Source organism: Endobacterium panacihumi (genome assembly GCF_050847465.1).
Lineage (GTDB): Bacteria > Pseudomonadota > Alphaproteobacteria > Rhizobiales > Rhizobiaceae > Neorhizobium > Neorhizobium panacihumi.
Window position 1 is genome coordinate 947,424 of the sequence record NZ_JBOZRA010000001.1, and the last position, 113,426, is coordinate 1,060,849.

The 113,426-nt window shown below is 60.1% G+C and carries 107 protein-coding genes and 1 other RNA gene (1 of these 108 only partly in view); 66 read left to right on the forward strand and 42 right to left on the reverse strand.

What is annotated here, in order from left to right:
* The first annotated feature begins 562 nt into the window (after positions 1–562).
* On the forward strand, positions 563–736 hold the full coding sequence (locus ACRQ1B_RS04715; protein ID WP_432292498.1) for a DUF1328 domain-containing protein: 174 nt from the start codon (positions 563–565) through the stop codon (positions 734–736).
* Between the two features lie 65 nt (positions 737–801).
* On the opposite strand, the gene ACRQ1B_RS04720 is transcribed toward ACRQ1B_RS04715, so the two are convergent.
* Positions 802–1,272, reverse strand: a complete 471-nt coding sequence (locus ACRQ1B_RS04720; RefSeq protein ID WP_432292499.1) for an Lrp/AsnC family transcriptional regulator — start codon at positions 1,270–1,272, stop codon at positions 802–804.
* A 195-nt stretch (positions 1,273–1,467) separates the two neighbouring features.
* Here ACRQ1B_RS04720 and putA point away from each other — a divergent pair, with 195 nt between their 5' ends.
* Complete coding sequence (gene putA / locus ACRQ1B_RS04725; protein WP_432293812.1) at positions 1,468–5,142, forward strand: trifunctional transcriptional regulator/proline dehydrogenase/L-glutamate gamma-semialdehyde dehydrogenase; 3,675 nt, start codon at positions 1,468–1,470, stop codon at positions 5,140–5,142.
* 234 nt (positions 5,143–5,376) lie between these two features.
* Here putA and ACRQ1B_RS04730 read toward each other — a convergent pair whose 3' ends face one another.
* Positions 5,377–5,502 carry a hypothetical protein gene (locus ACRQ1B_RS04730; RefSeq protein ID WP_306833088.1) on the reverse strand — a complete coding sequence of 42 codons (126 nt, stop codon included), beginning with the start codon at positions 5,500–5,502 and terminating at the stop codon, positions 5,377–5,379.
* A 283-nt stretch (positions 5,503–5,785) separates the two neighbouring features.
* Here ACRQ1B_RS04730 and ACRQ1B_RS04735 point away from each other — a divergent pair, with 283 nt between their 5' ends.
* The 7 genes from ACRQ1B_RS04735 to ACRQ1B_RS04765 all read left to right on the forward strand — a co-directional run bounded on the left by ACRQ1B_RS04735 (position 5,786) and on the right by ACRQ1B_RS04765 (position 11,733).
* Positions 5,786–6,919, forward strand: coding sequence for an ABC transporter ATP-binding protein (locus tag ACRQ1B_RS04735; protein WP_432292500.1), 1,134 nt, complete (start codon positions 5,786–5,788; stop codon positions 6,917–6,919).
* 37 nt (positions 6,920–6,956) lie between these two features.
* Positions 6,957–8,090 (forward strand): ABC transporter substrate-binding protein, encoded by a 1,134-nt coding sequence (locus ACRQ1B_RS04740; RefSeq protein ID WP_432292501.1) that lies wholly within the window; start codon positions 6,957–6,959, stop codon positions 8,088–8,090.
* A 219-nt stretch (positions 8,091–8,309) separates the two neighbouring features.
* Complete coding sequence (locus ACRQ1B_RS04745; protein ID WP_432292502.1) at positions 8,310–9,131, forward strand: ABC transporter permease; 822 nt, start codon at positions 8,310–8,312, stop codon at positions 9,129–9,131.
* Complete coding sequence (locus ACRQ1B_RS04750) at positions 9,128–9,952, forward strand: ABC transporter permease (RefSeq protein WP_432292503.1); 825 nt, start codon at positions 9,128–9,130, stop codon at positions 9,950–9,952. The genes ACRQ1B_RS04745 and ACRQ1B_RS04750 overlap by 4 nt, the downstream gene beginning before the upstream one ends.
* Positions 9,953–9,959: 7 nt before the next feature.
* Complete coding sequence (locus tag ACRQ1B_RS04755; RefSeq protein WP_432292504.1) at positions 9,960–11,003, forward strand: LacI family DNA-binding transcriptional regulator; 1,044 nt, start codon at positions 9,960–9,962, stop codon at positions 11,001–11,003.
* Positions 11,004–11,080: 77 nt separating this feature from the next.
* Complete coding sequence (locus ACRQ1B_RS04760) at positions 11,081–11,404, forward strand: hypothetical protein (protein WP_432292505.1); 324 nt, start codon at positions 11,081–11,083, stop codon at positions 11,402–11,404.
* Between the two features lie 131 nt (positions 11,405–11,535).
* Positions 11,536–11,733, forward strand: a complete 198-nt coding sequence (locus ACRQ1B_RS04765; protein ID WP_432292506.1) for a hypothetical protein — start codon at positions 11,536–11,538, stop codon at positions 11,731–11,733.
* A gap of 79 nt (positions 11,734–11,812) precedes the next feature.
* Here the strand turns inward: ACRQ1B_RS04765 and ACRQ1B_RS04770 are convergent, their stop codons facing one another.
* Together ACRQ1B_RS04770 and ACRQ1B_RS04775 are read right to left on the reverse strand one after the other, a co-directional pair.
* Complete coding sequence (locus tag ACRQ1B_RS04770) at positions 11,813–12,310, reverse strand: MgtC/SapB family protein (RefSeq protein ID WP_432292507.1); 498 nt, start codon at positions 12,308–12,310, stop codon at positions 11,813–11,815.
* Between the two features lie 88 nt (positions 12,311–12,398).
* On the reverse strand, positions 12,399–13,649 hold the full coding sequence (locus ACRQ1B_RS04775) for an AGE family epimerase/isomerase (RefSeq protein ID WP_432292508.1): 1,251 nt from the start codon (positions 13,647–13,649) through the stop codon (positions 12,399–12,401).
* A gap of 185 nt (positions 13,650–13,834) precedes the next feature.
* On the opposite strand from ACRQ1B_RS04775, the gene metH reads away from it, so the two are divergent.
* Positions 13,835–17,602 (forward strand): methionine synthase, encoded by a 3,768-nt coding sequence (metH, locus tag ACRQ1B_RS04780; protein WP_432292509.1) that lies wholly within the window; start codon positions 13,835–13,837, stop codon positions 17,600–17,602.
* A 183-nt stretch (positions 17,603–17,785) separates the two neighbouring features.
* On the opposite strand, the gene ACRQ1B_RS04785 is transcribed toward metH, so the two are convergent.
* The 7 genes from ACRQ1B_RS04785 to ACRQ1B_RS04815 all read right to left on the reverse strand — a co-directional run bounded on the left by ACRQ1B_RS04785 (position 17,786) and on the right by ACRQ1B_RS04815 (position 24,634).
* Positions 17,786–18,646: a phosphotransferase gene (locus tag ACRQ1B_RS04785; protein WP_432292510.1), complete on the reverse strand. Its 861-nt coding sequence runs from the start codon at positions 18,644–18,646 to the stop codon at positions 17,786–17,788.
* A gap of 100 nt (positions 18,647–18,746) precedes the next feature.
* Positions 18,747–19,337, reverse strand: coding sequence for a DAK2 domain-containing protein (locus ACRQ1B_RS04790; RefSeq protein ID WP_432292511.1), 591 nt, complete (start codon positions 19,335–19,337; stop codon positions 18,747–18,749).
* A gap of 325 nt (positions 19,338–19,662) precedes the next feature.
* Positions 19,663–20,724: an ABC transporter ATP-binding protein gene (locus ACRQ1B_RS04795; RefSeq protein WP_432292512.1), complete on the reverse strand. Its 1,062-nt coding sequence runs from the start codon at positions 20,722–20,724 to the stop codon at positions 19,663–19,665.
* A gap of 11 nt (positions 20,725–20,735) precedes the next feature.
* Positions 20,736–21,524, reverse strand: a complete 789-nt coding sequence (locus ACRQ1B_RS04800; protein ID WP_153354633.1) for an ABC transporter permease — start codon at positions 21,522–21,524, stop codon at positions 20,736–20,738.
* A 10-nt stretch (positions 21,525–21,534) separates the two neighbouring features.
* Positions 21,535–22,410, reverse strand: a complete 876-nt coding sequence (locus ACRQ1B_RS04805) for an ABC transporter permease (RefSeq protein ID WP_432292513.1) — start codon at positions 22,408–22,410, stop codon at positions 21,535–21,537.
* A gap of 80 nt (positions 22,411–22,490) precedes the next feature.
* The gene (locus ACRQ1B_RS04810) at positions 22,491–23,597 is read right to left on the reverse strand and encodes an ABC transporter substrate-binding protein (RefSeq protein WP_432292514.1); all 1,107 of its coding nucleotides are present in this window, start codon (positions 23,595–23,597) and stop codon (positions 22,491–22,493) included.
* A 128-nt stretch (positions 23,598–23,725) separates the two neighbouring features.
* Positions 23,726–24,634 (reverse strand): MurR/RpiR family transcriptional regulator, encoded by a 909-nt coding sequence (locus ACRQ1B_RS04815; RefSeq protein ID WP_432292515.1) that lies wholly within the window; start codon positions 24,632–24,634, stop codon positions 23,726–23,728.
* A gap of 169 nt (positions 24,635–24,803) precedes the next feature.
* Here ACRQ1B_RS04815 and ACRQ1B_RS04820 point away from each other — a divergent pair, with 169 nt between their 5' ends.
* The 9 genes from ACRQ1B_RS04820 to ACRQ1B_RS04860 all read left to right on the forward strand — a co-directional run bounded on the left by ACRQ1B_RS04820 (position 24,804) and on the right by ACRQ1B_RS04860 (position 34,449).
* On the forward strand, positions 24,804–25,580 hold the full coding sequence (locus ACRQ1B_RS04820) for an N-formylglutamate amidohydrolase (protein WP_432292516.1): 777 nt from the start codon (positions 24,804–24,806) through the stop codon (positions 25,578–25,580).
* A gap of 128 nt (positions 25,581–25,708) precedes the next feature.
* Complete coding sequence (locus tag ACRQ1B_RS04825) at positions 25,709–27,226, forward strand: amino acid permease (RefSeq protein WP_432292517.1); 1,518 nt, start codon at positions 25,709–25,711, stop codon at positions 27,224–27,226.
* Between the two features lie 78 nt (positions 27,227–27,304).
* The gene (locus ACRQ1B_RS04830; RefSeq protein ID WP_432292518.1) at positions 27,305–28,675 is read left to right on the forward strand and encodes a glutamine synthetase family protein; all 1,371 of its coding nucleotides are present in this window, start codon (positions 27,305–27,307) and stop codon (positions 28,673–28,675) included.
* 83 nt (positions 28,676–28,758) lie between these two features.
* Positions 28,759–29,199, forward strand: a complete 441-nt coding sequence (locus ACRQ1B_RS04835; RefSeq protein ID WP_432292519.1) for a helix-turn-helix domain-containing protein — start codon at positions 28,759–28,761, stop codon at positions 29,197–29,199.
* The gene (locus ACRQ1B_RS04840) at positions 29,183–29,608 is read left to right on the forward strand and encodes a type II toxin-antitoxin system VapC family toxin (RefSeq protein ID WP_432292520.1); all 426 of its coding nucleotides are present in this window, start codon (positions 29,183–29,185) and stop codon (positions 29,606–29,608) included. The genes ACRQ1B_RS04835 and ACRQ1B_RS04840 overlap by 17 nt, the downstream gene beginning before the upstream one ends.
* Positions 29,609–29,638: 30 nt before the next feature.
* A complete protein-coding gene (locus ACRQ1B_RS04845; protein ID WP_432292521.1) occupies positions 29,639–31,024 on the forward strand; it encodes an aldehyde dehydrogenase family protein in 1,386 nt (461 codons plus the stop codon).
* A complete protein-coding gene (locus tag ACRQ1B_RS04850; RefSeq protein ID WP_432292522.1) occupies positions 31,021–32,166 on the forward strand; it encodes an iron-containing alcohol dehydrogenase in 1,146 nt (381 codons plus the stop codon). Before ACRQ1B_RS04845 ends, ACRQ1B_RS04850 begins: the two co-directional genes overlap by 4 nt.
* A 233-nt stretch (positions 32,167–32,399) precedes the next feature.
* Positions 32,400–33,116, forward strand: coding sequence for an AAA family ATPase (locus tag ACRQ1B_RS04855; RefSeq protein WP_432292523.1), 717 nt, complete (start codon positions 32,400–32,402; stop codon positions 33,114–33,116).
* Between the two features lie 145 nt (positions 33,117–33,261).
* Positions 33,262–34,449 carry a GGDEF domain-containing protein gene (locus ACRQ1B_RS04860; protein ID WP_432292524.1) on the forward strand — a complete coding sequence of 396 codons (1,188 nt, stop codon included), beginning with the start codon at positions 33,262–33,264 and terminating at the stop codon, positions 34,447–34,449.
* 20 nt (positions 34,450–34,469) lie between these two features.
* Here ACRQ1B_RS04860 and ACRQ1B_RS04865 read toward each other — a convergent pair whose 3' ends face one another.
* From ACRQ1B_RS04865 to ACRQ1B_RS04890, 6 genes are all read right to left on the reverse strand, one after another.
* Positions 34,470–35,174 (reverse strand): MOSC domain-containing protein, encoded by a 705-nt coding sequence (locus ACRQ1B_RS04865; RefSeq protein ID WP_432292525.1) that lies wholly within the window; start codon positions 35,172–35,174, stop codon positions 34,470–34,472.
* Entirely contained in the window at positions 35,171–35,878 is a 708-nt protein-coding gene (locus ACRQ1B_RS04870; RefSeq protein ID WP_432292526.1) for a glutamine amidotransferase, read from the reverse strand. The genes ACRQ1B_RS04865 and ACRQ1B_RS04870 overlap by 4 nt, the downstream gene beginning before the upstream one ends.
* A gap of 11 nt (positions 35,879–35,889) precedes the next feature.
* Positions 35,890–36,453: a thioredoxin domain-containing protein gene (locus ACRQ1B_RS04875; RefSeq protein ID WP_432292527.1), complete on the reverse strand. Its 564-nt coding sequence runs from the start codon at positions 36,451–36,453 to the stop codon at positions 35,890–35,892.
* Between the two features lie 228 nt (positions 36,454–36,681).
* Complete coding sequence (locus tag ACRQ1B_RS04880) at positions 36,682–37,401, reverse strand: hypothetical protein (RefSeq protein WP_432292528.1); 720 nt, start codon at positions 37,399–37,401, stop codon at positions 36,682–36,684.
* A gap of 35 nt (positions 37,402–37,436) precedes the next feature.
* Positions 37,437–38,057 (reverse strand): MarR family winged helix-turn-helix transcriptional regulator, encoded by a 621-nt coding sequence (locus ACRQ1B_RS04885; RefSeq protein ID WP_432292529.1) that lies wholly within the window; start codon positions 38,055–38,057, stop codon positions 37,437–37,439.
* A gap of 135 nt (positions 38,058–38,192) precedes the next feature.
* Positions 38,193–39,521 (reverse strand): L,D-transpeptidase, encoded by a 1,329-nt coding sequence (locus ACRQ1B_RS04890; RefSeq protein ID WP_432293813.1) that lies wholly within the window; start codon positions 39,519–39,521, stop codon positions 38,193–38,195.
* A 263-nt stretch (positions 39,522–39,784) separates the two neighbouring features.
* Here ACRQ1B_RS04890 and ACRQ1B_RS04895 point away from each other — a divergent pair, with 263 nt between their 5' ends.
* The 3 genes from ACRQ1B_RS04895 (at position 39,785) to ACRQ1B_RS04905 (ending at position 41,454) form a co-directional block, all read left to right on the forward strand.
* Positions 39,785–40,624 (forward strand): DUF4432 family protein, encoded by an 840-nt coding sequence (locus ACRQ1B_RS04895; RefSeq protein ID WP_432292530.1) that lies wholly within the window; start codon positions 39,785–39,787, stop codon positions 40,622–40,624.
* 81 nt (positions 40,625–40,705) lie between these two features.
* Positions 40,706–41,044 carry a protein tyrosine phosphatase family protein gene (locus ACRQ1B_RS04900; protein WP_432292531.1) on the forward strand — a complete coding sequence of 113 codons (339 nt, stop codon included), beginning with the start codon at positions 40,706–40,708 and terminating at the stop codon, positions 41,042–41,044.
* 68 nt (positions 41,045–41,112) lie between these two features.
* Positions 41,113–41,454 carry a RidA family protein gene (locus ACRQ1B_RS04905; RefSeq protein WP_432292532.1) on the forward strand — a complete coding sequence of 114 codons (342 nt, stop codon included), beginning with the start codon at positions 41,113–41,115 and terminating at the stop codon, positions 41,452–41,454.
* A gap of 71 nt (positions 41,455–41,525) precedes the next feature.
* On the opposite strand, the gene ACRQ1B_RS04910 is transcribed toward ACRQ1B_RS04905, so the two are convergent.
* The 3 genes from ACRQ1B_RS04910 to ACRQ1B_RS04920 form a co-directional block, all read right to left on the reverse strand.
* On the reverse strand, positions 41,526–43,175 hold the full coding sequence (locus tag ACRQ1B_RS04910) for a thiamine pyrophosphate-binding protein (RefSeq protein ID WP_432292533.1): 1,650 nt from the start codon (positions 43,173–43,175) through the stop codon (positions 41,526–41,528).
* Positions 43,175–44,386, reverse strand: coding sequence for a succinate--glutarate CoA-transferase (caiB, locus tag ACRQ1B_RS04915; protein ID WP_432292534.1), 1,212 nt, complete (start codon positions 44,384–44,386; stop codon positions 43,175–43,177). Before caiB ends, ACRQ1B_RS04910 begins: the two co-directional genes overlap by 1 nt.
* A 111-nt stretch (positions 44,387–44,497) precedes the next feature.
* Positions 44,498–45,457: an alpha/beta fold hydrolase gene (locus tag ACRQ1B_RS04920; protein WP_432293814.1), complete on the reverse strand. Its 960-nt coding sequence runs from the start codon at positions 45,455–45,457 to the stop codon at positions 44,498–44,500.
* A gap of 88 nt (positions 45,458–45,545) precedes the next feature.
* Between ACRQ1B_RS04920 and ettA the strand changes: the two genes are divergently transcribed.
* From ettA to metF, 3 genes are all read left to right on the forward strand, one after another.
* The gene (ettA, locus tag ACRQ1B_RS04925) at positions 45,546–47,195 is read left to right on the forward strand and encodes an energy-dependent translational throttle protein EttA (protein ID WP_432292535.1); all 1,650 of its coding nucleotides are present in this window, start codon (positions 45,546–45,548) and stop codon (positions 47,193–47,195) included.
* Positions 47,196–47,346: 151 nt separating this feature from the next.
* Complete coding sequence (locus ACRQ1B_RS04930) at positions 47,347–48,354, forward strand: ArsR/SmtB family transcription factor (RefSeq protein WP_432292536.1); 1,008 nt, start codon at positions 47,347–47,349, stop codon at positions 48,352–48,354.
* 19 nt (positions 48,355–48,373) lie between these two features.
* On the forward strand, positions 48,374–49,279 hold the full coding sequence (gene metF / locus ACRQ1B_RS04935) for a methylenetetrahydrofolate reductase [NAD(P)H] (protein ID WP_432292537.1): 906 nt from the start codon (positions 48,374–48,376) through the stop codon (positions 49,277–49,279).
* Positions 49,280–49,743: 464 nt separating this feature from the next.
* Here metF and ACRQ1B_RS04940 read toward each other — a convergent pair whose 3' ends face one another.
* From ACRQ1B_RS04940 to ACRQ1B_RS04960, 5 genes are all read right to left on the reverse strand, one after another.
* Positions 49,744–50,649 (reverse strand): DMT family transporter, encoded by a 906-nt coding sequence (locus ACRQ1B_RS04940; protein WP_432292538.1) that lies wholly within the window; start codon positions 50,647–50,649, stop codon positions 49,744–49,746.
* Between the two features lie 113 nt (positions 50,650–50,762).
* The gene (locus tag ACRQ1B_RS04945) at positions 50,763–51,992 is read right to left on the reverse strand and encodes a lytic murein transglycosylase (RefSeq protein ID WP_432292539.1); all 1,230 of its coding nucleotides are present in this window, start codon (positions 51,990–51,992) and stop codon (positions 50,763–50,765) included.
* A gap of 149 nt (positions 51,993–52,141) precedes the next feature.
* The gene (locus ACRQ1B_RS04950; RefSeq protein ID WP_432292540.1) at positions 52,142–52,924 is read right to left on the reverse strand and encodes a glycoside hydrolase family 25 protein; all 783 of its coding nucleotides are present in this window, start codon (positions 52,922–52,924) and stop codon (positions 52,142–52,144) included.
* A gap of 134 nt (positions 52,925–53,058) precedes the next feature.
* Positions 53,059–53,730 carry a class I SAM-dependent methyltransferase gene (locus tag ACRQ1B_RS04955; protein ID WP_432292541.1) on the reverse strand — a complete coding sequence of 224 codons (672 nt, stop codon included), beginning with the start codon at positions 53,728–53,730 and terminating at the stop codon, positions 53,059–53,061.
* Between the two features lie 14 nt (positions 53,731–53,744).
* A complete protein-coding gene (locus ACRQ1B_RS04960) occupies positions 53,745–54,992 on the reverse strand; it encodes a BtaA family protein (RefSeq protein ID WP_432292542.1) in 1,248 nt (415 codons plus the stop codon).
* Between the two features lie 145 nt (positions 54,993–55,137).
* Here ACRQ1B_RS04960 and ACRQ1B_RS04965 point away from each other — a divergent pair, with 145 nt between their 5' ends.
* Positions 55,138–56,484 (forward strand): serine hydrolase domain-containing protein, encoded by a 1,347-nt coding sequence (locus ACRQ1B_RS04965; RefSeq protein ID WP_432292543.1) that lies wholly within the window; start codon positions 55,138–55,140, stop codon positions 56,482–56,484.
* 160 nt (positions 56,485–56,644) lie between these two features.
* On the opposite strand, the gene ACRQ1B_RS04970 is transcribed toward ACRQ1B_RS04965, so the two are convergent.
* The 3 genes from ACRQ1B_RS04970 to ACRQ1B_RS04980 form a co-directional block, all read right to left on the reverse strand.
* Positions 56,645–57,685, reverse strand: a complete 1,041-nt coding sequence (locus ACRQ1B_RS04970; RefSeq protein WP_432292544.1) for a transglycosylase SLT domain-containing protein — start codon at positions 57,683–57,685, stop codon at positions 56,645–56,647.
* A gap of 188 nt (positions 57,686–57,873) precedes the next feature.
* Complete coding sequence (locus ACRQ1B_RS04975) at positions 57,874–58,506, reverse strand: LysE family translocator (RefSeq protein WP_432292545.1); 633 nt, start codon at positions 58,504–58,506, stop codon at positions 57,874–57,876.
* A gap of 50 nt (positions 58,507–58,556) precedes the next feature.
* Positions 58,557–59,768, reverse strand: coding sequence for a pyrophosphate--fructose-6-phosphate 1-phosphotransferase (locus ACRQ1B_RS04980; protein ID WP_432292546.1), 1,212 nt, complete (start codon positions 59,766–59,768; stop codon positions 58,557–58,559).
* A gap of 324 nt (positions 59,769–60,092) precedes the next feature.
* On the opposite strand from ACRQ1B_RS04980, the gene ACRQ1B_RS04985 reads away from it, so the two are divergent.
* The 4 genes from ACRQ1B_RS04985 to rnpB all read left to right on the forward strand — a co-directional run bounded on the left by ACRQ1B_RS04985 (position 60,093) and on the right by rnpB (position 63,344).
* Complete coding sequence (locus tag ACRQ1B_RS04985) at positions 60,093–60,833, forward strand: TerB family tellurite resistance protein (RefSeq protein WP_432292547.1); 741 nt, start codon at positions 60,093–60,095, stop codon at positions 60,831–60,833.
* The gene (locus ACRQ1B_RS04990) at positions 60,830–61,591 is read left to right on the forward strand and encodes an N-acetylmuramoyl-L-alanine amidase (RefSeq protein ID WP_432292548.1); all 762 of its coding nucleotides are present in this window, start codon (positions 60,830–60,832) and stop codon (positions 61,589–61,591) included. Before ACRQ1B_RS04985 ends, ACRQ1B_RS04990 begins: the two co-directional genes overlap by 4 nt.
* A 91-nt stretch (positions 61,592–61,682) precedes the next feature.
* Positions 61,683–62,876, forward strand: a complete 1,194-nt coding sequence (locus ACRQ1B_RS04995) for an NAD(P)/FAD-dependent oxidoreductase (protein ID WP_432292549.1) — start codon at positions 61,683–61,685, stop codon at positions 62,874–62,876.
* A gap of 61 nt (positions 62,877–62,937) precedes the next feature.
* Positions 62,938–63,344: RNase P RNA component class A (gene rnpB, locus ACRQ1B_RS05000), an RNA gene on the forward strand.
* 373 nt (positions 63,345–63,717) lie between these two features.
* On the opposite strand, the gene ACRQ1B_RS05005 is transcribed toward rnpB, so the two are convergent.
* Positions 63,718–63,870 carry a hypothetical protein gene (locus ACRQ1B_RS05005; RefSeq protein ID WP_432292550.1) on the reverse strand — a complete coding sequence of 51 codons (153 nt, stop codon included), beginning with the start codon at positions 63,868–63,870 and terminating at the stop codon, positions 63,718–63,720.
* Between ACRQ1B_RS05005 and mraZ the strand changes: the two genes are divergently transcribed.
* The 15 genes from mraZ (at position 63,869) to ACRQ1B_RS05080 (ending at position 78,405) form a co-directional block, all read left to right on the forward strand.
* Complete coding sequence (gene mraZ, locus ACRQ1B_RS05010) at positions 63,869–64,309, forward strand: division/cell wall cluster transcriptional repressor MraZ (protein WP_432292551.1); 441 nt, start codon at positions 63,869–63,871, stop codon at positions 64,307–64,309. The two genes, ACRQ1B_RS05005 and mraZ, sit on opposite strands and share 2 nt — an antisense overlap.
* A gap of 14 nt (positions 64,310–64,323) precedes the next feature.
* The gene (gene rsmH, locus ACRQ1B_RS05015) at positions 64,324–65,349 is read left to right on the forward strand and encodes a 16S rRNA (cytosine(1402)-N(4))-methyltransferase RsmH (RefSeq protein WP_432292552.1); all 1,026 of its coding nucleotides are present in this window, start codon (positions 64,324–64,326) and stop codon (positions 65,347–65,349) included.
* 1 nt (position 65,350) lies between these two features.
* On the forward strand, positions 65,351–65,821 hold the full coding sequence (ftsL, locus tag ACRQ1B_RS05020; protein WP_432292553.1) for a cell division protein FtsL: 471 nt from the start codon (positions 65,351–65,353) through the stop codon (positions 65,819–65,821).
* A complete protein-coding gene (locus tag ACRQ1B_RS05025; RefSeq protein ID WP_432292554.1) occupies positions 65,821–67,569 on the forward strand; it encodes a peptidoglycan D,D-transpeptidase FtsI family protein in 1,749 nt (582 codons plus the stop codon). Before ftsL ends, ACRQ1B_RS05025 begins: the two co-directional genes overlap by 1 nt.
* Positions 67,570–67,636: 67 nt before the next feature.
* Positions 67,637–69,097 carry a UDP-N-acetylmuramoyl-L-alanyl-D-glutamate--2,6-diaminopimelate ligase gene (locus tag ACRQ1B_RS05030; RefSeq protein ID WP_432292555.1) on the forward strand — a complete coding sequence of 487 codons (1,461 nt, stop codon included), beginning with the start codon at positions 67,637–67,639 and terminating at the stop codon, positions 69,095–69,097.
* Entirely contained in the window at positions 69,094–70,527 is a 1,434-nt protein-coding gene (locus ACRQ1B_RS05035) for a UDP-N-acetylmuramoylalanyl-D-glutamyl-2,6-diaminopimelate--D-alanyl-D-alanine ligase (RefSeq protein WP_432292556.1), read from the forward strand. Before ACRQ1B_RS05030 ends, ACRQ1B_RS05035 begins: the two co-directional genes overlap by 4 nt.
* A gap of 25 nt (positions 70,528–70,552) precedes the next feature.
* Positions 70,553–71,653: a phospho-N-acetylmuramoyl-pentapeptide-transferase gene (gene mraY / locus ACRQ1B_RS05040; RefSeq protein ID WP_432292557.1), complete on the forward strand. Its 1,101-nt coding sequence runs from the start codon at positions 70,553–70,555 to the stop codon at positions 71,651–71,653.
* Between the two features lie 7 nt (positions 71,654–71,660).
* The gene (gene murD / locus ACRQ1B_RS05045) at positions 71,661–73,067 is read left to right on the forward strand and encodes a UDP-N-acetylmuramoyl-L-alanine--D-glutamate ligase (protein WP_432292558.1); all 1,407 of its coding nucleotides are present in this window, start codon (positions 71,661–71,663) and stop codon (positions 73,065–73,067) included.
* Between the two features lie 2 nt (positions 73,068–73,069).
* Positions 73,070–74,224 (forward strand): putative lipid II flippase FtsW, encoded by a 1,155-nt coding sequence (gene ftsW / locus ACRQ1B_RS05050; RefSeq protein WP_432292559.1) that lies wholly within the window; start codon positions 73,070–73,072, stop codon positions 74,222–74,224.
* Between the two features lie 10 nt (positions 74,225–74,234).
* Complete coding sequence (murG, locus tag ACRQ1B_RS05055; protein WP_432292560.1) at positions 74,235–75,359, forward strand: undecaprenyldiphospho-muramoylpentapeptide beta-N-acetylglucosaminyltransferase; 1,125 nt, start codon at positions 74,235–74,237, stop codon at positions 75,357–75,359.
* Positions 75,356–76,771: a UDP-N-acetylmuramate--L-alanine ligase gene (murC, locus tag ACRQ1B_RS05060; RefSeq protein WP_432292561.1), complete on the forward strand. Its 1,416-nt coding sequence runs from the start codon at positions 75,356–75,358 to the stop codon at positions 76,769–76,771. Before murG ends, murC begins: the two co-directional genes overlap by 4 nt.
* Positions 76,768–77,742 (forward strand): UDP-N-acetylmuramate dehydrogenase, encoded by a 975-nt coding sequence (murB, locus tag ACRQ1B_RS05065; protein WP_432292562.1) that lies wholly within the window; start codon positions 76,768–76,770, stop codon positions 77,740–77,742. Before murC ends, murB begins: the two co-directional genes overlap by 4 nt.
* Before the next feature lie 34 nt (positions 77,743–77,776).
* A complete protein-coding gene (locus ACRQ1B_RS05070; RefSeq protein WP_432292563.1) occupies positions 77,777–78,004 on the forward strand; it encodes a hypothetical protein in 228 nt (75 codons plus the stop codon).
* Entirely contained in the window at positions 78,001–78,126 is a 126-nt protein-coding gene (locus ACRQ1B_RS05075; RefSeq protein WP_432292564.1) for a hypothetical protein, read from the forward strand. The genes ACRQ1B_RS05070 and ACRQ1B_RS05075 overlap by 4 nt, the downstream gene beginning before the upstream one ends.
* 24 nt (positions 78,127–78,150) lie before the next feature.
* On the forward strand, positions 78,151–78,405 hold the full coding sequence (locus ACRQ1B_RS05080; RefSeq protein ID WP_432292565.1) for a hypothetical protein: 255 nt from the start codon (positions 78,151–78,153) through the stop codon (positions 78,403–78,405).
* A 178-nt stretch (positions 78,406–78,583) separates the two neighbouring features.
* On the opposite strand, the gene ACRQ1B_RS05085 is transcribed toward ACRQ1B_RS05080, so the two are convergent.
* Positions 78,584–79,888, reverse strand: coding sequence for an MFS transporter (locus ACRQ1B_RS05085; protein ID WP_432292566.1), 1,305 nt, complete (start codon positions 79,886–79,888; stop codon positions 78,584–78,586).
* Between the two features lie 328 nt (positions 79,889–80,216).
* On the opposite strand from ACRQ1B_RS05085, the gene ACRQ1B_RS05090 reads away from it, so the two are divergent.
* From ACRQ1B_RS05090 to ACRQ1B_RS05125, 8 genes are all read left to right on the forward strand, one after another.
* Entirely contained in the window at positions 80,217–81,143 is a 927-nt protein-coding gene (locus tag ACRQ1B_RS05090; RefSeq protein WP_432292567.1) for a D-alanine--D-alanine ligase, read from the forward strand.
* Positions 81,131–82,057 carry a cell division protein FtsQ/DivIB gene (locus tag ACRQ1B_RS05095; protein ID WP_432292568.1) on the forward strand — a complete coding sequence of 309 codons (927 nt, stop codon included), beginning with the start codon at positions 81,131–81,133 and terminating at the stop codon, positions 82,055–82,057. Before ACRQ1B_RS05090 ends, ACRQ1B_RS05095 begins: the two co-directional genes overlap by 13 nt.
* On the forward strand, positions 82,054–83,385 hold the full coding sequence (ftsA, locus tag ACRQ1B_RS05100) for a cell division protein FtsA (protein WP_432292569.1): 1,332 nt from the start codon (positions 82,054–82,056) through the stop codon (positions 83,383–83,385). Before ACRQ1B_RS05095 ends, ftsA begins: the two co-directional genes overlap by 4 nt.
* Before the next feature lie 88 nt (positions 83,386–83,473).
* Complete coding sequence (gene ftsZ / locus ACRQ1B_RS05105; protein WP_432292570.1) at positions 83,474–85,252, forward strand: cell division protein FtsZ; 1,779 nt, start codon at positions 83,474–83,476, stop codon at positions 85,250–85,252.
* Between the two features lie 272 nt (positions 85,253–85,524).
* Positions 85,525–86,481: a UDP-3-O-acyl-N-acetylglucosamine deacetylase gene (lpxC, locus tag ACRQ1B_RS05110; RefSeq protein ID WP_432292571.1), complete on the forward strand. Its 957-nt coding sequence runs from the start codon at positions 85,525–85,527 to the stop codon at positions 86,479–86,481.
* Between the two features lie 212 nt (positions 86,482–86,693).
* Positions 86,694–87,569 carry an outer membrane protein assembly factor BamD gene (locus tag ACRQ1B_RS05115; protein WP_432292572.1) on the forward strand — a complete coding sequence of 292 codons (876 nt, stop codon included), beginning with the start codon at positions 86,694–86,696 and terminating at the stop codon, positions 87,567–87,569.
* A 34-nt stretch (positions 87,570–87,603) separates the two neighbouring features.
* Positions 87,604–89,277 (forward strand): DNA repair protein RecN, encoded by a 1,674-nt coding sequence (gene recN / locus ACRQ1B_RS05120; protein ID WP_432292573.1) that lies wholly within the window; start codon positions 87,604–87,606, stop codon positions 89,275–89,277.
* A 43-nt stretch (positions 89,278–89,320) separates the two neighbouring features.
* The gene (locus ACRQ1B_RS05125) at positions 89,321–89,767 is read left to right on the forward strand and encodes a DUF4279 domain-containing protein (protein ID WP_432292574.1); all 447 of its coding nucleotides are present in this window, start codon (positions 89,321–89,323) and stop codon (positions 89,765–89,767) included.
* 2 nt (positions 89,768–89,769) lie between these two features.
* Here ACRQ1B_RS05125 and ACRQ1B_RS05130 read toward each other — a convergent pair whose 3' ends face one another.
* Complete coding sequence (locus ACRQ1B_RS05130; protein ID WP_432292575.1) at positions 89,770–90,339, reverse strand: cytochrome b; 570 nt, start codon at positions 90,337–90,339, stop codon at positions 89,770–89,772.
* A 201-nt stretch (positions 90,340–90,540) separates the two neighbouring features.
* Here ACRQ1B_RS05130 and ligA point away from each other — a divergent pair, with 201 nt between their 5' ends.
* Complete coding sequence (ligA, locus tag ACRQ1B_RS05135) at positions 90,541–92,706, forward strand: NAD-dependent DNA ligase LigA (RefSeq protein WP_432292576.1); 2,166 nt, start codon at positions 90,541–90,543, stop codon at positions 92,704–92,706.
* 3 nt (positions 92,707–92,709) lie between these two features.
* Here the strand turns inward: ligA and ACRQ1B_RS05140 are convergent, their stop codons facing one another.
* The 3 genes from ACRQ1B_RS05140 to ACRQ1B_RS05150 all read right to left on the reverse strand — a co-directional run bounded on the left by ACRQ1B_RS05140 (position 92,710) and on the right by ACRQ1B_RS05150 (position 94,171).
* Positions 92,710–93,252 (reverse strand): GNAT family N-acetyltransferase, encoded by a 543-nt coding sequence (locus ACRQ1B_RS05140; RefSeq protein ID WP_432292577.1) that lies wholly within the window; start codon positions 93,250–93,252, stop codon positions 92,710–92,712.
* A 218-nt stretch (positions 93,253–93,470) separates the two neighbouring features.
* Positions 93,471–93,917, reverse strand: coding sequence for a type II toxin-antitoxin system VapC family toxin (locus ACRQ1B_RS05145; protein ID WP_432292578.1), 447 nt, complete (start codon positions 93,915–93,917; stop codon positions 93,471–93,473).
* Positions 93,914–94,171 carry a type II toxin-antitoxin system Phd/YefM family antitoxin gene (locus ACRQ1B_RS05150; RefSeq protein WP_432292579.1) on the reverse strand — a complete coding sequence of 86 codons (258 nt, stop codon included), beginning with the start codon at positions 94,169–94,171 and terminating at the stop codon, positions 93,914–93,916. Before ACRQ1B_RS05150 ends, ACRQ1B_RS05145 begins: the two co-directional genes overlap by 4 nt.
* 140 nt (positions 94,172–94,311) lie before the next feature.
* On the opposite strand from ACRQ1B_RS05150, the gene ACRQ1B_RS05155 reads away from it, so the two are divergent.
* Together ACRQ1B_RS05155 and ACRQ1B_RS05160 are read left to right on the forward strand one after the other, a co-directional pair.
* Positions 94,312–94,902, forward strand: a complete 591-nt coding sequence (locus tag ACRQ1B_RS05155; RefSeq protein WP_432292580.1) for a 3'-5' exonuclease — start codon at positions 94,312–94,314, stop codon at positions 94,900–94,902.
* A 71-nt stretch (positions 94,903–94,973) separates the two neighbouring features.
* Positions 94,974–95,468 carry a CreA family protein gene (locus tag ACRQ1B_RS05160; RefSeq protein ID WP_432292581.1) on the forward strand — a complete coding sequence of 165 codons (495 nt, stop codon included), beginning with the start codon at positions 94,974–94,976 and terminating at the stop codon, positions 95,466–95,468.
* A 64-nt stretch (positions 95,469–95,532) separates the two neighbouring features.
* On the opposite strand, the gene ACRQ1B_RS05165 is transcribed toward ACRQ1B_RS05160, so the two are convergent.
* Complete coding sequence (locus ACRQ1B_RS05165; RefSeq protein ID WP_432292582.1) at positions 95,533–95,862, reverse strand: hypothetical protein; 330 nt, start codon at positions 95,860–95,862, stop codon at positions 95,533–95,535.
* 262 nt (positions 95,863–96,124) lie between these two features.
* Positions 96,125–96,592, reverse strand: a complete 468-nt coding sequence (locus ACRQ1B_RS05170) for a chemotaxis protein CheW (protein ID WP_132272195.1) — start codon at positions 96,590–96,592, stop codon at positions 96,125–96,127.
* Between ACRQ1B_RS05170 and ACRQ1B_RS05175 the strand changes: the two genes are divergently transcribed.
* The 4 genes from ACRQ1B_RS05175 to ACRQ1B_RS05190 all read left to right on the forward strand — a co-directional run bounded on the left by ACRQ1B_RS05175 (position 96,591) and on the right by ACRQ1B_RS05190 (position 99,034).
* A complete protein-coding gene (locus tag ACRQ1B_RS05175; RefSeq protein WP_432292583.1) occupies positions 96,591–96,872 on the forward strand; it encodes a hypothetical protein in 282 nt (93 codons plus the stop codon). The two genes, ACRQ1B_RS05170 and ACRQ1B_RS05175, sit on opposite strands and share 2 nt — an antisense overlap.
* 63 nt (positions 96,873–96,935) lie before the next feature.
* Complete coding sequence (locus ACRQ1B_RS05180; protein WP_432292584.1) at positions 96,936–97,391, forward strand: hypothetical protein; 456 nt, start codon at positions 96,936–96,938, stop codon at positions 97,389–97,391.
* Positions 97,392–97,475: 84 nt separating this feature from the next.
* Positions 97,476–98,075: an SCO family protein gene (locus ACRQ1B_RS05185; RefSeq protein WP_432292585.1), complete on the forward strand. Its 600-nt coding sequence runs from the start codon at positions 97,476–97,478 to the stop codon at positions 98,073–98,075.
* Between the two features lie 77 nt (positions 98,076–98,152).
* Positions 98,153–99,034, forward strand: a complete 882-nt coding sequence (locus ACRQ1B_RS05190; RefSeq protein ID WP_432292586.1) for a 50S ribosomal protein L11 methyltransferase — start codon at positions 98,153–98,155, stop codon at positions 99,032–99,034.
* 171 nt (positions 99,035–99,205) lie between these two features.
* Here the strand turns inward: ACRQ1B_RS05190 and ACRQ1B_RS05195 are convergent, their stop codons facing one another.
* Positions 99,206–99,364: a hypothetical protein gene (locus tag ACRQ1B_RS05195; protein WP_432292587.1), complete on the reverse strand. Its 159-nt coding sequence runs from the start codon at positions 99,362–99,364 to the stop codon at positions 99,206–99,208.
* Between the two features lie 266 nt (positions 99,365–99,630).
* Here ACRQ1B_RS05195 and ACRQ1B_RS05200 point away from each other — a divergent pair, with 266 nt between their 5' ends.
* The gene (locus ACRQ1B_RS05200; protein WP_432292588.1) at positions 99,631–101,466 is read left to right on the forward strand and encodes an aminopeptidase P family protein; all 1,836 of its coding nucleotides are present in this window, start codon (positions 99,631–99,633) and stop codon (positions 101,464–101,466) included.
* Here the strand turns inward: ACRQ1B_RS05200 and ACRQ1B_RS05205 are convergent, their stop codons facing one another.
* From ACRQ1B_RS05205 to pncA, 3 genes are all read right to left on the reverse strand, one after another.
* Positions 101,467–101,790, reverse strand: coding sequence for an AzlD family protein (locus tag ACRQ1B_RS05205; protein WP_432292589.1), 324 nt, complete (start codon positions 101,788–101,790; stop codon positions 101,467–101,469).
* 13 nt (positions 101,791–101,803) lie between these two features.
* On the reverse strand, positions 101,804–102,532 hold the full coding sequence (locus ACRQ1B_RS05210) for an AzlC family ABC transporter permease (protein ID WP_432292590.1): 729 nt from the start codon (positions 102,530–102,532) through the stop codon (positions 101,804–101,806).
* A gap of 172 nt (positions 102,533–102,704) precedes the next feature.
* Positions 102,705–103,331, reverse strand: a complete 627-nt coding sequence (pncA, locus tag ACRQ1B_RS05215; protein WP_432292591.1) for a bifunctional nicotinamidase/pyrazinamidase — start codon at positions 103,329–103,331, stop codon at positions 102,705–102,707.
* Between the two features lie 254 nt (positions 103,332–103,585).
* On the opposite strand from pncA, the gene ACRQ1B_RS05220 reads away from it, so the two are divergent.
* From ACRQ1B_RS05220 to ACRQ1B_RS05235, 4 genes are all read left to right on the forward strand, one after another.
* Complete coding sequence (locus ACRQ1B_RS05220; protein WP_432292592.1) at positions 103,586–104,779, forward strand: flagellar hook protein FlgE; 1,194 nt, start codon at positions 103,586–103,588, stop codon at positions 104,777–104,779.
* A 204-nt stretch (positions 104,780–104,983) separates the two neighbouring features.
* Positions 104,984–106,204, forward strand: coding sequence for a YeeE/YedE family protein (locus ACRQ1B_RS05225; protein ID WP_432292593.1), 1,221 nt, complete (start codon positions 104,984–104,986; stop codon positions 106,202–106,204).
* Positions 106,205–106,485: 281 nt separating this feature from the next.
* Entirely contained in the window at positions 106,486–107,895 is a 1,410-nt protein-coding gene (locus tag ACRQ1B_RS05230) for a DUF2778 domain-containing protein (protein ID WP_432292594.1), read from the forward strand.
* Between the two features lie 203 nt (positions 107,896–108,098).
* Positions 108,099–109,220 carry an alpha/beta hydrolase gene (locus ACRQ1B_RS05235; protein ID WP_432292595.1) on the forward strand — a complete coding sequence of 374 codons (1,122 nt, stop codon included), beginning with the start codon at positions 108,099–108,101 and terminating at the stop codon, positions 109,218–109,220.
* 7 nt (positions 109,221–109,227) lie between these two features.
* Here ACRQ1B_RS05235 and ACRQ1B_RS05240 read toward each other — a convergent pair whose 3' ends face one another.
* Together ACRQ1B_RS05240 and ACRQ1B_RS05245 are read right to left on the reverse strand one after the other, a co-directional pair.
* The gene (locus ACRQ1B_RS05240; RefSeq protein ID WP_432292596.1) at positions 109,228–109,998 is read right to left on the reverse strand and encodes a metallophosphoesterase; all 771 of its coding nucleotides are present in this window, start codon (positions 109,996–109,998) and stop codon (positions 109,228–109,230) included.
* 21 nt (positions 109,999–110,019) lie between these two features.
* A complete protein-coding gene (locus ACRQ1B_RS05245) occupies positions 110,020–112,551 on the reverse strand; it encodes an ATP-dependent helicase (protein ID WP_432292597.1) in 2,532 nt (843 codons plus the stop codon).
* 294 nt (positions 112,552–112,845) lie between these two features.
* On the opposite strand from ACRQ1B_RS05245, the gene ACRQ1B_RS05250 reads away from it, so the two are divergent.
* Positions 112,846–113,426, forward strand: partial view of an efflux RND transporter periplasmic adaptor subunit gene (locus ACRQ1B_RS05250; RefSeq protein WP_432292598.1) — the 5' end (the start) only. 598 nt of this gene lie beyond the right edge of the window; 581 of the gene's 1,179 nt are visible here — the first part of the coding sequence; the start codon lies at positions 112,846–112,848; its stop codon lies off the right edge, out of view.

Consider the following 113,426-nt stretch of genomic DNA (forward strand, 5'->3'; position numbering starts at 1 on the left):
CGCTCAGATCCCGTATGGTTATTGCTCTGGCGAAGGAGTGCCGGCGCTGATGATCGCCCGGCGCAAGAGTTTTTCGTCATGCATTCCGGTCTGGAAAAGATGAATTGCCACACCCGCCAGACGAACCGCTTCGGCATCGTGCGTCGTCAAGCCCAAAGTTGTGATCGACCGCAGGAAGGCGCGCTCGACAAGCGATATATCCGGCGGGGTCAGCGGAGGTTTCGCGATAGCTGCTGGGGGGTGTTCGATCGGAGTCGTTCCTCTTTATATTAGGGATGCATTATGTTTTCTTGCGCGTTGGTGATCAAGTCTGGCGCGATCTCGCGGTTTACGAATTATGAAACAGGCCATCGGCGCGCGCGGCGACATGTGCTGGCCGCGAACGGAAAGCGAACTTATCGAGCGGAATTGTGCATCAGGTTGGGAAACCGCAGCGCTATCGCCCTTGGCATGATTGCGGCAAGCCGGTTCGCGCGTATCTTTCTTCAACTGCCCGCGATGCGATGGAACCCCGAGGGCCGCCTGATCGTTATCATGCCATTGATCACTAAGGACGAAATCCATGCTGAAATGGGCTCTCATCTTCCTCGTCATCTCGCTGGTTGCAGGTTTCCTCGGCTTTTCCGGCGTCTCCGCAGCTGCGGCAGGTATCGCAAAGATCCTGTTCTACATCTTCCTCGTCATCTTCCTGGTTTTCCTCGTTCTGGCGCTGATGGCCGGCAACGCGATCCTGTGACGATGCGAGACGTGATGTAACATGTATGGGCCGTCATCCTGCGCGATGGCGGCCTTTTTATAGGGTCAAAAACCCTTGTCCTTGACCGACTGCATGACCACGAATGTCGAGGTGCTGGCGACATGGGGCAGGGCGGAGATCTTCTCTCCGAGCACGATGCGATAGCGGCGGATATCGGCGGTACGGACCTTGAGCAGGTAATCGAAGGAGCCGGCGATCATGTGGCACTCTTCCACCTCGCGCAGCTTCTTCACCGCCGTGTTGAATTCGTCCAGCGCCTTTTCGCGGGTATCGGACAATTTGACCTCGGTGAAGGCAATGTGATCGAGCCCGAACTTTTGGGGGTTAAGCGTCGCGCGAAAACCCGTGATATAACCGTCGTCGACAAGGCGCTTGAGGCGAATCTGGCAGGGTGTCTTGGAAAGACCGACCTTTTCGGAGAGATCGGTGATCGACATGCGGCCGTCATCGGCGAGCGCATCGACAATTTTGCGGTCGAATGCGTCGAGTTCACCAGTGATTGTGGCTTTTGCCATGTGTTTTGACTTTCAAGTGGCCTGATAAAAGAGAAAAACACCAGAAACTGACCGTATTCAAGTCCGCATGATGATTTGAGAAGATGATATTCAGCAGGAAAGCGGCACACGTGATGCCGCAGCCCAGATGAGGACATCGCAATGGCAGACAGAGTGGAACAGAAGGCAGACCCAGCCCCGATTTCGACGACGCAGATGGACCTGCCGTTCCAGCCGGTTTTCGAGGACTTTGCGCCTGCCGTCAGTGAAAAGACGCCGCTGCGTGCCGCCATTACCGCCGCCTATCGCCGACCGGAGCCGGAATGCCTGGCGCCGCTTCTGGAAGCCGCGACCCTTTCGGACGAGATGAGCGCCAAGGCAAAAAACACTGCGCGCAAACTGATCACCTCGCTTCGCGCCAAACATCGCGGTTCCGGCGTCGAGGGGCTGGTGCAGGAATATTCGCTGTCGAGCCAGGAAGGCGTGGCGCTGATGTGTCTGGCGGAAGCGCTGCTGCGTATCCCGGATACCGCGACACGTGACGCACTGATCCGCGACAAGATTTCCGATGGCGACTGGAAGTCGCATGTGGGCGGCGGGCGTTCTCTGTTCGTCAATGCCGCCACTTGGGGCCTTGTCGTCACCGGCAAGCTGACCGCCACCGTCAACGACCGCTCGCTTTCCGCAGCACTCACCCGTCTGATCGCCCGCTGCGGCGAACCGGTGATCCGCCGTGGCGTCGATATGGCGATGCGCATGATGGGCGAGCAGTTTGTGACCGGCGAGACGATTGCCGAGGCGCTAAAACGCTCCAAGGCAATGGAAGAGAAGGGCTTTGCCTATTCCTACGACATGCTCGGGGAAGCCGCGACCACGGCGGCCGATGCCGAGCGATATTACCGCGATTACGAAAATGCCATCCATGCGATCGGCAAGGCTTCGGCCGGGCGCGGCATCTATGAAGGGCCGGGCATCTCGATCAAGCTTTCGGCGCTGCATCCGCGATATGTTCGCGCCCAGGCTGCCCGGGTGATGGGTGAACTGCTGCCGAAGGTGAAGGCACTGGCGGCGATCGCAAAGTCCTACAATATCGGCCTCAATATCGATGCCGAGGAAGCCGATCGGCTTGAACTCTCGCTGGACCTGCTGGAAGGGCTCTGCCTCGATGCGGATCTGGCCGATTGGGACGGAATCGGTTTCGTGGTGCAGGCCTATGGCAAGCGCTGCCCCTTCGTGCTCGATTTCATCATCGATCTCGCCCGCCGCTCGAAACACCGGATCATGGTGCGTCTGGTCAAGGGCGCCTATTGGGATGCCGAGATCAAGCGGGCGCAGCTCGATGGCTTGAACGGTTTTCCGGTATATACCCGCAAGGTGCATACGGACGTTTCCTATATCGCCTGCGCCAAAAAGCTGCTGGCGGCGACGGATTACGTATTTCCGCAGTTCGCTACCCACAATGCCCAGTCATTGGCGACGATCTATCATCTGGCAGGGTCCGATTTTCAGGTCGGCAAATACGAGTTCCAATGCCTGCATGGCATGGGCGAACCGCTTTACGAAGAAGTGGTCGGGGCGAAGAACCTCGGTCGTCCGGCCCGTATCTACGCGCCTGTCGGCACGCATGAGACGCTGCTCGCCTATCTCGTTCGCCGCCTGCTGGAAAACGGTGCCAATTCCTCCTTCGTCAACCGTATCGGCGACCCGCTGGTGTCGGTGGATGAACTGATTGCCGATCCGGTCGAGATCGTGAAGGCCATGGTGGAGCCGGGAGCCGGGCATGACCGTATCGCGCTGCCGGAAGACCTTTTTGGTGCCGCTCGCAAAAACTCTGCCGGTATCGACCTCTCCAACGAGGATGTGCTGGCCTCCGTGTCCGCTGCCGTGAAGCAGGGTGCGGCGATGGAATGGCGCGCCGTGCCGCAGTTGATCGGCGCAGAAGCGTCCGGCTCGCCGCAGCCGGTGCGCAATCCGGGTGACCATCGCGATACCGTCGGCAGCGTAACGGAAGCCACCGAAGAAGAGGCACGCAATGCCGTTGCCCGCGCGAACGCTTCCGCCGCAAGCTGGGCTGCCGTTTCACCCGTCGAGCGTGCCGAATGCCTGGAACGTGCCGCAGACCTGATGCAGGCGGAAATGCCGGGCCTGCTCGGTCTCGTCATGCGCGAGGCGGGCAAATCCATGCCGAACGCCATTGCCGAAGTGCGGGAAGCCATCGATTTCCTGCGCTATTACGCACAGCAGACCCGCCGCACGCTGGGCCCTTCCCATACGCCGCTCGGGCCGATCGTCTGCATCAGCCCATGGAATTTTCCGCTGGCGATTTTTACGGGACAGGTGGCGGCCGCCCTCGTTGCCGGTAATCCGGTTCTGGCCAAGCCTGCCGAAGAAACACCGCTGATTGCCGCCGAGGGCGTGCGTATTTTGCGCGAGGCAGGTATTCCGATTGAAGCGCTGCAGTTCCTGCCAGGCGACGGAAAGATTGGTGCGGCGCTTGTCGGTTCGCCCGACGTGGCCGGTGTGATGTTCACTGGCTCGACGGAAGTGGCGCGGCTGATCCAAAAACAGCTGGCCGATCGTGTATCCGCCTCCGGCCGCCCGATCCCGCTGATCGCCGAGACGGGTGGCCAGAACGCCATGATCGTCGATTCCTCGGCCCTGGCCGAACAGGTGGTGGCCGATGTCATCGCATCCGCTTTCGACAGCGCCGGCCAGCGTTGCTCGGCTCTGCGTGTGCTCTGCCTTCAGGAAGACGTTGCCGACCGTATTCTCGCCATGCTGAAGGGCGCGCTGCACGAGCTGAATATCGGTCGCACCGATAAACTATCTGCCGATATCGGTCCGGTCATCACGGCGGAAGCCAAGGGCAATATCGAAGGCCATATCGAGGCGATGCGCAAGCTTGGCCACAAGGTGGAGCAGATCACGCTCGGTGATGTCACCAAGGCCGGCACGTTCGTCGCGCCGACGATCATCGAGCTGCCGTCGCTGGCCGATCTGAAACGCGAGGTTTTTGGCCCGGTCCTGCATGTCATTCGGTATCGCCGCGCTGATCTCGACAAGCTGATCGACCAGATCAATGGCACCGGTTACGGCCTGACCTTTGGCCTGCACACACGCCTCGACGAAACCATTGCGCATGTGACGAGCCGCGTGAAGGCCGGCAATCTTTACGTCAACCGCAACGTTATCGGTGCCGTTGTCGGCGTTCAGCCGTTTGGCGGACGCGGGTTGTCGGGCACCGGGCCGAAGGCGGGCGGGCCGCTCTATCTCGGCCGTCTCGTCGGCGTACAGCCGGAACCGCCGCAATTGAGCTCCGTGCATCGTGACGAAACGACGGCGGATTTTGCCCGGTTCCTCGATGAGAGCGGCGAAAGCGATGCGGCGGAAGTGGTGCGCACGCTGGCGAGCACGTCTGCGTTGGGTCTTACGCAGGAAATGCCGGGTCCGGTGGGCGAGCGCAATATTTATGGCCTGCATCCGCGTGGACGCATTCTGCTTCTGCCGCAGACCAAGGGCGGCCTGTTCTGGCAACTCGGTGCGGCGCTTGCGACCGGCAATACGGTTGCCATCGACGAGGAAAGCGGTCTCAAGGATGTGCTGGCTGGACTGCCGACCTCGGTTTCCGCACGCATCACCTGGGCGAAGGATTGGGCCGGGCAGGGACCTTATGCAGGTGCTCTGGTGGAAGGCGATGGCGAGCGGCTGAAAACGGTGAACACGGCGATTGCCGAAATGCCGGGGCCGCTGGTTCTGGTGCAGTCGGCAACCACTGAAGCTCTCATTGCCGATCCGGAGGCCTATTGCCTCAACTGGCTGCTGGAGGAAGTGTCGATCTCCACCAACACGGCCGCGGCCGGCGGCAATGCCAGCCTGATGTCGATCGGATAGTGTTCAGCGGCTGTATCCGAAAAGACCGGCCACAAACCTCTCTGCTGTCATGCTCGCCCTCGGGTTAAACCCGAGGGTGTCCCGAGCATCTGCTGTGTTGTCGTTCGGGATGCGTGGTTAGAGCATCGGCACGAGGCCGAGGATGACGAAGGTTGATAGTGAAATGCCACTAAACAGAAAGGCCGCGCGGGAAAACCGCTGCGGCCTTTTTCATGTCTTTGAGTTTGTTGAGCGCTAGTTGTCGACGCCGGCCATCTGCTCCGGTGTTGCGACGATATCGTTGCCGAGCGTGTTGTCGGCATATTTCAGGCCGAGAATGCCAAGCACCGATGCGACCATGATCACGAATACAATGCGCATGCGAAAACTCCTTGATGGTAAGCGAAAAACGACGATCGCCCGATCGCGGTTCCCGCTCCCCCGGTTTCTTAAGGGGTATGTAGGAGCGGTGTTGCGCATCTGCATCAGTTGGATAAGCCGGAAAAGCTGACATCACGCCGAATTGTCGGGGCCGCCGCCGCCCGCCAGTCGCACCGTTCTCAATATCCCGACCGCTATCCCGAGCCAGTGTCATCCGCCTGTAAAAATCGCGCTCTAAAGAAGCTTTCAGATTGATTGCACGCCTGTGCAAGCGGGGGCGAATATGAGTGGTGGCGGTTTTCTTCAACTGCGTGGCGTGGCCAGCCGTTATGGCCAGACGCGGGTCCTGAAGGACATCGATCTGTCGATCGGTAAGGGTGAGTTCGTGGCGCTGCTAGGATCGTCCGGCTGCGGCAAGACCACGCTTTTGCGCGTCATCGCCGGTTTCATCGAACCGTCCGACGGTGAGGTTGCTGTCAATGGTCGCGACATCACCCGCCATCAGCCGGACAAGCGCGGCATGGCGCTGGTGTTTCAGTCCTACGCGCTATGGCCGCATATGACGGTGGCTCAAAATATCGGTTACGGCCTCAAGCTGCGCGGCATCGCGCGCGAGGAGATATCGCGGCGTGTGTCGGACATGGCTTCCATGCTCGGTCTTGCCGGTCTGGAAGGTCGCAAGCCTGCAAACCTTTCGGGTGGCCAGCGTCAGCGCGTGGCGCTTGGCCGGGCGCTTGCCATCGATCCGGAAATTCTGTTGCTCGATGAGCCTCTTTCGAACCTCGATGCACGTATCCGCCTGAGCGTTCGCCATGAGCTGCGCGCCTTGCAAAAACGCCTCGGCATCACCGCGGTTCACGTCACCCACGATCGCGAAGAGGCGATGGTGATGGCCGACCGTATCGTCATTCTCGATGGTGGCCGCATTGCCCAGCAGGGATCGCCGGAAGAGGTTTACAACCGCCCGGCATCTTCCTTCGTCGCCGCCTTCATGGGGGCTGAAAACCTGTTGCATCTCAATGGCGTTCGTGAGGGCGACAATTTTGTTCTGCAGCCGGGCGCCGCGGGCGAGGGCGGTTTGGTGCCTGTTGCCGGACGTGCGCTCGATACCGGCCCGGTCGAGGCACGCTTCCGACCCGAGGCGGCAAGGATCGCCGATCTCGATGCATCCGTAGCGGAACCCGGCGCGCGTTTCTTCGGCGAGGTTGTCGCCGTTTCTTATCCCGGCGGCCATTGGCGCCATGCCGTCAAAATCGGCGAGCGCGAAATCATGGCCGATGCCGATCGTGCTTTTGATCCCGGACAGCCGGTTGCCGTGTTCGTGCCGGCCGAAACGCTGTTCCTGTTCAATACGCCTTCGGGCGAACCTGTTTCCCGCCCCGGCCTGTCGCCGGAGGCGGTGAAAATTCCAGCCTGACTTTTCTCTGATCCGACTTCAATCTCTGGAGAGACCCATGAAGAGATTTTCCTACGCTGCCATCGCCGTCACGCTCGCTGCCTTTCCGGTAAAGGCTGCCGAACTGACGGTTGCCACCGCCGGCGACCAGAACATGGTCGATTACATCAACCAGTATCTCGGCCCGTTGTTCGAAAAGACATATCCGGGCAACACGGTTCGCGCCGTCGGCACCGGTCCCGGCGATGCCGGTTCGCAAAAACTGCTCGAGCGTTTTGATGCGCAGGCGGCTGCCAAGTCGGAAAAGTGGGATGTCGACGTTGCCGTCGTCCACGAAAAGTTCGTCGGCCCGATGGTGACCAAGAACTATTTGGCAAAATATCGCGGTGACATCGAAACCGGTTCGCTGGTGACCCGCGATAACGCCAAGATGGCGCTCGGCACCAATGTCGATGGTTACGTCATGCCGATGTTCAACAGCCAGACGGCGCTCGCCTATAATCCGGACCTCGTGTCCAACCCGCCGAAATCCTACAAGGATCTGGCGGAATGGGCGAAGGCGCATCCCAAGCAGTTCGGTTATAACGGCATCAAGGGCGGCGCTTCCGGCGTATCCTTCGTCATGGGCTGGGTTTATGCTTTTGGCGATAGCGACGCCAACACGCTGATGAACGGCCCGTTCAACGCCGATGATACCAAGAAGTGGGACGGCGCTTTCAAGAGCCTTGCCGACTTCACCACCAATGCGACGCTGACGCCCGGCAATGCCGGCACGCTCGACCTCCTGTCGCGCGGCGAAATCGCCATGGGTCCGGTCTGGGTCGACATGTTCTATTCTTGGCAGGCGAGCGGCCAGCTGCCGCCGACCATGAAGCTGGTTCTGCCGGCTCCGGGCATGCCGGGCCAGCCGATGCATTACGTCATCCCTGAAAAGACTGCCCAGAAGGAACTGGCCGAAAAGTTCGTGGCGCTCGCCACCAGCCCGAAGGTGCAGGCGGAAGGCATCGTCAAGCGCTTCAACTGGTATCCGGGCATCGACGCCGACAAGGTCAAGGCCGAACTCGACGACGCCACCTGGAACAAGCTGTTCGTCGACATCTCCCCGGCTGATCTTGCCGAAAAGGGCAAGCCTTTCCCGATCGCTCCGTACAACTCGGCGATCCTCGAGGCTTACGAGAAGTCGGTGAAGTAACGGTCGTTACTGCTGCGGCTTAGCCCCTCACCCTAACCCTCTCCCCGCACGCGGGGAGAGGGGACTTGCCTCGCTCTCCGGTCGTCATCTTTTGGGTGATTGTGCCAAGCGGGTGCGTCATTGGCCCTTCTCCCCGCTGGCGGGGAGAAGGTGCCGGCAGGCGGATGAGGGGCAAGCTCCATATGCAATAGGCCTAACAAGGCTCCAGCGAGCAAACCCATGTCCAGACGTCTCCTCGGTCTCCTCCTCGTCCTGCCCGCACTGGCAGTCATCGCGCTCCTGTTCATCCTGCCGCTGATCATGTCGGCCGTCGGCGCGTTTCAGGTGGACGGTTCTTACGGCTGGGGCAACTTTGCCAAAACCTTCGATCTCTACACGAAGGACATCATCTTCACGGTGGTCATCGTGTCGCTGTCGACCGTGCTGATCGGCCTCGCCTCGATCGCCATCGGCGGATACCTGACGCTCGGCAATCATCCGCTTGCCGTCTCCATCCTGCGCTTCCTCTACCGCTGGCCGATGTTCATTCCCTTCATCGTCGTCGGGCAGTTGATGCGCACCTTCCTCGCCAAGAACGGCATGATGAACAACACGGCCGTCAGCCTTGGGCTGATGACGCCGATGGAAACGATGAGCTTTCTCGACTGGCGCGGCATCGTCTTCGCCTTCGTGTGGAAACAGACGCCGTTCGTGGCGCTGCTGGTGGCGGGCGCCATGGCATCTGTCAACCGCGATACAATCGAGGCTGCCCGCAATCTCGGTGCGTCGAAACTGCGCGTTCTCTTCGAAATCATCGTGCCGCAGGTGGCGGTGACACTGACTGTCGGGTTGATCCTCTCCTTCGTCACCATGATGTCGGTTCTGTCGGTGCCGATGATGATCAATGCCCAGTCTCCCACCATGCTGACCGCCGACATCGCTTTCCGCGTCAACGCCTATGGCGATTATGGCGTCGCCAACGCGCTCGGCCTGATCTCGTTGGTGCTCGCCTCGTCGGTCGCCTGGTTCTACCTGCGTATCAGCCTGAAGGAGCGCGCATGACCGCCCTGCGCAATAATCTCTCCGCCCTCTGGTGGGTGCCGCGCGGCATCATCTTCGGGCTGATGGCCTTCTTCATTTTTGGCCCGTTGTTCAACATGCTTTTGTGGACCGTGACGGAAAAATGGTACTTTCCGCACGCCTTCCCACTCGAATACGGGTTCAGTTCCTGGGCAAAGGTGTTTGCGCCGCGCGGCGGTGCGCTGGAATCGCTCGGCAATTCGCTGGTCGTGGCATTGCTGACCGTGGTCGTGTCGCTGGCCCTTGCCATTCCCGCCGGTTATGCGCTGGCGCGGCTGAAACTGCCGCTGAGAGGCGTCATCCTGCTCGCCTTCCTCATCCCGCAGGCCTTTCCGAACCTGACGGTCTACGTCAACATCGCCCGCATCTTTTACGAGATTGGCCTCAACGGCACCATTCCCGGCGTCGTGCTGGTGCATGTCTCGCACGGCCTCGTTTATGCCGTCTGGATTGCCACCGCCGCCTTTTCGGCCATCGACGTGGAACTGGAGCAGGCGGCCCGCAATATCGGTGCCGGCGCGATGCGCACCTTTCGCGACGTGACCTTGCCGCTGGCCGCTCCCGGCCTGATGGCGAGTGCGATCTTCGTCTTCCTCGAGAGCCTGGACGAGTTTACCGGCAGCTATTTTGTCGGCGCGCCCGACGTCAACATGCTGCCGCTGCTTCTCTACACGACCGCTTCCGGCGGCAATTACCAGATCGCTTCCATCACTGCCCTTCTGCTTCTCGTGCCCTCGCTGGTGTTCATGGCTGTGGTGGAGCGCTTTTTGAAAGCCGACGTGCTGTCGCGCGTCGGACAATGAGGTTGCCATGACCGAAGACGCCAAAAACAATGGACGCATGCGCTTCGTCAGCGCGCAGCAGGTGGCGGAACTGGCGGGGGTTTCGCGCTCGGCCGTGTCGCGCACCTTCACGAAGGGGGCAAGCGTTGCCCCTGCCACCCGCGAAAAAGTGCTGGCGGCGGCGAAAGAGCTTGGCTACCACGTCAACGATCTGGCGCGCGGCGTGCTCAACAATCAGAGCCGGCTGGTTGGCATCGTGGCGATGAAGCCGGAGCTTGGGTTTCGCGCGCATCTGACGGCAGCCCTCGCCAAGGCACTGATCCGGCGCGGCAGCATTCCCATTCTCATCAATACCGGGCAGACGGAAGCAGAGCTTCTGGCCGCGCAGAAAATGCTGATCGGTCATCGGGCGGAGGCCACGATCGTGCTTTCCGGTTCGCCGCCGGCAGCGTTTTTCGAGGAAGCGCAGCGCAATGGTCAGCCGCTGGTGATGATCGGCCGCTCGGAAGCCGATGCCGATCATGTCCATGCGGGCAATGCCGAGGCATCGACCCAAGCGGCGGAAGCCTTTGCCGGAGCAGGGCGACAATATCTGGCGGTGGCCACATCCTCTTCCGGCACGCCGGCCATTCGCGAGCGCGAGACGGCTTTCGTGGCAGCGGCTGAAAAGGTGGGCTGTCGCACCTCGGTCGCCGAGGGCGGCCAGGAATCGGACTATATGACGGGGCTTTCGGCTGCCCGAAAACTGTTTTCCGGCGAAGATCATCCTGACGCTGTTTTCTGTACGAACGACCTGATCGCCTTCGGGGTGATCGATCATCTGCGCAAGGAACGCGGCCTGCGCGTGCCGGAGGATGTCGCCGTCATCGGTTTCGACGACGTGCCGGAAGCGGCATGGCTGAGTTTCAGGCTGACCACGTTCCGGCAGGATCCGATCGTGATGGCTGACCGCGCCGTGGAACTGTTGCAGCGGCGGATCGACAATCCCGATGCGCCGCCGTTTCAGGAGCGTGTGATCCCCGAACTGGTGGTGCGCGACAGCTTTTGGCCGGTTCTGGGGGCGGCCGGATAAACACAGGCGCAAGCTTCGGTCAGGCAAGGGCAGGGTAACAAGGTGGTCAACAGCCGAATCTGTCCTGCCGGAGTTCCATGGAAAGCGCCAACCAGAATTATCGCGTGACCGCCGCCAACGCCCTTGTGGCGGAGTTGACGCTGGCAGCCGGTTCGATCGGCGAGGTGAAGCGGCATCAGCGCACGATACTTGTCGCGCGGGCTGCCGCTGCCATCGAAACACAGCGCGAATTGCTGGATCTGGGCAAGGGCGCCGTATCGCTGCCGACCGGAATCGTTTCCGATCTCGAGATGTTGCGGCGGGAATCGGCAAGCCTGCCGGACGCATTAGCGGCGCAGATTTTGCGTCAGGTAGCAGACGAAATCCGCCGTCTTGCAGGTCTTGTTAAGCACACGATCTAACATTTTCGTCAGATGTCGTTTCTGACATCGTTCCGTTAAATTTAATGGTTAATTTATTAACCTTCACTGGGGGAAAGTGAGGAACCGAAACGCGTGTTGCGCGTTTCAAAAGGCACACGGGAGAAGCCATCATGTTCTTTAGCAAGCCTGCCATCACTGAACCTGTCACGGACGACATCTTGGCCACCGGCACATTTGCCGATGGTGTGCTGCAGTTGACCGAAAAGGAACTGGTAGAGTTTGCCCGCAAGGATTTTTCCGGCGCCTCGTTCAAGCGCGATTATGGTTCTGCGCGCAGGATTTCCGAATGCCGGGTCGCCCCGATCTGATCTGTTACGATCCTTGAGATTTTAAGGCGTCTGCCGGCAGCGGCGGACGCCTTTTTTGTTTGCCTCTGTCATGAGGGCTTCAGTCGTCCCGGACATCATCCTTGATCCCCAGTGCCACCTCGCTATGGCGCACCAGCCAGAGCACGATGATGCCGGCAAACGTCGCGATGGCGGCGATGAGCCATAGACCTAAACCGACGCTGAGCCCGATCGCGCCCGAAAGCCACATGCTGGCGCCGGTCGTGAGGCCCTGAACCGAGCCTCTTGTAAACACGACCACACCTGCCGCCAAAAAGGCGATGCCGCCGGTCACGGCCTCGATCAGGCGGATCGGGTCCATGCGCATGGCATCGTTTGTCGGCGCGAGATTGTTGGTGATGTGGAGCGTCACCAGTGTGAAGATGGTGACGGACAGGCCGATCAGCATGTTGGTGCGCAAGCCGGCCATGTTCTTGTTGATGCGCCGCTCAAGGCCGATCAGGCCGCAGAGAAGCATGGCGCCAAACATGCGGGTGATGAGGATCAGAAAGGGCACCGGGCTTTCATGCGAAAACTCTTCGGCAAGTGCCTGCAGCATAACGGCTTCTCCATTTCGGTTGATGGAGAACACGTGGAAGCGGTGGTGGTTCCCGCAACGTGAAGCGCGGGAACCAAGTCTTGTCAGGTCAGCGCTTGCCGGCTTCCAGAATACCGCGTGTCACGCTGCCGGTGGCTGGGTAGAGCGGGATCAGGCAGGCCTGCAGGGCGTGGTAGATGTCGCCCTTGCCGGGGAAGAGGTCGTGTGAGGGAACAAGATCCTCGGTCAGTTCCTCGTGCCAGCCTCCGTTTGTGTGATCGATGAAGCGACGTTCGATCGTGTTCCAGATCGTGCGATAGCTTTGCTCATGGAAATCCGAGGGCAGGTGCTCGTTGAGGAAGTGCGCGGCACCGGCGCCTTCGCAGGCTGTCCACCACAGCTTGTTGCGCTTTTCCGGCTTGTCGTTCCAGTCGAGCGTATAGAAAAAGCCGCCCTTGTCCTTGTCCCAGCCGAGTGCCATCGACTGTTCGAACAGATTTTTGGCGGCGTCCGGCATCCAGTCATGCTTTTTGTCGCCAAGCACCCAGAGCTGGAGGATGAGGCGGGCCCATTCCAGCCAGTGGCCGGGTGTGGTGCCGGCTGGGCGGAACATTTCGTTCTCGTGGTAATAGGCCTTGTCGATATTCCAGCTGGTGTCGAAATGTTCGGCGACGCGCCAGTTTACCGAGCCTGCGGCGCGGCGGATGACCAGGTCGGAAATGTGCTCGGCCTTGCGAAGATATTCGGCATCGCCCGTCGCCTCGAACGCGGCCATCAGCGCTTCGGTGAGGTGCATGTTGGAATTCTGGCCGCGGTAATTGCCGCCATCGAGCGGCTGCCAGTCGGGCGTGAATTCTTCACGGATGGCGCCGTGTTCCTCGTCCCAGAATCGCGTGTTGATCACGTCCGTGATGTCGGCCAGCATCTGGTCGGCCAGCGGATGGCCGACAAGTTTGGCAGAGGAGGCGGCGAGCAGAACAAATGCGTGGCCGTAACCCTGCTTGTTGGCATCGACCGGGCCGTTGTCGTCAAGCGACCAGAAATAGCCGCCGTTCTTTTGATCGCGATGATGGTTCCAGAGATAATCCATGCCGTGATCAACGACATCAGAGGCGCCGGGGCGGCCGAGCAGCGTGCCGATGGCAAAGCAGTGAACGGCACGGGCGGCGATGTGGATGCTGCGGATCTGGCCCTTGGCGTCTAGCGGCTGACCGAAATCGTCGAGATCGAAAAAGCCGCCCTTGGGATTGATGGAATTGTGCTGGAAGAAGCCGAAAAGCCCGTTGGCCTGTGCGGTCAGCCAGTCGCGATGATAAGGGCGGCTCGTCCAGTTGACGAGGTCGCGATCTGCCAATGCCATGATAATCCTCCAATTTCGTACACAACAATCTGCCGAATGCCTATATAGGGCAGGCATGAGTCTGTCATCGGTCCGCGCTGGAGAATTGATGGCGACGGGCAGATATAACATACGTCATATATTGACATAAAGATATCTTTATGTGATCTGGGTGGCTGAAATCCATGACGTCAAGGGAGTGCGCCGTGTTCGACAATGTTTTTGGTCCCGAAGGGGCTGTCCGCGACGGCAACGAAGTGTTCGAGGCGCTGCGCAAGGCAGCGAGCGAACGCATCCTCGTGCTTGACGGTGCCATGGGCACGCAGATCCAGGGGCTCGGCTTTGATGAAGACCAGTTCCGCGGCCATCGTTTCATCGGTTGCGCCTGCCACCAGCAGGGCAATAACGACCTTCTGATCCTCACCCAGCCACAGGCGATTGAGGACATCCATTATCGCTATGCGATGGCGGGCGCCGACATTCTCGAAACCAACACCTTTTCCTCGACCCGCATCGCGCAGGCCGATTACGAGATGGAAAGCGCGGTCTACGACCTCAACAAGGAAGGCGCGGAAATCGTGCGCCGCGCCTGCCAGCGTGCCGAACGCGAGGATGGCAAGCGTCGTTTCGTGGCCGGTGCCATCGGCCCGACCAACCGCACCGCTTCGATTTCGCCTGACGTCAACAATCCCGGTTACCGTGCCGTTTCGTTCGATGAACTGCGTATCGCTTATGGCGAGCAGATCGACGGCCTGATCGACGGTGGCGCCGATATCATCCTGATCGAAACCATTTTTGACACGCTGAATGCCAAGGCGGCCATTTTCGCCTGCAAGGAGCGTTTTGAGGCCAAGGGCATCACGCTGCCGGTGATGATTTCCGGCACGATCACCGACCTTTCCGGCCGCACGCTGTCCGGCCAGACGCCGACCGCGTTCTGGGATTCGGTCAGCCATTCCAACCCGTTTACAATCGGCCTCAACTGCGCACTCGGCGCTGACGCCATGCGCCCGCACCTGCAGGAACTGTCGGCCGTTGCCGATACGTTCATCTGCGCCTATCCGAATGCCGGCCTGCCGAACGAGTTCGGTCAGTATGACGAAACGCCGGAAATCATGGCCGCACAGGTCGAGGGGTTTGCCCGCGAAGGTCTAGTCAACATCGTCGGCGGCTGCTGCGGTTCGACGCCGGACCATATTCGCGCCATCGCCGAAGCCGTCGCAAAACACAAGCCGCGCCCGATCCCGGAACACAAGCCGTTCATGTCGCTGTCGGGTCTCGAACCCTTCACGCTCACCAAGGACATTCCGTTCGTCAATGTCGGCGAGCGCACCAATGTCACCGGCTCGGCGAAATTCCGCAAGCTCATCACGGCGGGTGATTATACCGCCGCACTCGCCGTCGCCCGCGACCAGGTGGAGAACGGCGCGCAGGTCATCGACATCAACATGGACGAAGGCCTGATCGATTCAGAAAAGGCGATGGTCGAGTTCCTGAACCTGATCGCCGCCGAGCCGGATATCGCCCGCGTGCCGATCATGATCGATAGCTCGAAATTCGAGATCATCGAGGCCGGTCTGAAATGCGTGCAGGGCAAGTCGATCGTCAACTCGATCTCGCTGAAGGAAGGCGAAGAGAACTTTGTTCGTCAGGCAAAGCTGGTGCGCTCCTATGGCGCCGCCGTCGTCGTCATGGCTTTCGATGAGACGGGGCAGGCCGACACCTATGAGCGCAAGGTCGAGATCTGCTCACGCGCCTACAAGATCCTGACCGAACAGGCCGGTTTCCCGCCGGAAGACATCATTTTCGACCCAAATGTGTTTGCGGTTGCCACCGGCATCGAGGAACACAACAATTACGGCGTCGACTTTATCGAGGCGACCCGCACGATCCGCGAAAAAATGCCGCTCGTGCATATTTCCGGCGGCGTTTCCAATCTGTCCTTCTCGTTCCGCGGCAATGAGCCGGTGCGCGAGGCGATGCATGCCGTATTCCTCTACCACGCCATTCAGGCGGGCATGGACATGGGCATCGTCAATGCGGGCCAGCTGGCAGTATACGACCAGATCGACCCGGAACTGCGAGAGGCTTGCGAAGACGTGGTGCTGAACCGTCGGGCCGATGGCACCGAGCGCCTGCTGGAAGTTGCCGAGCGCTTTCGCGGTGGTCCGGGCCGTGAGGCGAAGGTGCAGGATCTGTCCTGGCGCGAGCGCTCGGTTGAAGAGCGTATCTCGCATGCGCTGGTGAACGGCATTACCGAATATATCGAGGCCGACACGGAAGAGGCTCGCCTTCAGGCCGAACGTCCGCTGCATGTCATCGAAGGCCCGCTGATGGCCGGCATGAACGTGGTCGGTGACCTGTTCGGTTCCGGCAAAATGTTCCTGCCGCAGGTGGTGAAATCCGCGCGCGTGATGAAACAGGCTGTGGCCGTTCTTCTGCCTTACATGGAAGAGGAAAAGCGCCTCAACGGCGGCGACGAGCGCAAGGCGGCCGGCAAGATTTTGATGGCGACCGTGAAGGGCGATGTCCACGATATCGGCAAGAACATCGTCGGCGTCGTGCTGGCCTGCAACAATTATGAGATCATCGATCTCGGCGTGATGGTGCCGGCGACAAAAATCCTGGAGACGGCGATCGCCGAAAAGGTCGATGTCATCGGTCTGTCCGGCCTGATCACCCCGTCTCTGGACGAGATGGTGCATGTGGCGGCCGAAATGCAGCGGCAGGGTTTTGACATCCCGCTGCTGATCGGTGGCGCGACCACCAGCCGTGTCCATACGGCGGTGAAAATCCATCCGGGTTATGACAAGGGCCAGACGGTCTATGTCACCGACGCGTCGCGCGCGGTCGGCGTTGTCTCGAACCTTCTGGCGGAAGACGGCCGGGAAAGCTACGTGGCCGATATCCGCGCCGAATATGCCAAGGTGGCGGCGGCGCATGCGCGCTCGGAAGCCGACAAGATCCGCCTGCCGCTGGCGCGTGCCCGCGCCAATGCCCAGAAGGTGGATTGGGATGCCTACAGCCCGGTCAAGCCGCAGTTCTTCGGCACCAAGATCTTCGAAGGCTACGATCTCGAGGAACTGGCGAAATACATCGACTGGACGCCGTTTTTCCAGACCTGGGAACTGAAGGGGCGTTACCCGGCCATTCTCGAAGACGAGAAGCAGGGCGAGGCGGCCCGTCAGCTGTGGACCGACGCACAGGCGATGTTGAAGAAGATCATCGCGGAAAACTGGTTCCGTCCGCGTGCCGTCATCGGCTTCTGGCCGGCCAATACGGTGGGCGACGATATCCGCGTTTATACCGACGAAAGCCGCACCGAAGAGGCCGCGACCTTCTTCACACTGCGTCAGCAGTTGTCGAAACGCGATGGTCGCCCGAATGTGGCGCTGTCGGATTTCGTCGCGCCGGTTGATAGCGGCAAGCAGGACTATGTCGGCGGTTTCGTCGTGACTGCCGGTATCGAAGAGGTGGCGATCGCCGAGCGGTTTGAGCGGGCGAACGACGATTATTCGTCGATCCTCGTCAAGGCGCTGGCCGACCGTTTTGCCGAAGCCTTTGCCGAACACATGCACCAGCGCGTCCGCAAGGAATTCTGGGGTTATGCGCCGGACGAGACTTTTGGCAATGACGAGCTGATCCACGAGGAATATGCCGGTATCCGCCCGGCACCGGGTTATCCGGCCCAGCCCGACCACACGGAAAAAGACACGTTGTTCCGCCTGCTCGATGCAACGGAAGCAACCGGTGTAGTTCTGACCGAGAGCTACGCCATGTGGCCGGGTTCGTCCGTCTCCGGCCTCTATATCGGCCACCCGGAAAGCTACTATTTTGGCGTTGCCAAGGTGGAACGCGATCAGGTGCAGGATTATGCGGCCCGTAAGGGCATGGCGGTGGAAGAGGTCGAGCGCTGGCTCGGGCCGGTGCTGAACTATGTGCCGCAGGGCGCTGCGAAGGATGAAGCGGCATAAGCCGCTTCGTTGGAACTAAGAGGCAGGCGGAGCCGACGTGGTTTCAGTCCTGCGATAAGTGATGAAGGAGGGTAAAAGCCCTCCTTTTCGCGTAATGACGAGTGGAGATATACTCGTCGTCATCCCGGCCTTGTGCCGGGATCCAGCAGCCGCGCGTCTGCGCGGCGGAAGGGTCTTTCCGGCTCAAGGCCGGGATGACGCCGGAGAGCTTAGCAATTCCAGCCTGCTCAAGGTCAGCCGGCATTGCCGACACAAGACCTCATTGCGGCCGCCGCGATAATAGCTGAGTGCGATCACGGCGCCATAAAGTGCCCAGCCTTTCGCCCGCAGCCAGTCTTCCTCCGATAAGCCGAGAGCCTTGCGGAAATGCGCGCGGGCGGCGGGATCGATAAAGACCCATGCGGTGGCGTAATCAGCAGCCGGATCGCCCACCGCTGCCAGCCCCCAATCGAGCACGGCGTGAAGGCGACCATGGCGTGCAAGCAGGTTGTCGGCTTTCAGATCGCCATGCAGCCAGACGGATTTTGCCGGCAAGGGAAGCGCGCAGGCGCGTTTCCAGAGTGCGCATGCCGCTTCGCGATCGATCTCGTCAGCGAGAATATCGATGGCCGGCAAGGTGATTGCGGAAAGCTCATCGAGAGCGACGCCTCGGCGGTGGTTGGCAGGGCCGGAGCGTGGAGTGCCGGTCGTATCCTTTGCGTGCAGCGCCTGAAGAAAGGCGGCAAGATCGTCGGCAGCCTTAAACGGGTCGGAAAGCTTGTCCGGTGTCGCGAGATCCCCTTCCAGCCAATCGAAAATGCCGAAGTCGACCGGTTGGCCGAGATCGACTGTGCCGCGGTAGCGCAGATTTGGCACGGCAAGTGGCAGGCCCTGCATATGCGGCAGCCATTCGAGTTCCTTGGTTGTGGCAGCAATGGATTCACGGCGGCGCGGAAGTCGCAGAAGCAGATCATCGCCGAGCCGATAAAGCGCATTGTCCGTGCCGGAGGAGGCAAGCCGTTCACAGGGCAAATCCGCCCATTGTGGAACATGGTCGCGGAGCAAGCGGGCAATCAGTTTATCGCTTATAAAAATATCGTCGTCATGCATGGCCTGACGTTATGGACTGCGAGTAACACGCGCATGACGAGTGTCGGTGCGGAACTCAATTTTCCTGGCTCAACGCGTCACGCATCGCACGAATGACAAGGATGGAGGAAAGCTCGCCGGCGCCGGGCTTGGGGAAACCGGCCGGCTGTTCTTCTGCTGCATCGGTGGCGGCCTGCAGACAGGCGGACAGTTTGCCACCGGCGGCGGATTCGATGGCATAAGCCTTTGCCGCGCGCAGCCAGACGCTGGCGATTTCCGCGCCGCCCGGTTCGCGTTCGGCGTGGTCACGAAAACTGGTGGCCATGGCGGCGAAGGCGCTGCCGAAATCTTCGGCAAGAATGGAGCGTTTGCGCATCAGGGCGCTACCGGCGCGCCGAAAGGCGCTGGCGTAAAGTCTGGGAGCGACGCCGGGAATGGTCAGAAGGGTTTCGGCTGCAAGGTCGAAGTAGCGGCCGGGTGTCCATTCGGATGGTTCGAGACCGGCAAGTTCCGCTTCTATCGCGTCGAACATATCCGGTGTCACGGCACCGTGGTCGCCGCGGCCCTCATGATCGGTCAGGCGCACCAGACGGTGGCTGTTTTCGTTGATCGCCACCGCGATCTCGGAGAACATTTCGAAGATTGAAACGCTGTCGGTGTTCCGCATGAACCCTGCCTTTCTTTCCTGTGCCTTTATCCGGTCTCTCAAAAAGTTTTTGGCTTTGCAAGGGTAGAAACGCCCCGAAGAAGAGTGGGTTAGGCTGGCGCGTCGGTGTCGCGGCCATCTTTTGCTATGTCTGTTATTGTGCGCTGCGGTATTGTGCATGGCAATAAAAAGCCCGGAAAACCGGGCTTTCCAAGCGATCGTCGCGCGAACGTATCCACGCGGTTTTCCGAGGAATTTTCAGCTGTTCACGCGCCTTTACGTTTTTTCGCAATCGGTGATCACAAAATGCGGCGCAAGCGTCGTTTTCCACAAGGGGATGCTAAAATCAGTCGCGGATCACCAGCAGATCGCCGGCTGAAAAGCGCAGGGTCACCACCTCGTCAGGCGCGGGCATGACGAGATCCGGCGAGTTGAACATGTCGAACGAGACGGTGTTCTTGCCCACGGCGATACGGGTGCGCACCACCGAGCCGAGGAAATTGGCCGAGACGACCTTGCCGGTCAGCGCGGTGTCACCCTTGGCGCTTTCGGACAGAGAGCCGGCTTCCGGCCGCAACGCCAGCGAGATGGTTTCACCGCCGGTCTTGTCGGCGATCGATTCGCGCAGGGCAATGGTCTGGTCGCCGATCATCACCGTTCCTGCGGATGGATCGACAACAGTCGCCTCGATGATGTTGAGCGTGCCGACGAAAGAGGCGACAAAACGGGTGGCGGGGCGGTTGTAGATGTCCGACGGGGTGCCGATCTGGTCGGCGCGGCCGGCATTCATGACGACGATGCGGTCGGAGATCGACAGCGCCTCTTCCTGGTCATGGGTGACGAACACGGTGGTGATGCCGAGCTGGCGCTGGATCTGGCGGATTTCCTCACGCAGCGACACACGGATTTTTGCGTCGAGCGCCGAGAGTGGCTCGTCGAGCAGCAGGACCTGCGGTTTCGGGGCAAGCGCGCGCGCCAGCGCCACGCGCTGCTGCTGGCCGCCCGACATCTGGTAGGGGTAACGGTCGGCCAGATGTTCGAGATGGATGAGTTTCAGCATCTCCTTCACGCGCGTCTCGATCTCTGCCTTGGGCTGGCCTGCCACTTTCAGACCGAAGGCGACATTATCGAACACGGTCATGTTGGGGAACAGCGCATAGGCCTGGAACACCATGCCGATATTGCGCTGGTTGGGCTTCAGGCGCGTCTGGTCGCGGCCGTCGATATGGATCGTGCCGCCGCTTGGCTGTTCGAAACCGGCGATCATGCGCAGGATCGTCGTCTTGCCGCAGCCGGACGGGCCGAGGAAGGAGATGAACTCGCCCTTTTCGATCGACATGTTGAAATCATGCACGACCTGGGTCTGGCCAAAGCTCTTCTTGATGTTTGAAAGTGCGAGAAAGGGCATCGGGAAAACCTTTAAGGACGTGACTGTGTCAGCTTGCCGAAGCGCGACACGAGCTGGATGAGGCCCATGGAAAGCCAGGTGATGGCAAAGGCGATGATGGCGAGTGCGGAAGGCTCATAGGCCTTGTTGGCGCCGACGAGCTGCAGGTAGGGGCCGAAGGCCGGGCGGTTGAGGAGCGCCGCCATGGTGAATTCGCCGATGACGATGGCAAAAGTGATGAAGGCGCCCGACAATACACCGGACATCACGTTCGGGAAGATGCAGCGGAACATGATGGTCGGCCACTTTGCGCCGAGAATTTCGGCGGCTTCCGTCAGCGTGCGCACATCGATCGTGCGCATGGCGGTATCGACCGAGCGGTACATGTAGGGCAGCGACAGGGTGATGTAGGACATCACCAGCAGGATGTTGGTGCCTAGCAGCGAACCGGTGAAGGGAATATAGGAGGCCGAATTGTAGAGCCGCAGGTAACCGAATACGATGACGATGGCCGGGATGACCAGCGGCATCAGCGTCACGAACTCCACGAAGGGGCGCATCTGCGGCAGGCGCAGGCGGACCCAATAGGCGGTCGGAACCACCAGCAGCATGCCGAAGACGATGGTCAGCAGCGCCATCAGCATCGAAAAGCCAAAGGTCTGCTGGAACTGCACGTCGGAAAATACCGAGCCATAGGCATCCAGCGAATATTCTCCACGGCGCATGCGCAGCGAAAATTCGAACGTGCCGGCCAGCGGCACGAAGAAATAGGTGACGCCGACGGCGATCGCGAACCAGGCGAAGAATTTGGTCATCTTCATGATCGCGCCCTCACTTCTGCCAGCGTTCGGCGCGCATGCGCAGCCAGATATAGAGAATGTTGGAGAGGCCGGTAATGACGATCATGCCGAGCGCCAGCGCATAACCGAGATTGGGGTTATGCAGCACGTCACCGCGGATCTGCGCATAAAGCAGGATCGGCACGATGTTGAGCGAGGCGCCGGTCAGCGCATAAGCCGTGGCGATCGCGCCAAAGGCATTCGCGAACAGCAGAAGCGATGTCCCGAGCAGGCTTGGCCACAGGATCGGCAGCCCGATCATGCGCCAGTATTGCCAGTTGGAAGCGCCGAGGATTTCGGACGCCTCGCGCCATTCCTTCTTCAGTCCGTCCAGCGCCGGCGTCAGGATCAGCACCATCAGCGGGATCTGGAAGAACATGTAGGTGATCGTCAGGCCGAAGAAGGAGAGAAGGTTGAAGCCGGTCGAATAAAGATTGAAGCCGAACCAGTCGCGCAACAGCACGGTGACAAGGCCGGTGCGGCCGAGCGTGGCGATGAATGCGAAGGCAAGCGGCACGCCGGCGAAATTGGAGGCGACGCCGGAAAAGGTCAGCAGGCCGGAACGGATCCAGGACGGCAGGCCGCCAAGCACGATCGCCCATGCCAGGAAAAATCCGATCAGCGCGCCACCCAGCGAGGAGGCCAGCGAGACCTTGATCGAGATCCAGTAGGCGGACATGATGGTCGGCGTGAACAGGTCGACGATGTTCTGGAAAGTGAACTGACCTTGCGCGTTAAAAAACGCGCCGCTCACCAGATAGAGCGTGGGGACGATCAGGAACATCAGTGCAAAGATCAGGAACGGCGCAATACCGAGCCAGTCGATGATCGTGCGGCGATCGATGAACGAAGAGGATGCGGTGGACATTCGGCCGCCGTTTCTGCCGGAGGAGAGAAAAACCTCCCCGCGCGAACGGCGGGGAGGCCAATGATAAACCCGTTAAAGGATTACTGAATGTTGGCGCCGACGACCTTGTCCCACTGGGTGGTGATGGCGGTCTTGCCCTTGTCCTGATCGTCGAGCGTCGGGAAGATCGCCTTTTCATAGGCGGCAGCCGGCGGCAGGGCGTCGAGCATCTCCTTCGGGATCTTGTTGTTCTTGGCAAGATCGTTGAAGCGGATCGGATGGCAATAGCCCTTGAGGTAACCGATCTGGCCTTCGTCGGAATAGATATGCTCCATCCAAAGCTTCGCGGCATTCGGGTGCGGCGCGTAAGCCGAGATCGCCTGAACGTAGACACCGGCGACGACGCCCGATTCCGGAACGACGACTTCGAGCGGCGGGTTGCCCTTCAGCGTGTCGCGCCAGGAGAGACCGTTATAGTCCCAGGCGATGACGATTGGGGTGGAGCCCTGCGCCAGCGAAGCGGACTTGCCGATGACGGGCACGAAATTGCCGGCCTTGTTGATTTCGGCAAACAGCTTCAGACCGGCTTCGCCAGCCTTGGTGGCATCGGTTTCGCCGGCAGCGATACCGGCGGCATAAACGCCCTGGACGGCCTGGTTGGACGAGCGCGGGTCACCGGCGAGAGCAACCGAGTTGGCGTAGTCCGAACCGGTCAGGTCCTTCCAGTCCTTCGGTACGTTCTTGACGATGTCGGTGTTCACGATGAACGACAGAACGCCGTAATAATCGCCGTACCAGAAGCCTTCGGCATCCTTGGCGTCGTCCGGGATCGAATCCCAGGTGGAAACCTTGTAAGGCTGGATCAGGCCTTCCTTCTTGGCGGACGGGCCGAAGGAGAGACCGACGTCGATGACGTCAGGTGCCTGCGGGCCCTTGTTGTCCTTGTTGGCCTTGATGGCTTCGATTTCGTCGCCCGAGCTGGCATCCGGGTTCAGTTCGTTGACCTGAATTTCCGGATACTTCTTCTTGAAGCTGGCGATGACTTCGCCATAACCGCACCAGCTGTGGGGCAGGGCGATGGTGGTGAGCTGGCCTTCCTTCTTGGCGGCTGCAACCAGTTCTGCGCTCGGCTCGGCGAAAGCAAAACTGGTCGAAGCGACGACCATGGCGGTGGTGATGGACAGAAGACGTCTGGTCTTGGTGATCACGGTATCCTCCTGGGTTTCAGATTGTGTCGGCGACACTCGTAGAGCCGGTTCATGTATCGTATGTGACAGTATGCACAGCTGCGCATGCATCAATGCAAACACTTGGATTTCCACCGGTTTTCAGTGAACTATCCGTGATTTGAGCGATCGTTTTTCGCCAGACGGCGGAAAAGGCGGCTTCGCTCGAAAAGATTTTCCAAGGAATGCATGCGTTCTTTGGTGGTTTCCCAGCGCGCATTCTGCACGGCCTCGATCAGGGCCTCCACAATGAACAGGGTGACGACCGAAGAATCCCAGGCCGAAGGCGCCTCGATGCGTGCCTTGAAGGTGTGGCGGGCATGGCGAGCAACGGGCGAGGCCCAAAGATCGGTGAACAAGACGATGACGACGCCGGCCGCCTTGGCGGCTTCCGCCAGCGTCGCCATCTCCTGCTCGTAACGGCGGATGTCGAAAATCACCAGAACGTCGCCGGCATTCATGTTGAGCACATGCTGCGGCCAGGAACTGGAATTGTTGGAGATCAGTGTCGTGCGAGGTCGGATCACCTGCATGTGTGTGAAGAAATATTCGGCCAGCGCGCCCGTGATGCGGCCGCCGACAAAATAAAGATGCCGGTCGAGATCCTGCAAAAGCGCTGTCGTGCCGTCGAAGGCCGGGATGTCGAGTTCGGCCAGCGTATCACGCAGATTGTCGGTCACGGCTTCGGCGAACCGGTTGAGGATGTGCGTGTCCGGCGCACGGGCCGCCCAGCGGTCTTGCCAGTGATCGTGTTTGGCGATCGGGTTGGAGATCGTCGCTTCCAGCTCCTGACGCAGGCGCGACTGGAATTCGGGATAGCCCTTGAAGCCGAGCTTTTGCACGGCGCGCGCCACCGTCGCCGTCGAAACGCCGGCGTTTTCCGCGGTCGCGGTTATGCTGCCAAGCCCTGACACCGGATAATTCTCCAGCAGGCTATCCGCCAGTCGTCTCTCGGTCGGGGTCAGGCCGTCATAACTGCGGCGGATGACGTCTGACACTGTGCGCGAGGTTTCCTGCACGGATGCTATGTTCCCCTCCGGTCTCTGCCGGTTGATGAAATTAACAATTGCCGGGCCGTTTCTGTCAATGGCGGTATTGAAAAGATTTTTTCAGAAAGCCGATTGACCTTCTGCAAAAGATGAAGAATTCTTTTCTTCAATCTTCGTTAACGAATGCGGCGAGGCCTGCATGCTCGTTCAGTCGGCGGTTTTGACAGAGGCGGATGGCGATCCGGTTGCCGTGGAAAACGGCGGCGGTTGCAGCGATGTGCTGCTGGTCTGCGAACATGCTTCCAACCGCCTGCCGGAAGCCTACGGCGACTTGGGTCTGCCGGCGGATGCGCTCCACTCCCACATCGCCTGGGATCCGGGTGCGCTCGCGGTCTCGCGCCTGATGGCAACAAATCTTGATGCCACGCTGATCTATCAGCGCTTTTCGCGGCTGATCTACGATTGCAATCGGCCGCCGCAATCACCGGAAGCCATACGCGATGTCAGTGAGGTCTTTCGTATTCCCGGCAACGAGAACCTGTCGGAGGCGGAGAAGGCGCGACGCACGGCGGCGCTCTATCTGCCGTTTCAGAAGCGGATTGCTGAGGAGATCGCTGCCCGGACAAAAGCGCGCAGGGCGACTGTGCTGGTAACGGTACACAGCTTTACGCCGGTCTACTACGGAAAAAAGCGGCAAGTCGAAATCGGCATTCTTCACGATGCGGATAACCGGCTGGCAGACCGCATGCTGACGGCGGCAGCTGATACAAGGCTCTACCACATCGAGCGCAACGAACCTTACGGGGCCGCCGATGGCGTGACCCACACGCTGGAAGTTCACGCCCTGCCGGGGGGGCTTTTGAATGTCATGATCGAGATAAGGAATGATTTGATTGAAGAGGAGGTCGGCCAGAGGGTCGTGGCCGATTTCCTGACCGGTCTGCTGCGGGAAAGCCTCGCAGCCGGCGGTCGTTAGGACCCAAGGGAAACAGCACTGCATTCCACCGACACCGAAATATCGGGCGGCGGACACGAACTGAACTGGGGGCGCTCTCCGGCCATTCTGGCCGGTCGCCTGTTTTTTCTTTGATCAGGAGAGAAGGCATGGAAAGTTCATCATCAGGGGTCAGCTACAAGAAGGCTGACGCATCCTATTTCGAAAAGAGGCACCTATCCCGTTATGCGGGCGTGTGGTCGCTTTGGGCACTTGGCGTCGGAGCGGTCATTTCCGGCCATTTCTCCGGCTGGAATTTTGGTTTCGCCACGGGCGGATGGGGCGGCATGCTGGTGGCTGGCATCATCATCGCCATCATGTATCTCGGCCTGACCTTCTCGATCGCGGAGATGAGCCCGGCGCTGCCGCATACCGGTGCCGCCTATTCCTTCGCCCGCACCGCCATGGGGCCGTGGGGCGGTTTCATCACCGGCTTGTGTGAAAACGTCGAATACGTGCTGACGCCGGCGGTCATCGTCACCTTCATCACGGCTTACGTGAACACCATCCTGGGGCTGGATCCGGCCTATTCACCGCTTTTATGGGTGTTCTTCTACGCGGTCTTTCTCGGCCTCAACATTTTCGGGCTGGAACTGTCGTTCAAGGTGACGCTGGTGATCACGCTGATTTCGCTGGCGGTGCTGGTGTTCTTCTGGGTGAGCGCCATCCCGAACATGGATTTTTCCCGCTGGGCGCTGAATATCGGCGTCGGGCCCGATGGCGCGCCGATGGAACTGCCGGAAGGCAATGGCTCGTGGTTCCCCTTCGGGTTCTCCGGCGTGCTGGCAACACTGCCCTTTGCCGTTTGGCTCTTTCTCGCCATCGAGCAGCTGCCGCTGGCGGCGGAAGAATCCGTCGATCCGAAACGCGACATGCCCAAGGGTATCATTCTCGGCATCATCACGCTGATGGTATCCGCCTTCATGATCGTGCTGCTCAATCCGTCGCTGCCGGGCGTCGGCGCCTTCCATCTCGGTTCTGCACTGGAGCCGCTGCTCGACGGTTTCAAGGCGGTGTATGGCGATAGCGGCGTTGTGGTTCTCGGTCTCGTCGCGCTGACGGGCCTCATCGCCAGTTTCCACACGATTCTTTATGCACAGGGACGTCAGATCTATTCGCTCTCGCGTGCCGGTTATTTCCCGACCGCGCTGTCGATCACCCATTCGCGCTTCAAGACCCCGCATATCGCCATGTTGACGGGTGCGAGCGTTGGCCTCGCCGTCATGCTGGTCATCTGGTTTGCGCTGGGGGCTGAAGCGGGCGGCAGCGTCATCGGCGCGGTGCTGCTGAACATGGCCGTGTTCGGAGCAATGTTTTCCTACATCATGCAGGCAATCTCCTTCATCCTCCTGCGGAAAAACCTGCCGAATATCGAGCGGCCGTTCCGCTCTCCGCTCGGCGTGCCCGGTGCGGCGCTGACGGTCATCATCGCCTGCGTGACGCTGGTCTATCAGGTGCAGGACCCCAATTTCACCAAGGGTGTTTTGTGGGTCGCCGTGTGGTTCGCCGTTGCCATTGCCTATTTCGCGCTGATCGGCCGTCACAAGCTGATCCTGTCGCCGGAAGAGGAATTTGCGCTGGAGCACAAGGAAAAGGCGGTTGCCGCCTCGGCGGCTGCACGCGCCTGAGATCAGTGACGGAAGAGGGCCGGCGGCGTGCAGCCGCCGGTCGACATATCAGAAAATCCGATAAAATCGGGGTGCTGCATGACCACCGCATATACATTCGAAGACTTGAAGGCCGATGTCGCGGAAGGCGTCATCGATACCGTGCTTGCTTGCCAGGTGGACATGCAGGGCCGACTGATGGGCAAGCGCTTTCAGGCGGAATTTTTCGTCGAAAGCGCCTGGAAGGAGACGCATAGCTGCAACTACCTTCTGGCCACCGATATCGAGATGGAGACGGTGGGCGGCTACAAGGCGACGAGCTGGGAGGCGGGTTACGGCGATTATACGATGAAGCCGGACCTATCGACGCTGCGCCGCATTCCCTGGCTGGAAGGCACGGCTCTGGTGCTTTGCGACGTGCTCGATCACCACACCCATGAAGAGGTGCCGCATTCGCCGCGCGCCATCCTGAAAAAGCAGGTGGCGCGGCTGGAAGCCATGGGCATGAAGGCCTTCATGGCGACAGAACTTGAGTTCTTTCTGTTCGACCAGACCTATGAGCAGGCTCAGGCTTCCGGTTACCGCAGCCTGAAACTGGCGAGCGCCTATAACGAGGACTACCACATCTTTCAGACCACCAAGGAAGAGGATGTGATGCGGGCAATCCGCACTGGCTTGCAGGGAGCCGGCATCCCTGTCGAAAATTCCAAGGGCGAAGCATCGGCGGGGCAGGAGGAGATCAACGTCCGTTACACCGACGCCCTGACCATGGCCGACCGGCACGTGATCGTCAAAAACGGCTGCAAGGAAATCGCCTTCTTCAAGGGCAAGGCCATCACCTTCCTCGCCAAATGGCATTATTCAGCCGCAGGTTCGTCCTCGCATATCCACCAGTCGCTGTGGAGCAAGGACGGGAAGACACCGCTTTTCTTCGACAAGGACGGGGAGTGCGGCATGTCGGAAACCATGCGGCATTACATGGCCGGCCTGCTCGCCCATGCCGGCGAGATCACCTATTTCCTCGCGCCCTATATCAACTCTTACAAACGGTTCGTGGCGGGCACGTTCGCGCCGACCAAGGCGGTATGGTCGAAAGACAATCGCACGGCCGGTTATCGTCTCTGCGGAGAGGATACCAAGGCGGTGCGTGTCGAATGCCGTGTCGGTGGTGCTGATCTCAATCCGTATCTGGCCATGGCAGCGCTGATCGCCGCCGGTATCGACGGTATCGAAAAGAAGATGGCGCTTGAACCGGCCTTCGTCGGTGACGCCTACAGCATCAAGAATGTGCGCGAAATTCCGGTGACCTTACGGGCTGCGACCGAGGTGATGACCGGATCGGCCATGCTTAGAGAGGCTTTTGGCGACGACGTGATCGATCATTACACGCGGGCGGCGCGCTGGGAGCAGGAGGAATACGACCGGCGGGTGACCGACTGGGAAGTGGCGCGTGGGTTCGAAAGAGCATGAGGAAACCGCAATCGACCTTGCGGGATTGTTGAGTTTTTATCGATAATCGCCTAGGTTGAATGCAGGTTTTCAAGGATGAAGCCATGACCAAGATCGATAGTGACTGGTTTTATGCGAGGCTGAAGGAAATCGGCGCCTCCAGTAGCGAGCTTGCCAAATTTCTCAAGCTCGATCCGAGCTCCGTTTCGCGCATGCTGAAGGGCGATCGCAAGATGAGCGCCGAGGAACAGGATGGAGTGGCGGAGTATCTCAGGGTGTCGCCGCTTGAAATCGCCGCGCATCGGCGGGGAGGTGTCATCGGTTTCGCCGAGGATAACCAGAGCAGCTATGACAGCGCGATCGACGCTGCCGAGCATCCCGCCGAACAGCGCCCTCGGCGCATTAGGCAGGAAGGGCTCGATCTCGAAGCGACCAATTTTTACGATCGTGTGCGGGGATGCATGAAGGGCACGGTCACGATCGCAGCTGGTGTGGATTTGACTGAACCTGTCGATCCCGATTGGGCTGATGCCTATGAGAACTGACCGTTATCTGTTCGATACCTGCGCCTTGATCTATCTTGCTGAGGACGAGGCCATCCATGCGGACGCGCAGCGCGTGTTGCGCAGCATCGAGCCAGTTTCCGATCGGGTATGGGTTTCGGTCTTTTCAGCTTGGGAAATCGGCATGCTGGTCGGCAAGGGGCGCCTGATTATCCGCAGGGATCCGAAATTGTGGTTCGACGAAGCCGTTGCGAGACTGGCGGCGCGGCTTGCCAATGTGTCCTCCGACATTCTCCTGAAATCCTGTTTTCTTCCCGACCCGATCCATCGGGACCCAGCCGACCGTATCCTTATCGCGACGGCTCGCGAACACGACCTCACCATCATCACGCGCGATCGCGCCATCCTCGACTACGGGGCTGCGGGTCATGTCCGCACGCTCGCCTGCTGACACGTTGCTGAATTGGGAGTTTTTCTGGAAATGACGATGATCCAATGCATTTCACCGGTCGATGGTTCGGTTTATGCCGAGCGTCCGGTGCTCTCTCTCGATGCGGCAAAAGCTGCGGTTGAGCGTGCGCGAAAAGCGCAGAAAAACTGGGCTAAGCGGCCGCTTGAAGAGCGTGTGCAACTGGTGCTGAAAGGTGTCGCCCGGCTCAACGAGATGGTCGACGAGGTTGTGCCGGAACTGGCCTGGATGATGGGACGGCCGGTGCGCTATGGCGGCGAGTTCAAAGGTTTCAACGAGCGATCCAATTACGTGGCCTCCATCGCTGCCGATGCCCTGAAGCCGATCGAGGTGGAAGACAGCCAGAGTTTTGCCCGACTCATCAAGCGCGAGCCACATGGCGTCGTTTTTGTCATCGCGCCGTGGAACTATCCATACATGACAGCCATCAACACGGTGGCGCCGGCTCTGATGGCTGGCAATACCGTCATCATCAAGCATGCGGCCCAGACGCTTTTGGTGGGTGAGCGCATGGTGCGGGCCTTTGCCGAGGCCGGCGTGCCGGAAGACGTTTTTCAGAATGTCTTTCTCGACCACGAGACCAGTGCAGCACTGATCGCCGCCGGTTCGTTCAACTTCATCAATTTCACCGGTTCGGTGGAGGGCGGGCGCGCCATCGAGCGTGCGGCTGCCGGCACGTTTACGGGCTTGGGGCTGGAGTTGGGCGGGAAGGACCCCGGATATGTGATGGAGGATGCCGATCTCGATGCCGCCGTCGATACGCTGATGGATGGCGCGACCTTCAATTCCGGCCAGTGCTGTTGCGGCATCGAGCGCATCTATGTGCATGAAAGCCTCTACGACGCCTTCGTCGAAAAATCGGTAGCGTGGGTATCGAACTACAAGCTCGGCAATCCGCTGGATCAGGATACGACGCTCGGGCCGATGGCCAACAGGCGGTTTGCCAAAGTTGTGTGCGAGCAGGTGGCCGATGCCGTGGCGAAGGGTGCGAAGGCGCTGGTCGATCCCAAACTCTTCCCGGCTGATGATGGTGGCGCCTATCTCGCGCCGCAGGTGCTTGTGGATGTCGATCACTCGATGGCTTTCATGCGTGAAGAGACCTTTGGACCGGCGGTCGGCATCATGAAGGTGAAGAGCGATGACGAGGCGCTAGCGCTGATGAATGACAGCCAATACGGGCTGACGGCTTCGCTCTGGACCAAGGATGTCGAGCGCGCGTCACGCATCGGTGCTGAGATCGAGACCGGCACCGTGTTCATGAACCGCGCCGATTATCTCGACCCCGCGCTGGTCTGGACCGGCGTCAAGCAGACCGGTCGCGGTGGCTCGCTGTCGGTTCTCGGTTTCCACAATCTCACGCGTCCAAAATCATACCACCTGAAGAAGGTTACAGCATGAACATCGTTGCGAACTGGAGTTACCCGACTGCCGTCAAGATGGGGCGTGGCCGGATCAAGGAACTGGCAGAGGCCTGCAAAACGCTGGGCATGAAAAAGCCGCTGTTGATTACCGATCGCGGTCTTTCGACCATGGCAATCACGGCAACGGCGCTTGATATGCTGGAAGAGGCCGGTCTCGGTCGTGCGATTTTTGCTGAAGTCGATCCCAACCCGAACGAGATCAATCTCGAAGCCGGCATCAAGGCCTATCGCGATGGCGGACATGACGGCGTTGTCGCTTTCGGCGGCGGCTCAGGGCTGGATCTCGGCAAATGCGTGGCCTTCATGGTCGGGCAGGCGCGGCCGGTCTGGGATTTTGAGGATATCGGCGACTGGTGGACGCGGGCGTCCATCGAAGGCATCGCGCCGATCGTGGCGGTGCCGACCACGGCCGGCACCGGTTCGGAGGTCGGTCGTGCCTCGGTCATCACCAATTCGCAGACGCATGTGAAGAAGATCATTTTTCATCCGAAATTCTTGCCCGGCGTGGTGATATGCGATCCGGAACTGACTGTCGGCATGCCGAAAGTGATTACAGCGGGCACTGGCATGGACGCGTTCGCCCATTGCCTCGAAGCCTATTCTTCGCCCTTCTATCACCCGATGTCGGCGGGCATTGCGCTCGAGGGCATGCGTCTGGTGAAGGAATTTTTGCCGCGCGCCTATCACGAGGGCACGGATATCGAGGCGCGCAGCAACATGATGGCAGCGGCTGCCATGGGCGCGGTTGCCTTCCAGAAGGGGCTTGGCGCCATCCATGCGCTCTCGCATCCGATCGGCGCCGTCTACAATACCCATCATGGCATGACCAATGCGGTGGTGATGCCGGCCGTGCTTCGCTTTAATCGCTCGGCGATCGAGGAGAAGATCGCCCGAGCCGCCGCCTATCTCGGTATATCCGGCGGCTTTGACGGTTTTTATGATTACGTCCTTTCGCTGCGCGCCGAACTCGGCGTTCCCGAGACGCTTTCCGCCATGGGAATCACTCCGGATCGGCTCGACGAATTGTCTGCCATGGCGATCGAGGATCCGAGTGCCGGCGGGAACCCGGTGGCCATGACGCTGGAGAACACGAAAACGCTGTTTCGCGACTGCTTTTAACGTTTTTTCGGGCAGGGCGCTCTCGTCTTGCAGCACGAATAGTCAGAGAAACCCGCCGCTTGCCGGCGGGTTTTCATGTCTTATGGGCGATGCCCAAAACTCAATCATTATATTAACGATATCTGAATTAATATCTTGTTAACCATGATTGGAAAGGATGTGAACATCGGCGCCATGTTTCCCGGCGCCCCTTCAGGAGCGATGCGGCTCGCACCTTTTCGAGGATTTTTCGCATGCCAGTGATCTCATTCGCAAATGCCAAGGGCGGCGCCGGCAAGACGACGGCTGCCCTTCTGCTGGCAACAGAACTTGCTCATTCCGGCCACCGCGTGACGCTGATCGATGCCGATCCGCAGCGCTGGATCAGCCAGTGGGCGCAGATGTCCGGTTCTATCCGCAATATAGAAGTGATCTCCGAGGTGAGCCTTGCGTCGCTGCAATGTCATCTGCGCGAGATGGCCGCGCAGACCGATTACTTCATCATCGATCTTGCCGGTGCCCGCGATGCGCTGGTGACGACCGCCATCGGTCTTTCCGATCATGTGATGATCCCGGTCCAGGGTTCGGCCATGGATGCCAAGGGCGCGGCGCAGATCCTCGATCTTCTCGCCATGATGAAGGAAAAGGCCAATCTCGATATCGCCCATTCCGTCGTCCTGACGCGTGTCGCCTCGATGGTGACGACCAAGGCATTGGTGGCGATCAAGGGCCTGCTGGCGGCGCGCGGTGTCAATGTGCTGAACACGCCCATCAATGAACGCAGCGCCTTCAAGGAACTGTTCGAGGTCGGGGGCACGTTGCATACGCTCGATCCCGCAAAAGTCAGCAATGTCGACAAGGCGCGTGAGAATGCCGGTGCCTTTGCGAGCGAAGTGATGCGGCTGATGCCTGTCAGGGTCGTGCGTTCGGGCTTGCCGCGTATCTTGTCATTCCGCCGTCAGGCGGCGTGACGCGCGGACCCGGTCAGAGAGGACATCCCCCCGAATGCCTGTAGACGACTGGGCGACAGTGTCGGAAATGGCCCTGCGATTTTAGACGAATGTTCAGTTTTTTGATCCTTTGCTTCGGTCAGGCATTCTTGATCGGAGCAAGGACATGGGTGGGGTGACCCTTGACGAGGTGGATGGTCAGATCGCGCGGGGCTTTCGTGCCCTGCGTTTTCGTCCACGAATAGAGGCGCTGTTTCGTAGAGACTACGCTGCCGAGCGCGCGAGGCTGGTGGTGACATGGGGCGTTGTCGGAGCCGTCATCTACAATCTGATCTATTTCGCCGATAGCATCATGGTGAGCGACATGCTGGCGGAGGTGGTTGCCCTGCGCATGCTCGTCTTTACGCCGCTGGTGGTGGTCGCCGTCATGATCGCACGCGGATGGCCGAACGCGCTCCTATATGATGTCCTGACGGTGGTCATCTCCTTTCTTGCTGTCACCTTGCCGATGTTTGCAGCCATGAGCAGCGACAGCGCCTATCTGTTCGTCTATCAGAGCTTTAATGCCGCAGCCTTCCTGTTCTTCGTCATTTCGCTACGTCCGCGTTTTCCGGCCGTGCTGTTCGGGCTGCTCGTCATGTGCCTGTCGCATTTTACCACCACGCGGCTGGCAGGCTCTTTCGATACCGTTTCGTATTCCGGCATCGTCATCTTTTATCTCACTCTGTCGGTCTTTCTGGCGGCGAGTGCATATTTCCTTGAATGGACGGATCGTCAGAATTTTCTCAATCAGTTGCGTGGCGGCCTTCTTTATCGGCAGCTCGAAAGCATTTCTGAACGGGATGAACTGACCGGCCTTTTGAACCGGCGTTCGCTGGCACGGTTCGGTGAAACGATCTGGAGTGATACGGCAAACCAGCCGATGGTTTCCGCCATCCTGCTGGATATCGATCATTTCAAGCGGTTCAACGACGTGCATGGCCATATCGAGGGGGATTCCTGTATCCGCGCCGTGTCGAATTGCATTCGCGACAACGTGCAAGAAACATCCCGGGTTTTCCGCTTCGGCGGGGAAGAAATCCTGATTCTGTCCTGCGGTCAGGATCCGCTTCAGGTCGTGGCCACGGCGGAGCGCATCCGAAACGCGATCGAACAAATGGGCATACCGAATGGCGGACTGGGCAACGCCTGCGTGACGGCAAGTCTGGGAGTTGCCTCTGCGATTCCTTCCGACATCAGGCTGGAAGAATTGCTGCGCAAGGCAGATGATGCCCTCTATGAGGCAAAACGACGTGGCCGAAACATTGTCGCGATTGCCGAGGAAGAGTTGGAGCCGGCGATGTCTCTGGCCTGAGATCGGCTTGGAGTGGCGATCTACGATGACTGCTGCGTGGGTGGGCCATCCAGACGTTTCGACCAGTCTTCGACCGTCCCGCTGTCCAGGCGGCGTGCGGCATAATCTCGCCATCCGGCGGCAAGCCCATCAAGCGTGGCGATGCCGCGTAATTCCGCGCTATCAAGCCGGTCGATATAAAAGGCGCGCCAAATGCGGGCAATCGTCCATTCCGGCGTCTTGCGCTCCAGAAGGGTCAGCCGGTCGTCCGGGCCAACCGTGCCGGTTTCGATAACGCGATAATACCAGCCGGTGCGACCTGTCTCCTGCACCTCGCGCGCCATGGTTCTGCGGCCAAATCGTTCGTTCAGCCGCCAGCAGGGCTGTCGCCCCTGACTGACCTCGACGGTGGCCGAGCCAAGCCGAAAGATGTCGCCGATGGCGACATCTGCCTCAGTCATGCCACAGGTGGAGATGTTCTCGCCGAAAGCGCCTTGCGTCGAAAGGCGAGGATGTTCGCCGAGGATTTCCGCCCAGGCCGCGTAGTGTTCGAACGGGTAATGATGCACCGCCTTTTCCGGGCCACCGTGTTTTGCCGTATCGCCCTGTTCGTCGCCGACAAGGCCGGTTTTCGAGAGCGCAAGCGAAGCATGTACTTGTGTCTTGTCGATGCCGCTTGGCATATTGCGAGGGCCGAGCGGCGCCAGCCTGCCGATGCGCAGGCTGAGGATGGCGAAGTCTTTCATCTGCCTGTTTCCAGTCCGGCGAGCCATTCGCCCAGCATCAAGCGGGATGCCTGACGCAGACACGGACCAAACGTTTGCGCATCCCGACGCAGGGCAGGGATGTCGATGCCGGAGCCGGAAAGCTCTGCGGCGTGGCCGACCAGCCAGCGTTCGAACCGCTCATCGGTTTCCGCTTCCGGGTGGAATTGTAAACCGAGGATGTTGGCTCCGATGGCAAAAGCCTGCTGCTCTACGAGACTGGAGGACGCGAGGTTTTTTGCGTCCTTCGGCAGGCAATAGGTGTCGCCATGCCAATGCAGTACGGCCACGCCTTCGAGATGGGTCAGAGCGCTGGCCCTGCCTTCGTCTGTCAGGGTCAGTTCGGAAAAGCCGATCTCCTTGAGGCCGGTGGCAAACACCTTTTCGCCGAGCGCGGCGGCAATCAGCTGGGCGCCGAGGCAGATGCCGAGCGTTGGCAGGTTTGCAGTCAGTCGCGTGCGAATGAATTCCCGTTCGGCGTCGAGAAACGGATACACGGTTTCATAAACGCCGATCGGTCCTCCGAGGATGACCAGCAGGTCGGGAGCAAGCGGATCGCCGTTGCAGAAATCGGCATCGCCGACATTGGTATAGCGGATGTCGTAACCGGCTTGCGCCAGCACGTCGCCGAAAGAGCCGAGATCCTCGAAATGGATATGGCGGATCACAAGCGCGTTTCTGGTCATTTTCGTCTCCTTCATGCTGTAGAAGCGGCCGGCAATGCGCAGCGGCCATCGGCGCAATCATCGGCGGTGTCGGTCTTTTGGTCGGTCCTTAGAGCAGGCGTTGCACTGGACAGCATCATGGCGATACGCGCGCCAAGCGCCAGATCATCCTCGACCCCGAATGCGTGGTGCTGGATCGTGCCGTCGCGGCCGATCAGCACGGAAGATGGCGTTCCGCGCATGCCGAAACGCTGCATCGTCACCGGAATGTCCGAATCCGGATCGGCCAGATCGACGCCGACCGGCGAGGTGATGCGGTATTCGTGCAGGAAAGCGCGCAACGTGATCGGCGTCATGGCCGCATGATGTTCGAAGACGGTGTGAATACCGATGACAGCCAGGTCGCTTTTGCCAAACACCTGTTCGATACGACGGACCTGGGGCAGGGCGTCGGAGATGCATCCGGGGCATAGAAGCTGGAAACTGTGCAGGAAGACGGGTCTGCCGCGCAGGCCCGCAAGCGTGATGGCTGCGGGCGTGTTGAACCATTCGCTGACGGCCAGTTCCGGCGCATACCGTATCTTTTGCTGAAGCATGATGTTCTCCTTTGATGAGGCGGGCCGTTCGGCCTTGCCGGAGATGATGGGATCAGGCTGCATGCGAGTGGGCGAGATGGTTGTTGTTGCGTCATCGGCAGCAATAGGGGTAATCCTCACCATGTTCCTTCTCTCTCGCAAGCCTGGAGGGGAGAATAGGCCGGTTCGTCGATGGCAGTCGACGAACCGGCGCACGAGCGATGCCGGTGTCAGGCGTCGCTTCAGGACTTATTTGCCTCTATCGACCTTGCCGGGCAGGCTCAGATCGCCCGAGGCGACCTTGAAGACATCGCTGACGCAGAGAAGCGGTGCATGCAGGTTGCCATTTACCTTCAGGCCGGCCGTCACACCATCGAAGGAAGCGCCCTTGATGCCGTTGATCAGGTTCAGCGGGATCTCCACATCGACCGTGTCACCGGTGAACGTGGTCTTGTATTCGGGGCTGTCGATGAGAAGAGGCACGCCGGGCCATGTTTTCGGCACCTTTGGCTTGGTGCCGGCCGGGATGTCGATCACCTTGAGACCGGCGCCACAGGCCGCGTCCTTGGCCAGAACCACCCAGTGTGGATGCCAGATGTGGCGGTTCTTGGCGCCATTGGCCGCATCGTCGAAGTCCGGGTGAAACGTGACCGCCAGCGCCACGATGCCCTGCTTTTTCTCGAAACCGATCTCGCCGCTATCGAGGCTGGTCGGCCAGACATAGGCATAGACGCTGGAGCCTTCGAACTTGCCGGTGGCATCCGGCTTGTCCGTGCCGGCTTGGCCACGCACGCGGGTGCTGAACATGGCCCTGTCGCCTTTGGTGGTGATCTTCGTCTCGATGATATCGAGCGAGGCCTGTACGGCCTGTTTCGGTTCGGCCTTGATCGAGTGGGCACTGGCAGGTGATTGGCATAGCAGCGCCGTTCCGGCGACGGCGAGCGTCCCGGTTATCAGTTTTCTCAGCATGGGATTGTTGTCCTTTCTGTTGGCCTGGAGGGTGGTTATCCCGCTTGAAACGCTTCCCAGGTGGCAGCCCGGAAAGTGGGATCAGCTTGTTCGTGATCGCGGCAATCGACGCGCAACTCGCGGCGGCCGAAGGCGGCGTTGACGAAATGACAGTGATAGGGTTTTTCCGCCTGCGGGTGGAGGAAGGGGTCGAAATGACGACAGCTGGTACACATGCGCTGCACGGGAACGGCGTCGCGTTCCTGCAGATCGCGGATCATGCTGACCAGCGTCACAAGAAGCTCCTCTTGCCGGTTATCTTCCAGCGCTCCGATGGCCTTGTCGATCTGGTCGCTTCCGTCTTCCTGCCTGAGCAGGTTGATGCCAGCCTTGCTGATGCGGACGCTGACAGAGCGCGCATCGGTCATGCCCGGATGTTTCTCCACATGGCCCTTCCTTTCGAGCGCATTGATGGAGTCGCTGGCGGAGGGTTGCGAGACGCCGAGTTGAACGGCGATTTCCCGCACACCAAGTCCTTGCGGCCGCCCCTCGAGCAATGTGAGAATCGACAGTTGCGTGGGATTGAGGCCGAGTGATTTAGCCCTATCCCATTCGTCCGCGCGCAGCACCGTCGCAAGCCGCGAAAGGCCTTCGCGGATGCGATATTCGATCGACAACGGGTTTCTCGGCGTTTCCATGAAATCGAATATAAATAGGAGTCCTATTTATATCAAGTGACTTTCCGACTGTCCAAAAACAAAACCCCGGAAGCGGACTTCCGGGGTGTCTGATCGGCGTGTTGTGAGATTGGATTATTCCATGAATTCCACGGTTGTCCCCGGCTTGACCATCTTGGCCAGTTCCGTTGCATCCCAATTCGTGAGGCGGATACAGCCGTGACTGTTGGTCTTGCCGATCTTAGAAGGCTCGGGCGTGCCGTGGATACCATAGGTCGGTTTGGAGAGGGCAATCCAGACCGTGCCGACCGGGCCATTCGGACCCGGCGGGATCTGCAGGATTTCCTTGTTTTCACCCTGGGTGAAATTGATTTTTGGATTGTAGGTGTAACCCGGGTTCAATGCGATGCGGGCAACGGTATGATTGCCGGAGGGCGACGGCGTGTCCGAGGAGCCGATCGTGGCTGGATAGGCGGCAATCAATTTGCCGTCTTCACCATAAGCAAACACCTGCTTGCGCCCCTTGTCGGCGATGATGCGGGTGACATTGCCGGTTTTGACCGGACCGGGATTGATGACCTTGATGATCGTGCCCGGAATGGTGAAGTCGGCATTCGGGTTCAGAGCCTTCAGATAACCTTCGTCCATATGAAACTGTTCGGCCAGCTTTTCGCTGGTCGATGTGTACGACATGGCCGGCAGCTGCGCCTTATGGGCATAGTCGTCTGGAATGGAGGCAACATAGGGACCGGCCGCATCGGCGGCGGTGATCGTGTACTCGGTAATCGGCATGCCGCCGGAATAGGAAAGCCGCTGGATGATGTCATCGGCATTGTTGGGGTCCAGCGTCTCGCCGGTCATTTCCTGCCAGGCGGCGATCGCCTTGTTGACATTGTCGCCGAGGCGGCCGTCGATCACGCCCGGCGAAATGCCTTCGCGGTCGAGAAAGACCTGGAGGGCTGCGATCTCGGCCTGCGGCTTGTTGGTCACGGTAATAGTCGGGCCGGAATGTTTTGGCTCCGGTCCCAGCGGCTGCGTCTGGTTCGGCTCGATCGAGGCGTAGTCCGGATCGTATTGTGCCGGGTCATTCGACGGCGCGTCGAGCGGCAGGCGGGTAATCGACCCGCGGTCCGGTACGGAGCCGGTGACTTCGCCGTCATACTGGCCGCCATTGCCGCGATAATCGCGGTAATCCCGATATCCCGGCGAAACACCGGGAACCGGTTCGCTGCGGGCGTAGCCACCGCGATCGCGACGGCTCTGCTGCTGCATTTCGGTGGCAACGACGTTGCCGCCACGGTCCATATAGACGCGACGGCCGCTGCGATCGCGGGTCACGACAAATTCGCCGGGTTCCGGCGTGTAATCCAGGATGTAGCCTTCGGGCGTGACGAGTGTCGGCTGTTCGCCGCCATATTGGCGCTCATACTGATAATCCGGCGCTCCGCCGTAATCGCGGTACATGACCTGCGCCTGAACCGGCGCGCTGACCGCCGTCAGGGTTATGAGGCTGAGACTTGTAACGAGACTGCGCTTCACGATATCACCGATCCTTAAACTTCATCACCAACCCGCAAGGGTGGCGTCTCGTTCCAACATTGGTCTTCATTGTCCAGACTAATTAATTGCGACTCTAGTGTGGAAAAAATGAACTCCTGGTGAAAGCGGCGTTAAAATTAACGTGTTTGTTCGTTTACCAATAACAATAATCTCGGGGAGGGCATGAAATGAAGGCATTTGCCACTGGAGTGGGACCAAAACTGTTGCTTGATCCGACATCGGTTCTCGATATCGGTTCCTGTATCGTCGGCGATGTGGACGTGGCGCCAGGCCGCGCCATTCCCGATGATGGCGATCCGCGAATCGATCATTCTCTCGAAGGGTTCCTGTTTACCTGTGGGCCGGACCACATCCGCCATCCCGACGTGATCGATGGCCGTGCTGACGGCAAAAGATATCCGCTGCATGGATCGTTCTCGGCGCATCCTGCGGACATCCTGTTCTGGGATGCGCAGGGCGAGGACGCCGAATGCCATGCCAAGGTGTCCGTGACGCTGGCGGACGGCGGTTCAGCCGTCTTGGAGCGGCATTGGCGTATCGATGGGCAGACGGGTGAGGTTTCGCTCAGAGACCGCGTGACCAATACCGGTTCGACGCCGTTTGCGCGCGTTCACATGTATCACATGAACCTTGGTGCATGGCTGTTTGACGACGGTGTGAAACTGTCCGGACGTATGTTTGAGGACGGTGCCTTGCCGTGGAATTTTGGCGAAGATCCGGGCAGCGTTTTTTGCGTGCCGGCAGCGGAAGATGGCGAGGAATGGGCGCAGATGTCGCTCGGGCCCATCGCTGCGCTCGATGGTCGTGTGCTGCACGTCCGGTTCAAGACGGACACGCTGCCGTACCTGCAGATGTGGCGAAACCAGAAAGCGCCGGCACATGTGCTCGGCATCGAGCCGGTGTCGCATCGCCTGGCGGAGCGTGCCGAGTTGGCTAAGGCCGGGGAACTCGTGATGGTGCAGCCGGGCGAAAGCACCGACTATGCGCTGCGCTTTGCATTTGTCTAAAACATTGGTGCGGCTTGCATTGACGCTCCGCGCCGCATCACGCTAAGTGATGCCCACAAAGACATTACCGGAGGGTCACGCATGGATATCCGCCCGATCAACGACGAATATTCGGTCAGCGGCCAGATCACGGTCGAAGACGTCGATCAGGTCAAGGCGCAAGGGTTCAAGTCGATCGTCTGCAACCGTCCTGATGAAGAAGAGCCAGGTCAGCCGAGCTTTGCCGAGATTGCCGCTCGTGCGCAGGAACTGGGTCTGCAGATCCGCCATATTCCGGTCGGCCGCATGGGCCTGACGCCCGAAGGCGTGACCGAAATGGTGGATGCCCTGGAAGACCTGCCCAAGCCGATGCTCGGTTATTGCCGCTCGGGCGCCCGCTCGACCGCCATCTACGAACAAAGCCAGCGTTTCCGCGGCTGATTTTCGCCTCCGGTACCCTGTTCGGTGCCGGCTTCTCCACGCTCGCATTTTTCTCGAGGAGCTTTCCCATGACCATCAAGCGCATCGATTCCGGCGCCCGCATGAGCGGCGCAGTCATCCATGGCAACACCGTTTACTTGGCCGGCCAGGTCGGTGAAGGTGATACCGTTACCGAACAGTGCAAGGACGCGCTGGGCGAAGTCGATCGTCTGTTGGCTGCTGCTGGTACCGACAAGTCGAAGATCCTGCAGACGCTGATCTACATTTCCGACATTTCCTATTTCGCCGAAATGAACGCTGCCTGGGAAGCCTGGGTCGATCCGGCCAACACACCGGCCCGCGCCACCAGCGAAGCCAAGCTGGCTGCTCCGAAGTACAAGGTCGAATTCATCGTCACAGCGGCGATCTGATTTTTTATACTGTTCAATGAAAAGGCCGGGGCGTCATGCGATGCCCCGGCCTTTTTCGTTTGAACTGTTGTTCAGACCTTGTCGCGGATCTGTGTCAGCGTTTTCGCCGGCGTGATGGCTTCGGGATCGAGCCGCACCTCGATGATCGACGGCTTGCCGCTTGCGCGTGCCCGCTCATAGGCAGGGCCGAAATCCTCGGTTTTTTCCACCAGTTCGCCATGGCCACCAAAAGCCTCAGCATAGGCGACGAAATCCGGGTTCATCAGATCAGTGGCGCTGACACGGCCGGGATATTCGCGTTCCTGATGCATGCGGATCGTGCCGTAGATGCCGTTATTGACCAGAACGGTGATGATCGGCAGGTCGTAACGCACGGCAGTGATGAATTCCTGCCCGTGCATCAGAAAGCAGCCATCGCCGGCAAAACACACGACTTCACGCTGCGGAAACAACTGCTTGGCGGCAACGGCTGCGGGAAGGCCGTAGCCCATCGAGCCGGATGTGGGGGCCGCCTGCGTGTTGAACCGCTGGAAACGGTGGAAGCGGTGCAGCCATGTGGCGTAATTGCCGGCGCCATTGGTGAAGATCGCATCCTTCGGGGTGTTGGCTTCGATCCATTCCATGATCGGGCCCATCTGCACGTCGCCGGGGCCAGTCTTTGGTGGTGTCGACCATTTTTCATAGGCCGCATGCATCTCGGCCGTCCGATCGGCCCAGACCGGATTTTTCGGCGCGGGCAAATCCTTCAACGCCGAAACGAATTCGGCAGGGGCGGCGCAGATCGCAAGGTCCGGCCGATAGACCCGGCCCAGCTCTTCCGGGTCGGGGTAGACATGCACAAAAGCCTGCGCCGGGTAGGGGATGTCGACCAGCGTGTAACCCGAGGACGGCATTTCCGAGAGGCGGCCGCCGAGAAGAACCAAAAGGTCGGATTCCTTGATCTCCTTGGACAGCGCCGGGTTGATGCCGATGCCTACATCGCCGGCATAGTTCGGATGCGTGTGATCGAACAGCATCTGGCGGCGGAAGGAGCAGCCGACCGGCACCTTGAATTTTTCGGCAAATTCTTGGAAGTCGGCAACCGCCTGTTCGCTCCATCGGGTGCCGCCGAGAATGAACATCGGCCGTTTGGCCTTGGAGAGAACCGAGGCGAAAGTGGCGATCTGCGATGCGCCGGGATGGCTTTCGACCGGGGTGTAAGGTTTTGCCGTAACGGTTTCCACTTCTTCCACCAGCATGTCTTCCGGCAGGGTCAGTACGACCGGGCCGGGGCGGCCGGATGTGGCGACGGCGAAGGCGCGGGTGACGAATTCCGGAATGCGGTGGGCATCGTCGATCTCGCCCACCCATTTGGCGAATTCGGTAAAGGCGCGGCGATATTCGACCTCCTGAAACGCCTCGCGCTCCTTCATGTCGCGACCGATCTGGCCGACGAACAGGATCATCGGGATCGAATCCTGCTTGGCGACATGCAGGCCGGCCGAAGCATTGGTAGCGCCGGGGCCGCGCGTGACCATGCAGATGCCCGGCTCGCCGGTCAGCCGCCCCCAGCAATCGGCCATCATCGCGGCGCCACCCTCCTGGCGGCAGACGAGAACGTCGATATCGCTGTCGTGAAGCGCGTCGAGCACGGCGAGGTAGCTTTCGCCCGGAACGCAAGACACGCGTTTGACGCCGTTTGCCTTCAAGGCCTCGACGATGAGCTGGCCGCCGGTCTTCATCACATCCGTCCTTTCGATGTTTTTGGCGCGGGCTCTTTCAGCCCCGCCAGAATTTCGTCCGTGTGTTCGCCAAGCGCCGGGCTCGGGCGATGATAGGTGAGCGGCGTTTCCGACAGCACGATCGGGCTGCGCACGCCGGGTATGACAGTACCGTCCTCTGCCTCCAGATCAATGCGCAGTTTGCGCGCGATCACCTGCGGGTCGTCGAACATTTCGGCGATGGAATTGATCGGTCCAGCCGGCACGGCGTTCTTTCCGCATGCCTCCAGAAGATCGGCCTTCTGCCACTTGGCCGTCTCCACTGTGACCATGCCGCGCACGCCGGCACGGCTGGCGACACGCGCCTTGTTGGTGGCAAACAGCGGATCGTCGGCCATGGCCTCGATGCCGAGAATTTTTGTCAGGCGGCGGAACTGGCCGTCATTGCCGATGGCGAGAATGATATGACCATCGGCCGTCGGGACCACTTCATAGGGGCTGATATTGGGATGGGCATTGCCGAGCCGGGAAGGGGCGGTGCCGGAAACCAGATAGTTCATGTTCTGGTTGGCGAGGATGCCGGCCTGCACATCGAGAAGCGCCATATCCACCATCTGGCCTTCGCCGGTCTTCATCACATGGATGAGGGCTGCCTGAATGGCGGTGACGGCATAGATGCCGGTAAAAATGTCGGCGATGGCGACGCCGGCCTTCATCGGTTCGCCGTCCGGCGCTCCGGTGACCGACATGAAACCGGACATGCCCTGCACGATGTAATCGTAACCGGCGAGATCGGCATAAGGTCCGTCCTGACCGAAGCCGGTGATAGAGCAGTAGACCAGTTTGGGATTGATCTTTTTCAGGCTGTCGTAATCGAGCCCGTATTTTTCGAGGCCGCCCCGTTTGAAATTCTCGATCAGCACATCGGCGCGGGCCGCCAGTTCGCGGACGGTCGCCTGACCTTCCTCGGTCTTGAGGTCGATGGCGATCGAACGTTTGCCGCGATTGGTGGAATGGTAATAGGCGGCCGACAGGTTTTCACCCGAAACGCTTTCGACGAAGGGCGGCCCCCAGGTGCGGGTGTCATCCCCACCCTCCGGGTTTTCCACCTTGATGACATCGGCGCCCATATCGGCCAGCATTTGGCCCGCCCATGGGCCCGCGAGGACGCGGGCAAGTTCGAGGACACGGATACCGGAAAGCGGTGGCTTTTTTGTCTGCGTGTCCGTCATGCCTGCTCCTCCGTCATGCCGTTGGTTCCGCTGCCGGGGCGTGGCGGAATTCTCCTTCACGCCTTGATAACGGCAAGGCTTTCGGCAGGCACGTGATTTAAAATCATGAGGTCATTCCCAATCCGGGTCGGACCGGCTGGAGGCTTTCGGGAGGATGCGTTTTGCCCAATCCGCAAATTCGGCAATGGCCTCGGTGGCGCCGATTTCGTTTATGGTCTCGTGGCGCATGTCGCGGTTGATATTGCAGGTGACGTTGGTCATGCCGAGCGTCTGCATCCGCCGGCTCAGCCATTTGATCGCTTGGCCGTTATTGGTTGCCGGATCGCAGCCTCCGCCGACCAGATGGACGGGGAGGGATCGTGGCAGTCTCAAAACACGGTCGTTCTCCGTGCCGCGAAAGGTCAATTCGAAAATGTCGAGCCACAGGGAGACGCTGGCATCGAAACCGCAGAGCGGATCGGCGACATAGGCATCGACTGCAGCGTGGTCGCGGCTCAGCCAGTCGAAATCGGTGCGGCCTTCACCGATGGATTTATTCCATGCGCCAAACGTGAGTTTCGGCAGGAGCGTGCTCGGCACGTCCGAGCCTTTCAGCGCCCGTTCCGTTTTCAGCACCAGTTGTGCGGCACGACCGGCGAAGCCGGGATTGAGGTTGGAGTTCCAGATCGCCAAGGCATCGAAACCGTCCGGAAAATCTTCTGCGGCGTTGAGCGCGATCAGTCCGCCCATGGAGTGGCCGAACAGGACGACCGGAAGGTGAGGATGGGCCATTGCTGCCATGTCCCGCATGGCCTTGACGTCTCGAATGACCGCCGTGACGCCGTCTTTCCAGCCAAAGCGACCAATCGGTGCGCCGTCGGCCGTCGTTTCACCATGTCCGCGATGATCGTGAGCGTAGACATGGAAGCCGGCAGCGGCCATGGCCTCGGCAAAGGCACGATAACGTTTCGAATGTTCCGCAAGTCCATGGCAGATGATCAGGATGCCGATGGCTGCCTGTCTGGCCGGTTCGTGATGAAAGGCGAGATGCGTTGCGGAAGGCGTATCCAGCCATCGTGTCTGTGCGAACATAGTCATTCTCTTCCCCTCCCGCATTGCCCCTGACATGCAATTCGCCTACATAGCGGGCAAATCCCTTTTCCCCGGAGCAGTATTACCGATGGCACGTCAGTTCATCTACCACATGTCGGGACTGAACAAGTCCTACGGCGCCAAGAAGATCCTCGAAAACGTCAACCTGTCCTTCTACCCGGATGCCAAGATCGGTATTCTCGGCCCGAACGGTGCCGGTAAATCGACCGTGCTGCGCATCATTGCCGGCCAGGACAAGGAATATACCGGCGAAGCCTGGCTCGCCGAAGGCGCGACCGTTGGTTACCTCGAGCAGGAACCGCATCTCGATCCGGCCAAGACCGCTTTCGAGAACGTCATGGTCGGCGTTGCCGACAAGACCGCCGTGCTCGAGCGCTACAACGAGCTGATGATGAACTATTCCGACGAGACCGCCGACGAAGGCGCGAAACTCCAGGACATCATCGACAGCCAGAACCTGTGGGATCTGGAACAGCAGGTCGAAATGGCGATGGAAGCCCTGCGCTGCCCGCCGAAGGACGCAGACGTTACGCTTCTCTCGGGTGGTGAACGTCGCCGTATCGCGCTCTGCCGCCTGCTGCTCTCGCAGCCGGACCTGCTGCTGCTCGACGAACCGACCAACCATCTTGACGCCGAAACCATCGCCTGGCTCGAAAAACACCTGCGCGATTATCCGGGCGCCGTGATGATGATCACCCACGATCGCTACTTCCTCGACAACGTCACCGGCTGGATTCTCGAACTCGACCGCGGCCGTGGCATTCCATACGAAGGCAACTACTCCGCTTACCTGCAGGCGAAGGCCAAGCGCATGACGCAGGAAGCGCGCGAAGAAGCCGGCCGCCAGAAGGCGCTGTCGCGTGAACAGGAATGGATCGCATCCAGCCCGAAAGCCCGTCAGGCTAAGTCGAAGGCCCGTATCAAGGCCTACGAACAGCTGGTGGACGCAGCCGAGGGCATCCGTCCCGGCGATGCGCAGATCATCATTCCGGTCTCCGAGCGTCTCGGTAATGTCGTCATCGAGATGGAAGGCATCAACAAGGGTTTTGAGGGGCGTACGCTCATCAACGACCTGTCGATCAAACTGCCGCCGGGTGGCATCGTCGGCATCATCGGTCCGAACGGTGCGGGTAAGACCACGCTGTTCAAAATGATCACCGGCCAGGAAAAGCCGGATGCCGGCACGGTCCGCATCGGTGAGACCGTGCATCTCGGTTACGTCGACCAGAGCCGCGATGCTCTCGACGGCGACAAGACCGTATGGGAAGAAATTTCCGGTGGCGCCGAAGTCATCAAGCTCGGCAAGTTCGACATGAACTCCAGAGCCTATTGCGGCGCCTTCAACTTCAAGGGCGGCGATCAGCAGCAGAAGGTCGGCAATCTGTCGGGTGGTCAGCGTAACCGCGTTCACCTTGCCAAGATGCTGAAGGCCGGCGGCAACGTTCTCCTCCTCGACGAACCGACCAACGACCTCGATACGGAAACGCTGGGTGCGCTCGAAAGCGCGCTCGAAGCTTTTGCCGGCTGCGCCATCATCATCAGCCACGATCGCATGTTCCTCGACCGTCTGGCGACGCATATCCTTGCGTTCGAAGGTGACGGCCATGTTGAGTGGTTCGAAGGCAACTTTGAAGACTACGAGCAGGACAAGGTCCGCCGACTCGGCCCGGATGCGCTCAACCCGGGCAGCCAGGCCTATAAGCGCCTGACCCGCTAATCTCGGCGACAGACAATGACAGGGAAGGGGCCGGTGACGGCCCTTTCTCATTTCTGCCAATCATGCCTGTTACTCACAGCTTTCCACTTGCAACGACACGACTCTTCACATAAAGATATCTTTATATCTTGATTGAGAGTTGGTGAAAGACATGGCCCTTGGGCTGGACGCATTGGTGGATGTTCTGAAGGCGGCGGGCGAACAGACCCGTTTTCGCCTGCTGGCGCTTCTGGCCTCCGGTGACCTGACGGTCAGCGATATGACCGAAATCCTCGGACAGTCGCAGCCGCGCATTTCCCGCCACCTGAAACTGCTTGCCGAAGAAGACCTGATCGAACGCTATCAGGAAGGTGCATGGGCCTATTTTCGCCTGCGCCACGAGGGTGACGGTGCAACGCTAGTTCGCACGCTGCTCGCCGTGTCCGACCGTGCCGACCCTGTTCTCTCACGCGACGGCGAGCGTCTGGCAGCCGTCAAGCGAACCCGGTCCGATCGCGCGCAGGCCTATTTCAGCCGCAATGCTTCCGAATGGGACGAGCTTCGCCGCCTTCTGGTGAGCGATGCTGCTGTCGAGGACGCGGTTCTGCGACTGGTTGGCCCCAACCCGGTCGATGCGCTGCTCGACCTCGGCACCGGCACCGGCCTGATGCTGCAGGTGCTGCAGAACAGCTATCGTCACGCGGTCGGCATCGATGCCAGCCGCGACATGCTGTCGGTGGCACGTGCCAATCTCGACAGGGCCGGCATCGTCAAGGCATCGGTGCGTCATGGTGATATTTTGAACCTGCCGCTGGAAGGCCAGGATTTCGATCTGGTGATCATTCACCAGGTTCTGCATTTCCTCGATCAGCCCGAACTGGCGATTGGCGAAGCGGCGCGTGTGCTGCGTCCCGGCGGGCGCCTGCTGATCGTCGATCTGGCGCCGCATGAACTTGAATACCTGCGCGACGAACACGCGCATGTCCGCCTCGGTTTTTCGCACCAATCGGTGGCTGAATGGCTGAACAAGGCCGGCCTCGATGTCGAGGAGGTTCTTGACCTTGCGGCGGACCGAAAGAACGAGGCAGCCTTGACAGCGACCGTGTGGCTTGCCCGCGATCGTCGCCTGCTGATTGCCGAAGACAAGGTTCCGGCCGCGAGCCCGGAACATATCGCATAAGATCGGAGACTTGACGCCCATGCAGACGAAAGCCCCCGAACAGAAGGGTCGACACGCCTTCCGGCTTTCCTTCGAATTCTTTCCGCCGAAATCGCCGGAGATGGAGGCCCATCTGTGGGAATCCGTCAGTGACTTCACGGAGTGGGACCCGGAATTCGTGTCGGTGACCTATGGGGCCGGCGGTTCCACCAAGGCACCGACCATGGCAACGATCGAGCGCCTGCTGTCGGACACGCCGCTGGCGACCGCATCGCATCTGACCTGCGTCGATGCGGCGCGCGAGGAAACGCTTGCCGTCATCGAGGAACTGCGTGCCGCCGGTGTGCGCCACATCGTGGCGCTGCGCGGTGATCCGTCGGCCGGCATCGGAACGGCCTACCAGCCACATCCGCACGGTTATGCCAATGCGGCTGAGCTGGTTAAGGCGCTGAAGGATGTCGGCGGTTTCGAGATCTCTGTATCGGCCTATCCGGAAAAGCATCCGGAGAGCGCCGATACCAATGCCGATATCGAGATGCTGAAGCGCAAGGCGGACAATGGTGCCGACCGCGCCCTGACGCAGTTCTTCTTCGATAACGACGTGTTCGAGCGCTACATGGACAAGGTGAGGGCCGCGGGCATCACCCTGCCGGTCGTGCCCGGTATCATGCCGATCCAGAACCTGACCATGCTGAAGCGGTTTGCCGGTCGTTGCGGTTCCACCGTGCCGGAATTCCTCGATCGCCGTTTTGCCGGTACCGATGACGACGCTGAGGCACGCGCCGAGGTCGCGGCCGATGTTGCTGCTGAACAGATCCAGGATCTGATCCGTCGCGGGCTTGGCGAGTTCCACATCTACACGATGAACCGCTCGGCGCTCACCAATGCCGTTCTGGAGCGTCTCGGACGCCAGCGGGTGCCGGTCAAGGAGGGAGCGGCCGCCTGAGTGGCTGCAGCCATCACCACAAAAAAGAGGCCCATGGTCCTAATGGATCATGGGCCTTTTCAAATGTAAGTGCATTGAAGATCAAACGGTCAATGGATGCTGTAATGACCGGTTGAAGGGCGCGGCTGGACTCAGATGAAAAGCATCGAGGCTACGAAAACGAACGCTGCACCAACCACCAGAACATTGAGAGAATGAGTGCGTCCCATATCTGCCTCCTTGCGTTGACAGATTAATTGTGGCGCGTTTGACCGCAATTGCAAACAGTAATTTACGCTGCAATGCGGCGTTACCCGCGCCAAAGTCCCGCTTTTCCTGTGTTAATTAGCTGATTTAAATGGATAAATCGCATTAACAAACAGGCTTAACCACCCCTTAAATTAAATGCTCGGCCTGTTAACAAGCGTTACGTTCCGTGATGCTTTGCCACAATTGGCCTGTGGAAATCCGAATCGAGCGGACGATCAGCGGCGTATTTTCAGCATGCTGTTCAGCACCAGAAGCCCCAATCCGATCAGCGCCATGCCGGCCACTTCGGCGACATCAAGCCGCTCATGCAGGAAGATAGCGCCGAGCAGGATGGCGCTCGGCGGCACCAGCAGTGTTACCAGAGACGTGTAGGTGGCGCCGGCAAGCGCAAGGATGCGGAAATAGATCAGATAACCGAGCGCCGTCGAGAGCAGCGCCAGTGCAAGGATGGCACCGACGACGGTTGCGGACGGAAAGGCGAGCGTCCATGGCTGGTCGGCGATCAGCATGACCGGCAGCATTATGATCGATGACGCCGTCATCTGACCGGCGGCCGTGACCGGCGCGGGCAGGCCGCGAAAGCGCTTTCCGTAGGTGCCGGCAAAGCCGTAGGAGAGAGCGGCGAGAATGGGCAGGATCAGCGCCCAGAGCGGGGCGGCCGTGGATGTGAAGACGCCGGGTCCGATCAGCACGATCGTGCCGGCAAGCCCGAGCAGGCAGCCAACGATCTTTGCGGTCGAGAGCTTTTCGTCTTCGGTGAAACGGTTGGCGATCAGCACGGTGAAGATCGGCGTGGTGGCGTTGAGGATGGCGGCAAGGCCGGCGCCGATCTCCGTCTGGCCGAAAAAGATCAGCGTGTGCGGAATGGCGTTGTTGATGAGGCCGAGGACGGCGAAGGAGCGCCAGTGCTTTCTCAGCAGCGGATAGGTGCCGAAACGGCCGCGCAAAAAAATGTGCAGCGCCAGCGCGGCGAGAAACAGCCGGAAGAAGACCAAGGTGAAGGGCGGCACTTCCGCCACCGCTATGCGCGCGAAAAAGAACGAGCCGCCCCAGAGAAGGCCGAGAACGAAAAGAAGTGCCCAGGCGCTCGCGCCGGGTTTGGTCATGGTCGAGGCGGTCATGGGCCTAAGAATCTCCCTGTCGTCATCAGGGATAGACCTGCAACAGAAACGCCGCCACCCGATTTTTGACGGATGGCGGCGCGGACGTAAAAATACGGTTGGTCAGTTCCGGCTCAGAGGCCCTGAACCAGTTGCTGGGTCGGCCAGCCGTCTGCCGGAAGGCCAAGACGCTGCTGTTCCTTCTGGATGGCCGTACGTGTGCCGGAGCCGAGAATGCCGTCGATCTTGCCGACATCGTGGCCGCGTGCCTGCAGCTTGGTCTGCAGGTCCTTCATGGCGGCATCATCGAGTGCCGGATCGGGATTGCCTTTGGCATAGGTCGGTGCGCCGGACAGGCGGGTGGCGAAATAGGCGGCAGACGTCGTGTAGATGAACGACTGGTTCCATTCGAGATAGATGTTGAAGTTCGGATAGGTCAGGAAGACCGGTCCCTTGCGGCCCTGCGGCATGATCAGTGATGCCGGCAGATTGCCGAACTTGGTGTCGCCGTCACGCGGGGTGACGCCGAGCTTGAACCATTCCGAAGCGGGCATTTCGTTGCCGAGGCCGGTCTTTTCCCAGGGCAGGTTGTCCGGAACCTGTACTTCCTGAATCCACGGCTCGCCCTTGCGGTAACCGAGGGACTTGATGAAGGCGGCAGCTGTCAGGACCGCATCGGCAGACGACTTCTTCACGTCGATATGGCCTGAATTGTCGCCATCGACGCCGTGGGCGATGATGTCCTTCGGCAGCATCTGCACCTGGCCGATTTCACCGGCCCATGCGCCCGTGTTGGTTGCCGGATCGAGATCGCCGTGCTGCACCATCTCTATGAGGGCGATCAGCTGCGGGCGGAAGAGTTGAGGGCGGCGGCAGTCATGCGCCAGCGTGACGAGGGCGTTGCGGGTGTTGAAATCGCCCTGCACGGCGCCGAAATCGGTTTCCATGGCCCAGAAGGCGGTGATGACACCGGCGGGTACGCCATATTCGCTTTCGGCGCGGCCAAAGATGTCCTTCATCTGGCTCATTTTCTGGCGGCCGATATCAAGACGTCCCTGACTGACCGTGCGCTGCGAGAATTCGAGAAAGGTCTGACGGAAAACACCCTGTGCTCGGTCACGCGAAAGCACTTTCGGGTCGATCTGCGCGCCGGCAAGGGCTGTATCGACGGCGCTGGCCGGAATACCCTTGGCAACGGCTTCCTGCTTCACGCCGGCGAGGAAGGCCGGCAGTTCACCGCCGCAGGCGACCGGCTTGGTGTCGTTGCCTGCGGAAAGTTCCAGCGACGCGGCCTGCGTCAGCGTGGTGGTGGCAAGGAGGGCGGGCAGGGTGAGGGCAAGCACAAGGCGACGGGCGACGGACATGGAAAGGTTTCCTGTTATGGGCGAATACGGGAACGTCGTCTGTTGAGACGCAAACAATGTGACCTAAACAAGGAAACGGCCCCGGTAAGGGCCGTCTTACATCAGTTCCTTGTCATTTCTGCAAGTCGCGCAGCAAAAGTGCGAAACTTCTACCTGTTGGCGGAAGCAACCCACTGGCGCCAGCTCTTTTCCGAACCGGAGAACACGTTGATGTCCGTCGGTCCCTTGATGCCGGGAATGATGCCGGTCGCCGTATATTGCCAGAATGTCCATTTGCGGTTGGCATAGATCTGGCCCGGATGGGCGGCCACCGAGCGGACCCAGAAATGATGGCTGCTGAAGGCGCCGACCAGACGGTCTCTGTGAAAATCCACAGATGTGTAGATGATCGGTCGCACGCCGTAATGGGCTTCGATGCGGTCCATGAAGCGTTGCATCACATCGCGCACGGTTTCCGTGTCCGGCTTCAGCTTGCAGGTGGGGGATGCGTGGTTCCACTCCATGTCCAGAACCGGCGGCAGCATGTTGGCTTCCTTCGGCACGTTCTGGATAAACCAGTCGGCCTGATCTTCCGGCGTCGAGCAGAAATAATAAAAATGATAGGCCGAATGCGGAATGCCGGCTGCGGCCGCACCACGCCAGTGGGTTGTGAAGGCGGAATCGATGCGGTCCTTGCCTTCGGTACCCTTGATGAACACGAAGGCGACGCCGGATTTTTTCACTTCCTGCCAGTCAATGTCCGTGCCGTTCCATTTCGACAGGTCGATGCCGTGCACCGCGTGCGTGCCGGGATGATTGCGGCCAAAGTCCTGCGGGTCATTGTCCTTGAAACGCGTACCCTTGATCGACGGCGCGTCGAGAAGGTCTGCAGTCGAGGTGCAGCCTGTGGCCAGCATTGCGGTCAGGGCCAGGGCGAGAAGGGCTCGGTACATGAAAGGTCCGGTCTTGAGGCTGCGCTGTTTCGACCGCCCATGCTCGCTGGTATGGCCGAATCCCGTTTAGCATATAGACCGCGAAATTGGAGCAGGGCTGGCGCGCCCGGCGATGACAATTGTGTCAGGCTGTTTCAGGCGCGCTTGCGGATGATCGCGTGCCAGGCGTAACCGCCGCCGATTTCCTCAAACATCATGTCGGCATTGGCGTCGGCCAGCCGCTTTTCCAGCGCCTCATGCAGGCTGGCGCGGGGCGTCACATGAAAGCGGATCAGCCAAGCCTGCAGCGCGGCGCGGAACCATGCGGGCAGGCGTTCCTGCTGGCCGAAGTCAACGATATGCAGAGAACCGCCCGGCTTTACGGCTTTCAGTGCCGCGTCGATCGCACCTTCCCAGTCGGGGATCATCGACAGGGCATAGGAAATCAGGATGCGGTCAAAGCCGTCTGTGCCAAAGTCATGCGCGCTGAACGTGGTTGCATCTGCCACTTTCAGCACCGGTTGCTCGGCCTTGTTGCGAAAATTACGGCGGGCGCTTTCCAGCATCTCGGCTGAAATATCCAGCCCGTAGAGCTTTGCGCCCTTGTGGTGCTTGTGGGCGAGCAGAAGGTTGCGGCCGGTGCCGCAGCCGACTTCCAGCAGCGTCTCACCGTCCGCCATGCCAAGGCTTGCGATCGCCTTGTCACGGCCAAAGAGGTAATATTTGCGGGTCAGGTCGTAAATGTGCCGCTGGTAGCGATACATGCCATCCATGCGGGCCGCGTGTTCGCTGTCGCCACCGTTGAGGTTTTCGCTTGCCGCCGCCATCCGTCCGGCCTCGCTCAGGCGTTCTTGGTGTAGATGTGGAAACCGCCATAGATGGCGGAGCGGTCCTGAACGTTCAGCGCCTCCGAGCGGTCCTTGCTGTAGGTCCACTGGTTGGCGATAGCCTGTGAGAGGCGACCGTCGATGACGCTCTTTTCGGCGGCGGTGCGGAAGATCACGCGGGCGCCGGGGGCGGCGGTGCGTGTGATCTCGGTCCACAGGTCGTTCAACTGTTCGTCGTTCATCCAGTCCTGTGCATCGAGCAGGATGTAACGATCGACGGAAGCGGCCGGCTTCTGGTTCAGAAGCTCGGTGAAGCTGGCGTGATGGACGGACACGCGCTCGGCATTGTCGCGGATCGCGGCGTAATGTTCCTCGCGCAGATAGGTCGGCAGCGAACCTTCATGCGGCTGCGGATACCGACGGGCAAACGCCTGCCAGGCAAAATAGTTATCACGCAGCGGGAAATGGCAGGCGAGCTTTTCAAGGCGCTGACGCAGAACCGGCGCGATCGAGCCGTCATCGGCAAGGCTTGCCAGTTCGTCATATTGCTGCGGCGGAATGCCGAGGCCGAAGAGCGAGCTCTTGCGGCTGGTGAGGAATTTGATGAACGGCTTGTCGAACAGCGGCGCGATGCGGTCATCGAAAAACTGGCGCTGCTCGCGCAGCGATTTGGCTTCCGCCATTTTTGTCAGATCGACGCCGTGCAGGCGGGCGAGCAGGTGGCCGACGCCGATGAAGCGGCCGAGCAGGCCAGTGCGATAGATATTGCGCTTGAACACATCGATGCGACGGCGGCCACTAATGTTGCGTTTCTGCCAGTAGGCGCGGGTCGTCTCGTCCAGATGCGGTGCGATGAAAGTGTCGAAGGCGGAAATGTTGGCATCGACATTGTGCTGGCCGAGCAGGCGCACGACATCGGAATGGGCGGGCAGGTGGCGGAAGGCGGTCAGCTTCAGGCGGTTGAGCGCCACGTGGTGCGGATTGAGGTCAACGACGTCGATTTTTGCCGGGCTGCGACTGAGATAGGCGAGCATGTTGCAGCCGCCGGACGCGATCGTGACGACGTGATGACCCTCGCCAAGCTCCATCGCGGCCATATCGACATCCGGGTCCTCCCAGATCTGCGGATAGACAAGACCGGAGAACAGCAGGCCGAACATGCGCTCGGAAAAACCCTTGGCTGAGAATGCCTTATGCTGGAGCAGGGCAGTTTTTAGTTTTTCATTCTTGAGATAACCGGCTTCTGAGGCAAAATCAGTCATGGTCGTTCCTGCTCTTCATGAGTTGAAACGGCTCTAGACCCGGCCTGCTACAGTTTGATGACGCGGGATGTGACGAACGTGACGGTCACGGCTCTTTCCATCGCCGGCGTTTCCTGATTGCATGCGGCCGCAATCGGAGCCCGCCATGCGCATCGTCAAGATCGTCCTTGTTACTGTCGTTACATTGTTCATCGCCGCCCTGATCTGGCTCGTCACCATGCCGCCGGAGCTTTTGCGGGTGGGCAGCGGTTATGCCGCCAAGATCGTGTGTTCCAACGTTTTTCTGGCAGGCCGCGATGCGCAGGACGTGCTGGCCGTCGATGTTCAGGCGCCGGGCCATCCGTTGCTGCGGCTGATGCAGGTGAGCGTCGATGAGCAGGCGGCAAAGGTGGATGCGGCGATCTTCGGATTCATCGCGCCTTCGGTCGCCATTTATCGTGATAATGTCGGCTGCGCCGTGACGCAGGATTTGGCTGCCAAGGGTGAACGAAACCAAAGCCCGCCAATCGTCGGCCCCGAATCAGGCCCGGCCGACGTTCTGTTTCCCGATGGCACGAAGATCGAGACGGATCAGCGCATCACCTCGCTTTTGGCAAACGAAGCCTTCACCGGTCCAGGCATGCGCGCCGTCATCGTGGCGCAGAACGGGCGTATTCTCGGTGAACGTTATGGCGATGGATTTTCGGACAAGACGCCACTGATCGGCTGGTCGATGGCGAAAACGATCAATGCGGCGCTGATTGCCAAACTGGTGGGGGAGGGCAAGCTTTCCTATTCTGATCGCAACCTGTTTCCGCAATGGGAAAATGACGAGCGCGGCGAGATCACGCTGGCGCAACTGCTCGCCATGGAAAGCGGCCTCGGTTTCAACGAGAATTACGGCACGGTGGCGGATGTCACGCGCATGCTGTTCCTCGAACAGGACATGGCGGAATTTGCCATCGACACGCCGCTTGAGGCTTCGCCCGGCACAAAATTTTCCTATTCTTCCGGCACATCGGTTCTTCTGTCGAAACTCTGGATGGACCGGATCGGCGACAAGGCGACGGCGATGGCTTATCCGGGACGGGCGCTGTTTGCGCCGCTCGGCATGCAAAGCGCGGTGTTCGAGACCGATGCGAGCGGCACCTATGCCGGCAGTTCCTACATTTATGCGACCGCGCGAGACTGGACGCGGTTCGGCATGCTTTTGGCGGCCGATGGCATGTGGAAGGGCGAACGCCTGCTGCCGGAAGGCACGGTTGCGATGATGGGCAAGGCCTCGCCGAAATCCGATGGCCGCTATTCACAGATGCAGACCTGGCTGAAGCTTTACGGCCGCGATGCCGAAGGATTGCCGGCGGATATGTTCATGCTGAGCGGCCATGACGGGCAGACGGTGGCGGTGGTACCGTCGATGGGGCTGGTGGTGCTGCGCATGGGACTGACGCCGTCAGGTGGCGGCTATAACGTACTTGAGCTGATTGCGGCGGCAGCGAAGGTGGTGCGGTAACAAGGATAATCGGGCCGCCACAGGTGGGCAGCGTTTAGATCGTCACCCTGCCCGATTGTCATCCTCGGGCTTAACCCGAGGATCCACACCCAAGCCCTCCGGTGGATGCGCCATGGGTCCTCGGGTTAAGCCCGAGGATGACCAAAGAGAGGGCTTTCCCTCACTGCAGGACGTGCAGCATGTTCTTGCGCTTGGCGTCGTAATAATAGCCGCGGGCGTAGAGCTTGATGGCGTCGTCATTCTTGTTGCCGGCCACCAGCCAGGCGCCGCGAAGGTATTTGATCGCGTATTTCAGGTTGGTTTCGGCGTCGAGCAGGCCGCTGGCCGGGCCATCGTAACCCATCGACTTGGCAGTCGAATATTTGATCTGCATGAGACCCCAATAGCCGTTCTTGTGATAGGCTTTGGGATCATATTTGCTTTCGCGATGCACGACGCGATGCACCAGAGATTCCGGCACGCCGTAAAGGCCGGCATAACGGGTGATCAGCTTGTTGAGCTGCGGATTGCTGGCATCGGCGGTTTCCGGGATCGGAGCGCCCGGGGCGGGCGGAAAAAAGCCCGCATTCACCATGCCGGAAACGGCGTTATCCGGGCCGGCATAGGCCAGCATCATGTTCGGTGCTGTCGGTTTCGGCATCGGCACGACCGACTGTACGGCGACCATTTCGGCTGTGATCGGCAGTTCGGCCGTGGTCACCGTTGCCTCATTGGCGACCGGGCCAGCGGAAAGCTGCGGCTGTACGATACGGCCGGATTTGGTCGAAAGCGTATGCTGTGCAGGTGCGGCAGAGGCGAGAACGGTGCTCGTTGCCGGCGGCGAACCTGCGACCGGAGCAGCGCTTGCAATGGCCTGCGCCGCGTTGGTGGCGTCGGCAACCGGCGCAATGGCAAGCGGCACGGGCTGCGGTGCCGGATCCGGCGAAGCGAGGGCTGCGGTCTGGATCTCGGTGACGCTGAGGCTGGTTGGAAGCGAAGCGATATGGATGCGGGCGGACTTTTCGAGAACCGGTGCGGTCTCGCCGGCCATATCGGCTACCTGTGGCGCGTTCGGATCGGTCGCTGAAACGGCTGGCGTGGCAGTCTGGGTGTTCGTCACATTCGGGCCAGACGCCTGATCCATGGCCGAACAACCTGCAAGCGCGGACGAAACGGCAAAAGCCAGGGCTGTCTTGCAGCCGCCAAATCGGGTTATCGCCATTGGGTCGCTCTCATGAAATCGGTTGTCCCAGCCCACTCAAGAATCCTAACGGATCATTACGTCCATTAACCGATTGGTAGCATTCGGGCAAGTGGACTGAGCAATCGTGCGTCAAGCCTTTGTTTTCAGGGCGAAACGGCACATTGCATTAAAGTCTGCGCACAGCTTTTTTTGGTCGCTTCGTTTGGTCAGGCGGCAATCCGCCGATACCCCGCCGTGACCGCACGACGGGATATAAATCGCGTACGAGGCTTGCGCGAGGATGGATTCTTCAGCCCGAGTTTTTCCAATCGCTTCAGGCGGCGATCAGCCAGCACCACGTTCAGCGCGCCGCCGGCCAAAGCTGCACACAAGAAAACACCATCCATTTCAACCAGTTGCAGCGAGAGCGATCCGTGCGGATCAAAAGCCTGCGGCAGAAGTGCGATAAAGGCGAGGATGGAGCGCGGTTTCAGCGCGGCGAGACGGAAGATGTGCAGGAAGATACGGACCGGCTGGCGTTCGGGCAGGTTGTCGTTGTGGGCGAGATAACCGCGGGCCGGATGTTGCAGCGTCCACAGGACATGCAGCATCAGATAGGTGAGGCCGATCCACGAGACGAGTTCGAACAGGTGCGGCAGATAACGGGCGATCGCGACCACCGGCATGCTGGCCACCGTCATGGCGGCAACGAGGCCGAGTGCGATCGCCGGAACCGTCAGAAGGCCGGTGAGGCGACCACGTGACAAAGTGTAGCGCGCGGTCAGATCGGCAAGCGGACCGGGCAGAATGACGAGGAACAACGACGCCGCCGCAAAGACTAGCATTGTATCGCTGGACATTGTCCTATTCTCCTCCGGCCCTTCCTCTTTTGGGCCGCTGCCGCTGAAAATCAGGCCTTTTCAAAATTTTGGCCGACTGCCGTCATGACATCGCCGAACCATGGGGTCGACAAATCAAAATGCTTGCCTCCCTTGATACGCGGGAATTCGATCGTGCGCAATTTCCCATTCTGATCTTCGTCGTGTCCGGTGACGCCGGAGACCCCATTCAGCGCACTTTCCACAGCCAGATCGACCATGCCCTGGATGAGGCGCAGGTCATCGCCATTGGCCGGAGCCGAGCGGGCAAAATAACCGGACTTCTGCACCAGTGATCGTTCGGCACCCAAAAGCGAGGCAAACTGCTTCTGGAACCAGCCGCCGACATTGATCGTGTCGAGCTTCACATGCCCAAACGCGTCGCGCTTGATGTTTTCGCCGGAGGCCTCAAATTCCTTGACGATGACATCCATGCAGGCGCCCTCGGAAATGAACAGGGCGACGTAACCATAACGGTCCATCACGTCCTTCAGGCGCGTGGCTTCCGCATCGCGGTCAAAACGCATTTCAGGCAGGTAGATGCCGTCGATCTTCTTCAACTGCTCGTCCATCATGAAGCCCTCGACATAATCGTGGGTCTTCGTCTTCTGCATATAGGCGCGGGCGGTGGCGGCGGTCAGCCAGCCGCAATGGCGGCCCATCACTTCATGGATGATCAGCGTACGTGGCGCGGCACTCTGTTCGTTCGAAACGTTGTCGAAGAAATTTGCGCCGACTTCCGCCGCCGTCCATGCCCCGAGCGACTGGCGGATCGGCACGACATCGTTATCGACGGTTTTTGGCAGGCCGACGACGGTCAGGTCATAACCGTTCTGGCCGAGATAGGCGGCAAGGTCGGCCGCCGTCGTGTTGGTGTCATCGCCGCCGATCGTGTGCAGGATCGTCACGCCATCGGAGGCCAGCCGTTCGGCGGCCACTTTCAGCGGGTTCTCGCCTTCCTTGACGAGGCCGCGCTTCACGCAGTCGGCGGCATTGGTCAGCTTGACGCGGCTGTTGCCGATCGGCGAGCCGCCGAAGCGGTGCAGGAGGTACGCCTTTTCGCGCATCTCACCGGTGATTTCGATCGAATCGCCAAGCAGCACACCCTGATAACCGGAACGATAGGCAATGAGATCGAGTTCCGGTGCAACATCGCTGTAGCGCTCGATCAGGCCGCCGACCGCCGAGGAAAGGCAAGGGGCAAGTCCGCCCGCCGTCAGCATTGCTACTTTTTGTCTGGCCATGAAATCTCCTCCACACTGCGCACTCCTCTAGGGCGCTTGAAGAGGATGGATGCGATAGAGTGGCCCGGCTGTAAAGCCGTTCGAGCGGCAAATAGCGTTATTTCGCAGCGCGATAACCGCGTTTCCAACATTCAATCGGTTCAAATGGAAGGCCGCTTTCCGTAACGTTACCCGAGGCATAGGCGAGGGAGGACGGGCAGGTGGTGCGACATGTTTGGCCGTTCATGCATCAGTCGGCGTCTCTCGGATAAGTGATTGCTGCACCTGCTCTGCAGCTTCGCGCGTCATCTTGCAAAAATTGGCAAAAACTGGTCATGTAGGACGATGATCACGGATTTTGCCTGCCTCCATATTTCCTCGCTTTGGGAAAAGCTGCTCGGCGCCATTGGCGACGCGGCCGGCAATGCGCTTGGCCGTGTAGTGGAAGCGATTCGCACCGTCTTCGAAGGTGACCCGGAAACCCGGCGTCAGGTGTCGTTCTCCGTCGCCATCATCGCGCTCTCGGCCAAGATGGCCAAGGCTGATGGCAATGTGAACGAAAAGGAAGTCGCCGCCTTCCGCCAGATCTTCGATTTTCCGCCGGAAGAAGCACAGAACGTCGCGCGTCTCTACAATCTCGCACGGCAGGACGTTGCCGGTTACGAGGCCTATGCCTCGAAGCTTGCCAACCTTTGCGGCACCGGTGCGCATAATTGCCCGATGCTGGAAAATGTCGTCGATGGCCTGTTCCATATCGCCAAGGCCGACGGTCTTCTGCACGAGAAGGAACTGTCCTTCCTCGCCCGCATCGCAGAGATCTTTCGCATCGATGAAGCGCATTTCCGCCGAATCATGGCGCGCCATGTCGAGCTGGAAGGTCGCGACCCCTATCTCGTGCTCGGCGTTTCGCCGGAAGACGATTTCGCCACGATCCGCAAGCGTTACCGCAGTCTGGTGATCGAGCATCACCCGGACAAGCTGCATGCCCGTGGCGTGCCGGCGGCCCTGCATGCGGCGGCGACCGAACGGATGGCTGCGCTCAATGCGGCCTATTCGGAAATCGAGAAAGAACGCCGCGCAGCATGAGTGCGATAAAATCCGAACATCTCGGCGCATCGCTGATGCCGTCGCCGAACCATGGCGAACGTGCCGATGGCCGCGAACCGGATATGATTCTCCTGCATTACACCGGCATGGGCGGCGAGGATCAGGCGTTGTCCTGGCTGTGCAATCCGGAAAGCCAGGTCTCCAGCCATTATTTCGTCCGTGAAAACGGTGCAGTCTTCCAGCTCGTGCCGGAAGGGCTGCGCGCCTGGCATGCGGGCAAGAGCATCTGGGAAGGCGAGGCCGATACCAATTCGCGCTCGATCGGTATCGAGATCGCCAATGTCGGCCATCCCGGTGGCTTGCCGCCGTTTCCCGGCGCGCAGATCGAATCGGTGATCGGGCTTTGTCGCGATATCGCCAAACGCTGGTCGATCGCGCCGCAGCGCATTCTCGGTCATTCCGATGTCGCGCCGATCCGCAAGGTCGATCCGGGCGAGAATTTTCCGTGGGGCCGGCTGCATCAGGCCGGTATCGGCCATTGGGTCGAGCCGACGCCGATTTCCGGCGGGCGGTTTTTCCAGCGTGGAGATAGCGGTCAGCCGGTCGAGGCGCTGCAGTCCATGCTGGCGCTTTACGGGTATGGCATCGAGATCACCGGTGAGTTCTGCGAACATACGCAGGGCGTGGTCGAGGCGTTTCAGCGGCATTTCCGCACCGAACGCGTCGATGGTATTGCCGATATGTCGACCATCGATACGCTTCACCGGCTTTTGACGTCGCTTCCGCATTACGCCTGACCGATCCACCTGTTTCTTGCTCTGGAATTGATTCCGCAAACGGCTACAACTGTCTGCGCATAATCGATAATCACGGGAACGCAGGCATCTCATGGACGGGCATTTCAAATTTATCATCATCGGTTGCGGCATGATGGGCGCGGCTGCTGCACGGCATCTTTCGAGCTGGACGGATGGCGTCGCGGTCATCGGCCCGGCCGAGCCTGCGGAGGTGGCCAGCCATCAGGGCGTGTTCGCCAGCCATTATGACGAAGCCCGCATCACCCGCACCATCGATCCGAATGCCGTCTGGGCGCGCCTCGCCAATCGCTCGATCGCTCGCTACGGCGAGATCACCAAGGAAAGTGGCGTGGATTTTTACTCCGAAGTCGGTTGCCTTGTGGTTGGCCCACAGCGCAATGGCGATGCTACCTATGTCGGCCGAGTCGAAAAAGCTGCTGCCGCCCTTGGTGTTGTCACCGAAAACATGGGTGCTTCCCGTCTCTCAGAAATCTTTCCGTATTTCTCGTTCCCTCAGAGCAGCGACGGCATCTTCGAACAAAACAATGCCGGCCATATCAATCCGCGTGGGTTGGTAATGGCGCAGACCATTCTGGCTGAACGTCAGGGCGCGACCATCATCCGCGAGACGGTGGTTGCGACGCGGGAAGAGGCCAGTCTTGTCACCGTCACGACGGCGGAAGGCAAAAATTATACGGCGGAAAAGGTTCTTGTCGCCGCTGGTGGGTTTTCCATCGCCGAAAAGCTGCTTGGCGCCCCGCTCGATCTGAAGGTTTATGCCCGCACCGTGTCCTTCTTCGAGATCGACGAAACGCAGATGGACGCGTTCGGCAAAATGCCGTCGCTGATCTGGAAGTGGACCGAGGAAGACGACGGCATCTACATGCTGCCGCCGGTGCGGTACCCGGACGGAAAACTGTATCTCAAGATCGGCGGCGATCCCGACGATGTGGAGCTGAAGACCGAGCCGGATATCCGCGCATGGTTTCGCTCCGGTGGGCGCGAAAGCACCAATCGTCACCTGACTTCGGTTGTCGAAAAACTGGTGCCGGATGTCGATCTGTCGCGCAATTCCATGGCGGCCTGCGTCACCTCGTTCACGCCGACCGATTATCCAGCCATCGCCATGACCTCGGCACGATCAGGCGTCCTGACCGGCGGCTGCGGTGCTGCGGCCAAAAGCTCGGACGAGATCGGCAGGCTCGGTGCCGAACTGCTGTTCCGTGGCCGCATCGAGGACGATGCTTACGCGGCGGCTGGCGGTTTCCCCGCCCATTTCCTCTGATCCGGTCCGCTTGTCGTTTTCCCGGTGGCAATTGTTTCTTCTCTCGTCTAAGGAGCGCGGACCAGTTGGCCGGGCAGCCGCGCTTTACCAATGTCGAAAGACGGTAGGGTGAGGAAAGTCCGGGCTCCACGGAAACACGGTGCCGGATAACGTCCGGCGGGGGCGACCCCAGGGAAAGTGCCACAGAAAGGATACCGCCCGGCTCCGGCCGGGTAAGGGTGAAAGGGTGGGGTAAGAGCCCACCGCGCTTCTGGTAACAGCGGCGGCATGGTAAACCCCACCGGGAGCAAGACCGAATAGGGATGACGCGGGTTCCGTCGCAAGGCGGAGCTACAGCCGGTTTTCGGGCCAGTCATCCGGGTGGGTTGCGAGAGGCGACGTGCAAACGGCGTCCCAGATGAATGGCTGCCACGTTCCGGTGTTCGCATCGGTGCCATACAGAACCCGGCTTACAGGCCAACTGGTATTTTTACCCTGTTTTGACGCATGCCCACTGACGGCAATCCGTTGGGACGCGATGGGGCGTGGAAAGTGATTCACGTCCTGGCGTAGAGCTTTTGTCTGGCCTCTGCTCGCCAGGATTGCGCTCGCGCTGCGCATTCTTTATCCATCGATTTTCTAATCTTTCCGATTACCCAACAGCTTAGCCTCCGTTGTCGCGCGACTTGGGGCCATTGGCGCATGCAATCTGCGGGCATTGCTCGCTAACTCTTTGTTAAACTTAACAGCTTATAAATAAACTATGTCGCATTCCGGTTTGGCGGATGCTTCCCATTGACGCCCATATGGTCCCATGTTATCCCAAAACTGCACTGCACAAGGGTCGCGGCAGACCCCTCAATCAGACAGTTTCGACCAGTTCCGGAAACGGAAAGGCGGATGGACTTGTGGTCATCCGAAGGCTGGTTCGTGTGTCCGGTTCTGGAGTGCGCAGTGCGTTCTGGCCGACATGTTTTTCGTTCGGCGGCTTTCGGGAGTGGATGTTTGGTGTCATGAACCGCTTCCTGTCCAATGCGACGAATCGGATCGATGCGAAGGGGCGAGTTTCCGTCCCTGCGCTGTTCCGTTCCGTGTTGGCGCAGCGGGGCGTTCAGGAGCTTTATTGTCTCCAGGACCTCGTCTTTCCGGCGATCAGCGTCGGCGGTCCGGATCTGCTCGAACGTTACGAGCGGCAGATTGCGGCAGCCGATCCATTCTCGCCGGAAGCAAACAGGATGTCGCTGCTGGTTCACGGTGGCGGCGTTTTCATGAGGCTCGATGCGGAAGGCCGTCTGATGGTCACGGATTTCATCCGGGATTTTACGGGCATCAGCACGGATGTGACCTTTGTCGGGCGCTCGGATCATTTTCAACTTTGGCAGCCGCAGGCGTTTCACGAGGCGCAGGCGGCGGCAAGGGAAGGGCGCTTGAGTATCGGTTCGCGCCCTCAATAGGACGAGGAAACGGGATGGCGGCGAATCTTGGCGACGGGACACCTGAAGCCGATGGCGGATCGGTTCGCCACATCCCGGTTCTTCTCCGCGAAGTGCTGGCCTCGCTGCAGCCGAAGGCGGGCGAGGTCATTCTCGACGGCACTTTTGGCGCAGGCGGTTATACCTCTGCCATTCTCGATGCAGGTGCAAACGTGATCGCGCTCGACCGCGACCCGACGGCGATTGCCGGCGGTCAGGCTCTGGTCAAGGCAAGTGGCGGTCGCCTGTCTCTCATCCATTCGCAGTTTTCCGATCTCGATCAGCATGCGCCGGACGGCGGCCTCGATGGCGTCGTGCTCGATATCGGCGTGTCCTCCATGCAGATCGATGAAGCCGAACGCGGCTTCTCCTTCCAGCGCAATGGACCGCTCGATATGCGCATGTCGGCGTCCGGCGTGTCGGCGGCTGATGTGGTCAACCGCGCCAAGGTCGGCGATCTCACCCGCATTTTTGGTTTCCTCGGTGAGGAAAATCACGCCGGCCGTATCGCCCGCGCCATCGAAAAGCGCCGTGCGCAGGAGCCGTTCACAACGACGCGCGATCTCGCCAACCTGATCGAAACGGTCAATCCGCGCCGTGCCAAGGACAAGATCCATCCCGCGACCCGCGTCTTCCAGGCGCTGCGCATTTTCGTGAATGACGAACTCGGCGAACTGGCGCAGGCGCTGTTTGCGGCCGAACGTTCGCTCAAGCCCGGCGGTCGTCTGGTCATCGTCAGCTTCCATTCGCTGGAAGACCGCATCGTCAAGAAATTCTTCGCCGATCGTTCCGGCAAGGCAACCGGCTCACGCCACATGCCGTTGGTCGAGGAGCGTCCGGTCGTCTTCGAAACGATCGGCAAGCCGATGATCGGTGCGACCGAAGAGGAGGCGGAAATCAATCCGCGAGCCCGTTCGGCAAAGCTGCGCGCAGGCCTTCGCACCACAGCCGCGCCCGGTTCCGCCAATATGTCGATCTTCGATCTTCCCGATCTCGCAAGCCTTGTCACGATGGGAGCGTAACATGCTCAGAAGTTTTGATATCGTTCTCATCGGCGTCATGACGGCGACAGCCGTCGTCACCTACACGATCAAGCATCGCGCCGAACTGAAGCTGGAAGAGGTGCGTCGTCTGCAGACGGAAATCCGCCTTGAGCGCGATACGATCGATCTCCTGAAAGCTGACTGGGCTTTGCAGACACAGCCAAGCCGCCTGCAGCATCTGATCGGTGCCTATAATCAGGAGCTGCAGCTGGCGGCGACCGACCCGACCCAGCTCGCGCAGCCCAACGAATTGCCGATGCTGAAGTCCCAGCTTCCTCAGCCCGAAACCTCGATCGAGCAGCTGATCGCCGGTGCCGATGATGAAGTGGCCAAGGCGATCCGTGGTGTCGCCGCCGCCAAGGCGTCGCCTCCAGCTTCGCGCATCCCCGTTCCGGTAGCACGTGGATCTGTACGCGTAGACTCAATCTCAACCGGATCGGTAAATCGCTGATGTCTTTTCTTTCCCGGATCATGGTGCTGAAGAGCAGGGGGCATTTTTCCACGGGTGCCCGTGGTGCTTCGCCGCGCAAGGCCGGTGCCAATTTCGAGGGGACCCGCAAGAGGAAAGCACAGCAGGCCCGCGACCGTGTCGGTCTCGTCATTTTCGGTTTTGCGGCGCTCTACTGCGTCATCGGCGGCCGCATGGTCTATTACGCGATGAGCGAGCCGCAGACGACCTCCAGCATTCCGCCGGCCGATCGTCTGATGGCGTCACGCCCGGATATCGTCGACCGCAACGGTGCGCTTCTCGCCACCGACATCCGCACCGTCTCGCTGTTTGCCGAGCCGCACAAGATCGTCGATGCGGACGAAGTCATCGAAAAGCTCTCGACCGTCCTGCATGACCTCGACATCAAGGGGACCTATGCAAAACTGTCGTCAAAAAGCCGTTTCCAGTGGCTGAAGCGCCAGCTGACGCCAAAGCAGCAGAGCCAGATTCTCGCGCTCGGCATTCCCGGCATCGGTTTCCGGCCGGAAAAGCGTCGCTTCTATCCGGGTGGCCCGACCGCCGCGCATATCGTCGGTTACGTCAATATCGACAACCGCGGCGTCTCCGGCATGGAGCGTTATATCGACAGCCAGGGGCTGGCCGATCTTGCCGCCGTCGGCATGACGTCCAATCAGCCGCTCGAGCCGGTCAAACTGTCGATCGATGTGCGCGTGCAGGCAATCGTGCGCGATGTGGTCGCCAGTTCCATCGACAAGTATAAGTCGATTGGTGGTGGTGCCGTGGTGATCGACGTGCATACCGGTGAAATTCTCGGCATGGCGTCGGCGCCGGATTTCGATCCGAACGATCCGAATGCCAACGGGCCGGAAGGCTGGATGAACCGCATGACGAACAGCACGTTCGAAATGGGCTCGACCTTTAAATCCTTCACCATTGCCATGGGGCTGGACGAAAAAAAGATCACATTGAACGACAGTATCGACGCACGGTTTCCGATCCGCATGGGCGGTTTCACCGTTAAGGATTTCCACGGCAAGGGCCGTTTCCTCAGCGTGCCGGAAGTTTTCCAGTATTCCTCCAACATCGGCACGGCCAAAATCGCTGATGCCGTCGGTATTCCAGACCACAAGGCGTTCCTGACCAAACTCGGGCTTCTGACCCGCATGAAGACGGAACTGCCGGAAATCGCCACGCCGAGCGCACCGCGCGAATGGAAGAAGATCAACCAGGTGACGATTTCCTTCGGTCACGGCGTCTCCACCACGCCGCTGCAGACGGCCGTTGCCGGCGCGGCACTGGTGAACGGCGGTGTTCTGCATCCGCCGACATTCCTGCCGCGTACGGAAGAGCAGGCGACCGAATTTGCTACGCAGGTGATGAACCCATCGAGCAGCAAGGACATGCGTTACCTGTTCGAGTGGAACGGTTCGAGGGGCTCCGGCCGTAATGCCCGCGTCGAAGGGTTTGACGTTGGCGGCAAGACCGGTACGGCGGACAAGGTCGTCAATGGCCGTTATGCTCACGACAAGAATTTCAACGCCTTCCTGGCGGCCTTCCCGATGAGCAATCCGCGTTACGTGGTCCTGAGCTTCTCCGACGAGCCGAAAACCGACAAGGGCAACGGTGCAGCCCTTGCCGCAACCTCTGCTGCGCCGATGGTCAAGGAGATCATCGCACGGTCGGCCCCTATTCTCGGTGTACAACCTTCGTTTGGTGAAAATGGCTCCGCCTTGCTCGTGTCCTATTAGGTCATAATGAATGGGCACGACGATTCGCGGGCCGGCATGATCCGGCCCCCGGAAGGAGAGGGCAGAGATGATATTGAGAGAGCTTTTAGGCACCGATTTTCCTGAGCTTGCCGAGGCTATGAAGGGTCCCGCGGGGGATCTGAACATTACCGCGATCGCGTCGGACAGCCGCAAGGCTGTGCCCGGCGCCTTGTTCGTTGCTATGGCCGGCTCGAAGGCCGATGGCGCAGGCTTTATCGGTGATGCCGCCGCCCGTGGTGCCGTCGCTGCGATTGCTGCACACACCGCCGATGTCGGCATTCCGGTTCTGACCGTTGAAAATCCGCGTCGCCTTCTGGCGCTGGCAGCATCACGGTTTTCCGGCGCGCAGCCGGAAACCATGGTTGCCGTCACCGGCACGGCCGGCAAGACATCGGTGGCGTCGTTCACTCGCCAGATCTGGGCACATGCAGGCCATGCCGCCGCCATGATCGGCACGACCGGCGTCGTATCGCCGGCCCGCAACGACTACGGCTCGCTGACGACGCCCGATCCGATCGCGCTGCATGCGCTGCTGGCCGAACTGGCATCGGAAGGCGTGACCCACGCCGCCATGGAAGCCTCCAGCCATGGCCTCGACCAGAGCCGCCTCGATGGCGTCAGGCTGGCGGCTGCCGGCTTTACCAATCTCGGTCGCGACCACATGGATTACCACCCGACCGTCGAATCGTACATGGCCGCAAAGATGCGCCTGTTCGATACGCTGATGGAAAAGGGCTCGCCGGCCGTGATTTTCTCCGACGATCCGTGGTCGGAAGAAGCCATTCGCGTCGCAACCGCCTCCGGGCTGGATGTGCGCACCGTTGGTCGCAAGGGGTCTTATCTGACGCTGAAGCGTGTCGAGCATTTCCGCCACAAGCAGACCGCTGAAATCACTGCAGAAGGTCGTATCTTCGAGGTAGACATCCCGCTTGCCGGCGATTTCCAGATCGCCAATGCGCTGGTGGCCGCCGGTCTCGCCATGTCCACCGGTGTCTCCGCCGACAAGGCCATGGCGGCGCTTGAGAAACTGGTCGGCGCTTCCGGCCGTCTCGAGCTGGTCGGCCAGACGCCGGATGGCGCGCCGGCCTATGTCGATTATGCCCACAAGCCGGATGCACTGCAGAACGTGCTGTCTTCCGTGCGTCCCTTCACCACCGGCCGTGTCGTCGTGGTCTTCGGTTGCGGTGGTGATCGCGACAAGGGCAAGCGCCCGATCATGGGCGAGATCGCCACGCGGCTTGCCGACGTCGTGATCGTCACGGACGACAATCCACGTTCCGAACAGCCGGAAACAATCCGCTCGGAAATCATGGCGGCAGCGCCTGGCGCCACCGAGATCGGCGACCGCGCCGAAGCGATCCGACACGCCGTTTCGCTGCTGCATGCGGGCGATACGCTGATCGTTGCCGGCAAGGGCCATGAGGAAGGCCAGACTGTCGGTTCGACCACGCTGCCGTTTTCCGATCATGTCGAAGTGCGCAAGGCGCTGGAGGGCCTGAAACAGTGAGCCTGCTCTGGACCTCCGAAGAAATGTCGGCCGTGATGGATGGCCGCCCGGTCGGCGCATTGCCGGCCGGCATTACCGGCATTTCCATCGACAGCCGCTCGATCGGTGAAGGCGAAGCCTTTTTCGCCATCAAGGGTGACCGCGTCGATGGCCACGATTATGCCGGTGTCGCCGTCGCCAATGGTGCCGCGCTGATCGTTGTCGCCGAAGGCAAGCTGCCTGCCATGGGCCGTCTCTCGGTGCCGATGATTGTCGTCGAGGATGTTCTGGAAGCGCTCGGAAAACTGGCCGTCGCTGCCCGCAAACGCAGCCGCGCCCAGATCGTCGCCGTCACCGGCTCTGTCGGCAAGACCACCACCAAGGAAATGCTGCGCCACGCCCTTGCTCCTTCTGGCAAGGTGCATGCCGCCGTTGCCTCCTTCAACAATCATTGGGGCGTGCCGCTAACGCTCGCCCGCATGCCGATCGACACCTATTTTGGCGTCTTCGAAATCGGCATGAACCATTCTGGCGAGATCCGTCCGCTGGTCGGAATGGTGCGCCCGCACGTGGCGGTCGTCACCACCATTGCCGCCGCCCATCTCGGCCATTTCCGTGATCTCGATGAGATTGCCGAAGCCAAGGCCGAGATTTTCGAAGGTGTGCTGCCGAACGGCGCGGCGCTGATCAACCGCGATATCCCGCAATACGATCTGCTCGACAAGGCGGCTCAGGCGGCCGGCGTCGACAACGTCCTGACGTTCGGCCAGCATGCCAAGGCCGATTTCCGCCTTGCCGATTTCGAGGGCAATGCCGATGGCTCAGTCATCTGGGCAACGCTGCAGGGCGACACAACCGAAGTGCGCATCGGTGCGCCCGGTCGCCACATTGCCGAAAACGCCATGGCGGCGCTCGCCGTCGTGTCCCTGTTCGGTGCCGATATGGATGCCGCCAAACAGGCGCTGGCCGATCTGAAACCCGTCAAGGGTCGTGGCGAACGCCATACGCTCGGTATCGGCGAAGGCAACCTGACCCTGATCGACGAAAGCTACAACGCCAATCCGGCCTCGATGCGGGCTGCGATCGCGCTTCTCGCCACGCATCAGCCGCAACTTTCCGGTCGTCGTATCGCCGTCCTCGGCGACATGCTGGAAATGGGCGAGCATTCGACAAAAGTTCATCAAAACCTGGCCGGTGCGCTTTTGGCTGCGGGTATCGAGCATGTCTGGCTCGCCGGCCCCGAAATGGCCGCATTGCGCGACTCATTGCCCGAAAGCGTTGAGGTTTCCTACTTCGAGACGACGCAGGAACTTGCTGATTACAGCGTTCGTTCGGTCGTTCCGGGTGACGTTCTGATGGTCAAATCCTCGCTTGGCCTCGGTTTCCGCAAGATCATCGACGCTCTTATTGACAACTATCCGGCCTTCGCAGACACGGAGCCGCATTCCTGATACCGGCTTCCGAGAAAGGGCCATTATGCTGATCTGGCTAGTCGAACTGGCGAACCACGTGCAATTCTTCAACCTGTTCCGGTACATCACGTTCCGCACAGGCGCCGCCGCGTTCACCGCCGCCTTCATCGTTTTCATGTTCGGCCCGCGCATCATCGATTCGCTGCGTGTCCGTCAGGGCAGGGGGCAGCCGATCCGTGCCGATGGCCCGCAGACCCATTTCAAGAAGGCCGGCACGCCCACCATGGGCGGACTGATGATCCTCGCCGGCATTTTGGGTGGATCGCTGCTCTGGGCCGACCTCTCCAACATCTATGTCGTCTCGACGCTGCTGGTCACCCTCGGTTTCGGCGCCATCGGTTTTTATGACGATTATCTCAAGGTCACCAAACAGTCGGACAAGGGTTTTTCCGGCAAGGCGCGTCTCGGCATCGAGTTCGTGATCGCCGGTATCGCCACGTTCTTCATGATGCGTATGGCGCTTGCCACCGGCCAGAACGGTTCCACGCTCGGCACATCCATAGCCTTTCCGTTCATCAAGGAATTCGTTCTCAATATCGGCGTCTTCTTCGTGCTGTTCGGCGGTTTCGTCATCGTCGCGGCGGGCAATGCCGTGAACCTGACGGATGGTCTCGATGGTCTCGCCATCGTGCCGGTGATGATCGCCGCTGCCTCCTTCGGCATCATTTCCTATGTGGCCGGTAACGCCGTCTTCGCGAACTACCTGCAGATCAATTTCGTGCCCGGCACCGGTGAACTCGCCGTCATTCTCGGCGCGGTCATCGGGGCGGGCCTTGGCTTCCTTTGGTTCAACGCGCCGCCCGCCGCTATTTTCATGGGCGATACCGGCTCGCTGGCGCTCGGTGGCCTGATCGGTTCGGTCGCCGTTGCCACCAAGCACGAGATCGTCATGGCCATCATCGGCGGCCTGTTCGTCATGGAAACACTGTCGGTCATCATCCAGGTTGGTTTCTTCAAATTGACGGGCAAGCGCGTCTTCCTGATGGCGCCCATCCACCACCATTTCGAAAAGCTCGGCTGGACCGAAAGCCAGGTGGTTATCCGCTTCTGGATCATCGCCGTCGGTCTTGCCCTTCTTGGCCTTTCCACCCTCAAGCTGCGCTGATTGTATCATGATCCCGGTCACCACGTTTTCTGGCAAAAAAGTCGCTCTCTTCGGCCTCGGTGGCTCGGGGCTGGCGACGGCAAAGGCACTGGTGGCCGGTGGCGCTCTCGTGACCGCCTGGGACGACAATCCCGACAGCGTCGCCAAGGCGGCAGCCGAAGGCATAACGACTGCGGATCTGCGGGGGCTGGACTGGTCCTCGCTTTCCGCTTTCGTGTTGTCTCCCGGCGTGCCGCTCACCCACCCGAAACCGCACTGGACGGTCGATCTGGCCCGTGCGGCCGGTGTGGAGGTGATCGGTGACGTGGAACTGTTCGTGCGAGAACGCCGGGCGCATGCGCCGGATTGCTCGCTCATCGCCATTACCGGCACCAACGGCAAGTCCACCACGACGGCGCTGATCGCACATATCCTCAAATCCAGCGGCCGCGATACCCAGCTCGGCGGCAATATCGGCACCGCCATCCTGACGCTCGATCCGCCCAAGGCCGAACGTTTTTACGTGGTGGAATGCTCGTCCTACCAGATTGATCTGGCCCCGACGCTCAATCCATCTGCCGGTATCCTCCTCAACCTGACGCCAGACCATCTCGACCGTCACGGCACCATGCAGCATTACGCCGATATCAAGGAACGTCTGGTCGCCGGTTCGAAGACGGCCGTGATCGGCGTCGATGACAGCTTTTGCACCATGATCGCCGATCGTGTGGAACGTGCCGGTGTGAAGGTCGAACGCATTTCCAAGCGCAATCCGGTCGCTGATGGTCTTTATGCCGAAGGCAGCCGTATCCTTGGCGCACACAGCGGCAAGATTTCCGATGTGGCGGATCTCGCCGGCATTGATACGCTCAAGGGCGCCCACAACGCCCAGAACGCGGCGGCGGCGATTGCCGCCTGCCTCGCGGTCGGCGTCTCCATCGAAGACATTCGTGCGGGCCTCAAAAGTTTCCCCGGCTTGAAACACCGCATGCAGCCGGTCGGCCGGCGCGGTCAGGCCGTGTTCGTCAACGATTCGAAGGCCACCAATGCGGAAGCCGCAGCGCCTGCGCTCTCGAGTTACGAGCGCATCTACTGGATCGCCGGTGGTCTTCCCAAGGAAGGCGGCATCACAAGCCTCGCACCACTCTTCCCGCGTATCGTCAAAGCCTATCTGATCGGAGAGGCGGCACCGCAATTTGCCGCGACGCTGGGCGATGCCGTGAAATTCGAGATTTCCGGCACGCTTGCCCAGGCCGTTGCGCATGCGGCAGCCGATGCGGCGGAAGATGGCGAAACGTCGGCCGTGATGCTGTCGCCGGCTTGCGCCAGCTTCGACCAGTTCAAGAATTTCGAGGTCCGCGGTGATGCTTTTGTCGCCGAGGTCGCAGGTCTCGACGGCGTGACGATGCTGGTCGAGGTCAAAAAGGAGAACTGACAATGGTAAGTCGCGTAGACCGTGGTCCGCTTGCGGACTGGTTCTGGACGATCGACCGCTTTTTCCTGGCGGCCTTCATCCTGTTGATGGGTATCGGTTTCATGCTGTCCTTTGCGGCATCGCCCGCAGTGGCCGAACGCCTCGGTCTTGACAGCTTTCACTTCGTGGAACGTCACGCGATGTTCTTGATCCCCTCGATCATCGTCATGGTGTCGCTGTCGCTGCTCAGCCCGCGGCAGATCCGTCGCACCGCCATCATTCTCTTGATCGCGGCTTTGGCCATGATGGTGCTGGCGCTGTTTTTTGGCGTCGAGGTCAAGGGGGCCCGGCGTTGGGTGAATTTCGGCAGCCTGTCGATCCAGCCGTCCGAATTCATGAAGCCGGCTTTCGTCGTGGTCTGCGCATGGCTTTTTGCCGAGCACGCCCGCCAGCCGGAAATTCCCGGTAATCTGTTTGCCATCATCCTGTTCGGCATTGTCGGCGCGCTTCTCGTTGCCCAGCCCGATATCGGTCAGACCGTTCTGACCAGCGCCGTCTGGGGCGGCATGTTTTTCATGGCCGGCATGCCGTGGCTGTGGATCGTTCTGCTCGGTGGTCTTGGTGTCGGCGGCGTGGCGACGGCCTATTACATGCTGCCGCACGTCGCCGGTCGTATCGACCGTTTCTGGACGGGCGAGGGCGATACGTTTCAGGTCGATACCGCCCGTGACGCCATCATCAACGGCAACTGGTTCGGTCTCGGACCGGGTGAGGGCATCTACAAGCGCATCATCCCGGACAGCCACACTGACTTCATCTTCTCCGTCGCGGCCGAAGAGTTCGGTATCTTGTTCTGCATGGTTCTGGTGGCGATCTTTGGTTTCATTGTGCTGCGGGGGCTCAGCCACGCCTTCCGCGAACGCAACGATTTTAACCGCTTTGCCGTCGCCGGCCTCGTGCTGCAACTCGGCGTACAGTCGATGATCAATATCAGCGTTAATCTCGAACTCATTCCGGCCAAGGGCATGACCCTGCCGCTGATCTCCTATGGTGGTTCGTCGATGATCGCGGTTGCCGTCACCGCCGGTTTCATTCTGGCGCTCACCCGTCACCGGCCGGAAAAGCGTGCACAGGAACGCAGCCTCTTTCGCGTGACATCGACGGTGCCTGCAGAGTAAAAGGTTTTTCATGACCAAAGGCATTATCCTGCTTGCCGCCGGGGGAACCGGCGGCCATCTGTTTCCGGCCGAAGCACTGGCGCATGAGTTGAAGGCGCGCGGTTATTCCGTGCATCTTGTCACCGACAGCCGTGCCGAGCGTTTTGCCGGCAAATTTCCGGCTGACGAGATTCATGTCGTGCCGTCCGCGACGATAGGCTCCAAGAACCCGATTGCCGTGGCGAAATCGCTGTTCAAGCTGTGGACCGGCCTGCGCACTGCGCGCAAGCTGATCGGCCGCATCAAGCCGCTCGCCGTTGTCGGTTTCGGCGGTTACCCCACCGTGCCGCCGCTTCTCGCCTCTACCGGCCTCGGCGTGCCGTCGATGATCCATGAGCAGAACGCCGTGATGGGCCGCGCCAACAAGGCGCTCGCCAAACGCGTCAAGGCGATTGCCGGCGGCTTTCTGCCTGAGGGCGTCGGTGCCTATGCCGACAAGACGGTGACGACCGGCAATCCGGTACGTCCCGCTGTTCTTGCCGCCGCCAACACGCCTTACAAGCCGAGCCTCGAAGGCCAGCCATTCAACCTCGTCGTTTTCGGCGGCAGCCAGGGCGCGCAATTCTTTTCTCGCGCCATTCCGACAGCTTTGAGCCTTCTGGAAGAGAATGAGCGTAGCCGCATCGTGCTCACTCAGCAGGCTCGCCCGGAAGATCAGGGGCAGGTCGGATCCTGTTTTGCCAAGCTGAAGATGACGCCGGATGTTTCGGCCTTCTTCCCCGATATGGCGGAGCGTCTCGCCTCTGCTCATCTTGTCGTCTGCCGTTCCGGCGCATCCACCGTATCGGAAGTGTCGGTGATCGGTCGCCCATCCATTCTTGTCCCTTACCCTTACGCGCTCGATCACGATCAGGCCGCCAATGCCGCAGCTCTCGTGGCGACCGGTGGCGCCGAAGTCGTGCCGCAGGCAGAGCTTTCGCCGGAGCGTCTGGCGGAAAAGCTGAAGGTTGCGCTGGCGGAGCCGGAAAGGCTCGCAAAGATGGCGGAAGCGGCCAAGCAGGCCGGCCGTCCCCATGCGGCGACCTTGCTTGCCGACATGGTTGTCGCTATTGCCGGGGCACAAGGGATTGCGCAGTTTAAAGGAGTTCGGGCATGAAGATGCCGCAGGCCATCGGCCTCGTCCATTTCATCGGTATCGGCGGCATCGGCATGAGCGGCATTGCCGAAGTGCTGCATAACCTTGGCCACAAGGTGCAGGGTTCCGACCAGTCCGACAGCGCCAACGTGCAGCGCCTGCGCGACAAGGGCATTCCGGTTTTCGTCGGCCATCAGGCCGAGAACCTTGGCGATGCCGAAGTCGTGGTTGTCTCCACCGCCATCAAGAAGACCAATCCGGAACTGATCGCCGCGCGTGAAAAATCGCTGCCGATCGTGCGTCGTGCCGAAATGCTGGCCGAGTTGATGCGTTTCCGTAATGCCATCGCCATCGGCGGCACACATGGCAAGACCACGACGACGTCGATGGTCGCGACGCTGCTCGAAGCCGGCAATCTTGATCCAACCGTCATCAATGGCGGCATCATCAACGCCTACGGCACCAATGCCCGCATGGGCGAGGGCGAGTGGATGGTGGTGGAAGCCGACGAATCCGACGGCACTTTCCTGAAGCTGCCGGCGGATGTCGCGGTCGTCACCAATATCGACCCGGAACATCTCGACCATTACGGCAATTTCGACGCCGTGCGCGCCGCTTTCCGCCAGTTCGTGGAAAACGTGCCTTTCTACGGTTTTGGCGTCATGTGCATCGACCATCCGGAAGTGCAGGCGCTGGTCGGCAAGATCGAGGACCGCAAGGTCGTCACCTATGGTGAAAACCCGCAGGCCGATGCCCGATTCTCGAATGTGCGCATGGAAGGCACCAAGGCGATCTTCGATGTGGAAATCCGTCGTCGCCGCACCGGCCGGGTCTTCTCGTTCAAGGACCTGACGCTGCCCATGCCGGGCCGCCACAACATTTCCAATGCCACGGCCGCGATTGCCGTCGCCAATCGTCTCGGCATTTCGGAAGAAGACATCCGCAAGGGGCTCGCGGCCTTCGGTGGCGTAAAACGCCGCTTCACGCTGACCGGTACCTGGAACGACGTATCGATCTTCGACGATTACGGCCATCATCCGGTCGAGATCAAGGCTGTGCTTAAGGCTGCGCGCGAAAGCTGCTCGGGCCGCGTCATCGCCGTTCACCAGCCGCATCGCTATTCGCGCCTGAACAGCCTGTTCGAAGATTTTGTCACCTGCTTCAACGATGCCGACAGCATCATTCTCGCCCCGGTCTATGCGGCTGGTGAGGACCCGATCGAAGGTGCCGATTCCGAGACGCTGGCTGCCCGCATTCGCGCCGGCGGCCACCGTGATGCCCGCTTCATGGCCTCGCCGGAAGCTTTGGCCGGCATCGTTGCCACCATTGCCAAACCGGGCGATTTCGTGGTTCTTTTGGGGGCAGGTAACATTACGCACTGGGCAGCAGCACTGCCCAAGGAATTGCAGGGCATTTCGGGGCATACGCAATGAAGCAGGTGAATGGGGAACGGTTGCTGGCTTCGCTCGGTGAGGGCGTCAAGGATATCCGCGGACGGCTGACGCCGGATGCGCAGATGGATCGCGTCACGTGGTTCCAGGCCGGTGGTCTGGCCGAGCTGATGTTCCAGCCGCACGACGTCGATGACCTCGTGACATTCCTGAAACTTCTGCCGGAAAATGTGCCGTTGACGGTGGTCGGTGTCGGCTCGAACCTGCTGGTGCGCGATGGCGGCATTGCTGGCGTGGTGCTGCGCCTCTCGGCCAAAGGTTTTGGCCAGGTCGAGCTGGTCGGCGAAAACCGCATCAAGGCCGGTGCGATTTGCCCGGACAAGCATGTTGCCGCGATGGCGATGGACAACGGAATCGGCGGTTTCGCCTTCTATTACGGCATTCCCGGCTCGATTGGCGGCGCGCTGCGCATGAATGCCGGCGCCAACGGCACCGAAACGAAGGATCGCGTTGTTGAAGTGCATGCGGTGGACCGTCAGGGCAACAAGCATGTGCTCTCTAATGCCGACATGGGCTACAGCTACCGCCATTCCTCTGTTCCGGCTGACCTGATTTTCACGCACGCCGTGTTCGAGGGATATCCCGACGACCGCGCCAAAATTCGTGCCGAAATGGATGCCGTGCGCCAGCACCGCGAAACCGTGCAGCCGGTCAAGGAAAAGACCGGTGGTTCGACCTTCAAGAACCCTGAAGGCCATTCGGCCTGGAAGGTGATCGACGAAGCCGGTTGCCGTGGCCTGATGAATGGCGGCGCGCAGATGTCGGCGCTGCACTGCAATTTCATGATCAATATCGGCCACGCCTCGGGATACGATCTGGAATATCTCGGCGAGATGGTGCGCCAGCGCGTGTTCGAAGAACATGGCATCAAGCTGGAATGGGAAATCAAGCGCCTCGGCGTCTTCATGCCCGGCCGCGAAGTGCGTCCCTTTCAGGGCGTGACGACGGAGTGATGATCGGCTCTGCTGGTCCGTTCGGGAGGCGTTTATGACGCTGGTTCATAATGAACGGATCAAGCTGACCGCCAATTCGCTCGACCGGTTGTCGACCGCCTGTGCGGCGGCAGGCTTCATTGCGCCTGCCGCATCCTTCGCCAATTCGACACTGACCTTTCAGATCACCTGGGGCACGGTGATTTCCACCTCGGCTTGGCTTTCCGGCGCTTTGATATTACATTTGGGTGCCAGACACGTGTTGAGGAGACTGAAGTCATGAATGCCCCGACTTTCTTCTTTCTCTATATTCTCCCCTTCGTCATCGCCGGCACGGCGTGGGCGGGCATTCTGCTGAGCGAATGGCTGGAACGCCGCAAGGTTCGGATTCGCACCGACAAATAGCGCCATCGGTCTGCGGGGTGATCGATGTCCGGTGCCGGTTATGACGAGGATGAAGCGCGGCGACGTGTTCTTGTCGTCAATGAAAGGCGCAAGCTTTTAGCCGGTGCTCTGGACCGTGTTTCAACCGCTTTCATTGTCGTTGGCGTGCTCGGTCAGGCCTTATCGCTAAACCCGGCTTCCGCTAGCTTCGCTGCGGCTATTGTCATGTTGGGTTGGATTTCGGGCGCCGTTATATTACATCTGGTGGCGCAGCGCGTCCTTGGAGGACTGAAGGTATGACCTCGCAGGAATTTTTCTGGTACGTATTTCCATGGATCGTCACCGTCGGCGGTGCTGCCTGGCTTGTCTACGACCGGTACAAAAACCCCCATCATCGCTGATCAAATTCTTCGAATGAAAAAAAGCCCGCGAAACCATCGGTCTCGCGGGCTTTTTCGTCAGTTCATTCGGCCGAGAATCAGACTTCGTCCTTGCCCGACAGGAAGATGCAGGCGAGCGTGATCAGGGCGGCTACGAAGAGGTAGTAGCCGACATAGGTCATGCCGTAATTCGCCTGCAGATAGGTGGCGATGTAGGGCGCCAGCGAGGCGCCGAAAATGCCGGCGAAGTTGAAGGTGATCGACGAGCCGGTATAGCGTACCGAGGTCGGGAAGGGCGCGGCCAGCGCCGTGCCGATCAGACCGTAGGTCATGCCCATCAGTACCATTGCCAGAACCACGAACAGGAAGATCATGCCTTCGCCGTTGGTCATCAGGTAAGGCAAGAAGAACGAGAAGGCGGCGATCAGCGCGGTGGTGACGATCAGCATTTCGCGGCGGCCGTATTTTTCCGCCAGCTTGCCGATCACGACGATGAAGATGCCGAAGACGACCGAGCCGAGAAGCTGCACTTCCAGTGCATCCAGGAACGGCATCTTCAGGACCTTGACGTTGTAGGACAGAAGATAGGCCGAGCCGATGTAGAACAGCACGAAGGTGGCCAGCGCGACGAATGTGCCGAGCACGAGGCTGCGCTTGTGCTTGCGGAACAGTTCCGCAACCGGAACCTCGACACGCTCGTGGCTGTCGATGGCCTTCTGGAAGGCAGGCGTTTCGGTGATCGACAGACGCACCCACAGGCCGATGGCGATCAGCGCGATGGAGGCGATGAAGGGTACGCGCCAGCCCCAGGAGAGAAGCGCTTCCTGCGACATGAAGTGCAGGAGGATCCAGAACACGCCGGAAGACAGGAACAGGCCGAGCGGTGCGCCCAGCTGCGGGAACATGCCGTACCAGCTCTTCTTGCCCGGAGGTGCGTTTTCGGTTGCCAGCAGAACCGCGCCGCCCCATTCGCCGCCGAGGCCAAAACCCTGGCCGAAACGGCAAAGCGCCAGCAGCAGCGGTGCGAGAACGCCGATTTGCTCGTAGGTCGGCAGAAGGCCGATCACCACCGTGGAAATGCCCATGGTGAGGAGAGCGGCCACGAGCGTCGTCTTGCGGCCGATGCGGTCACCGTAATGGCCGAACACGATGGCGCCGAGCGGACGTGCGAAGAAGGCGATCGAGAAGGTCGCGAACGAGGCGAGAAGCGCGCTCGTCGGGTCCGAGCCCGGGAAGAACAGCGTCGGGAAAACCAGAACAGCTGCCGTCGCGTAAACGTAGAAATCGAAAAATTCGATCGTCGTGCCGACCACGCTGGCCGTCAGGACTTGTGCAGGAGAGTTCTTTGCAACAGGTTCCAGCGGCTCCGCGGCCGACGACACGGGAGTATCCATCTGTGTCATCTTATATCCGTGAGTGTTGTCTCTCCTCCTTTGTTAAGGAGGGTTGGTGCGGCCATAGCGCAATTTTAAATCGAATAAAATGGCTTTCCGGCAATAAAGCGCAAAAAATCGCGCGTTGAGCGAAAGCTCTGACGCATTTCCGCCACTGGGTGCGCTGAGGAAGAGATGGCCGTTAACGCCGTTCGGCAGTCCCGGTTAACGAAAGTAAACGTTTTGTTAACCTTAATGGCGCTTAACTGGATTCTATCGAGATCGGTTGGAATCATGCTGCGAAAGTTTCACGCAAGCGTCGAACTTCAACCTTTAATGATTTCCTCGGGAGTGGTTTATGAGTGGCAAGCATGTGGCTGTTTTGATGGGAGGTTTTTCCTCCGAGCGGCCCGTCAGTCTTTCTTCCGGCAATGCCTGCGCGGATGCTCTCGAAGGGGAGGGTTACAAGGTCACCCGCATCGACGTCGATCGTGATGTCGCAGCGGTGCTCGCCGATTTGCGCCCGGATGTCTGCTTTAACGCGCTCCATGGCCCTTACGGCGAAGATGGCACCATTCAGGGCATTCTCGAATATCTGCAAATTCCCTACACGCATTCCGGTGTGCTGTCCTCGGCTCTGTCCATGGACAAGCAGCAGGCCAAGCATGTCGCCAAGGCGGCGGGCATTCCCGTGGCCGAGGCCAAGGTGTTGGATCGCCGCGATTTCGGCAATACACATCCCATCAAGCCGCCTTATGTGGTGAAGCCGGTGCGTGAAGGCTCGTCCTTCGGCGTCGTCATCGTCAAGGAAAACCAGGCGCATCCGCCGCAGGTCATTGGTTCGTCCGAATGGCGGTACGGTGATGAGGTCATGGTCGAGCGGTATGTCTATGGTCGCGAATTGACCTGTGGCGTCATGGGCAATGTCGCGCTGGGTGTGACCGAAGTGGTGCCGAACGGCGACACCTTCTACGACTACGATGCGAAGTACGCCGCGGGCGGCTCAACGCATGTCATTCCGGCACGAATTTCACCGAATATTTACCAAAAGATTCAATCATTGGCCCTCAAGGCGCACCAGGCGATGGGTTGCCGTGGCGTGAGTCGATCGGACTTCCGTTACGACGATCGTTTCTCCGAAAACGGTGAGGTCATCTGGCTGGAAATCAATACGCAGCCGGGCATGACCCCAACCTCTCTGGTGCCCGAAATGGCCGCTCATGCCGGTCATTCCTTTGGTGATCTCGTCCGTTGGATGGTGGAGGACGCTTCTTGTTCGCGATGAACAGCAAAAGGGCAGGTGGGGCGCGTAATCCTTACGAGGATGGCCCTGTTGCGGACGATCGCCGGGTGCTGCCGCGCCCGCTGCGTCGTGTCGTGCGCTTTTGCGTCAGCCTCGCCACGGGTCGCATTGATATTCCGCGCCACACGGGCACTGTTGCCACCTTCGGTCTGTTTGCTGCTGTCGGCCTTTACGGCATGTCCATCGGCGGCCACACGCAGACGGTTGCGCAGGCGACGACGGCGGCTGCCGGTTTTGCCATCGAGGATGTTCGCGTCTCCGGTAACAGCCAGACGTCGGAAATCGATATTCTCCAGTTGCTCGGTCTCGACGGCACGACCTCGCTTGTCGCACTCGATATCGAATCGGCCCGTCGTCAGCTCTCCGAGCTTCCCTGGGTTGCCTATGCGGAGGTCCGCAAGGTTTATCCGCGCACGATCGAGGTCATGCTCAAGGAGCGCGAGGCTTTCGGCATCTGGCAGCACGGCAGTGATTTGTCCCTGATCGAAAAGAGCGGCGCCATCATCGCTCCTCTGCGTGACAACAAGTTCGCCTCGTTGCCGCTGTTTGTCGGTCGCGATGCCGAAAAGGCAGCTTCGGGATTTGAAGAAGAAATGGCTGAATGGCCGGAGTTGAAGCAGCGTGTGCGCGCCTTCGTGCGCATCGCCAGCCGTCGCTGGGATCTGCATCTCGACAATGGCATCGTCATCAAGCTGCCGGAAGACAATGTCGGTGATGCGCTGAAGCGCCTCGCCAAGTTCGAAGCCAATCAGCAGATGCTGGAGCGCGATATCGCCGCCGTCGATCTCCGCCTTCAGGATCGCACCACCGTTCAGTTGACGGCCGATGCTGCCGAACGCCGCCAGGAGGCGGTTGCGGCGCGGGCCAAGGCACTCAAGAAAGCAGGGGCAACGTGAGCTTGTTCGGATCATCCAATCTCGGCCTGCCGCGCCTGAAGCCTCTGTCTTCCAAGCGCAGCCACGTCGTTTCCGTCCTCGACATCGGATCGAGCAAGGTCGTCTGCATGATCGGCCGGCTGACCCCGCGTCAGGAAAGCGAAATCCTGCCGGGCCGGACGCACAATGTGGAAATCATCGGCATCGGTCACCAGCGTTCGCGTGGCGTCAAGTCCGGTGTGATCGCTGATCTGGATGCTGCCGAAAGCGTCGTGCGTCTTGCCGTCGATGCGGCCGAGCGTATGGCCGGTCTCACCATCGACAGCCTGATCGTCAACATTTCCGCCGGGCGCCTTGCCAGCGATGTCTACACCGCCACGATCGATCTGGGTGGTCAGGAAGTTGCAGCAGGTGATCTGCGCAAGGTCATGATCAACGCCAGCCAGCTGTCGCAGCGTCAGGATCGTGTCATCCTGCATTCGCTCCCGGCCGGTTATTCGCTTGATGGCGAACGCGGTATCCGCGATCCGTTGTCGATGTATGGCGATTCGCTCGGTGTCGACATGCACGTCGTCACGGCGGAACGTGCGGCGATCCGCAATCTCGAACTCTGCATCAATCGTGCTCATCTGTCGGTCGAAGGCATTGTTGCGACGCCTTATGCCAGCGGTCTTGCGGCTCTGGTCGATGATGAAGTCGAACTCGGCTGCGCCGCCATCGACATGGGCGGCGGCACCACCACCATTTCCGTCTTCTGCGAAGGCAAGCTGGTTCATACCGATGCCATCGGTCTGGGCGGCCACCACATCACCACCGATCTTGCGCGCGGTCTTTCCACCAGGATTGAAGACGCCGAGCGCATGAAGGTCGTTCATGGCTCTGCCATCTCCACGGGCGCCGACGAGCGCGACCTGATTTCGGTCGCACCGATCGGTGAGGACGATCGTGATCAACCCACCCAGATCCCCAAGGCTCTGGTCACTCGTATCGTTCGCGCGCGGCTCGAAGAGACGCTTGAACTGATCCGCGACCGCATACAAAAGTCGGGTTTCAGCCCGATCGTCGGCAAGCGAGTCGTTCTGACCGGTGGCGCCAGCCAGCTCACCGGTCTGTCAGAAACTGCGCGCCGAATCCTTGCCCGAAACGTCCGAATCGGGCGTCCTATGGGCCTGTCGGGTCTTCCGACCGCAGCAAAGGGACCGGCCTTCTCCACGGCGGCCGGCCTGATGATCTACCCGCAGGTCGCCGGTCTGGAGACGCATGCGGCAAATGGCGGTTTCGCGTCGGCACTGGTGAGCGGCAATGGCCGACTGGCGCGAATGGGGCAGTGGTTGAAGGAAAGTTTCTGACACACCGGTTTCGCACCAGCGTGTCGAGGTAATCAGGAATAAACGGCGGCGTGGCGACGCTGCCCAAGGATTAAGAAGGAACGGTTACATGACCATCAATCTGAACAAGCCGGACATCACCGAGCTGAAGCCTCGGATCACCGTGTTCGGCGTCGGCGGCGGCGGCGGCAATGCCGTCAACAACATGATCACGGCTGGCCTCGAAGGTGTCGACTTCGTCGTTGCCAACACCGACGCCCAGGCCCTGACCATGACCAAGGCCGACCGAATCATCCAGATGGGTGTGCAGGTCACCGAAGGTCTCGGCGCCGGCTCGCAGCCGGAAGTCGGCCGCGCTGCTGCGGAAGAGTGCCTTGATGAAATCATGGACCACCTGCAGAACACTCACATGTGCTTCGTCACCGCCGGCATGGGCGGCGGCACCGGCACCGGTGCTGCTCCGGTCGTCGCACAGGCTGCCCGCAACAAGGGCATCCTGACCGTCGGCGTCGTCACCAAGCCGTTCCACTTCGAAGGCCAGCGCCGCATGCGTCTTGCCGAGCAGGGCATCGAGGAACTGCAGAAGTCGGTCGACACGCTGATCGTCATCCCGAATCAGAACCTGTTTCGTATCGCCAATGACAAGACGACCTTCGCCGACGCATTCGCGATGGCCGACCAGGTTCTCTATTCGGGTGTTGCCTGCATCACCGACCTGATGGTCAAGGAAGGCCTCATCAACCTCGACTTCGCCGACGTTCGCTCGGTGATGCGCGAGATGGGCCGCGCCATGATGGGTACGGGCGAAGCTTCCGGTTCGGGTCGCGCCATGCAGGCCGCCGAAGCCGCGATCGCCAACCCGCTGCTCGACGAAACCTCGATGAAGGGCGCACAGGGCCTGCTGATCTCCATCACCGGCGGTCGCGACCTGACCCTGTTCGAAGTCGACGAAGCCGCAACCCGCATCCGCGAGGAAGTCGATCCGGATGCCAACATCATCCTCGGCGCCACCTTCGACGAAGCGCTCGAAGGCATCATCCGCGTCTCCGTCGTTGCCACCGGCATCGATCGCAGCATGGGCCAGGTCGATCTGCGTGCCGCTGAAATGCGCGCAGCCCAGAAGCCGATTATCCGTCCTTCCGCGGCCGTTGCTCCGGCTCCGGCCGCAGTGCAGCCTGTCATGCAGCAGGCACCCCGTGCGATCGCCCCGGCACCGGTAGACCCGATTGCCGAGACCATCCGTCACGCCGAAGCTGAAATGGAACGCGAACTGGCCATCCCGGCTGCTTCCGCTCCGGTCGCCCCGGCTCCGGCCCCGGTTGCCCAGGCTGAAGAGTTCCGTCCGCAGAGCCGCATCTTCGCATCGGCGCCGTCAGAAGCACCGCGCGCTGCCGCACCGGCTCCGTCCTATGCCGCTGCTCCGCAGCCGTCCTATGCTGCCCAGCAGCAGCAGGCTCCGGTCGCTCCGCAGCCGGCACCGCGCATGATGCAGCCGGAAGCACCGGTCATGAGCCAGCCTATGGTTCGCGAAACGGTCGAGCAGGTCCGCATGCCGCGCGTGGAAGACTTTCCGCCGGTCGTGAAGGCAGAGATGGATCACCGCGCCCATCAGAGCCAGCCGGCCCATGAAGAGCGTGGCCCGATGGGTCTCCTCAAGCGCATCACCAACTCGCTTGGCCGTCGCGAAGAAGACGATCATGCCGGTGAAATGATGCAGGCCCCCGCCGCCTCTTCGCAGCAGCGCCGCCCGCTGTCGCCGGAAGCCAGCCTCTACGCACCGCGTCGTGGCAACCTTGACGATCAGGGCCGCAGCACACCGCGCGCAGGTTCGCATCACGAAGACGACCAGCTGGAAATCCCGGCCTTCCTGCGCCGTCAGTCCACCTGATCGGCTCTTTAATACAGACTGTGAAAAGGCCCGGATCACATGATCCGGGCCTTTTCACATTTCGTTGCAACAGTGGAAAATTGTTGAGCATCTCCCGATACTTGGCTTCGTAACATTGCGAAACGAACAGTGATTTGAGATGTACGCCCGGGACACGTATCTAGATGATCAAGAGACCGTGAATCGCAGATTGTTAATTCGATGCGATTTACGGACAAGGATCCCGAACCACGCTGAGACTGGCCGGTTCGGTTCAATAAAGGCATAAAAGAATGAGCATCGAACTTCTCGGTTTCCAGACCACCATCGCCGCCCCCGTCACTCTTTCGGGTATCGGCGTGCATTCGGGAAGCCAGGTATCGATCACCTTCCAGCCGGCCGATGCCGGCACAGGCATCGTTTTCTCCCGCACGCTTGCTGACGGATCTACCGCTGAATACCGCGCCGTGTCCTCGCAGGTCGGCAATACGGATCTCTGCACCGTTCTTGGCACCAACATGGCCCGTTCGGTTGCAACGATCGAACATGTCATGGCGGCGATCTACGCGCTTGGCCTCGACAACCTGATCGTCGAAGTCGAAGGTGCGGAAATGCCGATCATGGACGGCAGCTCTTTCCCCTTCATCGAAGCCATCGAGCAGGTCGGCACGGTCAATCTCGGCGTCAAGCGTCGTTACATCCGCGTCATCAAGCCGGTACGTATCGATGCCGGCGCATCGTGGTCGGAATTCCGCCCCTATGACGGCACCCGATTCGAAGTTGAGATCGATTTCGATTCGCCGCTGATCGGCCGCCAGTCCTGGAAGGGTGACCTGACCGCGTCTGTTTTCCGTGACGAACTGTCCCGCGCCCGTACCTTCGGTTTCATGCGTGATGTCGAGCGCCTCTGGGCTGCCGGTTACGCACTCGGCTCGTCGCTCGAAAACTCGGTCGTCATCGGTGATGATGATACGGTCGTCAACGTCGAAGGCCTGCGTTACGCCAAGGACGAGTTCGTTCGTCACAAGACTCTCGATGCCGTGGGCGATCTGGCGCTTGCCGGCGCGCAGTTCATCGGCTGCTACCGTTCGTATCGCGGGGGCCACAAGATGAACGCCAATGCGTTGAAGGCTCTTCTCAGCGATCCGACAGCCTACGAGATCGTCGAGGCTCCGGCCCGCAGCCAGCGTGTCCGCGCCCGCGAGTTCGTTCCGGTCCACGTACCGGAATTCGCTCCCTGGGTCGGCTGAGCTTTGGATTGATTTTACGACTCCAGTCCAATTGGCCGTCCCTTGTGGACGGCCTTTTTCTTTTTTGTTGTTTTTACCGTAATTTAAGTAAGCTCACCGCCACAAAATTGCGCGAATGGGTCATCATTGCGTTGCCCTCATGCTGCTTTTATGGCTAGAACGCCTGTCGGGGCGGTGGCTCATTTTATCGCGTAGCAATCGGGAACTATTGCATGGCTCATGTCAGGTCTTCTGTAATCGGGAAAACGGCGCGCTTGGCGGTCGTATCCCTCGTGCTGGCCGGCGTCGGCATGACCACAACGGCCTGCGGCACCGACCCGGACATCGACATCACCAAACTTGGCCTTGCGACTGATCCGCCGGAGCAGCTTTACAATCAGGGCCTGGCCAACATGAAGGCCGGCAATATGGGCGAGGCGGCCCGCAAGTTCGAAGCCATCGACAAGCAGAACCCGTTCACCGAATGGGGCCGCAAGGCGCTGGTCATGGTCACCTTCGTCAATACCCGCCAGAACCGCAATGACGAGGCGATTGCTGCCGGTAACCGTTACCTGAAGCAATATCCGCGTTCGGCCGACAGTGCCTATGTGCAGTATCTGGTGGGCCTTTCCTATTCCAAGCAGATCAGCGACGTCACGCAGGATCAGCGCGCCGCATCGCGCACGATCGAGGCCATGACCAAGGTCGTCAAGGAATATCCGGATTCGGAATATGTCGACGACGCGCAGGCCAAGATCCGTTTCGCCCGCGACCAGCTGGCCGGCAAGGAAATGCAGATCGGCCGCTATTATCTTGAGCGCAAGGAATACCTTGCCGGCATTCAGCGTTTCCGACTGGTCGTTGAACAGTACGGCAACACCAACCAGGTCGAAGAAGCACTGGCCCGTCTGGTGGAAGCCTATTACGCGATGGGTATCGCCGAAGAGGCGCAGACCGCTGCCGCCGTTCTTGGCCGCAACTACCCGGACAGCCAGTGGTATGCCGACAGCTACAAGCTCCTGAAGGGCGGCGGTCTCGAGCCGCGTGAAAATCGCGGTTCGTGGATTTCTCGCGCAGCCGTCAGGCTTGTCGCAGGCAGCGATACCTGATTTTTGAAGCAGGGCAGGGCCGGATCGAGGTAACATGCTGATCCAGTTGTCGATCCGCGATATCGTCTTGATCGAACGGCTGGACCTCGATTTCGAGGCCGGCCTTTCGGTGCTGACCGGTGAAACCGGTGCCGGCAAATCCATTCTTCTTGACAGTCTTTCGCTGGCGCTTGGTGGCCGCGGCGATGGCGGCCTCGTGCGCCATGGCAGCGACAAGGGGCAGGTGACGGCCGTCTTCGATGTCGGCATGGATCATCCCGCCCGCCTCCTGTTGCGTGAAAACGGTCTTGATGACGATGGCGACCTGATTTTCCGCCGCGTGCAATCCGCCGATGGCCGTACCAAGGCTTCCGTGAACGATCAGCCGGTCAGTGTGCAGATGATGCGCCAGATCGGCCAGTTGCTGGTGGAAATCCACGGCCAGCACGACGACCGTGCGCTTGTCGATACCGATGCCCACCGCACGCTGCTCGACGCCTTCACGGGCATCGTTGACGAAGCGGCACAGGTGTCCGGCCTCTACCGCACCTGGAAAGACGCCGAGCGCGGCCTGAAGAGCCATCGTGCGCGCGTCGAAGCGGCCGCCCGCGAGGCCGATTACCTGCGGTCTTCCGTCGAGGAACTGGAAATCCTGTCGCCCCGCGACGGCGAAGAGGACGAGCTTGCCGATAACCGCGCCCGCATGCAGAAATCCGAACGCATTGCCGGCGACATTTCAGAAGCCTCCGAATTTTTGAACGGTAATGGTTCGCCAGTGCCGCTGATCGCCTCCATGGTGCGCCGTCTGGAGCGCAAGAGCCACGAAGCGCCGGGACTTCTCGAAGAAACCGTCGAGCTGCTTGATCAGGCGCTTAACCACCTCTCCAACGCCCAGATGGAAGTGGAGGCGGCCCTGCGCCGTACCGAATTCGATCCGCGTGAACTGGAGCGTGTCGAGGAGCGCCTGTTTGCCTTGCGTGCGGCCGGTCGCAAATACTCGGTTCCGGTGACCGAACTGCCGGCGCTGGCCGAAAAGATGGTGGCCGATCTCGCCGAACTCGATGCCGGCGAAGAAAAACTCGGGCAGCTGGAAAAGCTTTCCGAAGCCGCAAAGGTCGAATTTGATCAGGCTGCTTCCGCTCTCTCCCAGAAGCGCCACAAGGGTGCATCTGCCCTGTCCGAAGCGGTCATGGCCGAACTGCCGGCGCTGAAGCTGGAACGGGCGCGCTTCATGGTCGAAGTGACGACCAACCCGGAACAGGCCTCCGCCGATGGCATCGATACGGTCGAATTCCACGTCCAGACCAATCCCGGCACCCGTCCCGGCCCGATCATGAAGGTAGCGTCCGGCGGCGAACTCTCGCGTTTCCTGCTGGCGCTGAAAGTGGCGCTTGCCGATCGCGGTTCCGCGCCGACGCTCGTCTTCGACGAAATCGACAGCGGTGTCGGCGGTGCGGTCGCCGATGCGATCGGCCAGCGGCTTAAGCGCCTGTCGCGCACGGTGCAGGTTTTGTCCGTCACGCATGCACCGCAAGTGGCCGCACGCGCCGCCACGCATATGCTGATCTCCAAGGGACCGGCGGGCGACGGATCGGAAAAGATCGCCACCCGTGTGGCCAGAATGACGCCGGAGCACCGCGCGGAAGAGATTGCCCGCATGCTTTCGGGTGCATCCGTGACAGACGAGGCGAGGGCGGCTGCTGCGGCGCTGCTGGCCGCCGAGGGATGAGGCCATCGATGACGGTGGCCCTCAAAAATGATTGAGGAATGTTATGCCCGCTGTTCATCAAACCATCGCCTGCCTGCGTTTCTTCGGCGATGATCTCGATCCGGATCATGTTTCCAAATTGCTGGGCGCGATCCCGACGACGGCCTATCGCAAGGGCGCTGCCATGCCATCATCCGATGGCAAGAAGGCTGTCGCCGAAACGGGCTCGTGGCAATTGGAGGCCGATGAAGAGCTTTCCGGCGAACTCGGCGAACAGATTTCTGCGCTATTGTCCGGTTTGAGTGATGATCTTTCCGTCTGGAGAGACCTGTCGTCGCAGTATGACGGTGATATTTTCCTGGGGCTGTTTCTCGGCGAGGCAAATGAGGGTTTCACCCTCGATCCCACGCTTCTGAGCGCGATCGGTGATAGAGGGCTCGTCCTCGATTTCGATATCTATGCGAGCGAGGAAGACGACGCCTATTACGAGGACGACGCCGTCGATCCCTGAACCTATTCCGCCGGAGCGACCTGGCGTGCCGGTCCCGCCATGCGTGACAGCACCTCGTCCTTCCAGACAAAACGGTGGATCAGCACCATGGCGATATGACCGCCGACCATGGCCAGCAACGTCCAGGCGAGCGTGCCATGCAGCAGACGGGCCGGCGCAATCATCCAGGCAATATTTTCGCCGCCGCGTTCGACGATCTGTAGCCCGTAGAGCATAAGCCCCCATTCGGAGCCGAAGGCGCGCAGCAGTGCAAGGCCGGGAACGGCGAGCATCAGCAGATACAGCACGACATGGCCGGTGCGGGCGGCAAGGCCCAGAGGCCCGCGTTCATGCGCCGGTCGGTCCTTCAAGTTATAGAATCCCCAGAGCGCTCTGACGGCTGCCATGATGAGAATGGTGGCGCCGAGCGAGCCATGCGTGCTGTTCAAAAAGTCCGTCAGACCGGAACGGCCGAAAAGCCTTCCCAGCACGAGGCCGGAAAACTGCCAACAGATGAGAAATGCCATCGACCAGTGAAAAAGCCGGGTCACAAGACCATATCGTAATCCCGTATCCCGCCAGCGCTTGGCCATAACTTTTCCCCGAAAATTGCTGTTTGCGAACATGAGTGTTTGAGTTGGGTATTACGCTGCCGCACTGCAACACGTCCAGGGGTGAAGGTGCCAGCCATGCCATTTTCCAAAACATGTTCGTGATCTTGGCGGAGAGGGCAGGCGGTTCTTCCAATCTGCGGCAATTGCACTAGAAAAAGCCTCAGACATGGAGATTCCCGAATGGCCGCCGATCAGACACCAGTCGACACCCTGACCGAACAGACCGCCGCCGCTGAGCTGGAACGGCTGGCAAGGGAACTCGCCCATCACGATGAGCTTTATCACGGCAATGATGCGCCCGAAATTTCGGATGCGGACTACGATGCACTCAAGCGCCGCAATCAGGACATCGAGGAAAAATTCCCGCAGCTGATCCGCGCCGACTCACCATCGATCAAGGTGGGTGCAGCACCACTTGCCACCTTTGCGCCGATCACCCATTCGCGGCCGATGCTCTCGCTCGACAACACGTTTTCCGACGATGACGTGCGTGATTTCGTCAATTCGGTCTATCGTTTCCTCGGCCAGTTGCCGGACAACTCCATCGCCTTTACCGCGGAGCCGAAAATCGACGGCCTGTCGATGTCGATCCGCTACGAGAACGGCATTCTGGTCAATGCCGCGACGCGCGGCGACGGCACGACCGGTGAAAACGTCACGGCCAATATCAAGACCATCAAGGAAATCCCGCAGCGCCTGCCCAAGGGCGTGCCTGCTGTCGTGGAAGTGCGCGGTGAGGTCTATATAGCCAAGAGTGATTTTCTGGCGCTGAACGCCGAGATGGAAGCGCAAGGCAAACAGCTTTACGTCAACCCGCGCAACACCGCCGCCGGATCGCTGCGCCAGCTCGACGCCAAGGTCACGGAAAGCCGCAAGCTGAAATTTTTCGCCTATGCCTGGGGAGAAATGTCCGAGCCGAACGACCTTCCGAAAACACAGTTCGAGATGGTTCAGACGTTCAAGGACTGGGGTTTCCCGGTCAATCCGCTGATGAAGCGGCTGACCTCGCTCGAAGATATTCTTGCCCATTACAACGAGATTGGGCTCACCCGCCCGGATCTGGATTATGATATCGACGGCGTCGTCTACAAGGTCGACCGACTCGACCTGCAGGCCCGCCTCGGTTTTCGCTCGCGCTCGCCGCGTTGGGCAACGGCCCATAAATTCCCCGCCGAGCAGGCGTTCACGACCGTCGAGAACATCGACATCCAGGTCGGCCGCACCGGTGCGCTGACGCCGGTGGCGCGTCTGACCCCGATCACCGTCGGCGGCGTGGTCGTCACCAACGCGACGCTGCACAATGCCGATTATATCGAAGGCATCGGCAATTCCGGCGAGCGCATTCGCGAGGAAGGCCACGATATCCGTATCGGCGATACCGTCATCGTGCAGCGGGCAGGGGACGTAATCCCGCAGGTGCTGGATGTGGTGATGGAAAAGCGCCCGGCGGATGCGAAAAAGTACGAGTTCCCGACCAAATGCCCGGTCTGCGGAAGCCATGCGGTGCGCGAAAAGAACGAAAAGACCGGCAAGCTCGATTCGGTCACCCGCTGCACCGGCGGTTTCGTCTGCCGCGCGCAGGCGACCGAACACCTGAAACATTTCGTCTCCCGCAATGCCTATGACATCGAAGGTTTTGGCACCAAGCAGGTGGATTTTTTCTTCGAAGCGGAAGACCCGTCGCTGCAGATTCGCACCGCGCCCGATATCTTTACGCTGAAGAAGCGTCAGGAATCCTCGCCGCTGATGAAGCTGGAAAACATCGATGGTTTCGGCAAGGTCAGCGTCAAAAAACTGTTCGATGCCATCGATGAACGCCGTTCGATCGCGCTCAACCGCTTCATCTACGCGCTCGGAATCCGCCATGTCGGCGAAACCACGGCAAAGTTGCTGGCCCGCCATTACGGCACCTACGAAGCCTTGGAAAAGGCGATGCAAGAGGCTGCCGATCTTTCCGGTGACGCCTGGAACGATCTGAACAATATCGAAGGCATCGGCGAAATCGTTGCCCGCGCCATCGTCGAATTTTTCAAGGAACCACGCAATCTCGATGTCGTCACACGCTTGCTGGAGGAAGTGACACCGCAGGTTGCCGAACAGGTGGCGGCCTCCGACAGCCCCGTCGCCGGCAAGACGGTGGTGTTCACCGGCTCGCTAGAGCGCTTTACCCGCGACGAGGCGAAGGCACGGGCAGAAGGTCTGGGCGCCAAGGTGGCCGGTTCCGTTTCCAAGAAGACGGATTACGTTGTCGCCGGCCCCGGCGCCGGTTCCAAGCTCGACAAGGCAAGGGAACTCGGCGTCGAGGTGATGACGGAAGACGAATGGCTGACCTTCATCGGCGGCTGAGGATCAGGTTTTCAGCCGCGCCATCGTATAAGCATCGACATAGTGGCCATCGCGGAATGCGAACTCCTTGAGGCAACCTTCGGTGACAAAGCCGTGTCTTTCGTAAAGGCGGATTGCCGGTTCGTTGTCTGTGAAGACCGTCAATTCGACGCGGCGAAGGTTGAGCCAGTTGTCGGCGATATTGAGCACTGCTGTCATCAGCGCCGATCCGACACCGCGTCCAGCAAATTCATCATGCACACCCATGCCGATCGAGGCCGCGTGGCGACGTCGCGGATTGCCGGCGAGCGTCAGTCCGATATCGCCGATCACCTGACCGTTGAGATCGGCGACAAGGCGTCTTCCATCGCCAGTCGGGTTTTCCAGAGAGCGGCGGATATCGGTAACGGAATGAAACGGTGTGCGCAGCGTACCGTAACGGTAGCCGGGAAGATTATGCAATGCGGTGATCGCCTCTGCATCATCCGGGCATGCGGCACGGATCACCACATTCTGAAGCCTTTCCGCTCGGGGCGGTTTTTCCTTCACATCGTCTGATACTTTCATTCTCGCTCTCCTTCGATTGTGCGTAAGGCAGAGCGGAACACCGATCCCTGCCGTCATTCGGCAGGGTGGTGGTGGGACAACCGCTTAACGCGCCAAACCCGCCACGCGCCCTGCGGGGCGAATGGTCACGGTGGTATGGGTAAGGGTGGCGCGATTGGTCATGTTGCCATAACGCCTCAAAGGCGAGCATCGGTTAAGTGACAACCTGAATGGCTTTTTTATCCCGACAGCGCGTCCGACGAGGCCGTTGCGACGTTGAATATGTCGAAATGGCGCAGGTTTCGGGTGACAACGATTAGGTCGTTTCGTTTCGCCGTGGCCGCGATCATGGCGTCGGCCATATCGGGCGAATATCCGTTCGAAATGGCGACGGCTTCCAGCTGTCCCGCGAACATTGCGATTTCCGCATCGAAGGCCAATATCCTGTCATCGAAATCGTTTCGCACGATATCGAGCCAAGCCGCAAGCCTTTCGGCTTTCAGCGTGGCGCCCTTGTGCGTCAACAAGGCAATGCCTTTCGCTATCTCATGAACGGTCACGACGGACAAAAACACCGTATCCAGCCTGACCTGCTGCCGCAGCCACTCACCGAATTGACCGTTTGTCTGCGCATGTGTCGGTGACGTTGTGGAGATGATATTGGTGTCGAGCAGAAAGCCGCTCAAAACTCGATGTCCCGTGACTGTGACGGATTGCGTTCGAATACTTCGTCTTCGACAGCGGGAAAGGCGAGGAGATGGTCGGCAAAATTCGCTTTCGTCTTGCGGTTCGCGCGCTTTGCGGCCTCCGCTGCATCAACGCTGACCAGAACAGCCGCGGGTTTGCCATGGCGGGTGATCGTGACGAATTCTCCGGCGCTTGCCTTGTCGACAAGAGTAGAAAAACCGACTTTTGCATCCTTCAGGCTGATCGTTGCCATCACGCGCTCCGAAGTGGTCATATGTGACCAAATTACAGTGTGAGATGAGCGTTTGCAAGGTCACTATGGGGATGTGAACCTTTGCCGAATCACCTCACTCATCCTAAAAGCGGGCAAACATCGCCACCCGGAACGCCCCTTTGAAAACCATCGCCATCGATTTCGAAACCGCCAACGAGCAACGCGGCAGCGCCTGTTCGGTCGGTCTGGCGTGGATCGAAGGCGGCAAGGTCGTGCGCGTCGAGGAGCGGTTGATCCGCCCGAAGGATATGCGGTTTTCCTCCTTCAACATCGCCATCCACGGCATCCGCCCGGAACAGGTGGAGGATGCCGGGGAGTTTCCCGAGGTGATGGACGAGTTCGCCGACGATTTTGCCGGCGCAACCATGATCGCCCATAACGCCTCTTTCGATTTTTCCGTCTGGCGCGCCTGTCTCGATCAATACCGGCAGGCATACCCTCAACTTTCCTACCTGTGCAGCGTAAAAATGGCGCAGAAAGTGTGGCCACATCTCGGCTCGCACAAGTTGAACATTCTGGCGCAGCATCTTGGCCTGTCCTTTCTGCACCACAATGCGGCTGAGGATGCAGCCATTTGCGCGCAGGCGTCGCTTGCTATTGCGAAGGCGCTGAGGGTGACGGACGTCCGTGATGTCGCGCCGGCCATCGGCATGCGGGCAGGCCGGCTTTATGCGGGCGGTTACGATGCCTGCACATTGCGCAAACAGTAGTTTTTACGCGATCTTGTAAGCGCGCGACTTCACCTTATCTCTCCTCACGGATCGTTGATCGGAGATTTGCCATGCGCCGCCGTCTTGTTTTACTTCTTTCCGCTGCCGCCGTCCTGGCTGGTGTGGTTGCAGCACCGGCCATTGCCGAAGTGGTCGGCGAGGTCGGTGTGGACTGGATCGGCAACGACATCATTGTCGAGGCCGTGCCCGATCCGGCCGTGAAGGGCGTCACCTGCCACGTTACCTATTTCGATCGCAGCATGATCGACCGCCTCAAGAACGGCAACTGGTTCGAGGACCCGTCCAACAGCGCGATTTCCTGCAACCAGACAGGCCCGATCGAGATCGGTGATATCGAACTCGACAAGGGCGGTGAAGAAGTCTTTCGGCAGGGCCGATCACTCATCTGGAAGGACCTGCTGGTCAAGCGCATCTATGACAAGACCAATGATACGCTGATCTATCTGGCGCATTCCCGCAGGGTGGTGGAAGGCTCGGCGAAGATGGCGGTGTCCGCCGTGCCGCTTTACGGTCAGCAGGTCACATGGACCAAGGGAAAACCCTGAAGGAAAACGGCGCAGAAAAAAGCCGGGCTTGGAGACACGGCTTTTTCCACGCTGTCATCCGCCATTAACGAACGTAGACGATCTTGCCGCCATTGGCCGCGGTCTGGATATGCACGACATTGGCCAGTTGCACATTCTTCATGGCCAAAGCATCGACCAGAGCCGGGTCGGACTGAAGCTGTGCCTGGGCGTCCTGGATCAGTTCAGGGCCGGGATTGGTCAGGTTAAGCGGCAGTCGGCTGCCATTGCCAGTGCTCGGATCGTTGGTCACGTTCACCACGGTCACGCCTTCCGTCGATGCGGCCGGCATGTCGGTACCATAGGTCTGGGCGGAAGCGCCCACGGCGAAAGCCGAAGCGGAAATCAGGGTGGCGAGTGCAATAGCCTTTTTCATGACAATTCTCCTTTTGTGTCTTTAGGTCACGCCACAAAGCGGTTCCTTCAAGAGGATCGTTTGGTGGCGCCGTGCTGAATTCACGTTGGATTAACTGTCGGGATTCCAGAAAGTTTCAAAAAAAATCATTATTTTGCAATGGCTTGATGTTCCATCACATGTGCGTGCCTCACGTGTGTGTGAGGTCTTGATATACGTCAAAACGCAAAACACCCGCCGTGTCGCCAGGGCGGGTGTTTCATAATGGTGTCGCCGGTATTGATCAGGCGGCTTCGCGCGTCAGCTCGTCGGCAATCACGGTGTCGAGGTTCAGGAAGCAGACCATGGTCTTTTCCAGCGCCACGATGCCGCGGCAGAAAGCGCGCTGGCCTTCCGGAATGATTTCCGGTGCCGGCTGCAGGTCTTCGCTCTTGATGGTCATCATGTCGGACACCTGCTCGACCAGCAGGCCGACCAGCTTACCGGCAATGTCGGTGACGATGATGGCGGCGCGCTCGGAAGGCTCCGTCATCTTCATGCCGAGGCGGCAGGCCATGTCGATGACCGGAATAACCGCACCGCGCAGGTTGATGAGACCCAGAACGTAAGGCGGGGTATGCGGCATCGGCGTTACCGGCGCCCAGCCGCGGATTTCGCGGATCGCCATGATGTCGATACAGAATTCCTGGTCGCCCAGATGGAAGGAGACGATTTCGAGATATGCTCCCGACTGCTTGATGGCGTTGCTCATGGCGGTCATCCTGATTTCGTTGGACACACGCTCTCAAACGCGGGTTAAACTTCCCCTAATCTCTGTGGCAGGCCTGCCTTTTTCTGCTGTTTTTGAGACTAAAAAGCCTGTTATACTGGCGCTCATGCACCAGAACGCCCCATCCTTGCGCCTTCCACTCATGCTCACCGGTTTTTTGCTGGCGTCGGGCCTGCTGATTCTCTGTGTGGCCGGCTGGCTGCAATATGGTTCGGAGATTTTCATCAACATGGCTGAAACCGGCATGTCATGGTGTCTGTGATGGCGTGTGGTCAAAACGCTGGCGGCGCGCGCTTTTGAATTTATGACGTGAGTAGGGCTTGAGATGCGGCAGTTGGTTTATGTCTCACTGGCGTTCCTGGCCCTGTTCGCAATCGATCTCGTCGGCGACATATGGGTGCTTGGCGACAAGTGGCGGATGCCCTTTGCCATTCTGTCGCTCATCGGGGCGGTTGTTGATTTTGTCGTCTTTCTCCTCATTCCCTTCGTCGTTCTAAGCTTCATGCCAAGGGAGACGGTGGTCGCGCATGTGTTGGCATGCCTTGGCATTGCCTTTTACGTGTTCCTGGCCGGCATGTTCTATGTGTCCATCAGTGGCATGCAGACATTGCAACTGGGGCAGGATTTTCACATTCGTGATGGCCAGATGATGCCGGCCTTTTATTGGGGCAAGCTGCGTCTGGTGCTGGCAATCTATCTGCTTGTCGAGGCGGGAATGTATGTTTTCGAGCGATATCGGCGTTTGACGCGTGCCTGCGGCGAAACGACCCCGGTCCGATAAAAACACCCAGTTGATTTGCGCCTTTCAATCGCCGAGGCTATCTGCAATTCATCATTCGTTGCAGAAGCGTGCGGACCTGTTGTCATGAAGACTTTTCGGATTGTTCTATGGATCGCCGTCGTGGCACTGGCTGGCGTGCTGGGCTGGCTGACGTTTGAAGTCACCGGCAAGACACAGCAGGTCGCTGACGCTCCGTTCGGCGTGCCGTTCGAACTGGTGGCGCAGGATGGCAAGCCGATCACCGAAAAGGCGTTTCAGGACAAGCCGACGGCGCTTTTCTTCGGCTTTACCCATTGCCCGGAAGTCTGCCCCACCACGCTGTTCGAGCTGAACGGATGGCTGGAAAAGGTCGATCCCGATGGCACGCGTCTCAATGCGTATTTCGTGTCCGTCGATCCCGAGCGCGATCCGCCGGAAGTCCTGCAGCAATACATTTCCAATGTCTCGAAGCGTATCACCGGCATTTCGGGTGATCCGCAAAAGGTGGCGGACATGGTCAAGGGCTACAAGGTATTTGCCCGCAAGGTTCCTGTCGATGAGAAGGATCCGAATGGCGAATACACAATGGACCATACGGCCTCGGTATTCCTGCTCGACAATGGCGGGCGTTTTTCGAAAACCATCGCCTATGGCGAGGATCCCGACAGCGCCGTGAAAAAACTTCAGAGCCTGATTGGCGGCTAAGCTTGCTCGCGCGGGCTTGAAGCGGTGCGGCCTTGTGTGGCATGGCTGGCCGCACATTTTAATCTAAGGACCCGGCCGTGAGCGAAATCCGCCTCTATGTCTCCACCACCGAAAAGAAGGCGGAGCAGATCCTCGACATCCTGTCCTTCTGCTTCGGCGAAGAGGATTTCGCCGTCGGCACGACGGAGATCGACGAAAAGAAGGATATCTGGGAAGCGTCGGTCTACATGATGGCCGAGGACGAGGCGGAGGTGCATGCCCGTATTTCGGAAGCGCTTTCGCAAGAATTCCCCGATGCCGTCATCGAGCGCGAAATCATCCCGGATATCGACTGGATCGCCAAGTCGCTGGAAGGCTTGAAGCCCGTCAGGGCGGGGCGTTTTCTCGTTCATGGCAGCCATGACCGCGACAAGGTGCGCTCGGGCGATATTGCCATCGAGATTGATGCCGGCCAGGCTTTTGGTACCGGCCATCATGGCACGACCGCCGGCTGCCTCGAAACCATCGAGCGCGTGCTCAATGCCGAAAATCCGAAAAATGCGCTCGATCTCGGCACCGGTTCCGGCGTGCTTGCTATCGCTGTTCGAAAACTGCGGCCGATGATCCCGGTTCTGGCCACCGATATCGATCCGGTCGCCGTGCGCGTGGCGCGTGAAAACGTGCGCCGCAATGGCATCGCCAACGGTATCGCACTCGAAACCGCGCCGGGCTTTCATTCGCCGGCCTTCGATCGTTACGGACCGTTCGATCTGATCATCGCCAATATTCTCGCACGTCCGCTGATCAAGATGGCGCCGCAACTGGTCAATCACCTGTCGCCGGGCGGCTCGGTCATTCTGTCGGGCATTCTCGCCGAACAGCGCTGGAAGGTGATTTCCGCCTATTCCGGCGCCGGTCTCGCGCATGTGCGCACCATCTGGCGCAACGGCTGGGTGACGATTCATCTCCGCAAACAGTGATCATGCGGCGCACCATTGTGCTGAGCGCATAACGACTTTGATAAAATGCGAAAATAAAAAGAGGCGGCATTCTCATGCCGCCTCTTTGCTGTTTGACGCCAGCGGATCGCGAGCGTGGGAGGAGGGCTCAAGCGATCGGCTGCTGCGGCGAGGCTTTGACCACGCCTGACGTCAGAACTTGTTGCGCATCAGTTCGGCGCGGCTGGTGCCGATGCTCTTGAGCGTCTGGTCGTCGTAACGCAGCAGCGTTTCATTGATCAGCAGGTCCGCCTGGCGTTTGCGAGCGGCAACGACGCGGTCGAATGCATTGCGAAAGAAGGAATTGGTCATCGATCTCGTCCTTATGGGTGAGTGCGTGTGTCACTTTGCCTGGATCGACACATAAGACAAAGCTGACTGCCTAGTAAGCAGGCTGTCATCAATTGTGTCATGCGCATAATGCATGGCTTAACGTTTTTTGCCTATCGCAATTCTATCGGATGGCAGCAATGGGAGGCTGAGGTAGTCGGCTACATACTTTTGCTGGCGGACACGCCATGAAATTGATTAGATGTCGCCGACCGTTTTTCCTAATCACATCACCTGGAATACTGCCTATGTTTCAATGCTTCGATAACACGTCCACGCCGCAGTTGGGTCGTGAGCGTGTTAACGCCATCCGCGCCCGTTTCGACGAGCTCGGTATTGACGGTTTTCTCGTGCCGCGCGCCGATGAATATCAGGGCGAATATGTGCCGAAATCCGCCGAGCGCCTGTCCTGGCTGACCGGTTTCACCGGTTCCGCCGGTATCGCACTGGTGACGCGTTCGCAGACCGTGGTGTTTGTCGATGGTCGTTATGTCACCCAGCTCGCCGAACAGGTGGATGGCACGGTCTTTACCGGCGGTGACCTCGTCAATGAGCCACCGCATCTGTGGATCCCGGCGCATGCGCCAAAGGGTTTTCGTCTGGGTGTCGATCCGTGGCTGCATGGCGGCTCGGAGGTGAAGAGGCTTGCCAAGGCCGTTTCCGAAATCGGCGGCACGATCGTCCTTCTCAATGAAAACCCGCTGGATACGGCATGGACGGATCGCCCCTCCGAGCCGATGGGTGACGTGGCTGTGCAGCAAGAAGCCCATGCCGGCAAGCCTGCGGCGGAGAAGATCGCTGATATCGCAGCCGGTCTGAAAGCCAAGGGCCTTTCCGCGGCGCTGATTGCCGATCCGTCCTCCGTCGCCTGGATTTTGAACATCCGCGGCGCCGACGTGCCGCACACGCCGCATCCGCTGTCGCGTGCGCTGATCTCGGCCGATGGCAAGGCAGAACTCTTCATCGACGAGCGCAAGCTTGGCGCCGAGGCCCGCGCCCATCTGCAGCCGCTTGCCGCCATTCACGCGCCGGCTTCATTGACGGATCGTATCGGCGTTCACGCGAAGGACGGCGGCCGCATTCTCGTTGATCCCGAACTGACGGCGCTGGCGCTGATCATTGCCATTGAGATGGCTGGCGGCACGGTGGTCGACGGCACCGATCCGGCCCGCCTGCCGCGCGCCATCAAGAACGCGGTTGAACTCAAGGGCTCGGCTGACGCGCATGTCCAGGACGGCGTCGCCATGGTCGAGTTTCTCTATTGGCTCGATCAGTCGAAACCCGGCTCGCTTACCGAAATCCAGGCGGTCAGGGCGCTGGAGGCGGCACGTGGACGTGTCGGTCAGTCGATGCAGAACCCGCTGCGCGATGTCTCCTTCGACAGCATTGCCGGTGCCGGCGAACATGCGGCCATCATGCATTACCGCGTCACCAGCGAAAGCGATCGCAAGATCGAGGCGGGCGAACTTTTTCTGATCGATTCGGGCGCGCAATACATCAACGGCACGACGGATATCACCCGCACGGTGGCGATCGGCGAAGTGCCGGAAGATCGCAAGCGTTTCTTCACGCTGGTGCTGAAGGGCATGATCGCCATCAGCACGGCGCGTTTCCCCAAGGGCACGCGCGGCTGCGACCTCGATCCGCTGGCCCGTATCGCCCTGTGGAAAGCCGGAGGCGATTTCGCCCATGGCACGGGCCACGGCGTCGGTTCCTACCTCTCGGTGCATGAAGGTCCGCAGCGTATCGCGCGGCTCGCCACGCAGGAACTGCTGCCCGGCATGATCCTGTCCAACGAGCCGGGTTATTATCGCCCGGGCCATTACGGCATCCGTATCGAGAACCTGATCTTTGTCCGTGACGCGGAAGAGGTTGCCGGTGGCGACATGGCCATGCGCTCGTTCGAAACGCTGACCTGGTGCCCGATCGATCTGCGTCTGGTTGTCGCCTCGCTGATGACGACTGAGGAAGTGGAGTGGCTCAATGCCTACCACGCCACGGTGCGTGAAAAGTTGTCGCCGCTGATTGCCGATGCCGCCATCCGGGACTGGCTGGATAACGCCACGGCACCGATCGGCGCCTGATCAGGGCCCGATTCCGAAACCGTAACGGGCGGCCATCACGGCCGCCCAGCCGACCGCAAGGATGGTGAGGCCGGGAAAACGCAGGCCCACCACCAGCGCCACCACCATGGCGATCTTGATGTCCCAGCCGCCATAGATGAAGGGCGGCGCCACCAGTGTGGTCAAAACCGCCGCCGGCACCGCATTGAGCGCCGATTCCACCCGAGGCGGAATGCGCTTCATGCTGCTCATCAGCACATAACCGCCGATGCGGGTGAAATAGGTGGCGATCGCCGCCACAAGGATCAGCAGTGCGGTGTTCGGATCGATGGAAAGAGCGCTCATCTGGTGTTCCATTTTACAGCCCTTCCTTTTCCATCTCGGAGACGTCCGGCTCCTCATGCACCTTCGGTGGTGGCAAGATCGTCGCGACCAGAATGCCGAGAACCGCACCGACGCTGATATGCCAGGGCGAGCCGATGAAATGGAAAGCGACAGTGGAACCGGCCGCGCCCGCCAACATAACCGGGACAAAGTTGTGGCGACTGCGAAACCCCATGGTCAGGCCGAGGAAATAGACCGGCAGCAGGACATCGATGCCAAGTGCCTTGGGATCGCCGATCATGCTGCCGAAGTAGGCGCCGATCACGGTCGTCATCACCCACGAGATCCAGATCACCGCGCCCATGGCAAAGTACCAGCGGAACGTCGCCGTCTTGCCGCTTTCCTCGCGCTTCACGGTTTCAGCAAACTGCGGATCGACCAGCAGGAAGAAGGCAAGCCAGCGTTCGACATGCGGATAACGGCCGATCACCGTGGTCAGCGCGGCCGAATAAAGAATGTGGCGGAAATTGACGGCAAGAATCGAGAGAACGATGATCCAGGCCGCAACGTGATGGCCAAAAAGTTCGATGCCGACCAACTGGCTGGCGCCGCCATAAACAAGCCCGCTCATCAGCGCGGCTTCGGTGATGCTGAAACCGTTATCGACGGCAATGGCGCCGAACAGCACGCCGAAAGGTGCGGATGAAAGCGCGACCACAGCCCCTTTTTTAAGGCCGTTCGTCAATTGCTCATGTCTGTCCATGGATCGTTCCCTGCGCCGCTGCACTCGCGCTTTTGTTCGAGCTTTGCGTGTAGAAGCAGGCGAGGGCGCTGGCAATCGAATTGCGCTTATTCAATCAATCGATTTCGGTGATCCGTCGCGCCGGGCCGGACAAGGCAGCTCATCCAACGTCATGCCGCCGCGTGCGGCTCGCTCAGTCGGCGAGAATCTCGTCGCTGGTGACGATGCCGACGCCGCGTGCCTTCATCTCCGCAATAGCATCCTTCACGCCCTGCGGATCGATGCCGCGGCTGGCGTCTGAGACGAAGCGTACCTTCACGTCCGGCAACATGTCGCGCGCATCGAGCGCTGAAAATTTGACGCAATAATCCGTGGCCAGCCCGCAGACATCGAGTTCATTGACCAATTGTGCCTTGAGGTAACCGGTAAGGCCGGTGAGTGCCGCATGGTCATTGTCACGAAAGGCCGAATAGCTGTCCACAGCCGGGTTTTCACCCTTCTGCTGGATATAATCCACCGCATCCATCTCCAGATCCGGGTGAAATTCCGCGTCGCTGGTTTCCTGCACGCAGTGATCCGGCCACAGAACCTGCGGCTGCCCGGAAAGCTCGCCCATGTCGAAGGGTTTCGCACCGAGATGCTGCGAGGCAAAGCTGCCGTGATCGGCCGGGTGCCAGTCCTGCGAGGCGACGATGACGTCATAACCGCCCTCGCGGATCAGCCGGTTGGCCACCGGCACGACCGCATCCCCATCCGGAACCGCCAGATTGCCGCCCGGACAAAAACCGTTCTGGATATCGATCAGCAGCAGCGCCTTCATGGCTTCTCTCCTTCAAACGAATCGGTCTGCCCCGCGTTTTTTATTGGGGTGCAAGGCAGCCTTGCGGCAAAGTCTATCACAATCGTCTGCGAGGGAAACCGCACGAGTTCCGGTGTGTGCAGCGCAAATTTGTCACCCGTCAAATCCCGCCGGGTAATAATCCCCAATTATATGTCAACCTGTCGGAAATGGCGAGGCCCGCAAGCCTGAGGCAAGTTGTGGAGCAAAGTCTCTGGTCATAACTGGAGGTTGTTATGAGTCTTTTTGGGAGCATGCGCACCGCCGTTTCCGGCATGAACGCCCAGGCCAATCGTCTGAGTGCCGTTGCCGAGAATATCGCCAATGCCGGCACGGTCGGCTACAAGAAGGTGGATACGCAATTTTCGTCGATGATCATGCCGGGAACCGGCGGCAACTACAATTCGGGCGGTGTCAGCACCACTGTCCGCCACGCGGTGGATAGTCAGGGAGCCTTTTCCTATACGACTTCGCCAACCGATCTCGCCATCGATGGCGACGGTTTTTTCGTCGTTTCCGGCGCCGATGGCGTCGAATATCTGACCCGCGCCGGCAATTTCGAGGTGCAGAGCGATGGCACGCTGAAAAATGCCGCCGGCTATACGCTGATGGGCTATCCCTATTCGTCCGATGAGGATCCGACCATCGTCATCAACGGCTTCGACGGTTTGGCGCCGGTCAATGTGTCATCCGGCGGCCTGACCGCGATCGGCTCCACTGCCGGCACGCTCAAGACCAATCTTCCCGCAGGCGCCGCTGTGGGCGATGTCAGCAAGACATCGCTCGTCGCTTTCGATGCGCAAGGCAATTCACGCCTGCTCGATATCGAATATACCAAGACCGGCGACAATGCCTGGACCATTGGTATTTCCTGCGAGGGAGAGACATTGCTCAGTCCCGTCGCGCTGAGCTTCGATGCCCAGGGGCAACTGATCGGCCCCGAAACACTGACGACGCTGCCATTGCTGCGCGACGGCACTGAACTGGCGTCGCTCAGCATCGATATTGCCGGCTCGTCGCAACTCGGCAAGCCATTTGAGGTCATCACCGGCAAGATCGACGGCAGTGCTGCCAGCAATGTGGAATCCTACGAGGTCAGTTCTGATGGCGTCGTATCGCTGCGTTATGCCAACGGCAAGGTGGAGCCGAAATTTCGCATCGCCATGGCGAATGTCGAAAGCCCCAACAATCTCACGCCTTTGCCCGGAAATATTTATGCGCAGAGCAATGCTTCGGGCGTCGTCGTTATCGGGTATGCGGGCAGCAATGGCTTTGGCCAGATCGCAGACCGCACGCTTGAGAGTTCCAATGTCGATATCGCCGATGAACTCACCAATATGATCCAGGCGCAGCGTATCTATACCGCAAATTCCAAGGTCTTTCAGACCAGTTCGGAACTGATCGATACACTGGTCAATCTTGCGCGTTAGCGCTGCGACAAGACAATCAACGGGATAGACCCTAACGCCCGACAAGCGCATCCATTCCTCATGGAACGGTATTGGTGATATTTTTCTATCGCCGATCCGGCGATTTCCGGCACATGAATCTCCCTGACTGCTTCTGGAGCGAAAACCGTACCTCGCATGCGCCAGCGACGGCCCCTATAACCGGGGCAACTTCAGGAGTTTTTCATGTCTGTATCCGTTTCGACCGCTGATCCGCGCGCGAGCCTGCCTTTTGGCGCTCCGGGTCTGGGTGCTCTTCTTGTTCTCGTCGCCGGCACGCTGGCGCTTGGCGCCTTTTATGGTCCGGCCCAAGGCGCGCTTTTCCTTATTGGCGGCGCGCTCGGCATCTCGCTTTATCATGCCGCTTTTGGTTTTACCTCCGCCTGGCGCGTCTTTATCGCCGAGGGCAGGGGGCGCGGCCTGCGCGTGCAGATGATCCTGCTTGCACTTGCGGTCATCCTGTTCTTCCCTTTCCTTGCCAGCGGCACGCTGTTCGGCAATGAAGTGCGCGGCAATATTTCGCCCGCCGGCATCGGTGTCATTGCCGGCGCCTTCATGTTCGGCGTCGGCATGCAGCTTGGCGGCGGTTGCGCTTCCGGCACGCTATTCACGGCCGGTGGCGGCAATGCCCGTATGCTGGTCACGCTGTTCTTCTTCATCGTCGGTTCGCTGATCGGCACCATGCATACCGGCTGGTGGGCGTCGCTACCATCGCTGCCGCCGACTGCGCTGTTCCAGACTTTTGGCGCTGCAGGCGGTATTGCCCTGTCGCTCGCCATCTTTGGCGCGATCGCGGCGATCACCATTGTCGTCGAAAAGCGGCGCAATGGCGCGCTCGAACAGGCGCCGCCTTCGCCGCGTCATGGTTTTGCCCGCTACCTGCGCGGCCCGTGGCCGCTGGTCTTTGGTGCGATCGCTCTTGTCATTCTCAATTTCGCGACGCTTGCCATTGCCGGCCGTCCATGGGGTGTCACCTCCGCCTTTGCGCTCTGGGGTGCCAAGGGCGCTCAGCTGATCGGCATCGATGTCGCTTCGTGGCCGCACTGGCAGCAGCCGGGCAATGCCAAGGCGCTGGCGGAAAGCGTGTTTGCCGATGTCACCTCGGTGATGGATTTCGGCATCATCGCCGGCGCCATGCTGGCGGCGGCGCTGGCCGGAAAATTCGCGCCCAGCCTCGACATTCCGCTGCGCTCGGTGCTCGCCGCCGTCGCTGGTGGCCTTCTGCTCGGGTACGGTGCACGCATTGCATATGGCTGCAATATCGGCGCCTATTTTTCGGGCATTGCATCCGGAAGTCTTCACGGTTACCTTTGGGCCGTGGCAGCCTTCGCGGGCAATGTCATCGGCGTGCGTCTGCGCCCATGGTTCTTCATGGAGCGCATGAGCGTTCGGCGGATAGACGGTTGATGGGTCCGGGGAGCGGCTCATTCATCATGTTTGCCGCTCCAGCGCCGCATTTTGGCTAAATTTCTGTCTGGAATCGATTGTATTAGCGCGGTCGAATACTGGTCGGGGATCGAAATCAGGGGCGGCATAAACATTTTGGTTACCATAATTCGGCATTCTCTTCGTCAACCGGTGATCGACGGTGCGGGGCCTGCAAGCCTTGCACTTGGTCTTTTGCCTGATTTCGGTGGCGCGGCGTTCGGTAGCGCCCCCGGTTTGCGTAGAATGTTCGGGTAACCAGTATGGCGCTGACGATAGACAATTTCGAAAATCCCTATGAGCGCCAGTCGGGCCGCAAAGCCCAGCCGGTCAAGCGTAAATCGAAAGCAGCATTTCTCGGTACGGTCATTCTCGGCGCAACGCTGCTTGGCGGCGTCTGGGTGGGGGCTGCCGTGCTGTCCGTCGGCAAGATGGCCGGAACCACGAACCTTACGCCGCAGCCGAAATTTCAGACCGTCCTTTCGATGCGCGTCGCCTCTCCGGTGCCGGTCGAACAAAGCCATCTGCTCGCGGCACAGGCCGATCCGCAGCGCCTGATCAACGTTTCCAAGTTCTCGCGCATCCCGACCTCTGTCGATCCGAAGTCTGCCCGCCTCGATGGCGCGGAGGCGTCCGTCATGGCGGCGTTGCGGCCGGCTGACGATGCCGTTCGCAGCGGTCTCGATGCGGCGATTGCCAAGGCAAACGCAAAAGCGAAAGCCGCAGAGGACGAGCGCCAGTTTGCGGCGCTGATGTCGTCACGTCCCGACGCTGCGGCGATCCGCAATGCCTTGATGCCCGCCATGGAAAATGTCGTGGCAGTCGCGCCGCGCGGCGAGATGCCGGACGTCTTCCAGGACGTGACGCCCGCCACCAGGGTTGCCGAACTGAAGGATATCGAACCGGTCGAGATCGAGGTGGCGTCCGCCGACGCGGATGGCGCTGACGAGCCGACCGAACTGGCGCTGGCCGAAGCGTTGCCGAAAAACGGCCCGATGCCGTTCGGCCGCCCGGAGGCCGCGAAGGTCGTTGCTGCTGCCAAACCTGCCGAAAACGGCACCGCACGCAATGGCCTCGATGCGATCGCCCGCGTTTCGCCGCAGAAGCCGGCGCGTGACGAAAAGCCCGAAACCGTTCTTGCCTACGCCAAGCCGGACAACCCGATGCGCCAGACGGCACCGTCTGCGCCGTCGCGGTCCGCGCCGAACTGGCCCGGAATCGGCACCAAGGTGGCGATCTACGATATCACCAATGCCACCGTTCACATGCCCAATGGCACAAAGCTCGAAGCCCATTCCGGCATCGGCAAGCTGCGTGATGACCCGAACATGACGCATGTGAAGATGAAGGGACCGACGCCGGCCGGCACTTACAAGCTGTCCATGCGCGAATCGCTGTTCCACGGCGTTGCCGCCATCCGCCTGACCTCGGTCGACGGCAAGCATCCGAAGAACCGCACCGGTCTTCTCGCTCACAGCTACCTGTTGCGCACCCGTGGTGACAGCCATGGCTGTGTCGCCTTCGCTCAATATGACAAGTTCCTTGCGGCTTTCCGTCGTGGCGAAATCACCCATATGGTCATCGTCGACGAATGGGACGGCAAACGTCCCGGTCGCGGCGGTTCCTCCGGCAAGACGCTGGTGGATCTGTTCAAGCGCGGCAACGACGCCTGATCTTCTCTCGCCTGTTTTGATGAAAACGCCGCCTCCAGAGGGCGGCGTTTCTGTATTGGCGGCCAGATGATTGTTTCGTGTTTGTAACAGCATCAACAGCATCAACAGCACGCTTGACGATTGCCCTCTGCGGTCGCGATGATCCGGTGAAACTGCCATGCCGCATAGCCATGCGAGATGATTGTGACCGGAGTGTTTTGCCGATGCCATGCCTGCCGTCTCCCGGAAGCGCTGCCACCTGCCGACGTTTCTTTTTCAAACAGTGCTTTCTCTTCAAGTCCGTTGGCCATCGTCTGGCAGCAGTTCTGCTTGCCGTCACGGCGGTCCTCTCCTTTGCAGGCGCTGCCACCGCGCAGGCGGAAAGTCCGTTTGCCTTCGGCTCCACCTGCCGGGCCGATTATCGCCAGTATTGCCGCGGTGTGCGGCCGGGCGGCGGCGCGATCGTTGCGTGTTTGCGGGAGCGGGCTCAATCGCTGTCGCCGGCGTGTGGCGCTGCTCTCGATGACTTTCGCGCCGATCGCCGGCGTGGCGGCCGTCCAAGCGATGTGACGGCACTGCCGGGAGGCGCGCGCGTCCAGCATGATGTTGCTTATGGAACGGCGCCGCAGCAGCGGCTCGATCTCTACCGGCCCGACAAGCCTGTGAAAGATGCGCCTGTCATCGTCATGGTGCATGGCGGTGCCTGGGCGCTCGGCTCGAAATCGGCCTCCAATGTCATCGACAACAAGGTGTCGCACTGGCTGCCGAAAGGTGTCCTGTTCGTTTCCGTCGAAACCAGGCTCTTGCCCAATGCCGACCCGCTGTCGCAGGCCGAGGATGTGGCATCCGCATTGGCCTTCGTGCAGCAGAAGGCGGCCTCCTGGGGCGGCGATCCGCAGAAGATCGTTCTGATGGGACATTCTTCCGGCGCCCATGTCGCCATGCTGGTCACCACCGATTCCGATCTGGCGCGAAAGGCGAAACTGAAACCGTGGCTCGCCACCATTGCGCTCGATAGCGCAGCACTCGATGTGACCTCGATCATGCGCGGCGACCATGCCCGCCTTTACGACCGCGCCTTCGGCAAGGACCCTTCCTATTGGGCAAAAGCCTCGCCCGCGGCTCAGTTGAGGGACGGCCAGACATTGCCGCCGATCCTGCTGGTCTGCTCGACCCTGCGCCGGGTTTCCTGCGACCAGGCACGCGCCTTTGCACAAAAGGCCGGCGGCAAGGCGCAGGTTCTGCCGGTGGCGCTGCGCCATGAGGATGTCAACGCAAGGCTCGGGACGCCGGGAATTTATACCGAAGACGTCGACAGCTTTCTGCGCAGGCAAGGTGTGCGGTGAGGGGAGATCACACTTCCACCACCAGCGCCGGGTCAAAATTCTCGAATGCGTCCTGTCCGGGATAACCGCGTGGATTGGCAAACACACGGGTTTGGCCGATCATGTAATCGCTGCGGTGGTGTATATGGCCATGGATCCACAGGTCCGGCCCGCCAGCCTCGATCATGCCGGTCATGTTCGAGGCATAGGCGGCGGCGATCAGCGTGCCGCGTTCGGCGGTCGGTAGCGACCGTTCACTCGGTGCGTGGTGGGTGACGACGACAAGCGGGCCACGCCTTTCCGCAGGCAGAGCAGATTCGATGGCGTCGCGGTCGTTGCGGTGTTTGTGGACGCTCTGGAAAGGCAGGAATTTTCGGAACGGCTTTTTCGAATACATGATTTTTTTATAATCGTTCATGCGGCTTCTGGCTTCGGCCATGGCGCTTTCCTGCCAGCCGTTCAGATCGAAATCCGTCCACAACGTGCCGCCTGCAAACCGCACACCGTCTATTCCGACCGTTTCGCCATCCAGAAAATGCAGGTTGGCGATACCGGCCGCAAATGCCTTGCCGGCCAGAATGCCGTCATTGAAGGCGGCGTCGTAAAACTCATGATTGCCGGCCACGAACACGACAGGCATATGGCTGGCAATGTTCTCTGCCAGCCATTGAAGGCTCGGCACCACGCCCTTGGTCAGAACATCGCCGGCCACGACACAGACATCCGCCTGCGGGATGTGCAGCGGCAGGGGCAGGGCGATAAATTCAAGATGCAGGTCGGACATGATCCAGATGCGCATGCCCGACCTTTCTTCGCTCGCTCAGGTGCCGGCGCGTTCCACAAAACCGTCGAGCACGCGTTTTTCGCCGGCGCGGTCGAACTCGATCGTCAGCTTGTTGCCTTCCACGGCCGAGACATTGCCATTGCCGAATTTGATATGGAAAACCCTGTCGCCGACGAAAAATTTGGATGGCGTGGAAGAAACCGATTTCGCCACCAGTTCGCCGTCAATCGTGCGGCCGCGCGGCCCGCTTTCGCCGTAACCGATACGTTCCACCGCGTGGCCGGAGCGCGAACCCCAGTTGTCGCGGGTGGCGTCGGTCTTGTTCGCCTGCGCGCGTTTCCAGCCGGGGGTCGAATAGGAATTGGCGAACGGTTCGGCTTTGTCGAAACGTGACTGGCCATACCCGCCACGTCCGCCATAACCGCCGTAACTCGAATCCGAAGGTTCGGCGACATCGACATGCGCGGGCGGCAGTTCGTCGAGGAAGCGCGACGGCATGGTCGATTGCCAGAGGCCATGGATGCGCCGGTTGGAGACAAACCACAGATGGCAGCGGTGTTTGGCGCGCGTCAGGCCGACATAGGCGAGGCGGCGTTCTTCCTCCAGCCCCGAGCGGCCGCCTTCATCCAGCGCGCGCTGGTGCGGAAACAGGCCTTCTTCCCAGCCGGGCAGGAAGACGGTGTCGAATTCCAGACCCTTTGCCGAATGCAGGGTCATGATCGACACGGCATCTAGGTTTTCGTTGGTCTCGGCGTCCATGACCAGCGACACGTGCTCGAGGAAACCGCGCATGCTCTCGAACTGCTCCATCGAACGGACCAGTTCCTTGAGGTTTTCCAGACGCCCCGGCGCTTCCGCCGATTTGTCGTTCTTCCACATGTCGGTATAGCCCGACTCTTCCAGAATCTGCTCGGCCAGCTCGGTATGCGGCATGGTTTCGAGCCGCTCCTGCCAGTTCTTGAAACTCTGGATGACGTCGAACAGCGCCTTGCGCGCCTTCGGCTTCAGCTCGTCCGTTTCGATCATGTCCGAAGCGGCGGCCAGCATCGGAATGTCGCGGGCGCGGGCATAGTCATGCAGATTGCGGATGGTGGTGTCGCCAAGGCCGCGTTTCGGCGTGTTGACGATACGCTCGAAGGCAAGATCGTCTGCCGGCTGGCAGACGAGGCGGAAATAGGCCATCGCATCGCGCACTTCGAGACGCTCGTAGAAGCGCGGACCGCCGATGACGCGGTAATTGAGGCCAAGCGTGACAAAACGGTCTTCGAATTCGCGCATCTGGAACGAGGCGCGAACGAGGATCGCCATGTCGTTCAGCGCATGTTTCTTGCCGTCCGTGCTGTCGCCACGCTGCAGCCGCTCGATTTCCTCGCCGACGGCGCGGGCTTCTTCTTCCGAATCCCAGGCGGCATGCACCTGAACCTTCTGGTCGTCGGGATCGCTGCGGTCGGTGAACAGGGTTTTGCCGAGCCGCCCTTCATTGTGGGCTATCAGATGACCGGCAGCGCCGAGAATATGCTCGGTGGAACGATAATTACGCTCCAGCTTGATCACCTTGGCGCCCAAAAAGTCCTTTTCGAAGCGGAGGATGTTGTCCACCTCGGCACCGCGCCAGCCATAGATCGACTGGTCGTCATCACCAACGCAGCAGACATTTTGCGGCACGCCCTTGGGGCGCTGAGCGAGAAGACGCAGCCACATATATTGGGCGGTGTTGGTGTCCTGATACTCATCGACGAGAATGTAACGAAAGCGCTCGTGATACTCTTTCAGCAGATCCGGCGCCTTGCGGAACAACGCGATCGGATGCAGCAGCAGATCGCCGAAATCGCAGGCGTTGAGCGTGCGCAGGCGCGCCTGATAGGCAGCGTAAAGCTCGCGGCCCTTGCCGTTGGCGAAGGCGCGGGCATCGCCTTCCGGAATGTCCGGCGGCAGCAGCCCCTTGTTTTTCCAGCCGTCGATCATGCCGGCGAACTGTTTTGCCGGCCAGCGCTTGTCGTCCAGACCTTCGGCCTGAATCAGCTGCTTGATCAACCGCACCACGTCGTCGGTGTCCAGAATGGTGAAGTCGGAGCGCAGGCCCACCAGCTCCGCATGACGGCGCAGCAGTTTCACGCCGATCGAGTGAAAGGTGCCGAGCCACGGCATGCCCTCGACAGCGCCGCCGACGAGAACGCCGATGCGCTCCTTCATCTCGCGCGCTGCCTTGTTGGTAAAGGTCACGGCAAGGATCTGGCTCGGCCATGCCTTTCCGGTCTCAAGAATATGGGCGATGCGGGTGGTCAGCACACGGGTTTTGCCGGTACCGGCGCCGGCGAGAACGAGAACCGGGCCATCGGTCGTTTCCACAGCCTCGCGCTGTTCCGGGTTGAGGCCGGAGAGGTAGTCGAGGCTCGGTCGGTTCTGGTCGCGCGCCGCCATGGCGCGGGCGGCAATGCCGAGCCCACCGCCAGCCGGAGGTGCTGCCTGACCGGCGGCCGGTACAGGGGCGTTGCTGCCGCGGCTCTGCGGGCGGCGGGGTTCCGGCTCTTCGTCGAAGAACGGGATATCGTCGAAACTGTTACTCATGGGGCCAATGTAGTGATTCGGAACCGAAAGGCCAGAAAAGATGTTCTGGTTTCATTCCATTTGCACATGTCGCCTGTGGACTTTTTCGGGAGCCGCCACAGTAAAGGCGGAAACAGGCAGCCTGATGGCAGGCAACATGCACAGCAAATGATCGCATCTGAACAAAGCTTCAGCATCTGACATATGCGTGAAATTACGCGAGGTTACAAATCGGTAAGGTACCCCGCCAAGCATTGCGTAAACAGGCTGAAACGGAGATACTTCACCCACTCAAGTTGAATGCCGGAGAAATGCATGCGGATCGGAAACCAGCTCCTGACCTCGGTGGCAGTGTTGCTTGCGGGCCTCTGTCTGTGGGTCTGGCTGTCGGCAGATGCCGGCCGCACACTGGTGTCCATGGGGGTTCCTGAAAGCGTGGTCGCGGCGATCAATCCGGCAGCGACCGAGCCGGTCTCGGCCGAAGCGTCCTCCGGAGGTGCCACGGCGGCTGCAACAGCGCGTGCCGGTGGCGGTGGTCAGCAGGCGGTTCTTGTCGCCACCCGCCCGGTCGGCAAGGGCATCGTCAACGACCAGCTGTCGGCCATCGGTAGCGGCGAGGCCATCCAGTCGGTCATCGTCATGCCGCAGGCAGCCGGCACGATCAACGAAATCCATGTGAAATCCGGCGACGTCGTCAAGAAGGGGCAGGTTCTCGCCCAGCTCGACGACGACGAGCAGATCATCCTGCGCGATCAGGCAAAAGTCCTGCTGCGCAGCGCCACCGAAAAGGCCGAGAGCTATTCGGCGGTAAAAAGCTTCTCCCGTCTCGATGTTCTCGATGCGCAGATCGCCAAGGAAACAGCGCAACTGGCGCTGACAAACGCCGAACTGGCCTT

Coding starts and splice junctions, on each gene's coding strand:
- ACRQ1B_RS05235 (WP_432292595.1), top strand. CDS start 108,099: ATGCCATGCCTGCCGTCTCCCGGAAGCGCTGCCACCTGCCGACGTTTC.
- ACRQ1B_RS04985 (WP_432292547.1), top strand. CDS start 60,093: ATGATCACGGATTTTGCCTGCCTCCATATTTCCTCGCTTTGGGAAAAG.
- ACRQ1B_RS04820 (WP_432292516.1), top strand. CDS start 24,804: ATGCTCGTTCAGTCGGCGGTTTTGACAGAGGCGGATGGCGATCCGGTT.
- ACRQ1B_RS04880 (WP_432292528.1), bottom strand. CDS start 37,401: ATGCTGAGAAAACTGATAACCGGGACGCTCGCCGTCGCCGGAACGGCG.
- ACRQ1B_RS04760 (WP_432292505.1), top strand. CDS start 11,081: ATGGAAAGCGCCAACCAGAATTATCGCGTGACCGCCGCCAACGCCCTT.
- ftsZ (WP_432292570.1), top strand. CDS start 83,474: ATGACCATCAATCTGAACAAGCCGGACATCACCGAGCTGAAGCCTCGG.
- ACRQ1B_RS04840 (WP_432292520.1), top strand. CDS start 29,183: ATGCCTATGAGAACTGACCGTTATCTGTTCGATACCTGCGCCTTGATC.
- ACRQ1B_RS04765 (WP_432292506.1), top strand. CDS start 11,536: ATGTTCTTTAGCAAGCCTGCCATCACTGAACCTGTCACGGACGACATC.
- ACRQ1B_RS05125 (WP_432292574.1), top strand. CDS start 89,321: ATGCCCGCTGTTCATCAAACCATCGCCTGCCTGCGTTTCTTCGGCGAT.
- ACRQ1B_RS04910 (WP_432292533.1), bottom strand. CDS start 43,175: ATGAAGACCGGCGGCCAGCTCATCGTCGAGGCCTTGAAGGCAAACGGC.
- putA (WP_432293812.1), top strand. CDS start 1,468: ATGGACCTGCCGTTCCAGCCGGTTTTCGAGGACTTTGCGCCTGCCGTC.
- ACRQ1B_RS05200 (WP_432292588.1), top strand. CDS start 99,631: ATGTTTCAATGCTTCGATAACACGTCCACGCCGCAGTTGGGTCGTGAG.
- ACRQ1B_RS04865 (WP_432292525.1), bottom strand. CDS start 35,174: ATGAAAGACTTCGCCATCCTCAGCCTGCGCATCGGCAGGCTGGCGCCG.
- ACRQ1B_RS04890 (WP_432293813.1), bottom strand. CDS start 39,521: ATGTACCGCGATTACGGCGGAGCGCCGGATTATCAGTATGAGCGCCAA.
- ACRQ1B_RS05205 (WP_432292589.1), bottom strand. CDS start 101,790: ATGAGCGCTCTTTCCATCGATCCGAACACCGCACTGCTGATCCTTGTG.
- ettA (WP_432292535.1), top strand. CDS start 45,546: ATGGCACGTCAGTTCATCTACCACATGTCGGGACTGAACAAGTCCTAC.
- ACRQ1B_RS04900 (WP_432292531.1), top strand. CDS start 40,706: ATGGATATCCGCCCGATCAACGACGAATATTCGGTCAGCGGCCAGATC.
- ACRQ1B_RS04715 (WP_432292498.1), top strand. CDS start 563: ATGCTGAAATGGGCTCTCATCTTCCTCGTCATCTCGCTGGTTGCAGGT.
- ACRQ1B_RS04750 (WP_432292503.1), top strand. CDS start 9,128: ATGACCGCCCTGCGCAATAATCTCTCCGCCCTCTGGTGGGTGCCGCGC.
- ACRQ1B_RS04995 (WP_432292549.1), top strand. CDS start 61,683: ATGGACGGGCATTTCAAATTTATCATCATCGGTTGCGGCATGATGGGC.
- ACRQ1B_RS05030 (WP_432292555.1), top strand. CDS start 67,637: ATGATATTGAGAGAGCTTTTAGGCACCGATTTTCCTGAGCTTGCCGAG.
- ACRQ1B_RS05090 (WP_432292567.1), top strand. CDS start 80,217: ATGAGTGGCAAGCATGTGGCTGTTTTGATGGGAGGTTTTTCCTCCGAG.
- ACRQ1B_RS05140 (WP_432292577.1), bottom strand. CDS start 93,252: ATGAAAGTATCAGACGATGTGAAGGAAAAACCGCCCCGAGCGGAAAGG.
- ACRQ1B_RS04855 (WP_432292523.1), top strand. CDS start 32,400: ATGCCAGTGATCTCATTCGCAAATGCCAAGGGCGGCGCCGGCAAGACG.
- ACRQ1B_RS05185 (WP_432292585.1), top strand. CDS start 97,476: ATGAAGACTTTTCGGATTGTTCTATGGATCGCCGTCGTGGCACTGGCT.
- ACRQ1B_RS05165 (WP_432292582.1), bottom strand. CDS start 95,862: ATGAAAAAGGCTATTGCACTCGCCACCCTGATTTCCGCTTCGGCTTTC.
- ACRQ1B_RS04955 (WP_432292541.1), bottom strand. CDS start 53,730: ATGGCGGCGGCAAGCGAAAACCTCAACGGTGGCGACAGCGAACACGCG.
- ACRQ1B_RS04805 (WP_432292513.1), bottom strand. CDS start 22,410: ATGTCCACCGCATCCTCTTCGTTCATCGATCGCCGCACGATCATCGAC.
- ACRQ1B_RS05230 (WP_432292594.1), top strand. CDS start 106,486: ATGGCGCTGACGATAGACAATTTCGAAAATCCCTATGAGCGCCAGTCG.
- mraY (WP_432292557.1), top strand. CDS start 70,553: ATGCTGATCTGGCTAGTCGAACTGGCGAACCACGTGCAATTCTTCAAC.
- mraZ (WP_432292551.1), top strand. CDS start 63,869: ATGAACCGCTTCCTGTCCAATGCGACGAATCGGATCGATGCGAAGGGG.
- ACRQ1B_RS05005 (WP_432292550.1), bottom strand. CDS start 63,870: ATGACACCAAACATCCACTCCCGAAAGCCGCCGAACGAAAAACATGTC.
- ACRQ1B_RS04895 (WP_432292530.1), top strand. CDS start 39,785: ATGAAGGCATTTGCCACTGGAGTGGGACCAAAACTGTTGCTTGATCCG.
- ACRQ1B_RS05160 (WP_432292581.1), top strand. CDS start 94,974: ATGCGCCGCCGTCTTGTTTTACTTCTTTCCGCTGCCGCCGTCCTGGCT.
- ACRQ1B_RS05195 (WP_432292587.1), bottom strand. CDS start 99,364: ATGACCAATTCCTTCTTTCGCAATGCATTCGACCGCGTCGTTGCCGCT.
- ACRQ1B_RS04970 (WP_432292544.1), bottom strand. CDS start 57,685: ATGGCGATAACCCGATTTGGCGGCTGCAAGACAGCCCTGGCTTTTGCC.
- ACRQ1B_RS05075 (WP_432292564.1), top strand. CDS start 78,001: ATGAATGCCCCGACTTTCTTCTTTCTCTATATTCTCCCCTTCGTCATC.
- ACRQ1B_RS04980 (WP_432292546.1), bottom strand. CDS start 59,768: ATGGCCAGACAAAAAGTAGCAATGCTGACGGCGGGCGGACTTGCCCCT.
- ACRQ1B_RS04800 (WP_153354633.1), bottom strand. CDS start 21,524: ATGAAGATGACCAAATTCTTCGCCTGGTTCGCGATCGCCGTCGGCGTC.
- ligA (WP_432292576.1), top strand. CDS start 90,541: ATGGCCGCCGATCAGACACCAGTCGACACCCTGACCGAACAGACCGCC.
- recN (WP_432292573.1), top strand. CDS start 87,604: ATGCTGATCCAGTTGTCGATCCGCGATATCGTCTTGATCGAACGGCTG.
- ACRQ1B_RS05080 (WP_432292565.1), top strand. CDS start 78,151: ATGTCCGGTGCCGGTTATGACGAGGATGAAGCGCGGCGACGTGTTCTT.
- ACRQ1B_RS04850 (WP_432292522.1), top strand. CDS start 31,021: ATGAACATCGTTGCGAACTGGAGTTACCCGACTGCCGTCAAGATGGGG.
- rsmH (WP_432292552.1), top strand. CDS start 64,324: ATGGCGGCGAATCTTGGCGACGGGACACCTGAAGCCGATGGCGGATCG.
- ACRQ1B_RS04940 (WP_432292538.1), bottom strand. CDS start 50,649: ATGACCGCCTCGACCATGACCAAACCCGGCGCGAGCGCCTGGGCACTT.
- ACRQ1B_RS04740 (WP_432292501.1), top strand. CDS start 6,957: ATGAAGAGATTTTCCTACGCTGCCATCGCCGTCACGCTCGCTGCCTTT.
- ACRQ1B_RS05115 (WP_432292572.1), top strand. CDS start 86,694: ATGGCTCATGTCAGGTCTTCTGTAATCGGGAAAACGGCGCGCTTGGCG.
- ACRQ1B_RS04945 (WP_432292539.1), bottom strand. CDS start 51,992: ATGTCCGTCGCCCGTCGCCTTGTGCTTGCCCTCACCCTGCCCGCCCTC.
- ACRQ1B_RS04905 (WP_432292532.1), top strand. CDS start 41,113: ATGACCATCAAGCGCATCGATTCCGGCGCCCGCATGAGCGGCGCAGTC.
- ACRQ1B_RS05180 (WP_432292584.1), top strand. CDS start 96,936: ATGCGGCAGTTGGTTTATGTCTCACTGGCGTTCCTGGCCCTGTTCGCA.
- ACRQ1B_RS05240 (WP_432292596.1), bottom strand. CDS start 109,998: ATGCGCATCTGGATCATGTCCGACCTGCATCTTGAATTTATCGCCCTG.
- ACRQ1B_RS04870 (WP_432292526.1), bottom strand. CDS start 35,878: ATGACCAGAAACGCGCTTGTGATCCGCCATATCCATTTCGAGGATCTC.
- ACRQ1B_RS05175 (WP_432292583.1), top strand. CDS start 96,591: ATGGCGGTCATCCTGATTTCGTTGGACACACGCTCTCAAACGCGGGTT.
- ACRQ1B_RS04930 (WP_432292536.1), top strand. CDS start 47,347: ATGGCCCTTGGGCTGGACGCATTGGTGGATGTTCTGAAGGCGGCGGGC.
- ACRQ1B_RS04860 (WP_432292524.1), top strand. CDS start 33,262: ATGGGTGGGGTGACCCTTGACGAGGTGGATGGTCAGATCGCGCGGGGC.
- ACRQ1B_RS05130 (WP_432292575.1), bottom strand. CDS start 90,339: ATGGCCAAGCGCTGGCGGGATACGGGATTACGATATGGTCTTGTGACC.
- ACRQ1B_RS04790 (WP_432292511.1), bottom strand. CDS start 19,337: ATGCGGAACACCGACAGCGTTTCAATCTTCGAAATGTTCTCCGAGATC.
- ACRQ1B_RS04720 (WP_432292499.1), bottom strand. CDS start 1,272: ATGGCAAAAGCCACAATCACTGGTGAACTCGACGCATTCGACCGCAAA.
- ACRQ1B_RS04990 (WP_432292548.1), top strand. CDS start 60,830: ATGAGTGCGATAAAATCCGAACATCTCGGCGCATCGCTGATGCCGTCG.
- ftsL (WP_432292553.1), top strand. CDS start 65,351: ATGCTCAGAAGTTTTGATATCGTTCTCATCGGCGTCATGACGGCGACA.
- ACRQ1B_RS04975 (WP_432292545.1), bottom strand. CDS start 58,506: ATGTCCAGCGATACAATGCTAGTCTTTGCGGCGGCGTCGTTGTTCCTC.
- ACRQ1B_RS05070 (WP_432292563.1), top strand. CDS start 77,777: ATGACGCTGGTTCATAATGAACGGATCAAGCTGACCGCCAATTCGCTC.
- ACRQ1B_RS04965 (WP_432292543.1), top strand. CDS start 55,138: ATGCGCATCGTCAAGATCGTCCTTGTTACTGTCGTTACATTGTTCATC.
- ACRQ1B_RS04745 (WP_432292502.1), top strand. CDS start 8,310: ATGTCCAGACGTCTCCTCGGTCTCCTCCTCGTCCTGCCCGCACTGGCA.
- ACRQ1B_RS04830 (WP_432292518.1), top strand. CDS start 27,305: ATGACCACCGCATATACATTCGAAGACTTGAAGGCCGATGTCGCGGAA.
- ACRQ1B_RS05220 (WP_432292592.1), top strand. CDS start 103,586: ATGAGTCTTTTTGGGAGCATGCGCACCGCCGTTTCCGGCATGAACGCC.
- ACRQ1B_RS04835 (WP_432292519.1), top strand. CDS start 28,759: ATGACCAAGATCGATAGTGACTGGTTTTATGCGAGGCTGAAGGAAATC.
- ACRQ1B_RS04795 (WP_432292512.1), bottom strand. CDS start 20,724: ATGCCCTTTCTCGCACTTTCAAACATCAAGAAGAGCTTTGGCCAGACC.
- caiB (WP_432292534.1), bottom strand. CDS start 44,386: ATGACGGACACGCAGACAAAAAAGCCACCGCTTTCCGGTATCCGTGTC.
- ACRQ1B_RS05025 (WP_432292554.1), top strand. CDS start 65,821: ATGTCTTTTCTTTCCCGGATCATGGTGCTGAAGAGCAGGGGGCATTTT.
- murG (WP_432292560.1), top strand. CDS start 74,235: ATGACCAAAGGCATTATCCTGCTTGCCGCCGGGGGAACCGGCGGCCAT.
- ACRQ1B_RS04825 (WP_432292517.1), top strand. CDS start 25,709: ATGGAAAGTTCATCATCAGGGGTCAGCTACAAGAAGGCTGACGCATCC.
- ACRQ1B_RS04775 (WP_432292508.1), bottom strand. CDS start 13,649: ATGGCATTGGCAGATCGCGACCTCGTCAACTGGACGAGCCGCCCTTAT.
- ACRQ1B_RS05170 (WP_132272195.1), bottom strand. CDS start 96,592: ATGAGCAACGCCATCAAGCAGTCGGGAGCATATCTCGAAATCGTCTCC.
- ACRQ1B_RS04950 (WP_432292540.1), bottom strand. CDS start 52,924: ATGTACCGAGCCCTTCTCGCCCTGGCCCTGACCGCAATGCTGGCCACA.
- ACRQ1B_RS05245 (WP_432292597.1), bottom strand. CDS start 112,551: ATGAGTAACAGTTTCGACGATATCCCGTTCTTCGACGAAGAGCCGGAA.
- lpxC (WP_432292571.1), top strand. CDS start 85,525: ATGAGCATCGAACTTCTCGGTTTCCAGACCACCATCGCCGCCCCCGTC.
- ACRQ1B_RS05225 (WP_432292593.1), top strand. CDS start 104,984: ATGTCTGTATCCGTTTCGACCGCTGATCCGCGCGCGAGCCTGCCTTTT.
- ACRQ1B_RS05085 (WP_432292566.1), bottom strand. CDS start 79,888: ATGACACAGATGGATACTCCCGTGTCGTCGGCCGCGGAGCCGCTGGAA.
- ACRQ1B_RS04845 (WP_432292521.1), top strand. CDS start 29,639: ATGACGATGATCCAATGCATTTCACCGGTCGATGGTTCGGTTTATGCC.
- murC (WP_432292561.1), top strand. CDS start 75,356: ATGAAGATGCCGCAGGCCATCGGCCTCGTCCATTTCATCGGTATCGGC.
- metF (WP_432292537.1), top strand. CDS start 48,374: ATGCAGACGAAAGCCCCCGAACAGAAGGGTCGACACGCCTTCCGGCTT.
- ACRQ1B_RS04960 (WP_432292542.1), bottom strand. CDS start 54,992: ATGACTGATTTTGCCTCAGAAGCCGGTTATCTCAAGAATGAAAAACTA.
- ACRQ1B_RS05150 (WP_432292579.1), bottom strand. CDS start 94,171: ATGGCAACGATCAGCCTGAAGGATGCAAAAGTCGGTTTTTCTACTCTT.
- murD (WP_432292558.1), top strand. CDS start 71,661: ATGATCCCGGTCACCACGTTTTCTGGCAAAAAAGTCGCTCTCTTCGGC.
- ACRQ1B_RS05210 (WP_432292590.1), bottom strand. CDS start 102,532: ATGGACAGACATGAGCAATTGACGAACGGCCTTAAAAAAGGGGCTGTG.
- ACRQ1B_RS04875 (WP_432292527.1), bottom strand. CDS start 36,453: ATGCTTCAGCAAAAGATACGGTATGCGCCGGAACTGGCCGTCAGCGAA.
- ACRQ1B_RS04920 (WP_432293814.1), bottom strand. CDS start 45,457: ATGTTCGCACAGACACGATGGCTGGATACGCCTTCCGCAACGCATCTC.
- murB (WP_432292562.1), top strand. CDS start 76,768: ATGAAGCAGGTGAATGGGGAACGGTTGCTGGCTTCGCTCGGTGAGGGC.
- ACRQ1B_RS04735 (WP_432292500.1), top strand. CDS start 5,786: ATGAGTGGTGGCGGTTTTCTTCAACTGCGTGGCGTGGCCAGCCGTTAT.
- ACRQ1B_RS04770 (WP_432292507.1), bottom strand. CDS start 12,310: ATGCTGCAGGCACTTGCCGAAGAGTTTTCGCATGAAAGCCCGGTGCCC.
- ACRQ1B_RS04730 (WP_306833088.1), bottom strand. CDS start 5,502: ATGCGCATTGTATTCGTGATCATGGTCGCATCGGTGCTTGGCATTCTC.
- ftsW (WP_432292559.1), top strand. CDS start 73,070: ATGGTAAGTCGCGTAGACCGTGGTCCGCTTGCGGACTGGTTCTGGACG.
- pncA (WP_432292591.1), bottom strand. CDS start 103,331: ATGAAGGCGCTGCTGCTGATCGATATCCAGAACGGTTTTTGTCCGGGC.
- ACRQ1B_RS04755 (WP_432292504.1), top strand. CDS start 9,960: ATGACCGAAGACGCCAAAAACAATGGACGCATGCGCTTCGTCAGCGCG.